The organism is Rathayibacter sp. AY1C1 (assembly GCF_002932105.1).
Taxonomy (GTDB): domain Bacteria; phylum Actinomycetota; class Actinomycetes; order Actinomycetales; family Microbacteriaceae; genus Rathayibacter.
In genome coordinates this window covers 1-112691 of the sequence record NZ_PSWH01000005.1, presented here as the reverse complement: position 1 = coordinate 112691, position 112691 = coordinate 1, and the positions used below count along the sequence as shown (strand labels likewise).

Here is a 112691-nt window from a genome sequence, read left to right as displayed (position 1 = left end):
GTCCGCGTCACCGCGGCCTGCGTCTGCGGCTCCGACCTCTGGCCCTACCGCGGCGTCACTCCCACCAAGGAGGCGCACCGCATCGGCCACGAGTTCGTCGGCGTCGTCGAGGAGATCGGCGACGACGTGCACGACGTCGCGGTCGGCGACTTCGTGATCGCCCCGTTCTACGTCTGCGACGGCACCTGCGCGAACTGCGCCAACGGCGTCTCCACCTCGTGCCTCACCGGCGGCTGGTGGGGCGCTGAGGTCCGCGAGGAGGGCTTCGCGGACGGCGCCCAGGGCGAGAAGGTGCGCGTGCCCCTCGCCGACGGCACGCTCTTCCGCGTGGGCATCGATCCGGACCCGGCGCTCATCCCGAGCCTGCTCACCCTCGCCGACGTGATGGGGACCGGCCACCACGCCGCGGTCTCGGCCGGCGTCACCGCGGGCTCGACCGTCGCGGTCGTCGGCGACGGCGCGGTCGGCCTCTGCGCCGTCCTGGCGGCCAAGCGCCTCGGCGCGACCACGATCATCGCGATGTCGCGGCACGAGTCGCGGCAGAACCTCGCCCGCCGCTTCGGGGCGACCCACATCGTCGAGACCCGCGGCGACGAGGGCGTCGCGCGCGTCCGCGAGCTGACCGGCGGGATCGGCGCCGACTGCGTGCTCGAGTGCGTCGGCACCAAGGAGTCGATGCAGCAGGCCCTCGACTCCGCCCGCCCCGGCGGCATGGTCGGCTACGTCGGCGTCCCCAACGGAGGCCCCGAGCTGCCCGTCCGCCAGATGTTCGGCTCGAACGTGGGCGTCAACGGCGGAGTCGCGCCGGTCCGCGGCTACATGGCCGAGCTGCTGCCCGACGTGCTCAGCGGCGCGATCGAGCCCGGTCTGGTCTTCGACCTCGAGCTGCCCCTCGAGGAGATCGCCGAGGCGTACGCCGCCATGGACGAGCGCCGCGCGATCAAGACCCTCGTGCGTCCGTAGTCCCGCCGAGGGGCGCCGGCACGGTCGCGAGGAGTAGCCTCCCGCGCATGACCGCGTCAGCCCGCACCGCCGCGACGGCGCCCCTCTTCCACCCCGACCTCGCGCTCGGCCGCTTCCTCCCGCCGATCGTCCTCGGCCCGCGACTGCTGCGCCTCGCCACGCGACGCGCCGCCGAGGGAGGCGAGGCTCCGCCCGACATCGTGGTCGACGACGTCGAGATCCCCGTCGCCGGAGCCGCTCCCGTCCGGGCCCGCAGCTACCGGCCGCGCATCCTCCGCGGTACCGCTCCCGCGCTCCTCTGGGTGCACGGCGGCGGCATGGTGCTCGGCAGCCACCTCCAGGACGAGGCGTCCTGCATCGACTTCGCCCGCACCCTGGGCATCACGGTCGTCTCCGTCGACTACCGCCTCGCGCCCGCGCATCCCGCGCCGGCTGCCGTCGAGGACGTGCTGGCCGCGTTCGACTGGCTCGTCGAGCACGCGCAGGAGCGCGGCGTCGACCCGGCGCGCATCGCCGTCGGAGGCGCGACTGCGGGCGGCGGCATCGCCGCGGGTGCGACCCTCCTCGCCCACGACCGCGGAGGAGCGCAGCCCGCGTTCCAGCTGCTCGTCTACCCGATGCTCGACGACCGCACCGTCACCCGGCCCGGTCCTCCTCCGCGCGGAGTCCGCGTCTGGACCCCGGGCAGCAACCGCTTCGGCTGGACCGCCTACCTCGCCGGCGAGCCCGGCGGCCCCGGCGGCACGGCCTACGCCGCCCCCGCCCGCCGCGACGACCTCACGGGCCTGCCGCCGGCCTGGATCGGCGTCGGCGGCCTCGACCTCTTCCACGACGAGGACGTCCGCTACGCCGAGCGCCTGCGCGCGGCCGGAGTGCCGTGCGGGCTCGAGATCGTGGAGGGCGCCTTCCACGGCTTCGACGCCCTGTTCCGCCGTACCGGCGTGGCGAAGCGCTTCTGGGCGGCGCAGGCCGCGGCGCTCGGCGAGGCCCTCCTCGCCTGACCTCCGCGTCGACGCGCCGGGCCGATTCCGTCTCCGGCGCTCGGGACTGCGAGGCTGAGGGGCGACGGCCGCCGCCGTCCCTGCGTCATTTGTGCCGTGCCTGCCGCGCATCCGTCTCCGCCCGCCGCCCGCCCCGCCCCGTCTCCCGGAGGACCCATGGACATCGACCGCCTCGCCACCCGCTACGAGATCGCCCTGCCGGCCTGGATCGGTGACGCCCTCCGCGACGTCCCCGAGGTCCTCCCGAGCCTCGAGGACCGGATGGCCCTCGTGCACGCGCTCGCCGACCGCAACTTCCGCGAGGGGAACGGCGGCCCGTTCGCGGCGATCGTCGTCGAGCGCGACTCCGGTCGTCTCGTCTCGGTCGGAGTGAACGTCGTCCTCGGCAGCGGGGTCTCGTCCGGCCACGCCGAGGTGACGGCGCTCGGTCTCGCGCAGACCGCGCTCGGCACCTGGGACCTCGGCGGCGAGGGCCTCCCCGCTCACGACCTGGTCGTCAACTGGCGCCCGTGCGTGCAGTGCTACGGAGCGACGATGTGGTCGGGGGTGCGCCGCCTGGTCGTCGCGGGCTCCGGCCCCGAGCTCGAGGAGATCAGCACCTTCGACGAGGGGCCGATGCGCGAGGACTGGGCCGCCCAGTTCGAGGCCCGCGGGATCGAGGTCGTCGACGGCGTGCTCCGCGACGAGGCCCTCGACGTGTTCCGCGCCTACCGCGCCTCCGTCGACTCCGGCGAGGTGCTCGTCTACAACGCCCGCGCCGACTCCTGATACCGCGGCGGGTCCGGTCCTCGCATCGGTTCCGCGCCGGACGCACGGGAGCCCCGCCTCAGCGGGGCCCCGTGCGGTCCTGAGCTGCCGGCCGCTGGAAGCGGTCAGCGGCGGCTCAGCGCCACCAGTCGTCGAACATCGACAGCGGCACCTGGCGCTTGTGCTCGGTCGCGGCGTACCGCGCCTCGATGGCCTCGGCGACGGCCCGGTCGACCTCGCCGCCCTCGAGGTACGTGTCGAGGTCGGCGTAGGTGAGCCCGAGGTTCGTCTCGTCGGTCTGGCCGGGGTTGTCGTCGAGCAGGTCCGCCGTCGGCGCCTTCTCGTAGAGCCGGGCCGGTGCGTCCAGGTGCTCGAGGAGCGAGCGCCCCTGCCGCTTGGTGAGGCCGGTGAGCGGGAGGACGTCGGCGCCGCCGTCGCCGTACTTCGTGAAGAAGCCGGTGACCGCCTCGGCCGCGTGGTCGGTCCCGACGACGAGCATCCCGGCCTGGCCGGCGATTGCGTACTGCGCGATCATCCGCATCCGCGCCTTCACGTTGCCCTTCACGAAGTCGCTGATCGGCTCGTCGACCGCGTCGCCGAACGCTGCGGCCACGCCGTCGACGCCCTGGTGGATGTCGAAGACGACCTGGCGGTCCGGGCGGATGAACGTGAGGGCGAGCTGGGCGTCCTCCTCGTCGGCCTGCACCTTGTACGGCAGGCGGACCGCGATGAAGGAGGCGTCGCCGCCGCTCGCGCGGACCTGCTCGACCGCGAGCTGGCAGAGGCGCCCGGCGAGGCTCGAGTCCTGGCCGCCGCTGATGCCGAGGACGAGGCCCTTCGCGCCGGTGCTGCGGAGGTAGTCGGCGAGGAATCCGCTGCGCCGTTCGACCTCGACGGCCGGATCGACGGCGGGGGAGACGTGGAGCTCGGAGATGATCTGCTGTTGGACGTCGCGCACGGCTTCACGCTACTCCGGATGCTCCCCGGCGGCCCCTCCTCGCCGCGGACGCGCAGGCTCCCGACGCCTCCCCGAAACAGGGTCCGCCCGCCGCGTCCGACTGGCGCGGCGCCTACCCGCGCTCGGCGACGATGCGGGCGATGCGCGCCGGGACGGTGTCGTCCTGGAGGCTCGTCACGTCTCCGAGCGGGCGGCCGTCGCGGATGTCGCCGAGCAGCCGCCGCATGATCTTGCCGGAGCGGGTCTTGGGCAGATCCGGCACCACCACCACGTCGCGCGGCTTGGCGATCGGACCGATCGCGACCGCCACGTGGTCGCGCAGGAGCACCGAGAGCGTCGTGCCGAGCGCGGCCCAGTAGGCCGGGTCCTCCTCGCTGCGGTCGACGGCCTCATCGGAGGGGATGACGAACGCCGCGATGGCCTGGCCGGTCGTCGCGTCGGCGACTCCGACGACTCCGGCCTCGCCGACGGCCGGATGGGCGACGAGTGCCGACTCGATCTCGATCGTGGACAGGCGGTGCCCGGAGACGTTGATGACGTCGTCGACGCGGCCGAGCACCCAGACGTCGCCGTCGGCGTCGTACTTCGCGCCGTCCCCGGAGAAGAACCACCCCTGGGACGCGTAGCGGGCCCAGTAGGAGTCGCGGTACCGCTCCGGGTCGCCCCACACGGTGCGGGCGAGCGCCGGCCCGGTCCGGTCGACCACGAGGTAGCCGCCGGAGCCGTTCGGCACCCGCTCGCCGTGCTCGTCGACCACGAGGACGCCGAGCCCGGGCAGGGCTCCGAGAGACGAGCCCGGCTTGAGGGTCGAGACGCCCGGCAGCGGGCACATCACCGCGGCGCCGGTCTCGGACTGCCACCAGGTGTCGACGATCGGGCAGCGTCCGCCGCCGATCGCCTCGTGGAACCAGACCCAGGCCTCGGGGTTGATGGACTCGCCGACGGTGCCGAGCAGGCGCAGGCTCGACAGGTCGTACCGGGCGGGCACGCCCTCGGGGAACCAGGTCATCAGCGTCCGGATCAGCGTCGGCGCCGTGTAGTAGACGGTCACCCCGTACCGCTCGATGATCTCGAAGTGCCGGGCCGTGTGCGGGGTGCTCGGGGTGCCCTCGTAGATCACCTGGGTGAGCCCGTTCGAGAGCGGTCCGTAGATCTCGTAGGTGTGCGCGGTGACCCAGGCGAGGTCGGCGGTGCACCAGTGCACGTCGTCCGGCTTCGCGTCGAACACCGCCCAGTGCGTCCAGGAGGCCTGCGTGAGGTAGCCGCCGCTGGTGTGCACCAGCCCCTTGGGCTTCCCGGTCGTGCCGGAGGTGTAGATGATGAACAGCGGCGTCTCGGAGTCGAAGGCCTCGGCCTCGTGGACGTCGCTCTGCGCGTCGACCAGCTCGTGCCACCAGACGTCGCGGCCCGGGGTCCACGGGACGTCGGTCTCACCGGTGCGGCGGACGACGAGGACGTGCTCGATCGACGCGACGCCCTCGACCGCCCGGTCGGCGCTCGCCTTGACCGGCACCGCCGCTCCGCGCCGGAACTGCCCGTCCGTGGTGACCAGGAGCTTCGCGCCGGTGTCCTCCACGCGGAACCGCACCGCCTCGGCGGAGAAGCCGCCGAAGACGAGCGAGTGGATCGCGCCGATCCGCGCGATCGCGAGCGTGATGACGATGGTCTCGGGGATCACCGGGAGATAGACGACGACGCGGTCGCCCTTCCCGATCCCGAGCGCGGTCAGCGCGTTCGCGGCGCGGGAGACCTCGCGCTGGAGCTCGGCGTAGGTGATCGACCGCCGGTCGCCGCGCTCGCCCTCGAAGTGGAGGGCGGTCTTCCCGCCGCGTCCCACGTCCACGTGGCGGTCGACGCAGTTGACGGCCACGTTCAACCGTCCACCCTCGAACCAGGTCGTGCGCGGCACCGAGAGCGAGCCGTCGGGCAGCGCAGCGGCAGGCTCCCAGCTGTGGGCGGTGTGCCACGGCTCCGCCCACTCGAGGCGGCGGGCGGCCTCCTCCCAGAACGCGACCGGATCGGCGGCGGCGCGCGAGTACTCCTCCGCGCCCGCGTTCGCCTGCGCGGCGAAGGCCGCGGGCGGGGGGAACCGGCGGTGCTCGTCGAGCAGGTTGGCGATCGTCCCGCTCACGCTCGGAGCTCCCTCCCCGGCGCTCACGCCCACTTCCTCACGGCGTAGCGCTGGAACACGCCGACGACGGCATCGGTGAGCTTGCCCAGCACGGCCAGCAGGACGATCGCCAGGAACACCCGGTCGATCCGGCCGTTGTTCTGGCTGTCGATGAGGCGGAAGCCGAGGCCCATCGAGGAGGCGATGAGCTCGGAGGCGACCAGGAACAGCCACGACTGGGCGAGCGCGAGGCGCAGCCCGGAGATCACGGAGGGGATCACCGCGGGCAGCTGCACCGTCGTGAAGAGCCGGAAGCCCGAGAGGCCGAAGGCGCGGCCCGCCTCGACGAGGTGCCGGTCGACGTGGCCGAGCGCCGTGGCCACCGTGGTGAAGACCGGGAAGAACGCGCCGATCGTGATCAGCGTGATCTTCGACTCCTCGCCGATGCCCATCCAGAGCAGCAGCAGCGGGACCCAGGCCAGCGACGGGACCGCCCGGATCGCGCCGAGGGTCGGCCCGAGGACGACCTCCCAGACGCGGGAGAGCCCGAAGAGCGCGCCGACCACGAGCCCGAGCGCCGAGCCGAGCGCGAACCCGATGAGCACGCGCTGCGTCGAGATGGCGACGTCCTGGCCGAGGTCGCCGCGCTGGGCGAGGTCGACGCCGGCCGCCCAGACCATCGCGGGCGAGGGGAAGACCGCCACCGAGACCATCCCGGTCGTCGTCGCGATCTGCCAGGCGGCGAGCAGCAGCACGGGCAGGATCGCGCCTCCCGCGACCACGAACCACCGTCGCGATGTGAGCGGGTGGGAGCGGTCCTCGCGGAGGCGGCGCTGGGAGGCCGCGACCGACGGGCCCGCCGTCACGAGTCCGGGCTCACCCGGCATCGGCGCGGACAGCGCGCTCCGCCGCAGCACATCGGCGTCGGTCGCGGTGTCGTCGTCGCGGATCGTCATCGTCGGTCTCCTCGGATCACGGGGTCGGGGGCGGAGGGCCGGACCCTCAGGCGCCGATGGCGCTCGGGTCGGCCGCCGAGGCGTAGGTGTCGTCGAGCAGCGAGTCGAGCGCGTCGTCGACCTGCTGCTGCGAGGCGACGTCGCCGTTCTCGACGAAGATCGGGCCGATCACGGCGAGCACGTCGGTCTGCGCAGAGCCGGGGACGTTGTCGACGTCGAGGTTGCTGCGCTCGGTGATGACCGTCGTCGCCACCGCCACGTCGAGGCCGGCGACGGAGGCGAGGATGCTCGCCGTCTCGTCCTGGTTCTCGAGCGCCCAGGCGCGGGCGTGCTCGTACGCGTTCACGACGGTCTGCGCGAGGTCCGGCTTCTCGGCGAGGAAGCTCTCGGTCGCGTTGAGCAGACCGTAGGAGTTGAAGTCGACGTTGCGGTAGAGCAGGGCCGCCCCGGCCGCCTCGGCGCCGGCCATGATCGGGTCCAGGCCCGCCCAGGCGTCGACGGAGCCGTTCTGCAGCGCCGCCCAGCCGTCGGCGTGCTGCAGGTTCTGCACCGTCACGTCGCCGATGCCCAGCCCGGCGGCCTCGAGCGCCTGCACCAGGAAGAAGTAGGGGTCGGTGCCCTTGGTGGCCGCGATCTGCTTGCCCTTGAGCTGCTCGACCGACGTGATCGCCGAGCCGGCGGGGACGACGAGGGCCGACCACTCCGGCTGCGAGAAGATGTCGATCGTCCTGATCGGCGAGCCGTTCGAGCGGGCGAGCAGCGCGGCGGAGCCGGCGGTCGAGCCGACGTCGATCGCTCCGGCGCGCAGGGCCTCGTTGGCCTTGTTGGAGCCGGCCGACTGCACCCAGGCGACGGTGACCTGCTGCTCGGCGAGGGCGGCCTCGAGCCAGCCCTTCTCCTTGATGACCAGGCTCAGCGGGTTGTACGTCGCGAAGTCGAGCGTGAGCGTGCCGCCCCGGGTTCCTCCGGAGGCGGCGTCGGCGGTCGCGGCCGCCGCTCCTCCTCCGCCCTCGCCCTGCACGCAGCCCGCGAGGAGCGGGACGGCGGCGGCGGTGAGCAGACCGGCGAGAGCGGTGCGGCGGGTGAGCGGGGAGCTGGTGAACGACATGGGGGCCTCGGCTTCGGGGATGCGGTGACAGCGAGTGTGGACGCTGCAGGGGAGGGGCGGTGCGGGGAGGTGCTCGTGCGGTGGAGAGCGGGAGGAGGAGGCGGCTGGGGAGGGAGGTCGTGCCGCCCGGACCGTGCCGCCCGGGTGGAGGGATGCGGGTCGATCCGCCCGGGGTCAGTGCCGCTCGATGCCCAGCCCCGCGAGGAGCTCGGCCCGGTGCTCGGCGAGCTCCGCCGAGCCGCGGTCGCGGGGCCGCGCGCCGGGGACGGTGACGATCCGCTGGATGCGCGAGACGCCTCCGGGCTCGTCGCGCCCGAGGAGCACGATGCGGTCGGCCAGCTGCAGGGCCTCGTCGACGTCGTGGGTGACGAGCAGGATCGTCGCCGGAGCCGCCGCGTGCACGTCGAGCAGCAGGTCCTGCATCCGCAGGCGGGTCAGCGCGTCGAGCGCCCCGAAGGGCTCGTCCAGGAGGAGCACGCCGGGGTTCCGGGCGAGGGCGCGGGCGAGGGAAGCGCGCTGGGCCATGCCTCCGGACACCTCGCGGGGCCGCGAGCGGGCGTGCGCGGTGAGGCCGACCAGCGAGAGCAGCTCGTCGACGGCGGCGCGGGCGGCCGGGCGCGGGGTGCCGCGCGGCAGGCCGAGCGCGACGTTGTCGGCGATGCTCCGCCAGGGCAGCAGCCGCGGCTCCTGGAACGCCACCGCGCAGCGCGGGTCGATGCCGGAGACGGGGGCGCCGTCGATGAGGACGGACCCCTCAGAGGCGGTGTCCAGGCCCGCCGCGATGCGCAGCAGCGTCGACTTGCCGCAGCCGCTCGGGCCGAGGATCGCGATGACCTCGCCCGCGGCGGCCTCGAGCGTCACGTCCGTCAGCACGGGGGACCCGGGCGCGAAGGTGCGGCCGACCCCCTCGAAGCGCACGGGGAACGCCGACTGGCCGAGCTCGGCGTCGAAGGCCAGGCTCGTGCGGGCGGCGGGGGTGGCGGGCATGTCTCTCCGGGCAGCGGGACGGGCGGGCGGATCGTCCGATCGTACGGAGAGGCTCCCGGCGGCACAGCGGGGACCGACACGGGGAGTAACACAGGGGGTGGGACGCGGAAGGCCTCCCCGGTCCGCAGACGGGGGAGGCCTTCCGCCGGAGGGCTACGCCTGGACGAGCACGAGCTCCTCGAGGGGCAGGCGGGTGCGCGGCGCGGTCTCGCGCTCGCGGAGGGTCTCGTTCGCCAGCGCGTCGGCGTCGGCCGCGACTCCCACCGCGGCGATCGTCACCGGGTCGAAGCGCTCGTCGACGCCGAACGCGGCGCGGACGGCGTCCTTGTCGAAGCCGGCCATCTGGTGCACGTGCAGGCCCTCGTGGTGCGCCTGGACGCTGAGGTGGGCGATCGACTGGCCGAGGTCGTAGACGGCCCAGGGGCGCGGCTTCCCCTCGGAGTCGACGGTCTCGGCCAGCGCGACGACCAGGACGGCGGCGGAGCCGGCCCAGGCGCCGTTGAAGCCGGCGAGCGTCGAGACGATGCGGTCGAACCCGTCGGTTCCGCGGCGGGCGACGATGAAGCGCCACGGCTGCGAGTTGCTGGCGGACGGGGACCAGCGCGCGGCCTCGAGGAGGGACGCGAGGGTCTCGTCGGAGACGGTCGCGGACGCGTCGTAGGAGCGGGGGCTCCAGCGCTCCGCGAGGACGTCGAGGATCGGGGCGCTGGTGCTGGCGGTGCGGGAGGCGGTGGCGGACATCGCGGGGCTTCTTCCGTGCGGGGGACTGGGGGAGGGGCTCCGTCGCCCGTGGAGCCCAACCGTCCCCGCACCGCGGGCATTCCCGCGCGCGCACGGCAGGCGCCCGCACGCGCGTTCGCCCACGGAGGAGCGGGCCGCCTCCGAGCCCCGGAACGGTACGGTGGGAGACGGCGTGGTCACCCCGCGCACCACCATCCACGACTCTGGAGGATCATCCATGGCCCAGCACTTCGACGTCGTCGTCCTGGGGGCAGGCCCCGGCGGATACGTGGCCGCGATCCGCGCCGCCCAGCTCGGCAAGTCCGTCGCCGTCGTCGAGAAGCAGTACTGGGGCGGTGTCTGCCTCAACGTCGGCTGCATCCCGTCCAAGGCGCTGCTGCGCAACGCGGAGCTCGCCCACCTCTTCCACACCCAGGCGAAGCAGTTCGGCATCTCGGGCGACGTCTCGTTCGACTTCGGCGCGGCGTTCGACCGCAGCCGCTCGGTCGCGGACGGCCGCACCAAGGGCGTCCACTTCCTGATGAAGAAGAACAAGATCGCCGAGTTCGACGGCGTCGGCTCCTTCACCGGCCCGCAGGGCCTCGACGTGCAGCTGAGCAAGGGCGGCACGGAGTCGCTGACCTTCGACGACGCGATCATCGCGACCGGCGCGAGCGTCCGCCTCCTCCCCGGCGTCGAGCTCTCCGAGAACGTCGTCACCTACGAGACCCAGATCATGACCCGCGAGCTCCCCGACACGATGGCCATCGTGGGCGCGGGCGCGATCGGCATGGAGTTCGCCTACGTCCTCAGGAACTACGGCGTCGACGTGACGATCATCGAGTTCATGGACCGCGCCCTCCCCAACGAGGACCCGGACGTCTCCAAGGAGATCCAGAAGCAGTACAAGAAGCTCGGCGTCGAGATCCTGACCTCGACCAAGGTCGAGTCGGTCGTCGACAAGGACGGCTACGTCACGGTCACCTACACCGCGAAGGACGGCACGCAGTCGACCCTCGAGGTCGACAAGGTGCTCATGTCGATCGGCTGGGTCCCCCGCACCGAGGGCTTCGGCCTCGAGAAGACGGGCGTCGAGCTCACCGAGCGCGGCGCGATCGCGATCGACGACCACATGCGCACCAACGTGCCGCACATCTACGCCATCGGCGACGTCACCGCGAAGCTGCAGCTCGCGCACGTCGCGGAGGCGCAGGGCGTCGTCGCCGCCGAGACCCTCGCCGGTGCCGAGACCCAGACCCTGGGCGACTACCGGATGATGCCGCGGGCGACGTTCTGCCAGCCGCAGATCGCCTCCTTCGGCCTCACCGAGAAGCAGGCGACGGACGAGGGACACGAGATCACCGTCTCGACCTTCCCCTTCATGGCGAACGGCAAGGCCCACGGCCTCGGCGAGCCCACCGGCTTCGTGAAGCTCATCGCGAGCAAGAAGTACGGCGAGCTCCTCGGCGCCCACATGATCGGCCCGGACGTCTCGGAGCTGCTCCCCGAGCTCACGCTCGCCCAGAAGTGGGACCTCACCGCGACCGAGCTGGCCCGCAACGTGCACACCCACCCGACGCTGTCGGAGGCGCTGCAGGAGGGCTTCCACGGCCTCAAGGGGCACATGATCAACATGTAGGGCTCGTCCCTCCACGGCCTCCGGCCCGCAGGATCCCGCTCGGCTCGTCCGCGGCGGATCCTGCGGGCCGGAGCCGTTTCCGGGGGCGTCCACAGGGCTCCGGCGCCGCTCCCGCTACCGTGGCCCGATGGATCCGCGCCTGCTCGACCGCCTCGCCGCCGACGCCTGGCCCGCGCTCGTGCGGCGCCCCCTCGGCGCGTGGGAGCTGCGCGCCTCCGCAGGAGTCACCAAGCGCGCGAACTCGGTGCTCGCGTCCGGCGACGTCGTCGACCAGGAGGCGGCGCTCGACGCGGCGGAGGCGTTCGCCCGCGAGCACGGGATCGCGCCCCTCGTGCAGATCGGGCCGCCGAGCCCCGCCGGTCTGACCGGGCTGCTCGCCGAGCGGGGCGCCGCGCCGATCGACCGGACGCTCGTGCTGGCGGGTTCGGTGCAGGAGGCGCTCGCCGCCCTGTCCACGACGTCGGGGTCCGCGCCGTCGAGGCCAGTGCCGCCGAGGCCCGCGCCGCAGCCTCGCGTCCGCCTCGCCCCGGCTCCCGACGAGGACTGGCTCGCCCTCTGGTGGTCGGTGGACGGTCGCGGTGGAGCGGAGGAGCGCGCGGTCGCCGAGCGCATCCTCGCGGGCTGCCCCTCCTCCTACGCTCTCGCCGTCGACGGGGACGGCCCCGCCGCGACCGGCCGCCTCGCGCTCGTCACGGCGCCGGACGGCGAGCTCTGGGGCGGCCTCTTCGCCCTGGCGACCCGCCCGGACGCCCGGCGCCGCGGGCTCGCCTCCGCCGTGATCCGCGCCCTCCTCGAGGACGCGTCCGGCCGGGGCGTCGCGCGCTTCTGGCTCCAGGTGCTCGCCGAGAACGCCGGCGCCCGCCGCCTCTACGCGTCCCTCGGCTGTTGCGAGTCGTCCTGGTACGAGTACTGGCGCTGACCCGCTCGCGGAGGAGGAGCGGGGTGCCCGGTTCAGGCGTTCGCGAGCACGGCGCGGGCGACGGCCTCGGCCTTCGCCGCGTCGCCGGTGACGGTCACGCGCCACCACACGTCGTCGGCCAGCGCGTCGATCTCGCAGACGCCCGCCGCGCAGCCGGTGAGGGCCTTCTCGCCGAAGCCGTCGAGCGGCTCGAGCGGGATCGCCAGGCCCGAGGTCAGCGAGAGGTTCCGCCAGCCGTCGTCGCCGTTCGGGAGCGCGTCGACCGTCACGCCCGAGTAGGCGGCGCTGGAGGCGTCGCTCCAGCTGCAGGAGGCGTATCCGGCCCGGGCGGCGGCAGCGGCCGACGCGGTGGTCGGCGTCCCGGTCCCCGTCCCCGCGGTCGCCTGCGCGAGACCGGCGGCACCGGACAGCTGCTCGGCCGTCAGGACCTCGGTGCAGACGGGCGCCGTCGCGGTGACCGGCTCGTCGAGGCTGCCGAGCGCGGCGGAGGCGGTGCCGGTCGCCAGCGCGGCGAGGTCGACGGCCGCGGGGGCGCCTCGCAGCTGCAGCGTCACCCAGGTGGCGCCGGCGAGCAGGTCCAGGTCGCAGCTGCCGTCGGTGCAGGAGCCGTAGGCCTCGACGCCGGTCTCGAGGCGCGGGCCCGGACGGCCGGCGAAGGCCTCGGCGGCGTCGTCGACCGCGGCCGCGGTGATCGAGGCGTCCTCGTCGTACCAGGCGCAGCGGAGCACTCCGCCGTTCTCCTCCGCGGCCTCGCGGATCAGCTCGCCCGAGGAGCGCGTCGTCACCTCGCGGCTGCCCTCGAGAGCGCTGCGGGAGACCCCCAGCGCCGAGGCCGCCCGCGTGGCGGGGAGGAGGGAGTCGCAGCCCAGGCGGGTCGAGGCCGTGGGCGAGGGCGTCGGAGTCGCGGAGGGAGTCGGAGCGGCGGTCTCGGACGCCGACGGGGTGGCCGCGACGTCCGAGCGCTCGGCCGACGTGCAGCCCGTCAGCGCGACGAGAACGGCGAGCGCGGCGCCGACCGTCGCCAGGCGCGGGAGGCGGGCCCTCACGCGGCCAGCTCGCGCTCGATCGCGGCCGTGAACGCGTCGATGTCGTCCTCCGTCGTGTCGAAGGAGCAGACCCAGCGGACCTCGCCGGTCGCCGGGTTCCAGTCGTAGAAGCGGTAGGCGGTGCGGAGCCGGTCCGCGACTCCGGGCGGCAGCGTCGCGAACACCGCGTTGGCCTGGGTCTGCTGCGTGAACTCGAGCCCGGTGATCCGGCCGGCGGCGATCGCCTCCTCGAGCCCCGAGCGCAGGCGCGCCGCCATGGCGTTCGCGTGCCGGGCCGAGCGGAGCCACAGGGGCTCCTCCTCGCCGCCGTCGTCGAGCAGGGCGAGCAGCTGCGCCGAGATGAAGCGCATCTTGGAGGACAGCTGCATGTTGGTCTTGCGGAGGAAGGTCAGCCCGGTCGAGGCCGCCGGGTCGAGCACGACGATCGCCTCGCCGAGCAGGATGCCGTTCTTGGTGCCGCCGAACGAGAGCACGTCGACGCCCGCGTCGGTCGTGAAGGAGCGCAGGGGCAGGCCGAGGGCGGCCGCGGCGTTCGCGATGCGCGCCCCGTCCATGTGCAGCCGCATGCCGAGGCCGTGCGCGTGGTCGGCGAGCGCGCGCACCTCCTCCGGGGTGTAGACGGTGCCGAGCTCGGAGGACTGGGTGATCGAGACCACGAGCGGCTGGGCGCGGTGCTCGTCGCCGAAGCCCCACGCCTCCTGGTCGACCAGCGCCGGGGTCAGCTTGCCGTCGGGCGTGGGGACCGTGAGGATCTTGATCCCGCCGACCTTCTCCGGCGCTCCGCCCTCGTCGGAGGTGATGTGCGCGGTGCCCGCCGAGACGACGGCGCCCCACCGCGGCAGCATCGACTGCAGGCCGGTGACGTTGGCGCCCGTGCCGTTGAAGACGGGGAAGGCCTGGGCCTGCTCGCCGAACTCGCGGCGGAACGCCTCCTGCAGGCGCTCGGTGTAGACGTCCTCGCCGTAGGCGATCTGGTGCGCTCCGTTGGCCGCGGCGATCGCGGCGAGGACCTCGTCGTGCACTCCGGAGTAGTTGTCGGAGGCGAAGCCGCGGACGTCGGGATCGTGCAGAGCGCTCATCCCTCCATCTTCGCAGCCCGCCGCCCGGAGGAGCCCCGGAGGCGCCCGCCGAGACACCCCTCCTGCCTCCCGCATGTTTCGGGCAGGTGAAAGGACGACGACCCGAAAGCCGATCTCCGTCAAGAAGTTGGTATCGGCTGGGAGGCAGGCCACTCTTGACGTATGCGCATGGACACGACGGGAGCTGTCCGCGACATGCCCGCCCCTCCCGGGGTGGACGAGATCGCGGCTCGCTTCGGCGATCCCGTCCTCGCGTTCGCGCCCCAGCCGAGGCTGGAGGAGTTCGCCGCGGCGCAGACGATGGCGCTCGGCCGCTTCGTCGAGATCTCGCTCTCGTACTCGTTCTACAAGAACCCGCGCAACCGCGCCGACCCCGTCAACCACGTCCCGCTGACCCCCGAGCAGAAGCGCGCGATCGAGCGCGCCGAGAACGACCACCTGCCGCCGTGGATGGTCGACCAGGTGACGCGGATGCGGTACCCGGTGCTCTGGGAGGCGGTCCGCACCTCCGTGCCGATCCCCGCCGAGCGCAGCCGGCCCCTGGAGTCCCGCCTCGCGGCCCACATGGGCGACGTGCTCCGCAACACCTTCCCGGGCCGCGTGCGCAGCCGCCGCGGCGGGATGCCGGTGGTCGCCGCCGCCCTCCGCGACGAGGACGTCGTGCGGGGCGTCCCGGTGATCGTGGACGGGGAGGCGCTGCGCGGCTACCGCGTGGACACCGATCCGGACGTGGTCGCGATCGGCGCCCGCGTCGACGGCCGCTACATGACGGTCGTGCTCGACCGGAAGATCGTGCCGGAGATCCGGATGGAGTTCGTCCGCCGCACCCCGCCGCGCCCGGCCTCGAGCCAGCCCCGGCGCTGACCGCCCCGGCGTCGAGCACCTCCGACCTGTCCGCCCCGCTGCCGACCGCCCGGCCCACCGCTCAGGGGCGCCCCGGCACCGCGATCCCGTGCTCGTAGGCGAACACGACCGCCTGGATCCGGTCGCGCACGCCGAGCTTCATCAGGATCTTCGAGACGTGCGTCTTCACGGTCGCCTCGCCCACGAACAGCTCGGCCGCGATCTCGGCGTTCGACCAGCCCCGCGCCAGGTGCACGAGCACCTCCCGCTCGCGGTCCGTCAGATCGGCCACTCCGGGGTGGTCGGCGGCGGTCGGCGTGCGCTCGGGCACGGACGCGAACCGCTCGATCACGCGCCGGGTGACGTCGGGGGCGAGCATCGCGTCGCCGCGGGCGACCACCTGCACGGCCTCGACCAGCTCCTCCGGCGACGCGTTCTTGAGCAGGAACCCGCTGGCGCCGGCCGAGAGCGCCTCGAAGAGGTAGTCGTCGCGGTCGAAGGTGGTGAGGATGAGCACCCGCGAGCACAGGCGCGGGTCGGCCACGATCTCGCGGGTCGCGGCCAGGCCGTCGAGCCCGGGCATCTGCACGTCCATGCAGATCACGTCGGGGCGCAGCTCGGAGGCGCGCTGCAGGGCCTCGAGCCCGGTGCGGGCCTCGCCGACCACCTCGATCCCCGGCTCCGACTCGAGGATGATGCGGAAGCCCACGCGGACGAGCTCCTGGTCGTCGACGAGCAGCACGCGCACGTGCTCGGTCATGGGCGGCCCCCGCTCGCTCGCTCCTGACGCCCCCGCGACGTCTCCGACGACGGTACCGGGTCGTCGGCGTCCGGCACGCTCGCCCGGACGGGGGACAGCGGCACCCGGGCGTGCACGAGGTAGCCTCCGCCCCTCGGCCCCATCTCGATCCAGCCGCCGACCGCGGCCGCGCGCTCGCTCATGCCGGTGTGCCCCAGTCCGCAGGAGGCGGGAGCGCTCGGGTGCGGGCCGGACCCGCCGTCGTCGGCGATCTCGAGCTCGACCGCGTCGGGGGCGTAGCGGAGGCGCACCTCGGCGTGCGCGCCGCGCCCCGCGTGCTTGCGGACGTTCGTGAGCGACTCCTGCGCGATGCGGTAGAGGCTGAGCCCCACCGTCGCGGGGATCTCGCGGGGCGTGCCGAGGGTGAGGAAGACGGTGGGCAGGCCCGATCCGCTGGACGCCGCGACCAGCTCCTCGAGCTGGGCCACCCCGCGGGTGGACGCGGCGTCGGTGAGCGGATTCGGGACCGCGTCCTCGGCGCGCAGCGCGACCAGGATGCGGTGCAGCTCCTCGATCGCCGAGCGCGCGTCGCCCTCGATGGCGCTGAGCGATGCCGCCGCCCGCTCCGGATCCCGCGCCAGCACCCGCCGCGCCGCTCCCGCCTGCACGCCCATCACGCTGACGTGGTGCGCGACCACGTCGTGCAGCTCGCGCGCGATCCGCAGCCGCTCGGAGGACACGGCCTGCCGCGAGGAGCGCTCCCGCTCGTCGTCGAGCTCGGCCGTGCGCGTCTCGAGCGCCTCCAGCCGGCGGGCCGACTGCCACGACGCCTCGCCGAAGACGTAGGCGCTGCCGAAGTAGAGCAGGTTCGAGACGACCGCGAGGGCCGACTCCGCCGCGTAGGGCGAGAGCAGGCCGAGGGAGTCGTCGACCGGCACGGAGCTGCCGAAGTACTCGCCCGTGGCGAGGGTGGTGAGCAGCCAGCCCAGCATCCCGACCGCGATCGCCACTCGGACGACGAGCGCCGTGCGCCGGTTCCGGCCCCACGCGCCGACCGTGTAGAGCGCGAGGAACAGGCAGATCTGGCCGAAGAGCGACTCCGGCACCTGGAGCACGATCCCGAGCGCGTAGACGACGGAGAGTCCGGCCGCCACGCTCGCGGGGAACCGGCGGCGCAGCGCGAGGGGAAGGGTCATCAGGACGGCCCAGTGGGCGCTGACGACGGGGTGCGCCGCGTCCGGGAATCCCGCCGAGGAGTACAGCGCGACGGAGACGACCGTCGCCACCAGCAGGATCCCCGCGGTGACCGCGTCGCGCACGTATCCGGCCCGGCTCGGCGCTCGCCGGATCCAGCCCGCGTCGAGCGGGTCCGCGGCTCCGTCACCTGAGGGCATGCGCCCCACGCTAACCGACGCCGGTCGGACGGGGCCCCGGGAGGCGGAGGAGCGCACCCCGCCGCCTCCCGGGCGCGACGTCAGTCCCGGCCGGTGATGCCCCGGGTCGAGGCGATGACGTCGCCCATCTTCCTCCCGAGGGCCTCGTAGAACATCGACAGCGGGAACTCGTCGTCCAGCACCGCGTCGGTGAGGCCGCGCGGGGCGCCGAGCAGCACCTCGTCCGGGAGCCCGCGGGCCCAGGCGGAGGCGGGGTGCGGAGTGAGAGTGGCCGCGATCAGCTCGTGCGCGGCCAGCCAGTGCGCCGTCTTCGGCCGGTCGATCGAGCGCCAGTAGAGCTCGTCGATCGCGTCCGAGAGGGCGACGACCACGTCGGCGACGCCGTCCCACTCGAACGCCAGCCGGGTGTCGGTCCAGTGCAGGACGCCGTGCTGGTGCAGCCAGGCGAAGAGCAGCTGGCCGCCGAGGCCGTCGTAGTTGCGCACCCGCGACCCGGTGAGCGGGAAGCGGAAGAGCCGGTCGAACAGGATCGCGTACTGCACGAAGCGCGAGCGCTCGGCCAGCGCCTCCTCCTCGTCGTCGCGGCGGTCGAGCGCGCCGAGGCGGCGCTCGATGGCGACGGCCTCGCGGAAGGCGGTGAGGTCGCACCGCAGCTCCTCCAGCGAGTAGAGGAAGAAGGGCATCCGCTGCTTGATCATGAACGGGTCGAACGGCAGGTCGCCGCGCATGTGGGTGCGGTCGTGGATGAGGTCCCACATCACGAAGGACTCCTCCGCCAGGCGCTGGTCGGCCAGCAGGCGCTGCGCGTCCTCCGGGAGCTCGAGACGGGTGATCCGGGCCGCCTCCGTGACGACGCGGCGGAACCGGGCCGCCTCGCGGTCGGCGAAGATCGCGCCCCAGGTGAAGGACGGGACGGAGCGCATCGCGACCGTCTCGGGGAACAGCACGGCGCTGTCGGTGTCGTAGCCGGCGGTGAAGTCGACGAAGCGCACGGGCACGAAGAGGGCGTTGGAGTAGTCGCCCGCCTCCAGCTCGGCGACGAACCGCGGCCAGACGACCTCGACGAGGACGGCCTCGACGTGGCGGTCGCGGCTGCCGTTCTGGGTGTACATGGGGAAGACGACGAGGTGGCGGCGGCCGTCGACGCGCTCGAGCTGCGGCTGGAACGCGGTGAGCGAGTCGAGGAAGTCGGGCAGGCCGAGTCCGCCGGCGCTCCAGCGCTCGAGGTCGACGACCAGCGCGTCGAGGTACGCGGCGTCGTGCGGGAACGCGGGGGCGAGGGTGCGGACGCCGGCGACGATCCGCTCGACGAGGGTGCGCGCCTCCTCGAGCCGCTCGGGATCGGCGAGCGAGCCGTCCTGGGACTGGAGCGGCTGCAGCCCGGCGGCGGCCGCCTTCAGGTCGAGCCAGGCGGCGGACTCCTCCACGCGGTCCTCGACGACCTCGGGTTCTCCGACGACGGTGCTCTGCACGGCTTGCGACATGGTGATCCTCCTCACGCTGGTGATACGGGGCTGCAGGAGCGGAACGCGCTCCGACTCCGAGCGTATGGGCTCGTGCGCGCGCTTTTCTTGCGTCTCAGCGGAGCGAAGCGGCGATCTCGCGGGGGCGGGCGCACGTCTCCGCCGCCCCTCGGAGGCCCCGCGGTCAGCGGTTGCCCAGGCGTTGTGCAGGTGCCGCCCCCCGTCCGGGGCTAGATTCCTCACCGCTTCCGTTTCCCTCCCCTCATCGGGTCGAAGATGGGGCGACACCGTGTCCGCATCCCGAGTGCGGAGACATCCGATCGGACAGGCGCGCCGAACACCCTGGCGGCGCGCTCGATCGGCGAGCCATCCTGAGAGAGAGGATCGGAGCGCGTGACGGGACCCGAACCCGGAAGCGACCAGAGAACAGCCAGCATCGACCACCACCCCGAGAACCTCCGCCTGCTCCCCTGGCCGCAGGCGGACGCCTCCGTCCTGCGCGACACCCTCGCGCACGCGGGCGGCGGCCTCGAGAGCGAGAGCGAGATCCTCGTGCGCCACGACCGCTACCTGCGCGGTTGGGCGGACGGCGACGCGTTCTTCTACGTGGTCGAGCTGGACGGACTCTCCGTCGGCTCCATCGGCTATTGGTACGGCTGCTCGCGCGGCGTCGTCGCCTACGAGGCGGCGTGGAGCATCGCTCCGCACGCCCGCGGCATCACCGCGGACTCCGTGCGGATGCTGCTCGAGGAGGCGGCGGCGTTCCCCGTGCCCCGCTTCGTGCACGCCTTCGTGGCGGAGAGCGACCTGGACGCGGGCGCGACCTGCGTCGAGGCCGGCTTCGACCGGATCGACCTCGTCGAGCAGGGCGAACCGCCGGAGCTCTACGTGGACTGGGCGTTCGACCTGGCCGCCGTGGCCTGATCAGATCCCGTGGCGCTCCAGCCACGGCCGCAGCACCGCGAGGAACTCCTCGGGGTGCTCGAGGCCGGGCAGGTGCGCCGCGTCCTCGAGCACGTGCAGCTCGGCACCGCCCACCTCGGCGGCGAGGTGCTCGCAGACCGGCAGCGACTCGGAGAGGTCGTGCGCGCCCGCCACGACGAGGGTCGGCACGGCGATCTCCCCGAGCCGCTCGCCCGCCGGCCCGGAGGGATCGATCGGGCGGGGGGCCTCCGCCTCGTGGCCGACGCCCGTGAGCGCGAGCTCCCGGACCCGCGCGAGGAACTCCGGAGCCACGTCGTCCGCGGAGCGGTCGGGACCCACGGCCCAGAGCTCCGCCTCGACGATCGCCGCGGCCTCCCGCTCGCCCGCGAGCTCCAGCGCCTCGACCTCCCCGAAGCGCCGCTCCTCCTCCGCCGTCAGCGCGGGGTAGTCGAAGCCTGCCAGGCCCGGCGCGATCACGACCAGGCCGGTCACCCGCTCCGGATGCTCGAGCGCCAGGTCGAGCGCGAGCGTCCCGCCCCGCGAGCAGCCGACGACCACCGCGCGCTCGACCCCGAGGTGGTCGAGCCCGTCCAGGGCGTCCCGGCGCGGGTCGTACTCCACGTCCTCCGTGCTCGTTCCGCCCGCGCCGCGGACGTCGTAGCGGACCACCAGCCGGTCGCGCGAGAGGTCGGGGACGAGCGGGTCCCACATCCGCAGATCGGCGATGCCCGCGTGCACGAGCAGCAGGGCGGGCGCGGAGGCGTGGCCGTCCGCCTCCCAGTAGAGGCTCGCGCCGGGGACCTCGAGATGCGGCATGCCGCACACCGTAGGCGCGTCCCGCCGGCGCTGCAACGCCCGGCCACTGCCTAGGGTGGAGGCGCGACAGCGGACGGGCCGCGGCGGGGAGGCGGCGGCGTGGAGGGCGTGCTCACCGGCTTCTCGATCATCGGGGTCGTCATCGCGGTCGGCTACCTGATCGCGCGGTTCCGGATCGTCCCGCCCGAGAGCCGGCTGATCCTGTCGCGGATCGCCTTCTTCGTCACGACGCCGGCGCTGCTGTTCACCGTGCTGTCGCGGGCCGACGTCTCCGTCCTCTTCTCCTCGTTCCTGCTCGTCTCGCTCCTGACGGTGCTGACCGTCGCCCTGCTCTACGTGCTGGCCTCGCGGCTGCTCTTCCCCCGCCCGCTGCCGGAGACGGTGATCGGGACCGCGGCCTCCTCCTACGTCAACGCCAACAACATCGGACTGCCGGTCGCCATCTACGTGCTGGGCGATCCGCAGTGGGTGGCCCCGACGCTCCTCCTGCAGCTGATCGTCCTCGCGCCGACGATCCTGACGCTGCTCGACGTCTCGACGAGCGGGCGGACCTCGGTCGGCGCGATCCTCACGCAGCCGCTGCGGAACCCGATGATCATCGCCTCCGCCCTCGGCCTCGTCGTCGCACTCACCGGCGTCGAGCTGCCCGCGCCCGTGCTGCAGCCGTTCTCGATCATCGGCAACGCGTCGATCCCGCTGGTGCTGATCGCCTTCGGGATGTCGCTGCGCGGGCAGCGGCCGCTGGAGGCGGGGCCGGCGCGGGTCGAGGTGGTCGTCGCCTCCGTGCTCAAGTCGCTGGTGATGCCGGCGGTCGCGCTGCTGCTGGGGCGCTTCGCGTTCCACCTCGACTCCGAGCACCTCTTCGTGGTGACGGTGACCGCCGCGCTGCCGACCGCGCAGAACATCTTCACCTTCGCCTCGCGCTACGACCGGGGCGTCGCCGTCGCCCGTGACACGGCCCTCGTGACCACGGTCGCCGCGGTGCCCGTGCTCATCGGGGTGTCCCTCCTGCTGGGCTGAGCGGAGCAGCATCCCCGGCTCCCGCTCGGGCCCGGCGGAGGCGCCGGACGGCCCGCGCATCCGCGTCGCGTGTCCCTCGTCCTGGGACGGGGCCGGTGGCGCGGGCCCGGTCGCACTCCGCCGACCGTCGCTTAGGCTCTCTCGAATGAGCACCACCACGTCCGCCGACCGCTCCGCCCGCGGCAGGCCGCGCCGCCGTCGCGGCCTCTGGATCACGCTGATCGTCCTCCTGGTCCTGCTGATCGGCGCCGTCGTCGCGGTGCTCCTCGGCGTGCGCACCTACGACAAGGCGATGACCGTCCGCGACAAGCTGACCGAGGCGATCCCGCTGGTGTCGCAGGTGACGGACAGGCTGACGACGTTCGACACCTCCGGGGCGGAGGAGACCGCGGGCCGGATCGCGACCCTCACCGGCGAGGCGCGCGACGAGACCGAGGACCCGGTGTGGCGGGTGATGGAGGTGGTGCCCGTCCTCGGGCCGAACCTGTCCGCGGTCCGCGCCGCGACCGAGATCGCCGACGACGTCTCCGGCCGGATCGTCACGCCGCTCTCCACGACCTCGCTCGACATCCTCAAGCCCGTCGACGGCAGGGTCGACCTCGCGGCGATCACCGAGCTGTCGCAGAAGATCACCGTCGCCAAGGAGGTCGTCGACGCGGCGCAGACCCGCGTCGAGGGCATCGACCGCGGCCCGCTGGTGCCGCAGGTCGCCTCGGCCCTCGACTCCTTCACTCCGCAGCTGGCCACCGCGACCGCGGCGATGGAGCAGGTCGAGCCGCTCACCGCGATCCTCCCCGACTCCCTCGGAGCGTCCGGTCCACGCCACTACCTGGTGATGTTCCAGAACCTGGCGGAGTCGCAGGCTCTGGGCGGCGGCGCGTCGTCGGTGATGCAGCTCGACGTCGACGGCGGCGCGATCTCGATCGGCCGTCAGCTGGGCAGCGGCGACTTCCGCGGTCTGGCGCCCGTCACCGTCGACCAGAGCGCGCTCGACACCATCGGCGAGAACATGGCGACGACCTTCAACGTCTCGACCAGCCGCCCCGACTTCCCGACGGCCGCCTCGATCGCCTCGCAGTTCTGGGCGCAGAAGTTCCCCGAGCAGAGGATCGACGGCGTCCTCGCGATCGACCCCGTCGCCCTCTCCTACCTCCTCGGCTCGACCGGGCCCGTGACCCTCACCGACGGCACGGTCCTCACGAGCGAGAACACCGTCTCGACCCTGCTCAACGAGGTCTACTTCCGCTACCCGGAGTCGGTCGTGGCCGAGCGCACCGACGAGTTCTTCTCGGAGGCGAGCGCGACGGTCCTGGGCAAGATCCTCGGCGGGGAGATGGAGCCGACGAAGATGCTCCCGGCGATCGTGAAGGCGGTCGACGAGAGCCGCATCCTCGCCTACAGCTCCGACGCCGACGAGCAGGCGCTCCTCGCGCCCACGCCGATCGCGGGGGTCCTGCCGCAGACGACGACCGACGGCACGACCACCGGAGTGTTCTTCCAGGACGCCTCGGGCGGCTCGAAGATGGACTACTACCTGAGCACGGCGGTCACGCAGTCGAGCGCGGGCCGGTGCGCCGCCTCGGGCGCGGTCTTCACCACCTCCGTCACCGTGACCAACACGATCTCGAAGGCGGTCGCTCGGACGCTGCCCGGCTACGTCGCCGCGGCCGGCGGGCGCGGTGCGTACCCCCTGGGCGACTTCGTCACCAACATCTACGTCTACGGCCCTCCCGGGACCACGGTGTCGAGCGCGGCCTGGGCCGACGGCACCGGCTACGGACCCGAGAGCCTCGACGACCTCGGCCGTCCCGTCTCGAAGGTCGCCGTGCAGCTCTCGCCCGGCCAGTCCGAGACGTTCGACGTGCAGTTCAGCGCCGGCGACGCCTCCGGCTTCGGCGACCAGACCGTGCGGGTGACCCCGATGATCAACCCCACCGCGGTCACGCTGAACGACGAGCCCGCCTGCGGCTGACCTCGCCTTCGCGCGCCTCCGGGTCGGTGCTGGACCAGCCCCGAGCACGCCGACCGCTGACGCGCCTCCGGGTCGGTGCTGGACCAGCCCCGAGCACGCCGACCGCTGACGCGCCTCCGGGTCGGTGCTGGACCAGCGCCGAGCACGCCGACCGCTGACGCGCCCCGGGTCGGTGCTAGACCAGCGCCGACCCGGGGATCGAGCTCGTCACGAGCGAGGAGGCGAGGAACGCGGTGGCGATGCAGAGCACGAACCCGATGACCGGCACGAGGAACGCGCGGCGGCCCACGAGGTAGCGCACGACCGTCACGGCCACGGCGATCAGTGTCAGCGCGGGCGGCCCGATCAGCGCGATCGAGACGCCCCAGTCGATCCGGTCGAAGTCGCAGGCGAAGTTCTGGCCCTCGCACTGCGCGGGGAAGACCGAGAGGATCGCGGCGAGGTAGCCGAGCACGATCGTGAGCAGGCCGAGGGCGAGGCAGCCGAGGATCGAGAGCACGAGGTCCCAGCGGCGCCGGCGCGGCTTCCCGGCGGCGATGATCTCGCCCACCGAGCGGTAGGCGTCGGACCGGAACTCGTCGTGCGCGGCTGCGGGACGGGCGGTCGCAGGGCGGGCGGTCGCAGGGCGTGCCGTCGCGGGTCGGGAGGCGGGGCGGGAGGCACCGGCCGAGGCGGCCTGGGCCCGCGCGCGCTTCTTCTTCGACGAGGCCATGCTCAGAAGATCATCGGGCGGTCGTCGTCGAGGGTCGTCTCCAGGTCGAGATCGACCACCACCGGGACGTGGTCGCTCGGGGCGTCGCCCTTGCGCTCGTCGCGGTGGATCGAGGCGCCGGTGACGAGCTCGCCGAACGCGGGGGAGCCGAGCACGAAGTCGATCCGCAGCCCCTCGTTGCGCGGGAAGCGGAGCTGCTTGTAGTCCCAGTAGGTGTAGCCCTCGGGCACGAGGGGGCGGACGACGTCGCGCAGGCCCGCGTCCTCGAAGGCGGCGAAGGCGGCGCGCTCGGGGATCGAGACGTGCGTGGATCCGGGGCCGAGGCTCGGATCGCCCACGTCGCTGTCGAGCGGCGCGACGTTCCAGTCGCCGACCAGGGCGAGCGGCAGGTCGGGCTCGGCGGCCAGCCACTCGCGGGTGCTCGCCTCGAGGGCCGCGAGCCACTCGAGCTTGTAGAGGTAGTGCGGGTCGTCGACCGCGCGGCCGTTCGGGACGTAGAGGCTCCAGACGCGCACGCCGTCGACCGTCGCGCCGATCGCGCGGGCCTCGAGCGGGTAGGAGCCGTCGGCCGCCGCCTCCTTCGCGAAGCCGGGCATGCCCGGGAAGCCGACCTGCACGTCCTCCATCGGCAGGCGCGAGGCGATGCCGACGCCGTTCCACTGGCTGAGCCCGACCATCTCGACGTGGTAGCCGGCGTCGGCGAAGGCCTCGTGCGGGAACTGCTCGGGCTTGCACTTGAGCTCCTGCATGGCGAGGACGTCCACGTCCTCGCGCACGAGCCAGTCGACGACGCGGCCGGTGCGGGCCCGGATGGAGTTCACGTTCCAGGTGGCGATGCGCATCCTGGAAGTGTAGGAGCCGCCGCCGACACGTCTCCTGCGCGTCCTCCGCGCGTCCCGGCGGCCGCGGGCCGGGGGAGTCATCCCCTCGGCGGATTGCGGAACCGGTGTCGGTGGTCGATGGTTGTCTAGCGCCGTCCCGACCGGCCGTTCGTGTCGTCCGGACGCCGCCGCCGCCCGCGCCGTGCGGGCCCGACGGGCTCCCCGGCGCTCCGCGCTCCCCAGCCCGGTCCACTCCCCTCCCGCTCCTGCTCCGCCCCTCCGGAGGACCCATGATCCTGCTCCGCCTCGCCTCCGCCTACGCGAAGCCCTACGCGCGCTGGGTGGCCGCCGTCGTCGTGCTGCAGCTCGTCGCGACGCTCGCCGCGCTCTACCTGCCGAGCCTCAACGCCGAGATCATCGACCAGGGCATCGGCCGCGGCGACACCGACTTCATCTGGGGCACCGGCATGACCATGCTCGGGGTCTGCGTCGTGCAGGTCGCCGCGGCGATCGGAGCCGTCTACTTCGGCGCCCGCACCGCCATGTCCGTCGGCCGCGACCTGCGCCGCGACGTCTACCGCCGCGTCGACTCGCTCAGCGGGCTCGAGGTCGGCGGCTTCGGCACGGCCACCCTGATCACCCGCGGCACGAACGACGTGCAGCAGGTGCAGATGCTCGTGCTGATGACCCTCAACTTCATGGTCTCCGCGCCGATCATGTGCGTCGGCGGCATCGTCTTCGCCCTGCGCGAGGACGCCGGCCTCTCCTGGCTGGTCTGGGTGTCGGTGCCGCTGCTGTTCGTCGTGGTCGGCTTCCTGGTGTTCCTGCTGCTGCCGCTGTTCCGCCTCATGCAGGACCGGATCGACGGGATCAACAGCGTGCTGCGCGAGCAGATCACGGGCATCCGCGTGGTGCGCGCCTTCGTGCGCGAGCCGTTCGAGTCCGAGCGGTACCGCAAGGCCAACGCGGCGATCACCGAGGTGTCGATCAAGGTCGGCAACATCTTCGTGCTGATGTTCCCCGCGATCATGATGATCCTGCACCTGGCCACCGCGGCCGTGCTGTGGTTCGGCGGGCAGCGGGTCGACGCAGGTCAGATGCAGGTGGGCTCGCTCACCGCGTTCCTGCAGTACCTCCTCCAGATCCTCACCGCCGTGATGATGGGCGTCTTCATGGTGATGATGATCCCGCGCGCGGTCGTCTGCGCCGAGCGGATCCAGCAGGTGCTCGACGCCCGCACCAGCCTCACCACGCCCGAGGGCGGAGTCCCGACGCCCGCGCGCGGCCGCGTCGAGTTCTCCGGGGTCGTCTTCGGCTACCCGGGCGCCGAGCGCCCCGTGCTCTCGGGCATCGACATCGTCGCGGAGCCGGGCCGCACCACGGCCGTCGTCGGCTCCACCGGCGCCGGCAAGACCACCCTGCTCGGCCTCGTGCCGCGCCTGTTCGACCCGCAGGAGGGCACCGTCACGATCGACGGCGTGCCCGTCTCCTCCCTCGACCGGGCGCAGCTCGCCGAGGTGATCGGGCTCGTGCCCCAGCGCCCCTACCTCTTCTCGGGGACGATCGCCTCGAACCTGCGCTTCGGCCGCCCCGACGCGACGGACGCCGAGCTGTGGGAGGCGCTGCGCATCGCCCAGGGCGAGGACTTCGTGCGGAGCAAGGAGCACGGGCTCGACGAGCCGGTCTCGCAGGGCGGCACCAACGTCTCCGGCGGGCAGCGCCAGCGGCTCTGCATCGCGCGCGCCCTCGTCGCGAAGCCGCGGGTCTACCTGTTCGACGACTCGTTCTCGGCGCTCGACGTCGCGACCGATGCGCGGCTGCGGGAGTCGCTGGCCGACGCCACCACCGACGCGACCGTGATCATCGTGGCCCAGCGGGTGTCGACCATCCGCCACGCCGACCAGATCGTCGTGCTCGACGCGGGCCGCGTCGTCGGCCGCGGCACGCACGACGAGCTCCTCGAGACGAACGCGACCTACCGCGAGATCGTCGAATCCCAGCTGAGCGTCGAAGGAGTGTCCTGAGATGGCGCGCACACGCGACACCACCGTCCCCGAGGAGACGACGTCCCCCGAGCCCGAGTTCGAGCCCGGCGAGGGTGACGGCGGCATGTTCGGGGACGGGCCGCCCGCCCGCAAGGCGCAGAACTTCTGGCCCTCGGCCAAGCGCCTCTTCTCGCTGCTCGGCCCCGAGCGCGCCCGGATGGTCCTCGTGGTCGCCCTGGTCTCGCTGTCGGTCGTCCTCACCGTCATCGCGCCCAAGATCCTCGGGCAGGCGATGGACACGATCTTCAACGGCGTGATCGGCTCCCAGCTCCCCGCCGGCGTCCCGCTCGAGCAGATCATCGAGCAGCAGCGCGCCTCGGGCAACGGCACCTTCGCCGACATGCTGGCCAAGACCGACATCGTGCCCGGCGCGGGCATCGACTTCGTGGTCCTCGGCCGCCTGATCATCATCGTGCTGCTGATGTACGTCGTCGCGTCGGTGCTCATGTGGGCGCAGGGCTACATCCTCAACGGCCTCGTGATGCGGGTGGTCTTCGGCCTCCGTCAGGACATCGAGGCGAAGCTCAACCGCCTCCCGCTGCGCTTCTTCGACACCCGGCAGCGCGGCGACGTGATGTCGCGCGTCACGAACGACGTCGACAACATCCAGACGGCGCTGCAGCAGGCCTTCTCGCAGCTGGTGCAGTCGGTGCTCACCATCATCGGCATCGCCGCGATGATGTTCATCGTCTCGTGGCAGCTCGCGCTGATCGCGCTGATCTCGATCCCGCTCTCGGGCGTGATCGCGGGCGTGATCGGCGCCCGCTCCCAGAAGCTCTTCGCCGCCCAGTGGAAGAGCACGGGCGCGCTCAACGGCCACATCGAGGAGACCTTCTCCGGGCTCGAGATCGTCCGCGCCTTCGGCCGCGACCGCGAGATGCTCGAGGAGTTCGACCGCCGCAACGACAGCCTCTACACCGCCTCGTTCGGCGCCCAGTTCGTCTCGGGCATGATCATGCCCGCGATGACCTTCGTCTCCTACCTCTCCTACGTGCTCATCGCCGTGGTCGGCGGCCTGCGGGTCGCCTCAGGTCAGCTGACGCTCGGCGACGCGACCGCGTTCATCCAGTACTCGCGCGAGTTCACGCAGCCGGTGACCCAGCTGGCGAGCATGGCGAACATGCTGCAGTCCGGCGTCGCCTCGGCCGAGCGCACGTTCGAGCTGCTCGACGCCGAGGAGCAGGAGCCGGAGACGGCGACCGCGTCGCTCCCGCAGCGCACCGACGGCCACGTGGAGTTCGAGGGCGTCTCGTTCTCGTACGCCCCGGAGCAGCCGCTGATCGAGGACCTGACCTTCTCGGCGCAGCCCGGGCAGACGGTCGCCATCGTCGGTCCGACCGGGGCGGGGAAGACCACGCTGGTCAACCTGGTCATGCGCTTCTACGAGCTCACCGGAGGGCGCATCCTGCTCGACGGCGTCGACATCACGAGCCTCGCGCGCGGCGAACTGCGCTCGCGCGTGGGCATGGTGCTGCAGGACGCGTGGCTCTTCCAGGGCACCATCCGCGAGAACATCCGCTACGGGCGCCTGGACGCGACCGACGAGGAGATCGTCGACGCGGCGAAGGCCACCATGGTCGACCGCTTCGTGCGCCAGCTGCCCGACGGCTACGACACGGTGCTGGACGCCGACGGCGGCAGCGTCTCGGCGGGCGAGCGGCAGCTGATCACGATCGCGCGCGCGTTCCTCGCGAACCCGTCGCTGCTGATCCTCGACGAGGCCACCTCCTCGGTCGACACCCGCACGGAGCTGCTCGTGCAGCACGCGATGAACGCGCTGCGCACCGACCGGACCTCGTTCGTCATCGCGCACCGGCTCTCCACGATCCGCGACGCCGACACCATCCTGGTGATGGAGTCGGGCCGGATCGTCGAGCAGGGCGCGCACGAGGCGCTCCTGAAGCAGCGCGGCGCCTACTACGAGCTCTACATGACGCAGTTCCGCGGAGGAGGCGACGAGGCGGGCGAGCACGCCGCAGCGGGCGCGCTCCCGAGCGGGGGAGGGGTCGCCCCGTAGAGTAGGCGCGTGACCGACGCACGCCAGCAGCTCATCGAGTACATCGGCTCCGACGCCGTCTTCCACGGGGACTTCACCCTCACGAGCGGCAAGAAGGCGTCGTACTACGTCGACCTGCGCCGCGTGAGCCTCGACCACCGGGTCGCGCCGCTGATCGGGCAGGTCATGCTCGACCTCATCGCGCCGCTCGAGCGCGTCGACGCCGTCGGCGGCCTCACCATGGGAGCCGACCCGATCGCCGCCGCGATCCTCCATCAGGGCGCCGCCCGCGGTCTCGCCTACGACGCGTTCGTCGTGCGCAAGGAGCCCAAGGACCACGGCCGCGGCCGGCAGGTCGAGGGCCCCGACCTCGAGGGCAAGCGCGTCGTCGTCGTCGAGGACACGTCCACCACCGGCGGCTCGCCGCTGAAGGCGATCGAGGCCCTGCTGAAGGTCGGCGCCGAGATCGCAGGAGTCGCCGTCGTCGTCGACCGCGCGACCGGTGCCCGCGAGATCATCGAGGACGCCGGCTACCCGTACTTCGCCGCGATCGGTCTGGCCGACCTCGGCCTGAGCTGATGGTTGACGAGGGGGGACGCGGCGGGGGCCCGGGAGGCGGCGAGCACCCGGAGCCGGAGGGCCGCGGGTCCGAGGGCCGCGAGCCGGAGGGCCGCGAGCCCGAGCTTGCCGGATCGGAGACCTCCGAGCCGGAGCGTGCCGAGCCGGAGCGACCCGAGCCGGAGCGACCCGTCGGCAGCAGCGAGTGGCTGCTCCAGCAGCTCAGCGGCGGCCGCCTGAAGAGCATCTTCGACTCGCCCCGCCCCGTCCCTCCCGTGGAGGAGTCGCGCGCGGAGCGGACGTCCGGTCCTGCTGAGCCCGCAGCCGACGAGGCCCACGCGTCAGCGGAGGAGCGGAGGGTTGCGAGCGAGTCGGCCTCCTCCGCCGATGCGGCCGGACCGTCGTCGAGCGACAGCGACTCCGACGCGGTGTCGCGACGTACCCCTGCCGCTCCGGTCGGCCTGTGGCCGGGGGAGCCCGTGCTGAGCGCGACGCCCGCCGCCGAGGAGGCCGACGGCGACCTCCCGAAACCCGCGGACGACTCCGCTCGGGTGGAGGAGCAGGACGCCGACGCCGATCGCGGAACGGTCGTGGAGCCGGAGCGCTCCTCCGACCGCGACGGCGTCTCCGCCGAGGGACGGAGCTCTCCGGGCGACGACACGGGAGTCTCCGACACGGGAGCCCGCGCCATGGGAGTGCACGAGACGGGTGCCCGCGAGACGGGTGTCCGCGAGGCGGGTGCCGGTGGGACGACTGCCCGCGACACGAGTGCCTCCGACGCGGACGTGTCCGACGAGGACGCCTTCGACGCGTTCTTCGCCCCCCTCCGCGACGACGACGCCGACGGCTCCGGCTCCGACGCCTCCACCGATGCCGGCCGCACCGAGGTGCACCGCCGCGGGGCGGACTCCGTGCGCCCGGTCCTGCCGCACACCGACCCTCCCGCCGACCTGCCGACCGCCCCCGCCGGACTGCGCAGCGCCCACCGGCCGGACGACGAGCCCGATGCCGGATCCTCGACCGACGTCGACCCGGCGGACCGCTCCGGCGCCCTCTACCCCGCTGACGGACGCCCGGTCGGCGCGACCCCGCCGACTCCGCGCGAGCCGACTCCGCCCGCCGTCTACGAGTGGCCCGACCCGCGCGGGGACTGGGACCAGCCGCCCGTGTGGGAGCAGGTCGTCGCTCCGCAGGACGAGCCCGACGAGGACGGCGGCGACGAGGAGCTGTGGCGCGAGACCGCCGGCGCCTACTCGTGGAACCTCGAGCCGGCCGCCGAGCCCGCCGACCGCGCCGAGCCCGCGCCCTTCCGCACCGCTCCCGCGGCCGCCCACGTCAACGCCGCTCCGCCGCGGAAGCGCCGCTCCGCCCGGTCCCGACCCGAGAGCCGCGAACGCGACTCGGCGACCGCCGCAGCGCCCGCGTGGCGCACGCTCAGCCGACGCCGGCTCCTGATCGGCCTGATCGCGGCGGGTGCGGTGATCCTCCTCGCCGGGCTCTTCGCGATCGGCATCGCCGTCGGGAGCGCCGGCGGCCGAGCAGAGCCGCAGGCCGTCCCGGTCGTCAGCGAGACGCCCACGGCGGAGCCGACCCCCTCGCCCACGCCGACCGCGACCCTCCCGACCGTCGGACCGCTGCCGGTCGGCACCTGGGCCTGGAGCGCGCTCCTCGGCGGCGAGTGCGTCGAGCCCTTCGACTCCGTCTGGGCGGAGGAGTTCACCGTCGTGGACTGCGCGGGGGCCCACTCCGCCCAGCTCGTCGCCACCGCGGAGCTGACCGACGCGGCGTTCCCCGGCCAGGACGCCCTGGCCGTCACCGTCTCCTCGCTCTGCCAGGCGCAGGGCGTCGTGGACGTCGCCGCGGCCGAGACCTACGGCGACGTGCAGGTCGCCGGTGCGTTCCCCGTCACCCAGGAGCAGTGGGACGCGGGCGAGCGCAGCTACTACTGCTTCGTCGACCGGGCGGGCGGCGGCGAGCTGACCGGCTCCCTCGCCGGCACCCCCGCGGCCTGACGCGCGCCGTCCCTCAGGCTTCGGGGGACGCCGCCGGGCACCGGCCCGGTGCACCCGGCCGAGCCGCGGAGCGCCCAGTAGGATCGCTCGTCGTGCAGGAGAACGAGGCGACCCCCGCGACCGGACCCACCGCCTCCGTGGAGCTCACCACGAACGGCGTCGGCCCCTGGCAGGGCGAGCGGCCCGAGGACGACCGCCTCGACCCGGAGCTGCTGGAGCGCGGCGACGCGCGCAACGTGGTCGACCGCTTCCGCTACTGGCGGATGGACGCGATCGTCGCGGAGCTCGACCGCACGCGGCACCCGTTCCACGTCGCGATCGAGAACTGGCAGCACGACATGAACATCGGCTCGATCGTCCGCAGCGCCAATGCGTTCGGCGCGGAGGGCGTCCACATCGTCGGCCGGCGGCGCTGGAACAAGCGCGGCGCGATGGTCACCGACCGCTACCAGCACGTCCAGCACCACGAGACGGTGGCCGACCTCGCGCAGTGGGCCGCGGAGGCGGACGTGCCACTCCTCGCCGTCGACAACGTCCCCGGCTGCGTGCCGCTCGAGACCTACCGGCTCCCCGAGCGCTGCCTCCTGCTGTTCGGGCAGGAGGGACCCGGCCTCTCGGAGGAGGCGATCGCCGCCTCGGAGGCCGTGCTCGAGATCACGCAGTTCGGCTCGACCCGGTCGATCAACGCCTCGGCGGCGGCAGCCGTCGCGATGCACGCCTGGGTGCTGCAGCACGTCCGCTTCTGACCCCCGCGAGCCGCGGTGCCGTGTCAGGAACCGGCGCCCGGCCCGCTGCCGGGACTCAGACCGCTGAATCCGGCGGGAACTCCGACTCCAGCGGCTCCGACGACAGGAGCTCGTGCACCCCGCTCAGCACCTCGTCCGGGCGGAACGGGTAGCGCTCGATCTCGGCCTCGTCGCTGATCCCCGTCAGCACCAGCACGGTGTGCAGGCCCGCCTCGATGCCCGCGACGATGTCGGTGTCCATCCGGTCGCCGATCATCCCGGTGTTCTCGCTGTGCGCGCCGATCTTGTTCATCGCCGAGCGGAACATCATCGGGTTCGGCTTGCCGACGACGTACGGATCCTTGCCCGTCGCCTTCGTGATGAGCGCCGCGATAGCCCCCGTCGCCGGGAGCACGCCCTCGGCGCTCGGCCCCGTCGCATCGGGATTGGTGACGATGAAGCGCGCACCCGCGACGATCAGGCGGATCGCCTTCGTGATCGCCTCGAAGCTGTAATTGCGGGTCTCGCCCACGACCACGTAGTCCGGCGCCGTCTCCGTCATGATGAAGCCCGCCTCGTGCAGCGCGGTGGTGATCCCCGCCTCGCCGATCACGAACGCGCTCCCGCCCGGCTTCTGCGACGCGCAGAAGTCCGCCGTCGCCAGAGCGCTCGTCCAGATCCGCTCCTCCGGCACGTGCAGCCCCGACCCGCGCAGCCGCGCCGCCAGATCCCGCGGCGTGAAGATCGAGTTGTTCGTCAGCACCAGGAACGGGGTGCCCGAATCGGTCCACTCCTGGATCAGCTCGGGCGCGCCGGGGAGCGCCTTGTTCTCGTGCACCAGCACGCCGTCCATGTCCGTGAGCCAGGCCTCGACTTCACTGCGGTTCGTCGCCATGGGTCGATGCTATCGGCGGCACCCCCGCGCACGACGGCGACGACCGGCGAACCGCCCGGCTCCCTCCGCTGACGCCCCTGTGGAGGGACGACCGTCGTGCGCCGGACGGCCGGACCCCGGACCCGCACAGCCCCGAGCGGGATAGCCTGGGAGGCATGAGTGGCGAGAACCTGCTGGGCCCCGAACCGACCCTCCTCCCCGACGAGCCCGCGGTCACCGCGGCCCTCGCGAAGCACGCGAACCCGGGAGCCGTCGAATTCGCCGCCCTCGCCGCCGCCCACCCGCGCTCCCCGCTGGCCTGGGCACTGCTCGCCGACAGCGTCTGGGGCATCGACGCGGCCCTCCCCTCCTACGCCTACGCCCGCGTCGGCTACCACCGCGGTCTGGACCTCCTGCGATCCGCCGGCTGGCGCGGCCAGGGTCCCATCCCGTGGCGCCACGGACCCAACCGCGGTTTCCTCCTCGCCCTCTACGCCCTCCGCCGCGCCGCCGACTCCATCGGCGAGACCGAGGAGGTCACCCGCCTCACCCAGTTCCTCCAGCAGGCCGACCCGATCGCCATCGACGAGATCGAGCGCTATCACGAGGACGCGCTTCCCCCCACTGCCGCTATCGTCATCCTCGGCAACGACTAGGCGGCGCCGGGGACGCGGTCCCGGGGGCGTCGGGCTCGGAGGCCGGCCCGGAGGGCTTGAGGCGGAGTCGCGATCCCGTCCACCCGCAGTCCTGCGCATCGTCTCCTGTCGGCGTGCCACCCGCCGGCGAGGATCCGGCGGAAGCCCGACCGCTCAGGTCCTCCTCGTCCCTTCCCCTGGGTAGTGTTCGCTCCTGTGACGCTCTTCTCGGACCTCCCCGTCCTTCCCGTCCTCAGGCGCGCACGCGAGCGCGATCGCCTCGCGTCCGCGGAGGCGGGCTGCTGGGCGTGACACGGTCGGCCGGGGAGGCTCCGGTGAGCCGGTGGCGCCTGCGGGTCGCCGGGACCACGGCGGTCCTCGCCTTTCTGCTCCTGCTCGTCTGCGCCGATCCCTTCGGATCGGACTCCTCGCGGCAGTTCGTCCGGATCGCCCGCTCCCATGATCCGACTGGTCTCGTCCACGCCCTGGGTGGAGAAGGGATCGCAGTCTGCGCTCTCGCCTCACCGGCTGCAGCGGCGGCAGCCGCGCTGGTGGCGGCGAGCAGCCGTCGACCCTTCGTCCCCGCACTCGGAGTGCTCGCGCTGCTCGAGGGGGCGTCGACCGTCGAGATGATCGTCACTCCGCCGTCGGTCGGTGGCGTGCTGTACGGCCTCCTCTCGGTTCTCGCGGGCACGGCGGTCGGGGCGCTGGTCGGCACGATCCTCCGACGAGTCGTCCCGAATCGATCCGCCGCACGCTCACTGCGGATCCTCTGGCGCACGTGGCTCGCCGTCCTCCTCGCCGTCGCACTGCTCGCCGCGGTGGCGGTGCCCCTCTTCGTCCGCCCCGTTCTCGATCCCGTGGGGGGAGCCGATGCGCTCGTGGTGCTGGGTCCTGCTACTGATCGCAGGGTCGGCCGTGCGCTCGCTCTGCTCGAGGAGCACCGGGATGTCACCCTCGTGCTCTCGACTCCGCGCCTGGAGAACGGTTCGTTCGCCCGAGCCGAATGCGATGCCGGCGAGGAGGTCAGAGTCGTCTGCTTCACTCCCTCCCCGTTCACTACGGGCGGTGAGATCTCCGAGCTGAACACGCTCTCCTCGGAGTACGACTGGACCTCGGTGGCACTGATGACCTCCACTCCGCATGTGACCCGGGTCCGCACGATCGCGTCTCGCTGCCTGCGCACACCGTTCTCGGTCGGCTCGGTCGACGAGCCGCGGCGGGTGAGCGAGTGGACTCTGGCGGTGGTCTATCAGGTGCTGGCGTTCGGCAAGCTGCTGATCCTGCAATCCTGTGAGAGCGGCCGCTCGTGAAGAAGGATCCGCACCTTGGGCCCCCCTTCTAGGGGCGGAACCATGGATCCGCGTCGTCGTTCCAGGAAAACGACAGAGTCTCCTCTGCTTCCCTCCGCGGTCGGGGGGTGCGGCCGTCGACAGCCGATGGCGGGATGATCCGAGCATGAGGAGATGACGACGACTCTCGAAACAGGACCCGGATCCCGCCGCACGTTCCTCCGCTACGGAGGGGCCGCGGCCGCGGCCGCCGTCGTCGCCGCACCCGCCGCGGAAGCCGCGGACGAGACTATACCTGCGACCCGCGTCAACGGAATCCACAACTACCTCGAATTCGCCGGGACCACTGACGAGGACAAGCTCCGCGCCGCGATCGACTATTTCGTCGCCGCTCGCCAAGAGGTCACGTTGACGATCTCGAAGAGCTTCAAGATCACGCGCACCCTCGTGATCGACTCCTCGTACATCTCGCTCGAGTTCACCTGCGGTCCGCTGAATGCGACCGCCATCACCAGCGGTCCTGCTCTCACGGTGATCGGCAGTGCCACGTCCGGCTACCCCAACAACAGGGCGGCGATCACCGGACTCCGTCTGCTGGGGCCGGGAGCGTCCGCGACGGCCAGCACCGGAATCCTGTTCAACACCGACAGCACGACTGCCGCCACCACGCGCGGGCTCGGACTCTGGGGCCTGGAGATCTCGGGCTTCGGGACCGGCGTGTCCTTCGAGAACGATGCGTTCCTGATCAGCTTCTACAACTTCCACATCTTCCGCTGCAGGACGGCCGTTTCCATGCCCGCAGGCAGAGTCAACTACGGCGAGAACATCAAGTTCATCGGCGGTGGTATCGGCACCAGCACCCTCGGCGTCTACAACGCCAACCCGAACGGCGAGCTGCACTTCGTCTCGACGTCGATCGACTTCTGCGTGCAGGCCGTGAAGGTCGACGCGGGTCGGGTGATCCTGCACCAGCCGCATATCGAGATCAACGAGAGCGGCGCGAACTCCACGCTCTCGCAGTTCGTCACCGGGTCGAGTACAGCTGCGCAGATCTCGATCTCAGGCGGACACCTCTTCTTCCATCAGGTCCCGGTGGCCAACTACCTCTTCGAGACCACTGCAGGAGGGTGGGGCGGCGGAATCCAGGTCCATCAACTGTCGATGTTCAATACGCAGATGAAATCGGGATATCTCGCCGGTGGCACTGCGAAGGTCCGTATCAGCCAGCACGTCACCTCGGACGGGAACGGCAGCGGTTCGGGGCAGGGGTCGATTCTGCATTCGAAGGCGGCGAACAAGCTCGTCGACGGGAACTTCTCTCTCGCAGCGCCCGTCGACGCGTTCCTCAACGGCGCCGACGCGACGAGCCGCACCACCAGCCCGTCCATGACGCTGACCACCAGCGGCAACCAGCTGCTGATGACCCGAGTGGCCGGCGGTCCCGGTCCGGCGGTCTCCATCGACGTCCCCGTCACAGCGGGGCTGCTGTACGGCGTCGACTTCACCATCGCGGGATCCACGTCGACGGGCACGATGTACGTGTCCGAATCCTTCGTCGCCGTGACCGGCGTGTCCTCGTCGGGGATCCCGATCGTCGCTCGGAGCAGCGCTCGCCCGGTGTCGAATCTCGACCTCGCCGGCGCGAACGCGCAGGCTCCCTTCCGCAAGACCTATCAGCAGACGACCTGGAACCGGGTCGCTCCTGCGTGGGCGACGCACTTCCGGCTGCGGTTCACCTTCGGATCGGTGACAGCAGGAGTGACTCGCTTCTCGGAGATCGTCATCACCGAACTCTGACGGGGGCGGCGGGTGACGGACCTCGAGAAACCCGACTGGTAGCGTCAGACCATCCCTCGCCGGCCGAGGTCGTCCGCTCCGTCGCCGAAGCGGGCGTGTCGCGGTCCGATCACAGGCCGTGGTGCCCTCTCCCAGGTCGTCTCGTGGTGCCCGGGGCGGTCCGCCGAAGAGACGAACGAAGGAGAAGCACGCGAATGATCCGGGCGCTCTTCTCCGTGAAGGACTTCTCCGGCTCGAGCAACCCCTACATCGAGCTGCTCGTCGGTTCGTTCCCGGCGTCGGTGGAACCGGTCGCGTTCACCTGGCGACGTGCCCTTCTCGGGCGCTACGACGTCTTCCACGTGCACTGGCCGGAGTACCTCTTCCGCGCCCCGCGCGGCCCGCGCCGCTGGCTGAAGTCCGCCCTCGCCTTCGGGCTCATCGCCCGGCTGCTCGCGTCGGGGACGCCGGTCGTCGTGACGATGCACAACCTCCGACCGCACGAATCGGGCAGTGCCGTCGAGACTCTCCTCGCGCGCTGGCTGGACCGTCTCACGGACGTCCGCATCTATCTGAACGAGTCCGACGAGAACGACCTGGACCGGGGAGTCGTCGTCCTGCACGGCGCCTATCCGGAGTCGGCCTCTGTCCCGGGCCCCCGTGAAGCGGGTCGGCGCATCCTGTTCTTCGGGCAGATCCGGCCCTACAAGGGACTCGAGGAGCTGATCGCGGCCTTCAGCGCACTCACCGACGGCGAACTCGTCATCGCCGGCGCGGCCGCTGTCCCCGAGTACGCCGACGAGGTGCGCAGAGCGGTCGGAGCCGACGGTCGCGTCCACCTGCGGCTCGGCCACATCGACGACGCCGAGCTGGACGAGCTCCTGGCAGGCGCGGACCTCGTCACCCTGCCGTACAAGTACCTCTACAACTCCGGAGCCGCGCTGCTCGCCCTCGGCGCGCGGAAGACGATCCTGGTCCCGGCGACCGGATCGACGCGGGCCCTCGCCGCGGAGGTCGGGAGCGGCTGGGTGGAGCTGTTCGACGGCCCCGTGTCGCCGGCGGCGTTGGAGGCGGGCCTCGAGCGAGCGCGCCGGCACGGAGAGAGGGAGCGACCCGACCTGTCCAAGCGCGAGCGTTCCCTCGTGGGAGCGCTGCACGGCGCCGTGTACGAGGCGCTCGTCGCTGCAGGCCGAGGTCGAGGACGAGGCGGGAAGGGGAGGAGAGCGGCGACGCTCGCTCGCCTCCGCGCAGACCCCCGCTTCCTCCGGCATTCCGAGCTGAATCGATGAACGAGCCGCAGGGAGTCGAATGAGGCGTTCAGCGCCGAGCCGCCGTTCACGTACCAGGACTACTTCGAGGGGACAGGACGGACCGGGTCGGAGTACACCCTCTTCGATGATCTCGACTCCGCCGTGGCTCACGCGACGCGGATCCGGCTGCACTCCTAGACGCCCGCTGGCTGCGTGGGATCCGGCGCCCCTGCTGGACGCCTTCCCGATCGACCGCTGGCGGCGCTGAGGACGGGCCGTCAGCGCGGCACTCGGCGCGGTGCCGCCAGCACCGCGTCGAGCAGCTGTGCGAGGTCGGCGGCGCGACGGTGCCAGCCGTACTGCTCCGCGTAGACCGAGCCCTCCCGGTTGGGTCCCGACGCCGCAGCCTCCAGCGCGGACCGCAGCCCGTTCTCTGCGCCCGCAGGGTCGTCGTAGAGCCAGACGCCGGGGGCGGAGCGGGCTCGCAGTGCAGGGGAGGCGGACGAGACGATCCTGAGGCCGGCGGCGAGGTACTCGAAGTACTTCATCGGGCTGCGACCCGCGTTGCCCGGGTCGTCCGAGAGCGGGAGCAGCCCGACGCGGGCGCTCTTCAGCAGCGCGGGCGCCCGGGAGTAGGGCACGGCGCCGAGCAGCTCCACGTTCGCGGGCAGCGTCTCCACGTTCTTCGGGAGCGGACCGGCGAGTCGGAAGGGGACGTCAGGGAACGCCGAGGCGAGCATCCGGACTCCTCCCCAGTCGAAGCGGCGGTCGAGCGCCCCGAGGTAGACGACTCCCGCACGCTCGGCACCGAGACCGTGGAACCGCTCGTACTCGACTCCGTTCTCGAGGACCAGCGTGCGCTCCGGCGCGGCCACTCCCTCGGAGACCGCGCGCAGCACCGGCTCCGACGTGGCGACGAGAGCGTCCGCCCGCTCGAGGAGCTCGATCTCCGCCGCCCGCATCCCCGGTTCGAAATGAGCGTCCGTGGGCCGGTAGACGACACGCTTCGGCTGCAGGAGCTCGAGGAGCGGCACGCCCATCAGGGGCTGGTCGACGATGAGGACATCAGGACGCATCGCCCCACTGGGCGCCCGCCAGGGCCGCAGCGGCACCCGCAGAGACGGCGTCCGCATCCGCGCCGGGAGCGATCCCAGTGGGGCGACGGTGAGCGGTTCGGCGTGCACGACGCCCGCCGCGTCCGTGCGTGGACCTCGCAGCGCAAGACCGAAGCGGGCCCGCACGGTGGCGTCCCGCAGGCGCCCCGCGTGCAGGAGCGAGGACGGCGTCGAGACGTGCGTCACCGTGTTCCCGAGGCGCGAGAGCTCGCGAGCCAGGTGGTGGCTCCCCACTCGGAAGACCCCGACCTCGGCGGTGTGGCTCGCGAAGACGATCTTCACGGGCGCCCGACCGGTCCGGAGGCGTCGACGAGGAGGTCGACGAGTCGTCCTCGCTGCATCCGCAGCGCCGACACGGAGTCTCCGACGCGCCTCCAGTAGTCGGACGGGTCCTCCCGCAGCTCAGCGATCTGGTCGCGGATGAGCGAGAGATCGGCGTCGAAGGCGTTGTGCACGAACCGGTCGATCCCGAGGTCGTCGTAGGCACCCCAGCCCTTCCGCTCGTAGCTCAGATGGACACTCGGAACGCCGCTGCGGATGGTCTGGATGCTGCCGTGCAGCCGGACCGAGACCACGACCGCCGGCCGATCCGCGACTCCGCTGCCGACCGCGTCGCGGAGCAGGCGGAATGGCCCTTCGTGGCCGAGCCGCTCGTAGAACTGCGGATCGTTGTTGCCGCGAGCGGTGGCTTGAGCGAGCAGCTCCGACTCCGGATCGCGCGCGAGGGCGTCGATCCGCGACTCGTAGGCGGCACGTCGCGACCGGCTCGAGGACAGCGCGCGGGCGACGATCCCGACGGGCCCGGGAGCTCCGGCCCGCACGACGGTCCTCGGATCGAACTCGTCGGGGAGGCCCAGAAGGGCCATGTCGGGAGCGCGGTGCACGTTCGCGAGGCCGGACAGCTCCTCGACGGAGCGGTCGTCCCGGGCGAAGACCCCGACGGCGCGGGCCAGTCGCGCCGCGATCACACGGCGGGTCCCGAGATTGAGCGGCCCGATGCTCTGCGGAAGGTAGACGAACGGAACGCGGTCGCTGCGCCGGGGCATCTGGACGAAGTTGGTGCACATCATCTTGACGACTTCGACGGGATTCTTGGTGCGGAGGTAGCCGCCCCCCACGCCGACGACGAGGTCGGACCCGGCGATCGCCCGGGCGTAGCCGGCGCTCCGGCGGCCGGAGAGCAGCGCGACCCCACCGCGTCGCAGCGTCTCGAGGCTGCCGATGCTGCCGGCACGGCCGGTGAGGGGGTGCAGGACACTCTCGTAGAGCTCCTCGTCGAAGCTCGCGGGATCGAGGGCGACGAGCGTGATCTCCGCCGTCGGCAGGGCCGAGAGGACCAGCTCCCGCGCCTCCTCGACGAGCAGGCCGTCGCCGGAGTTGGTGGTGCTGTAGGCGTGGACGATCGTGACCCTCACCGCGCGGCCTCCTCGAAGACGCGAGCATGCGCTGCGATGGAGTCCGACCAGTGGAATCGTCGAGCGTTGATCAGACCCCGGCTCCGCAGGTCGTTGCGGAGGGACGGATCGGCGACGATCTCGCGCATGTGATCGGCGATCGCCGTCGCGCCGATGTCGGTGAGCGTCAGCGCCGCGCCGCCCGCCACCTCGGCGAGCGACCCGCGATCGCTGCAGATGACGGGAACGCCGCACGCCATGGCCTCGACGACCGGGAAGCCGAAGCCCTCGTAGGTGGAGGGGAAGCAGAAGGCGAGCGCTCCCCGGAGCAGCGGGACGAGCGCCTCATCCGGTACGCGGCCGAGGTAGCGCACGCCGCGGGTTCCGCGGACCGCCTCGAGGATCGCGTCGCTCTCCCACGCCGGAGCGCCGGACACCAGGAGCGGCACCCCCGTCTCGTCGAAGACCTTCGAGGCGGCTCGGCACAGCTCGATGATGTTCTTGCGGGGGTCGAGGTTGCCCGCGTAGAGGAAGTACGGGCCGTCGATCCCCAGCTCGTCGAGCGCGACGGAGTCCTGGTCGGTGGAGCGGGTGTTGAACGTGTCGTGGTCGATCCCGTGCGGGATGGTGACGATCTTCCCGGCGGCGTCGGGTGCGACAGTCGCGATGTCCCGGGCGGAGGAATCGGAGACCGTGATGATCGTGGTCGAGAGTGCTGCGAGACGCGCGACGCGCAGGCGCCACAACCGGTCGGAGCTCCGGCTGCGCACATCGTCCACGTGGAGTGTCGCCAGCCCGTGGATCGTGCCGACGATCGGGAGGCGGCTCGGAACCAGCGGCCCCGTGTCCGCGGGGAAGTGGAGGACGTCGATCCCGGAGGGGCGGAGCCTCGGCAGCACGAGTCCCTCATAGGCGCCGTAGACGGCGCTGCGGGCTCGGCCCCCCTCGATCGGAGGTCGGGACAGCACGTGCTGCACGCCGTGTCCGGCGAGCCCGCTGTAGACGGTGCGGGCGTATCGGGTGTTGCCGCCGACCTGTCTGTCGAGGACACGGGCGGAGACGAGCACTGTCGTCATGGCTTCCTCCTCCGAGGGGCGGTCGGCAGCAGGCCGAGGTAGAGCCGCTCGAGCATCTGCGACTGGTGCTGCACGGTGTTCAGGGCGAGGGCGTGCTCGGCGGCGGCGACGAGACGGGAACGGGCCGCCGGGTCCTCCAGATCGCCCCAGTACGACGCCACATCGTGGGGGGAGTGCGCGACCAGGGGCAGGCCGAGGCGATCGAAGGCGGGGATGTCCCGCACGACGAGGGCCAGCCCCATGCCGTGCGCCTCCAGAACGGCCATCGGCATCCCCTCCCACTGCGCGCTGTGCAGGTACACGTCGGCATCGCCCAGTCGGCGGAGCGCCTCGTCGCGGCTGAGCCAGCCGGTGACGTGGACGCCGGCCTGGTCGAGGGCGGTGCGGTGACGCCCCTCGCCTCCGCCGATCCACGTCGCGTCGACGGAATGGCCGGCGGCGCGCACGGCCTCCACGGCCTCGGCGAAGAATCGGGGATCCTTGTGCGTCGAGAGCCGACCGGCGCCGACGAGGCGGAGAGGCCTCGGCCCGCCGGGGCGAGTGGCGGGCGGGAGCGAGGCGGGCACCGAGTTGGGGACGTGCACGACCTCCGCCCGGCTGAACGGCCACCGGCTCAGACGGGCCTCGCGAGCTGAGCAGGCGGCGAACACGGTGGTGTTGAAGGCGAGGACGCCCTCGAAGACCCGGAACGCCGCCCGGGCGGGCAGCGGGAGGTCTCGGCGCTCGAAGCCGTAGCAGTGCGGCGTGTAGACGATCGGACGTCGCCGGCCCGCCCGGACCGCGAGGCGCGCGTACGCTCCGCCGAAGCTGGAGTGCGCATGCACGACAGCGCCCGGCATTCCGGCCAGAACCGTTCGCAGAGCGCGGACTCGGGCGACGTGCCCTGTCGGCAGCGCCGTCACGCCTGCGAACGACGCGAAGGCGCTCTCCGGTACCGGAGAGTCCTCCCGCGGTGAATACACGAGCCTGTGCTGGAAGGCGGGCGTGGCCGCTACGTAGTCGCTGATCGCCGACGCGGTACCTGCGCCGAAGCTCTCCGTCACGTGCACGATCGTGCGCTCGCCTTCGCGCCAGTCCTCAGCGAGTGTGGATCCGCTTGTCAACCGTTCGCGCCCTTCCGGCTTGGCCGAGCCGTGGAAGGCTCCGGTCCCTGTCGATGTCCATCGGACAGGATCCCTCACCGACCACGCGGTCCGTCGGCATGACTCCGTGAGCGATCCTATGTGCTCCCGGCCGACGGTATGAGGTCGAAAGGGGACCACCTCCGGGGGACCGGGACCGTGGTTAGTCTGTAGTCCTACAGAGCTGAACGGAGCTGCTGCAGGAGACGATCGATGATCGATCACGTCGGAGATGAGGCGCGCGATGGCTCGAGGGGGCGCTGCGACCGCGACGACGCGAGAGGGCGCGGCGCGTCTGGATGTCGTCCAGCGGCTTCTGTTCCTCGCCATCGTCTTCATGCCGTTCCAGCAGGCGCTCACCATTCAGGTCGGCTCTCCGCTGAAGATCACCGAGATCGCCGTCATCCTGGCCATCGGCTTCTCCGTGATCACCGTCCAGAAGGACCGGTACACGCCGGTGGGACGGGAGATCGTGCTGGGGCTCGGTGCGCTGGTCGTTCTGGCGACGATCTGGGCATTCCTGTTCAAGCAACCCGAGGTTCCAGCCGCCTACGGCTATGACCTGGGCTTCACCAACGACATGATCCTCTACTGCGGATACGCTCTGCTGGCCCTCGCGGTCTGGTGGTACGTCGGCCACCGACTGGGATTCCAGGACATGGAGCGGGCTCTCTCGATCGCCGTCCGCCTCGCTTTCGTCTTCTGCGCGATCCAGCTGGCCCTCCACCTCGCCGGGGTCCCGCTGCCCGCTCTCCTCAACTCGACGATTCAGATGGGGGCGACCTTCGGCGTCAGCCTGCCGAGGAACGGCCCGTTCCTCGAGGGGAACTACCTCGGTTTCTTCGCCGGGATCGCGCTGTTCGCCTGCCTGCGCCGTCGCGACCGCATCGGAATCGCCGCCGCCGTCGCCTGCCTCGTCTACTCGCAGTCGACGTCGGCACTGATCGCGACCGTCTCTGCGGCGGTCCTCACGGCGACGCTCCGCCCCCAGCGGGGAGTGGGAGTGCAGATCTTCAGCGTCGGCGCGCTGGGCGCGGTGATCGTCCTGCTCGTTCCCGCCCTGCAGCGCTTCGTCCTCGCGCAGCTCTCGAAGCTCGGACTGGGCACAGGCGCCGTCGACGTCGGCACCCGCTCGCTGAACGTCCGATCCCAGTCGTCGAGCACGGGCTTCACCATGGCCGCGGACAATCCGCTGTTCGGAGTCGGACCCGGCCGGTTCGGCGTGTGGAGGACCGACTACTCCCAGGCGGTGGCGGGGCTCACCTCGAACGGCGCCTCTCGCGGTCTCGCGAACAACGTCTACGCCCAGCTCGCTGCCGAGACCGGAGTGATCGCCCTGGCCCTCTTCGCCGTCCTCCTCGTGATGCTGATCGTGCGGGGATATCGGCGCAACGGGACGGCACTGGGTCTGGGGGTCTTCCTCGCCGTCGCTCTGGCCTCCGCCCCCGCGTGGACCGCCTTGACCGTGTGGATCGCGCTGGCGTACGCCGCATCGCTCGCCTCCGAGCCGCTGCCGGCGACGACCTCGATCGCCCGGTCCGGCCTCGACTCGGAGCGACGGGCAGCGGCGGTGTCGCGATCCATGGCGGTGCGTCCGGCGCCGTCCACCGGTCGGCACCGGCAGTTGTCGGATCGACGGTGAGCTCCGCACCCGCGACGACCGAGCTCTCCCTCGATGATGCGGTACACCTCGCACACGCCCTCACCGCGCACCTCTCCTCCACGCACGGGCTCCGCGCCCTGTTCATCAAGGGGCCCACCGCCCATGCACAGGGCATCCGCACGAGACGCGTGTCCAGCGATGTCGACGTGCTCGTCCACCCGGCGGACGTCCAGCGCCTCGTCGACCTGCTGGCCGAGCGCGGATGGATCCCCCGGCCCGACCGCCCGGCCCCGCGCGCGTACCCGGTGCACTCCGTGACCCTGTTCCATCCGCAGTGGACCTGCGACATCGACGTGCACGACCGCTACCCCGGATTCTTCGCAGAGCCGGAGGAGGTCCTCGACGTGCTGTGGACGTCGCACCGGACCGTGACGATCGCGCACAGGAGGGTCGCTGTGCCCTCCCCGGTCGCGGGCGCGGTCGTCGTCGCGCTCCACGCGCTGAAGGATCCCCTCCTGGCTCGGAGCACGTCCGAGCTCGAGTCGGTCATCGGGTTCCTCAGGGGCGCGAGCGAATCGGACCGGGAGGCGCTGCTCCTGCTCGTCGAGAGCACCCGCAGCGCCTACCCCCTCCGCCCGGTGCTCCACGCCCTCGGGCTGGACGTGCCGGACGACCTGGCGGTGCACGAGCGCCGATTGTGGGATCTGCGGGTGGCCGGAACGGGGCGGTCCAGCTATCACTGGGCGCTCGCCTTCGTCGAGGCCACAGGGAAGCGGCGCATCGTGCTGATCGTGTCCGCGCTGACGACCGTGATCGGTCTCACACGCCGGGCGCGCCGGAGGGCTGCGGAGACGGGGATGGTCCGCTTCGATCGGCCGTCGTTGTCAGATCTGCGGGCGTTCCTCGGGCTCGTGCGCTCGCTCGCCGCCGATCGTCGACGCCGTCGCCGAGAGAATGCGACCCACTCGTGACCACCGTCGATCCGGGAGCTCTGGATCACGCCGTGTGGGCGCGATCCGATCAGCTGGCCTTCGTCGAGGACGACGCGCAGGCGGTGCTGCTGAACCTGTTGTCGCCGTTTCCCGTGCCCCTCGTGCTGAAGGGCACGGCGCACGCGATCTGGAGAAGGCTCGAGCATCCGTCCACGACCGTCGAGATCCTCGCGGGGCTCGCCGACGAGTTCGGCGTCCCCCGAGAGGTCCTCGAGGAGGACGTGCTCAGTTTCCTCCTGGAGCTGAGCACAGCAGACGTGGTCCACCGGCTGCCCTCGCGCTGAAGGTGAGACATCGTGCAGCAGTGTGCGCCGTGCGGGGGGTGTGAACGGCGGTCGTGACGGCGGCCTTTCCTCCGTACTGTTCGGGAATGGGAGCATCATCGCGGGATCGAGGACGACGGGCGCTTCTGAGCCTGACGGCGGCAGCGGGCGCGGGCGCCGTGACGGCGGTGGCGACGGCCCCCCCGGCGACAGCGGCCAACGCCTTCCCGGACGCACGGCTGGACGGCTTCCGGGACTCGACCGAGTTCCCGGGAGCGACTGCTGAGCAGCGGCTCCGGGCCGCTCTCGACGCGGCTCACGCCCTCGCGACCGAGTCCTTCCTGGTCGTCTCCGAGCCCGTCGTGCTGACAGCACCCTTGACGATCGACCTCTCGCGTGTGTCGATGGAGTTCGCCGGAGGCGATGTCGATGCGACGGCGGTGTCGGGATCGGCGCTCGTCCTCACCGCCTCCGAGGCCTCCGATGATGCGCCGCACACGCGCGTGAGCCTGCGCGGACTGCGCCTCACGGGTCCCGGCCGAGCGGCTCCTGGATCCGTCGGCCTCGAGCTGTCCTCGGCGACAGGCGTCCGAGGCGCAGGACTGTACGGAGTGGAGATCATCGGATTCGAGACGGGTGTCCGGTTCGGTCCCGGCGCCGAGCATCTGCGCCTCTTCCACGTGGCCGTGGAGGAGTGCGGCACGGGCGTCCTGGTCGCCGGCACTGCCCCTGGGTCGAATCTCGCGATGGTCGGCGGTTCTGTGCGCTCGTGCACGACGGGACTGTCCTCCGCGTCGACCAGTGGCGAGCTGCACACGACGTCGCTGGCCATCAGCGGATGCGATCGCGCGGTCGAGGCTTCAGGGGGTGCCGTCACGCTGCACGCTGCGACCGTCCGCCTGACCCCGGCGAGCACGGTCAGCGCGTTCTCCACCGCTGCGACGACGACGGCCAGGATCAGCATCAACGGCGGCACGGTCTCCGCCGCCGCCCCGCTGGCGGCGGCCACAGTCTTCGAGACGGCTCACAGGAGCTGGGGAGGCGGGATCGTCGTGACGAGCACCTCCTTCCGCAACGTCGCTCCGGCATCGGGCTACCTCGTCGGAGGGACCGGACTCGTCCGGTTGGCGGACGTCTCGATCCTGGACGAGCCCTCCGTCGTGCCGACCTCGGTTCTCGTCCACCGCGCCGCGAACCGGCTCGTCGATGGAGCCTTCGATGTGGGCACGGTCGCGGACGCGTACCTGGACACTCCGGACGCCACCTCTCGGAGTGCGAGCCCGTCGGCCACGCTCGCCGTCGCGTCAGGGCGGCTCCTGGTCCGGAAGACAGGCACCGGACAGACGAGTCTCTCGTTCGATGTGCTCAGCAGACCCGGGCGGGTCTACGCCGCCGACCTCGTCATCGGACAGGCCGCTGCGAACGGGTCGATGATCGTCTCGGAGTCCTTCGTCACCGTCTCCGGTCGTGACGCCCGCGGCATCCCTGTCACCGTCCGCTCGGAGCCCGTCTCCTCGACGACGCAGTCGATGGCGGCGATGGCCGCGGCACTCCCGTTCCGGGTAAGACCCGCGACCGGCGTGGATCGCCAGGCGCCGTCCTGGGCGTCGCATTTCCGCGTGACCGTCGGCCTGAACGACCCCGCCGCGGGAACGGTCGGCATCGACGACGCGGTCGTCACCGAGATGTGAGGACCGGCCGCTCGCGCGGTGGCCCGATGCGTCAGTGGGCGCCGCCTCCGGGGGCGACGACGGCCTGCACGGTTCTTGCGAGCAGCGCGAGGTCCCCGGTGAACGACCAGTTCTCCACGTAGTAGAGATCCAGTCGGATGGCGTCCTCCCAGGAGAGCGTCGACCGCCCGCTGACCTGCCAGAGTCCGGTCATGCCCGGCTTGACGTTGAGGCGCCGGCGCGCGGCCTCGTCGTAGAGCTCGACTTCTCCCGCCACCTGCGGCCGCGGCCCGACGAGCGACATGTCGCCTCTCAGCACGTTGAAGAGCTGAGGGACCTCGTCGATCGAGTACTTGCGCATGAAGCGTCCGATCGGTGTGATGCGAGGGTCGTCAGTGATCTTGAACAGTGGTGTTCCGGACGTTCCCTGAGCGGCGAGCAGCTCGGCGAGCTGATCATGAGCGTTCACCACCATCGAGCGGAACTTGATCATGCCGAAGGGCTTGCCGTTGATGCCGATCCGCGTCTGGCGATAGAACAGGGGCCCCGAGCTCGTCAGCTTGACGGCCAGTGCGACCGAGGCGATGAGAGGCATCAGCACGGCGATGAGGCTCAGCGATCCGACGATGTCGAGGGCACGCTTGCGGGCCTGCTTGCTGCCCTCGAATCGAGGTGTCTCGATGTGCACGAGAGGAAGGCCCGCCACCGGGCGCATGTGGATCCTCGGTCCGCTGATGTCGGTGAGGCTCGGCGCCATGACCAGGTGCTGGCGCCTCGGCTCGAGACTCCAGCTCAACTGTCGGATCTGCTCGGGTGGCAGGTGGTCGCTGCTCGTGATGATGACGGTATCGGCGCCGGTCCGGTTCAGGATGCCCGGCACCGCATCCACCGTGATGTTCTCGAAGACAGGCACCCCCCACCCGCTCACCCGATCGCTGGCCAGATCCTCGGGGATGCACACGCCGACAACGAGATACCCGGCCCCGGTGGCGCGGACGAGCTCGCGGTAGATGTGCTCGACGCTCCGTGGCGAGCCGACGAGGACGACGGAGGAGGAGTACCGGCCCGCGCTCCGCTGCTGCCGCAGCCACACCCTCCAGGCTCCGCGTCCGAGCCAGAGCAGGACGAGGCCGAGCGGGAGCGCGGTGATGATGTACCCGCGGGCGAAGCCGATCTGGCCGAGGTAGGCGACGCACGTGATCACGGCGAACAGCAGGAGCGTCGCATCGAGGATGCGCTTGTACTCCGTCACCTCTCCGCCGAGGACACGGTCTTCGCGTGTGGCGTAGAACTTCAACAGGGCGGCCCACAGCACCACGATCATCGAGGAGACGATCCAGTAGTTCGCGAGCAGGCCCGCGATCTCCGGCTGATGGCCGGCCACGAACAATTCTCGGCTCTCCACTCCGAACCAGAAGAACTGACTGCTGAAGACCGAGAACACGATGACGAGGACATCGGTGATGACGAGTTTTCTGGCCACTGCTCGGGACCAGGAGCTCCGGCCCTTCTCGGAGGAAGAGCTCTTCGTGGAAGTGGGTGTTTGCAGTTTCACCGTGTGAGCCCTGTCTGCGACTGACCGCTGTTCTCTCGCATAAGCGACCTGCCCTCAGCGTAGTGGTCGGGCGTCGTGCTCCTCCGTCCTGAGCGAAGCTCCGCGCAAAGGCCCCTCCTAGGGGATGCTCTCGGCTATTCCGACTATTCCCCGACGATGAGGACGCGCTCGGACCTCCGTTGTGCGCCGTCGACGACCGCTCGGACGTCGGCGGCGGAGACGTCCCGAGCACGGGGAGTCGAGGTGGTTCGGCGGGTCGGATCCGTCGGGCGGCTCAGGTCTCTCGGCTCGCGCGGTCGGCGCTCGTGCGTCCGGTGCTGATGCGGTGTCGCGGCGTCCCGCCGCTGTCGATGGGGCGTGACGCGCAACGGCAGGAGAAGACTCGGGAGAGGCGCCGCGAGAGCTCGCGAGGGGAGACCGGCGGACGATCGTCGGGCACCGACGGCGGGCACGTCGTCGCCGGCAGGGACGAGCAGGACGCTTCCGCTGCCGGAAACGACGACGGCACACTCGTGCTCATCGAGACGGACAGGTGCTGCGCCGGAGTGCTCCTGGGCGTGGAGCCGAGATCGGCGCATGCGTCTGCGGTCATCGGCTCCGGCCACGGCCGCGGCCAGGCGCCCGTGGTCGGGCGCTCCGGGGGCGAGTGCCTCGCCGGCGGACGATCCTGCCTCGACGGGGAGCTGCTCGGAGCCGATGACGAGCCGTGTCACGGCTTCCCGGGGCGCTTCCGCTCTCCGTTCAGGACGTCGCGGATCGCTCGGGTCGTGTCGGGTTCGGGCCGGTGAGCGCGACCGGGGATCGAGGCCCTGTCCCCGTCCGCCCGAGCCGGTCGTCCTGTGAGCGAGGCATCCGCTCGCACGAGCGGGTCCGGTGACGTCCTCCCTCGGTGATCGAGGGGAGGACGTCACCGGACCCGCGAGTCCTGCTCGGGGGGCGCGCCGTCGTCAGGGCGCCCCCTGGTGATCAGCTCAGCCGCAGAGTGCCGCGCCTGCCACGTAGAACGCGCGGATGCCGATGTTCGGCGTCGAGGCCGACGCCACGCTGGTGACGTTCGTGATCGTGACGACGGGGCTGCCGGTGCTGTTGCTGTCCCACGTCCCGGGGTTGCTCAACGGGGTGCGGTAGTACTGGTTGTTGTCACCGATCACGTTGATCCAGTTGCCGCCGATCTCGACTCCGAGGTCCTTCGCCGTGCGTCCGGCCGGAAGTGCGGTGAGCTGGGTGCCGTCCTGGTCGAACACAGCGGCCGTCGTCGCGAAGATGCGACGCGTCGCGCCGAAGACCTGGGTGTCGGCGGCGACCTGACGCAGCCCGGTGACTGTGGCGAGGACCTGCGTCCACGGCGACCAAGACGCTCCGGCCTCGATGGTCTTCGTCGCCTCCCATGCCGTCCCGTCGGTCGCGACGAGCGACACCCGCCACAGGCTGTCGTCGCTGAACGACACGGCGATGTCGAGGACAGTGCGGCCTCCGGGCGCGGCCGCGAGCGCGACGCCGTCCCAGTCGTACACCGTGCTGCCGCTGGCCGAGAACAGGCGGGCTCCGCGGTCGCCGCCGGCGATGATCAGACCGTCATCCGCCGCGATGCTGGTCATGCCGATGCGGATGGGGGTCGTCGTGTCCCACTCGTAGAAGCCGCCGGAGGGGGCGGTGTGCGAGTAGACGTCGCCGTCCTGGGAGACGACGTAGCTCAGGTAGGTCGCAGACGCAGCCGTGTCACCGACGCCGGTCCACGCGACTGCGAAATCGACCACAGTGGTGACAGCTTCCGGCATCTCGGACTCGACATTGTTGCGACGTCCGCGGAAGGTCGAGGTGCGGGTGCCGCTGGTGCCGTTCACGATCGCTGCGGTGGTCGCATCGGCCACGGGAACGGTCGGCTGGGCCGGATTCACCACGCCTGCTGTCGTGGCCGTGATGGTGCCCGTCTGGCTGACTCCGGCGGTGGCGAAACGCAGACCGTTGAAGCCCTCCAGGAGGAGGCTTCCGCCGGCACCCGTGAACAGCGTGCGAGGTGTGGCCGTGCCGTCGTACCAGCGCAGCGCGGTCGGCAGAGTCACCGTCACCGCGATGCCTGCGGCGGCCGGAACTCCGGAATCGCTCACCTGGAGGTAGGCGTTGAACGGGTTGCAGCTGCTCGTCGTGTAGGAAGTAGTGGCATCGCCACCCTCCTGGTCGACGAAAGCGACCGTGCGCACGGTCACCGGGGCCGATGCGGCGGCGAGCGGCGCACCGATCGCCGCGACGACGACGGGAGTGGTCCATGCGGCCGCCTGCAGGACGGTCCGGCGGCCGGGAACCGCATTGCGAGCCGGAACGGGCGAATCAGAAGGGGACGTGTTCGACATAATATGCCTCTCTGGTTGGACGAATGGCCTGCGGATCTTCAACGAACGACCTGAGCCGTAGACGGCAGACGTTCCCTCGGAAGATCCACTGCTCATGTCGCAGCGTCCCGAGAGTTTTTCCGCGACGATTGATTTCGCGAGAGGGCTGTCCTTCCCGCGGCAGGCCTGAGACTACTGCACACCAAGTAATTCCACGCAACGGGGTTCGACGATCTCGAGACAGATGAGAGAGGCTCCGAAACGGCGGCGGAACGACTATCCGCCTCACTCCGAGGTCGCCCTGTTCTGCCGCAAGAGAGATGATTGATCGACAGGTGAGGCGCAGAGCCGTCTCCCGCTTGTGTTCCTTCTCTCTCCTGGCGGATCGATCGGGCCGTGAGTCCGGCCGGATGAGGCGCTCCGGTGTCGGCTGCCCGGATGCGTCTCCCCGCTCGCTTTCCCGCCCGAGGAACCCCTACAAGGCCGATCGGAGGATGGCCTCTACGGCCTTCGTGATTCCGTCACCAGGCGCGCACGGGCAGGACCGCCTCCCGAGGGCGTCCTCCTCGTTCAGGTGCAGCGTCTCCGTCGGCTGCACGGCCTCGTCGTGATCCGACTGATCGGCCTCACCTCGGCCGGGCGCGGGCTCGTTCGCGGATCCCCGGCGGCGAGAGGAGGATCGCCGGCGCATCCGCAGTCGCTCATCGACCCATCAGGACGTCCGCTCCGTTCCGGCTCCTCCGACGCTGCCGTCGCGTCGTCCGACCTCGGCGCCGGAGCGGCGGCGACGGGCGCCGCTCCGATGGGACTCGGGTCGGGTCCGGTGAGCGGGCGCGTTCCGCCTCCGGCGCAGTCGGGTGCGGGAGGATGATCGGATGGACGACACGGCGGTACGGCGGCTCCTCGAGGGGCTCGCGGGGGCGGAGGCGAGCTTCCCGTTCGGCCCGGGCACGCGGGTGTGGAAGGTCGCCGGGAAGGTCTTCGCGCTCGAGTCGGAGCGCTTCGAGCGCCCCGTCGTGAGCGTCAAGGCGCTGCCCGAGAACGTGGTGCACCTCGTCGCGGGGGTCGAGGGCATCGAGCCCGGGTACCACCTGAACAAGAAGCACTGGGTGACCGTCGATGCGGGCGGGGCGGTGGAGTCCGGGCTGGTGCTGGAGCTGATCGAGGAGTCCCACGCGATCGTCGTCGCCGGACTGCCCAAGCGGCTCCGGCTCGCCCTCGGCGGCACCGCCGCCGGCTCGCTGAACGAGGACCGCTGAACGCCGCCCGCCCGGCGCCGCCCTGCCGCAGCGCCCCCGCCGCGGCAGAGGCTCGCGGGGCGCGGCCTACAGGCCGTAGGAGCGGAGGTACGCGGCGGTGTCGTGCCAGCCCTCGACGGCGAAGCACTCGACGCCCATCGCCTTGACGGGGTAGTCGTTGCCGTCCGGGTCGAGGCGGTCGCCGACGAAGATCATGTCGTCGAGAGGGATGCCCGTCAGCTCGGTGAGCTTGTTCATCCCGTACGCCTTGTCGATGCCCTTCCGGGTGATGTCGACCGACGTCGAGCCGCCGGAGCGGACCTCGAGGTCGGGGAGCACGGCCTGCACGGCCTCACGGAGGGTGTTCTTCTTCTCGCCGTCCGGGTCCCAGGCCTGCTTGACCTCGACGGGCGCGGACTGGCCGAGGGCCGAGAAGGTGATCTGCGAGTCGCGGTCCTCGAGGATCGGGCCCCAGGTCTCGGACTCCCAGTAGCCGAGCTCCTTCGCCTTCTCCTCGACGGCGGCGAGCGCGCGCGACTTCTCGTCCTCGGTGAGGTTCTCGGCGTAGATCTGCGCCCAGTCGCCGTTCTCGTACCGGTAGTACTGCGTGCCGCAGGTGGGCATGAGGTGCAGCTTCGCGAGCACCTCGGGGTCGGCGCCCTCGAGGCGGTCGAGCACCTGCATCCGGAACTGGCCGATCTGGCCGCCCGAGATGATGCACACCTCGGTGGCCTGGAGCAGCTTCACGAAGAGGTCGGCCATCGCCGGGTCGACGGGGGACTTCGAGGCGGCGAGGGTGTCGTCGAGGTCGAAGGCCATCAGGCGGGGCAGGGTGCTCATGGAACTCGTTTCACGGTCTGCGGACGGGGCGGTAACGAGGATACGGGGCGCCGCCGGAACGCGCGCGCGGTCGGCGCGAGCGGGCTCCGAGCGCAGACTGGGGGGCATGACCGCCGCCACAGCGCCCGACGGAGGACGCCGCTCCGTTCTGCGCACTCTCGCCCGCATCCTCCTGGGCCTGCTGCTCGTCACGGCCGGCACGGCGCACCTGACGGTCGCGCGTCAGGCCTTCCAGGCGCAGGTCCCGCCGTGGCTGCCGGCCGACCCGGACCTGGTGGTCGTCGCGTCGGGCGTCGTCGAGATCGCGCTCGGGCTCGCGCTCGTCGTGCTCGTGCGGTGGCGCGTGATCGTGGGAGTCGTGGTGGCCGCGTTCTTCGTCGCGGTCTTCCCGGGGAACATCTCGCAGCTGGTGACGCGGACGCCGGCGTTCGGCCTCGAGACGGACGCGGCGCGCGCGGTGCGGCTCGTCTTCCAGCCCCTGCTGGTGGTCTGGGCGCTCTGGTCGACCGGGGCGTTCTCGGCCTGGCGGGCCCGCCGGTCGCGACGCCGCGGGGACTGAGCCGCCGGTCCGCGGCCCGATCGTCCCGCGATCCTCCGGAACGGCGAACGGCGGCCGGCGGGAGACCCCGCCGACCGCCGCCCGTGCCCTGCTCGGCTAGGCCGCGAGGCGGCGTCGCGCGACGACCAGCGCGAGACCCGACAGCAGCAGCACGAGGGCTCCGCCGATCAGGCCGGCCGCGTCGGCGCCGGTGTTCGCGAGCGAGCCCGGGCCGGAGCCTCCCGCGACGGGGGCCGCCGTGGTGGTGGGGTGCGGCGACGGAGCTGTGGTGGGCTGCTCCGTCGGGGTGCCGGGCTCGGTCGGCGCCGGGGTGACCGGGACCTCGGCGGCGGGCTCCGTCGTCAGCGACCAGTTGGGGTCGTAGAAGTCGGCCTGGTCGATCACGCCGCGGGCGGTCGACCAGTCGATGAGGAGCTGGCGGATCTCGAGACGCTCGTCGTAGACGAGCGGTGCCTGCGCGACGGCCGGGTAGGCGCCTCCGCCGCTCTGGCGGTAGTTGTTGACCGCCATCACGAAGCGATCGTCGTCGGCGACCGGGGTGCCGTCGGCGTGGGCGAGACCGCGGATCCGCGAGCCGGCGGGCTGGGAGACGTCGATCACGTAGTCCAGGCCCGAGATCGCGTCGTAGTTGTAGTCCGGGATGCCGTCGGGGCGGTCCTCGGTCGTCGCGTTGGTGCCGGTCTCGGGGTCGAACACGGCGCCCTCGGCGGTCTGCACGAAGTAGCGGGCCGAGAACTCGAGGTAGTCGCGCACCTCGGCTCCGGTCAGCTCCACTCCGCGGAGGGTGTTCTCGTAGATGTACAGGCCCGCGATGTCGCGGATGCTGACCTGCCCCTTCGGGAAGACGGCGGTGCGCGAGAACGGCGACGCCTGCGAGATCACCGGCAGGTCGGCCCACTCGGTGCCCTCGAGCGCCGACTCGACGGTCTCGGCCTGGACGGTGTTGATGAAGTCGATGATCGGGGTGTCCTCGTAGCGCGAGGTCGCGGCCGAGAGCTCCTCGACCGAGTCGGCGACGGGGGTGTTCACGTACTCGATCGTGGCGGCGTGCTGCTCGGCGAGGGCGTCGACCAGTGCGGGCGACTCCTCGGCGATGTCCTTCGCGTAGACGGGCTGCGTGACGGGTGCGTTCCCGGCCGACCAGTCGACCTCGAGGCCGCCCGCGGCGTCCGGCACCAGGTTCAGGGTGACCTCGGTGAGGCCCTGCGCCCAGAACTCGGGCTGGGTGACCAGCACCTGCTCGCCGGCGACGTTGGTGAACAGCGTCTGCGGCAGGTCCTTGTGGCTGTGGCCGGCGACGACCACGTCGATGCCGGGGACCTGCGTCGCGATGTTGTTGACGACGTCCTCGTTGAGGTCGGCCGGGTCGTACTCGGCGTCCGGCACCGTGCCCTGGCCGGTGTGCGCGAGGACGACGACCACGTCCGCCTGCTCCTGCACGATCGGGACCCACTGCTTCGCGGCGGCGACCATGTCCTGGAACTCGAGGACGCCGTCGACGTACTGCTTGTCCCAGACGCGGACGCCGGGGGTGACGAGGCCGAGGACGCCGACGGTGACCGTCTTCCCGTCGATCTCGCGCTCGATCAGCGTGTAGGGGTCGTGGTACGGCTTGCCGGTGGCGACGTCGACGACGTTCGCGCCCAGCAGCGGGGCGTTCAGGTCGCCCTCGTACGCGCTGAGCATGTCGAGCCCGTAGTTGTACTCGTGGTTGCCGACGACCTGCGCGTCGTAGCCGATGGTGTTGAACGCGGTGGCCATCGGGTGCGTCGTCTCGCCGGAGAGGACGCCCGCGGCGCCGTCGCCGAGGCCGTAGTAGTAGGTGAGCGGCGTGCCCTGGATCGCGTCGCCGTTGTCCATGACGAGCACGGACTCCTCGCCCTTCTCGGCGCGGAGGCGGTCGACCTCGGTCGCGACGCGGGTGAGGCCGAGCGCACCGTCGGCCGGGTACGGCGCGTTCGCGAAGTAGTCCCAGTCGTAGACGTGCCCGTGCGTGTCGGTCGTCGACACCAGGGTGAGCTCGACGCCGTCGTCGAGAGGGGCGGCCGAGGCGATCGGAGCGGCGGTGGCGGCTCCGAGTGCGACGACGGCGAGGAGGCTTGCGGCGCGGAGTCTGCGCATCGTGGTCCTGTTCGCGTGATGAGTGGAGTGTGAACGTCCTCGAATCTATGCGCCGCGTGTGAACTGCGCATGACGGGATCGAGAGCATTGCTCGGCGATGCGTCCGCGGTGCCGGCCCGGAGCCGGTCGAGTCCGCGGGGCCGACCCCGAGCGCTGGAGCCGTCCTCCGGCCCCTCCGCTAGAATCGAGCGGCTGGTCGCGCGGAGGCGGCACGACTGCCGCGCCGCACCGGCCCACCCCCGCCCCTCCCGTCGAGAAGGACACGCCATGCCAGCAATCGTCATCACCGGCGCCCAGTGGGGCGACGAGGGCAAGGGACGCGCCACCGACCTCCTCGGCAGCCGCGTCGACTACGTCGTGAAGTTCAACGGCGGCAACAACGCCGGGCACACCGTCGTGGTGGGCGACGAGAAGTACGCCCTGCACCTGCTCCCCTCCGGCATCCTCACCCCGGGCGTCGTCCCGGTCATCGCGAACGGCGTCGTCGTCGACATCGAGGTGCTGTTCCACGAGCTCGAGGCGCTGAGCGCGCGCGGCGTCGACGTGTCGAAGCTGCTCGTCAGCGCCAACGCGCACGTCATCACCAGCTACCACCGCACCCTCGACAAGGTGACGGAGCGCTTCCTCGGCAAGCGCCAGATCGGCACCACCGGCCGCGGCATCGGCCCGGCGTACGCCGACAAGATCAACCGCGTCGGCATCCGCATCCAGGACCTCTTCGACGAGAACATCCTCCGCCAGAAGGTCGAGGGCGCCCTCGACCAGAAGAACCACCTGCTGGTGAAGGTCTACAACCGCCGCGCGATCCTGGTCGAGCAGGTGCTGGAGGACCTGCTGCAGTACACCGAGCGCCTCCGCCCGATGGTCGCCGACACGTCGCTCGTCCTCTCGCAGGCGCTCGACGCGGGCAAAACGGTGCTGTTCGAGGCCGGCCAGGCCACGATGCTCGACGTCGACCACGGCACCTACCCGTTCGTCACCTCCTCCAACGCGACCTCGGGAGGAGCGGCCACCGGCTCCGGAGTCGCACCGAACCGCATCGACCGCGTCATCGCGGTCATCAAGGCGTACACGACCCGCGTCGGCGCCGGCCCGTTCCCGACCGAGCTCTTCGACGAGTGGGGCGAGTACCTCCGCCGGCAGGGCTTCGAATTCGGCACCACGACAGGCCGCCCGCGCCGCTGCGGCTGGTACGACGCCCCGATCGCCCGCTACTCGGCGCGGATCAACGGGGTCACCGACTTCGTCCTCACCAAGCTCGACGTGCTCTCGGGCCTCGAGACCATCCCCGTCTGCGTCGCCTACGACGTCGACGGCGTGCGCCACGACGAGGTCCCGGTCTCGCAGAGCGACTTCCACCACGCGAAGCCGATCTACGAGGAGTTCCCCGGCTGGCAGGAGGACATCTCCGGCTGCCGCGAGTTCTCGGACCTGCCGCAGACCGCGCAGGACTACGTGCGCGCGCTCGAGGCGATGAGCGGCGCCCGGTTCTCGGCGATCGGCGTCGGGCCGGAGCGCGAGCAGGTCGTCGTGCTGCACGACCTGCTCGACTAGAAGCGGCGAGGAGCCGGGTCGGGCAGACCTCTCGGAGGCGGCCGACGTGGTCACAACGGAGGAAGAACGTCGGGGACCTCGCGGAGTGACGCGGATCCCGGGCCCTCTCGACGAATCCTTCCTCCGGTGTGGACACGACCGCCGCCGAGCGCGCCGGATAATCGGCGCATGCAGATCTACGCCGACCTCCCGGCCGTCCGCGCGCGGCAGATCCTGGCCGACGCCCTCGCTCTCGGCGTGGCCGTCGTGGCGATCGCCGCGGGGATCGCGGTCGGCTCGCTGATCGCCGGCCTGGCCGAGATCGGCCGGCGGCTCGAGAGCGCCGGCAGCGGCTTCGGCTCGACCATGAGCGACGCCGGGACCACCCTCGGCGGCATCCCCCTGCTCGGCGACGCCGTGCGCGCGCCGTTCGACGAGGCGAGCGGGGCCGGCTCCGTGCTGGCCGCCGCCGGACGCGACCAGCAGCAGCTCGCGAGCGCCCTGGCCGTGGTCGCCGGGCTCGCCGTCGGGGGCCTCCCGCTCCTGCTCCTGGCCGTGCTCTGGCTCCGGCCCCGGCTCCGCTTCGCCCGCCGGACCGCCGAGCTGCGCGCCCTCGGCTCGACCGGCGGCGGCACCGAGCTGCTGGCCCTGCGCGCGCTCACCCAGGCGTCCCCCCGCGACATCCTCGCCGCGCACCCGGACGCCGCCGCGGGCTGGCGGACCGGCGACCCCGCCGTCACCGCCGCGCTGGCGGCCCTCGCCCTCCGCCGGGCGGGACTCCGGCCCCGCTGACCCCGCAGGACCATCGCGGGTCCGCCGGAGGGATGATGCCGCGAGCCACTGCGGACGACGCCGGCGACACGGGTGCCTCCGTAGCGTCGAGGACATGCAGAACCAGACCTCCTCCGTCGTGGCGCGCGTCGAGGGCGTGCGCAAGCTCTACGGCAGCACGCCGCCCGTCGTCGCCCTCGACGACGTCACGCTCTCGATCGAGCGGGGCGAGTTCACCGCGGTGATGGGCCCCAGCGGATCCGGCAAGTCGACGCTCATGCACGTCCTCGCCGGCCTCGACACCGCCTCCTCCGGCCGCGTGTTCCTCGGGGACGCCGAGATCACCTCGATGAGCGACGCCGAGCTGACCGTGCTCCGCCGCCGCAGCGTCGGCTTCGTCTTCCAGGCCTTCAACCTCGTCCCCACGCTCGACGTGCGCGGCAACATCCGCCTCCCGTTCGAGCTCGACGGCCGCTCCGTGACCGGCGACGAGGAGCAGTGGATCGCCCGGCTGATCGAGTCCCTCGGGCTCCGCGAGCGCCTCACGCACCGGCCCCACGAGCTCTCGGGCGGGCAGCAGCAGCGTGTGGCGATCGCCCGCGCCCTCGCCACCCGGCCGCAGCTGATCTTCGCCGACGAGCCCACCGGCAACCTGGACTCGCGCACCGGCCGCGAGGTCCTCAGCCTGCTCCGGGCCTCCACCCGCGAGTACGGCCAGTCGATCGCCATGGTCACCCACGACCCGATCGCGGCGGCCTACGCCGACCGCATCGTCTTCCTCCGCGACGGGGCCGTCGTCGACGACCGCCGCGGGATGAGCGCCGAGGAGATCTCGCGCGCGATGCTCACGATGGAGGGCGCGGCGTGAGCGGCGTGCGCACGGGCTCGAGCCAGGGCGGGGGCGCCATCGTCACCGTCGCCGCACTCGCCGCGGCGTTCGGCGCCGTGCTGGTGCAGGTCATCGCCGACATGGTCGCGGCCTTCGCGGCAGCGGGGATCGACGGCATCGGCCAGGTCGCCCTCATGCTCGGGATGGTCGGCGCCGTCTTCTTCGGCATCGCGGTGTTCGTGGGCGGGATCGTCACGGCCAATGCGGTCTCGACCGTCATCGCCGGGCGCACCCGCGAGATCGCCCTGCTCCGCCTGCTCGGCGCCTCCGGCCGGTCGCTGCGCAGCGGGATCGTCCGCACGGGCCTCCTGCAGGGGCTCCTCGGAGCGGCGATCGGCCTGGTCGCCGGCGTCGCTCTCGTGGCGCTCGCCGCGGAGCTCGCCATCCGGAGCGGCACCCTGCCCCGCTTCGACTACCCGCTCGTCTCGCCCGGCCTCGTGCTGCCGCTGATCGCCGTGGTCGCCTCGACGGTCATCGCCTCGTGGTCCGGATCGCGCCGCGTGCTCGCGGTCGCGCCGTCGCAGGCCGCCGGATCCTCCGCCGAGCCCCGCTACGAGGAGCTGCGCGGCCGCACCGCCCGCAACGTCACGGCGATCGTCTTCGTCGTGGTCGGCGCGCTGCTGCTCGCCGCCGGTGTCGTCCTCGGGCTCGCCAACCCCGGCGGCGTCCTCCTCGGGCTGGTCGGAGGCATGGCGTCCTTCACCGGCGTGATCCTCGGGGCGCCCGTCCTGCTCCCTCCGCTCACGGCCCTCGTGGGCCGCGCCTTCGGCCGGGGCCCCGTCGCCCGCCTGGCGTCCGCCAACGCCGTCCGCAATCCGGCGCGCAGCGCCCGCGCCGTCATCGGACTGGTCATCGGAGTGTCGCTGGTCACGATGTTCGCGGTCGCCGCCGCCACCTTCGGCACGATCATGGAGCGCTCGGGTGAGACGAACCCCGAGGTGATCGCGGCGTTCGAGCAGTTCATCCAGGTGAGCACCGCGGTGATGAGCGTCCTGCTCGGCTTCTCGGTCGTCCTGGCCGCCGTCGGGATGGTCAACACGCTGTCGCTCAGCGTGCTGCAGCGCCGGCGCGAGCTGGGCCTGCTCCGCGCGCTCGGCTTCACCGGCTCGCAGGTGCGGTCGATGGTGGTGCTCGAGGCGGCGCAGATGATCATCGCTGCCGCGGTGCTCGGCATCGTGCTCGGGATCGTCTACGGCTGGTGCGGCGCGATCTCGGTGTTCGGCTCGCTGCCGGGCATCGGACTGATCCCGCCGACCGTCCCGGTGCCGATCCTGGTGGCGGTGCTCGTGGTCGGTGTCGTGATCACGGTCGTCTCGGCCGTGCTGCCCGCCCGCCGCGCCACGAAGGTGTCGCCGGTCGCCGCTCTCGCCGTGGCCTGAGGACCGGCACCACGTAGAACCCGCGGCCCGAGGATCGGCGCCCTCACCACGGAGGACCCGGTGCCCCGAGGGCCGGCGCCGCGCAGAACCCGCAGCCGGAGGGCCGGCGCCCTCACACCACCGAGAACCCCGCGGCGAGGGGCTCCCGCCCGCTCAGCGCGAGCAGGAGCTCCTCGCCGCGTCCGGCTCGAGCGGCCAGCCCGCCGGTCAGCGCGCAGCACGCCTCGACGGCCTCGCCGGGCAGCACGTGCGGGATCCCGGTGGCCCGCGAGAGGTCGAGCGTGTGCACGACCAGCTCGAGCAGCCGGGTCCGGAGGTACTCGTCCAGCTCGATCGCGTGGCCGCCCACGGCGACGAGGCGGCCGGGACGCTGGGCGGCGACCAGCTCGACCGCGCGGCCCGCCGCCTCCGCCAGCGCCTGAGCCGGCCTGTCGCCGAGCAGCAGCCCCGCCTCGACCCCGCGCCGCGCCACCGCCGCGGGGTCGGCGACGTTCCCGGCCAGCGCGGCGTAGTAGTCGAGCGCGTCCTCGATGGTCGGCTCGGGCGGCTCCGGAGCGAGGAGGTACGCCTCGACCGTCAGCACCGCCCGCGACGCGTGGCCCGCGAGGCCGCGGACGTCCCAGACGCCGAGCCCCGGCTGCTCCCACTGGTCGTCCCGCACCTGCGCGAGCAGACCGACGAGGGCGGCGGCGGCGGACTCGAACAGCGCGGCGGTGCTCATGGAGCCATGCTGGCACGGTGCCCCACACTGATCGCATGAGCAGTCCCCGCCGCCCCGGTTCCGTCACGCTCGTCGGCCGCTCGATCGTCCTCGAGCCGCTCGCCGCCGAGCACGTCGAGCCGCTCGGGCGGGCGATCGGGCGTCCGGAGGTGTTCGCCGGCGGCTACGGAGGGGGACTCGCCGGCCTCCCCGGCACCCCGGAGGAGTTCCGCGCCTTCGTCGACCGCTACTACCCCTGGGGCACGGGCCTGCCGTTCGCTGTGCTGCAGGAGGGGCGCGTCGTCGGCACGACCTCGCTGGCCGACTTCGACGAGACGCGCGAGGCGGCCCACCTCGGCTGGACGGCCTACGCGCCCGAGACGTGGGGCACCGTCGTGAACCCGGAGGCGAAGCGGCTGGTGCTCGGACTCGCCTTCGACAGCGGCTACGAGCGGGTGAAGCTCCAGGCGGATGCGGTGAACGCGCGCTCGCGGGCCGCGATCCTCCGCCTCGGCGCCGTGTTCGAGGGGGTGCTCCGCCACGACCAGCGGCGGGCCGACGGCTCGTGGCGCGACACGGCCGTCCACTCGATCCTCGCGGCCGAGTGGCCGGCCGTCCGCGACGCGCTCGACCGCCGGATCGACGCGGCGCTAGCGCTCCCCGCCTCGACCGCGCAACCGCTGACCGGGCGGCCGCCCGAGGAGTAGGAAGGAGGCATGGAACGCATCCACTACGCCGGCAGCTCCGTGCTGACGGGTACCGCCATCGCGCGGTCGCTGCTGGCCTACGCGGAGGCGCTGGCGCTCACCAAGGGGTCGATCACGGTCGACATCCCGATCCGCCAGGAGTCCGGCCGGCCCGGACGGGCGGCGCTGCTGATCGGACCGGCGAGCCAGCTGTTCTCGGAGTCCGAGGACGACGGAGCCGAGGAGCTGCTCGACGAGGAGCTCGTCGAGCGCTTCACCCGCGAGACGGCCCGCCTGGGCGTCTCGCACCCCGTGGCCGAGGAGGACGGCGGCGCCGGGCCCCTCTCCGCCGTCGACACCGAGATCCCGCACTTCCACGGCGAGGACGACTCCTGGTGAGCATCCGGGGCGCCGGTAGGATCGACACTCACGACTCCGCCCGACCCTTCGCGGACGGGCGACTTCCCGAACGGAGAACCGCCTGATGGGGCGACTGATCTACGACTCGACCCTCGAGGCCGACTTCGACGACCGTCTGCTGGCGCACCTGCAGATCGTGATCGGCTCGAAGCTCGCGCGCAACGAGTCCTTCTACTTCTCGTGGAAGGACTCGCAGGCGGTCGGCGACGGACGCACCTCGATCTGGCTGCACCCCGCCATCCCGCTGCGCTTCAAGTACCACGGCGGCCGTGCCCCGAACATCAACCCGGACTGGATCCGCCAGCTGCTCGCCGACTCGCACACGGCGCACGGGCTGCGGATCAGCGAGGAGCCCCACGGGACCGCCCGTCAGAGCGAGGAGAGCATGCTGTGAAGCGCGTCGAGATCATCTACGGCGGAGCGCCGTTCAGCCTGAGCGAGACGTCGGCCGCGGAGGTGCGCGAGAGCATCGACCGCGCCCTGGACGGCTCCGCGTCGCGCTGGATCACGGTGAACCAGGGCGAGGGCGAGCCCCGCGAGACCTCGATCCTGATCACGCCGGGAGTGGCGTTCTCGGTCGCCGACGTCGCGCACTGAGGTCGACGCCGCGGTCACGGTGATCGCCGCCGCTCACGCCGCCGGCTCGGTCCGGAACGACTGCCGTCCTCAGCGCACCCGCCCCGCTCAGCCCGCCAGCACGCGCGGGAACTCCCCCGGGATCTCGCTCGCGAGGTACCCGGCCGGGCCGATGCGCGCGGAGAGGCGCGTGTCAGCCTCCGTGTGCAGGAACGCGCCCCACGCGGCCGCGCCCATCGGATCGACGCCGCGCCTGCGCAGGCCCGCCGTCGCTCCGGCGAGCACGTCGCCGCTGCCCGCGGTGGCCAGCCCGGGGTGCTCGCCCTCGATCCGCACCGCGTCGCCGTCGGGCGAGGCGATCGTGTTGAACAGGCTCACCACCGCGCCGTAGCGCTCGGCGACCGCGAGGGCGGCCCGCTCGACGTCGTCGACCTCCTCGCCGAGGAGCCGGGACGCCTCCTCCGAGTTCGGGGTCAGCAGGAGCCGGCCCGCGAGCCTCCGTGCGAGACGGCGCTGCCCGGGCAGGACTCCGAGCGGGAAGGCGTCGAGGTGCACGGCCGGCACGTCGTCGAGGAGCGGAGCGAGGGCACGGAGGGTCGCGGCGGTCGCGCGCGGGTCGTCCAGGCCGGGTCCGATCAGGGCGACGTCGGCGGAGGAGAGCTCGCCGGCCAGGACGTCGAGCCCGCGGCCCGAGACGGAGCCGGTGCGCGTCTCCGCGAGCGGGACCACTCCGCACTCGGGCAGCGCGACCGCGGTGGCCGACGCGACCGACTCGGCGACGCAGAGCGTGATGCGACCCGCGCCGGTCCGCAGCGCGGCGATCCCCGCGAGGATCGCGGCGCCGGGCGTCTTGCGGGCGCCGCCGACGACGACCACGTCGCCGCGGGAGTGCTTCGAGCCTCCGGGCTCCGGGAGGGGCCAGCGCTGCTCGAGCAGGGCGCGGGAGACGAGGTCACTCATGAGGGTCTCCTTCTCCGTCCGCGCGGTCGTCGTGCCGGGTGACGGGGGCGCCGGAGCGCTCGAGGTGGGACGTGCGGTTGAAGAGCTCGAGGCGCCACGCGTCGCCGTCGCGGACGAGACGGGTGACGGAGCCGTTGGCGACGGGCGTCGAGGCGCCGATGTCGAGCAGCTCGTGCTCGGAGAGGCCCTCGAGGACGTAGCGGAGGACGAGGACGACCGCGTCGTGGCAGAAGAGGATCGCCGGCCCGGGAGGCGCGGCGACGGCGAGGTGGTCGACGAAGGCGCGGACGCGGAGCGCGAGGTCCGTCCAGGCCTCGCCTCCCGGCGGCCGGTAGTAGAACTTGCCGAGCCACTCGCGCCGCGCCACCTCCTCGGGCATCCGGGCCCGCACGCCGGCGGAGGTGAGGCGGTCGGTGACGCCGAGGTCGCGGTCGCGCAGGCGCTCGTCGGGGCGCAGCCGCAGGTCGATGCCGGCCTCGCCGAGGGCGAGACGCGCGGTCGCGGAGGCGCGGCGGTAGGGCGACGTCCAGGCGGAGGCGGGCCGCGCCTCCTCGGCCAGCCAGCGGCCGAGCGCGCGGGCCTGCTCCTCGCCGGCGGGGGAGAGCTCGACGTCGGGGTCGCGGCGGTCGACGGCGATCTCGTGCGCCCCCGAGGCCTCGGCGGCGCTCGCCGCGATGTTGGCGAGGCTCTCGCCGTGACGGACGAGGAGGAGCTCGGTCGGGCCGGTGGAGGAGGCGGGCATGGCTCCACGCTCCGCCTCGCGGGCCGGAGGCGCCAGGGGGTTCCGCCGCGGCGACGCGGGTTGCTACGGAGTCGTCAGGGGTTCCGCCGTCGTCAGGGCGCCTCTCCGTCGGCGCGCTCCTCCGCCGAGACCGCCGTGACGACCGCGGTGAGCGTCTCGGGGTCGCTCAGGATGCGGAAGTGCCCGCCGGTCTCGATCCGGACGTTGACCGCGCCCTCGAGCATGCTGCCCTCGGGGATGTGCGGATCGAAGAGGCCGAACACGGAGGTGATCCGCGCGTTCGCTCCGGAGCGGCTCGACAGCAGCAGGGTCGTGGCGTCGCGCGGCGAGAAGGCGCGCAGGCTCCGGAGGACCAGGTAGGGCGCGTAGCGGGAGCCGCCGAACGGGGTCGCCACGGCGACCATCCGGTCGACCCGGCCGTCCGGGTCGAGCTCGGTCATCACGTACTTGCCGATCAGTCCGCCCTTGCTGTGGGCGACGATCACCACGTCGCGGAGCCCGTGCTCGGCGAGGTAGGCGGCCACGTCCTCCGCGGTCCGGGCGACCGGGCGGCCGTTCCGGCCGAGGCTCGTCAGCACGTGGAGCGGGTGCCCGCGCTCGTGCAGCGGATCGATGATCGGGCGGAGGAAGGACCAGGTCTCCCAGATCCCCGGGAGGACCACGACGGGCCGCCGGTCGCCGTCGAGGTAGTCGTCCGGGGCGCGGCGCGAGAGGACGCCGCGTACCTGCCAGGCGACGGCGTAGGCGTAGTCGCGGATCCACCAGACGGCGTCGCGGACCAGGCGTCGGAGCCGGCTCATGCGGCCGGCTCCGACCGGAGGGGGAGCGGGGCGGCGGGCCTCTCGCCGAGCGCAGCGGCGAAGCGGAGGATCTCGCGGGCGAGCGCTCCGGGCTCGGTGCGGGGGACGACGTGGCGCGAGCCGGCGAACTCGACGAGCCGCCCCTCGCGCGCGTGGGCCGTGAGCCGCTCGCACCAGTCACGGGTGGCGATCGGATCGTCGCGGCCGCGGGCGACGAGGACCGGCACCTCCAGCCGGGCGACGCGCTCCTGCACCGGATGCCTCAGCATCTCGGGCAGCTGGCGCAGGTACCAGCGCAGGCCGCCGCGCAGGTAGTCGGCCAGCAGGATCGCGTCGACGCCCACCGGCTCGCCGAGGCAGTCCCGCAGCAGCGCGAGCCCCTGGCGGACCGCTCCGGGCCGCTGCGGATCCACCACCGGCCCGATCAGCACCGCGCCGTCGACCAGGCCGGGCGCGCGCAGCCCCAGCTCGACCGCCACCTGCGACCCCATCGAGTGCCCGACGACGACCGCGCGCGAGACGCCCAGTCCGCGGAGGACCTGCTCGACCTGCCGCGCGTGGTCCTCGAGGCCGACCCTCCGCCGCGGGCGCGCGTTCGCGCCGAAGCCGGCGAGGTCGACGCCGATCACCCGGCCGTGCCGCTTCAGGCGGGCGGCGAGCGGCGAGAAGGTGTGGTGCGACATCCCGATCCCGTGGATCAGGACGAACACCGCGCCCGCTCCGGCCGGACCGGTGTCGACCGTCCGCAGCGTGACGCCCTCGACCTCGTGTCGCACGGGGAGGACGCGGCGGGGCGGTGTCGGCAGCATCGTCCCAGGCTAGGGATCGGCGGCCGGCCGCGCGGGGGGATGCGCCCGCTCCCGCCGTGGTCTAGGCCGCATCCGCCCTGGGGAGGAGCGTTCACCCCGCCGGCCGCCGGCGGTCCCCGCCGAGCGTCCCGTCGTGCCCGCTGTCAAGCGGCTCCTCCTCGGCGGCGCCCCTGCCTAGCCTCGGAGAAGGGGGTCGGCGTGCGCCGCTCCCGGAGGGATGACGCCATGCGGATCGCGATCGTCGGGGCGACCGGCAACCTGGGGACGGCGCTGCTGCGGCGCCTGCACGGCGAGGCCGGGGTGGAGGAGATCGTGGGCATCGCCCGCCGGGCCCCTCGGCTCCGCTCGGAGGAGTACCGCGACGTGCGCTGGGTCGAGATCGACCTCGCGTCGAGCGTCGCCCCGCGGCGGCTCCGCGAGGCCTTCGCCGGCGTCGACGCCGTCGTCCACCTCGCCTGGGCGCTGCAGCCCAGCCACGACGAGCCGTTCCAGCGGCTGGTCGACGTCGGAGGCACCGCGGCCGTGCTCGAGGCGGTCGCCGCCGCGGGAGTCGGCCAGGTCGCCGTCGCCTCGTCCGTGGGCGCCTACAGCGCGGCGCCGAAGTCGATCCGGGTCACCGAGGACTGGCCCACGGGCGGCCTGCACACCTCGACCTACAGCCGCCACAAGGCCGCGAACGAGCGGCAGCTCGACGCCTTCGAGGAGCGGCACCCCGAGATCGTCGTCACACGCCTGCGCCCGGGGCTCGTCTTCCAGCGCGGAGCGGCGACGGAGATCGCCGGGCTCTTCGGCGGTCCCCACTACCCGACGCGGTGGCTGAAGGCGGTCCGGATCCCGGTCCTGCCGCTGCCGCGGAGCATCGTCTTCCAGGGCGTGCACGCCGACGACGTGGCCGACGCCTTCTGGCGCGCGCTCGACCGGCGCGCCGGCGGGGCCTTCAACATCGCGGCCGAGCCGGTCCTCACTCCGGAGCGGCTGGCGCACGCCTTCGGCGCCCGCCTGGTCACGGTGCCGTTCGGGCTGCTCCGCTCCGTCGTCACCGCGACCTGGCACCTGCGCCTGCAGCGCACCGACGCGGGCTGGCTCGACATCGCGGGCAACGTCCCGGTCATGTCGACCGAGCGCGCCCGCGCCGAGCTCGGCTGGGCGCCGACCCGCACGGCGGAGGAGGCGCTCGCCGAGCTCGTGGCCGGCCTGGCCGACCGCTCGACCGTCCCGGGCTCGCCCCCGCTCCGGGGCTGATCCGGCCGGGAGTCGATCAGAGGCGAGCCCTCGCGGTCAGTCGGCGACGCGGATGAGCACCTTTCCCGTCGCGCCCTGCTCGACCGCGTCGTGGGCGGCCGCGGTCTCCTCGAGCGGGAACCAGGTCAGCGGGAGGCCCGCCTCCTCGCCCACCGGGAGCGCGCCGTCGACGAGCGCCGCGGTGATGTCCTCGGCCGCGGCCTGCAGCGCCCCCTCGCCCACCGTGTAGAGCAGCAGGCCCTGCCACCGGGCGTTCTTCGCGAAGCTCGCGACGATCGGCACGGTGAACTCGTCGCCGTTGTTGTTCGCGTAGTACCCGATGCTGCCGTGGTTGGCGAGCACCTCGACGTCGAGCGCGGCGTTCTGAGCCGGTGCGACCTCGACCACGTGCTGGACGCCCTCGGGGGCGAGCTCGCGGATCCGGTCGGCGAGCGCGTCGTCCGGGTACTGCAGCACGTGCTGCGCACCGGCCGCACGGGCGAGCCGCTCCTTGGGGTCGCTGCTCACCGTCGCGATGACGGTCGCCCCGGCCCAGACCGCGAGCTGGATCGCGGCGTGCCCGACGGCTCCGGCGCCGCCCTGGACCAGGACGGTGCGGCCGGCGAGGGTGCCGGGCGCGAGACGGGAGGGGCCGTGCTCGTGCACGGTGAGGGCGCGGTGGGCGGTCATCGCGGGGACGCCGAGGCTCGCGGCGACGTCGGCGCCGACGCCCTCGGGCAGGCGCACGACGTGCTCGGCGGCGAGCACCGCCGACTCCTGCGCGGTGCCGGTGGGGCGGCGGTGCGCGGAGAGGTACATCCAGACCCGGTCGCCGACGGCCAGGCCCTCGACGCCCTCGCCCAGCGCCTCGACGACACCGGCGCCGTCCTGGTTCGGCACGACCTCGTCGAACGCGAGGTCGCCGTCGGCGCGCGCCTTCCAGTCGGTCGGATTCACGCCCGACGCCAGGACGCGGACGCGGACCTCGCCGGAGCCCGGAGCCCGCTCCTCCCGGTCGACGAGGGAGAGGACGGAGGAGTCACCGGTGCGGGAGTAGACGATCGATCGCATACGGAGGGCAAGGAGCGCGGGCGGCGGTGTATTCCCGGCGGCACGACGAAGGGCGGCGGGCCCGGAGGCCCACCGCCCTGTCAGCGCCGACGGATCAGTGCTGCACGTCCTCCTGGACGGCGTGCTTGGCCTCGCGGGCCGAGTCCTTCACGTCGTCGGTGGCGGAGGTGCCCGCCTCCTTGACGTTCTGCGCGGCGTCGGTCGCGGTCTCCTTGACGGAGGCGAACGCCTGCTGCGCGGGCTCGCGGAGCTCGCTCGCAGCCTCCTTGGCCGCGTCGGTCACCTTGTCGACGACCGGCTGGGCCTGCTCCTTGACGCGGCTCGCCGCCTCCTTCTCCTTGCTGGAGGCGGGGATGAGCGAGGCGACGAGGAGTCCGGCGCCGAGGGCGATGAGCCCCACGGCGAACGGGTTGCCCTCGGCCTTGGCCTTCGCCGAGCCCGCACCGCTCGAGAGTGAGTCGGAGGCGTCGTGCGCCGAGCCCATCACGCGGTCGCGGACGGAGCCCACGGCCGACTTGACCTTGTCGGTCTGACGCTGCGCGATGGCGGACGGGCTGACCTTCTCGGCCAGCGCGTCGACGTCCCCGCCCAGCTCGAGGCGCGTGCGCTCGATGTCCGCCCGGATCTCCTCGGGTGTCTTGTTCTGTCCTGCGTCGTACGTCATCGTCCTGCCCCGTTCGGCTTGAGGGTGTCGGGAATCTTCTTGAGGGAGTCGACCGTCTCGGGAGCGCCGTCGACCTGCTTCAGGCTCTTGCGGCCCACCGCGTAGAGGATCGCGGCCACGATCGCCCAGATGACGGCCACGACCACTCCGGACCAGCCGTTGCCGATCAGAGTGCCCAGGCCCCACCAGAGGGCGATCGAGAGGAAGAGCACGGCCATCAGCGCGGCGTAGCCCGCCCCGCCGAGGAGGCCCGCTCCCTTGCCCGCCTTGCCGGCGGACTCCTTGAGCTCGGCCTTGGCGAGGGCCATCTCCTGGCGGATCAGCGTGGAGAGGTCGCGCGAGACCTCGCCGAGCAGATCGCCCAGCGACGTCGACCCGGCCCGCTGGTCGGGCGTCTCCGTCGAGCGGTGGACGCCCGTCGGGTCGGTCACAGCCGGCCGCCGTTCGGGAAGCCGCCGTCGAGCGGGTCGGCGACGGGCTCGGTCGGCGCGTAGTCGCGCTCGAGGGAGCTCGAGCCGACGGTGCCGTAGGCGGACGCGACGGGCGCGTCGTACGCGGAGGCGTCGGAGTGCGCGGTGGTCGAGGCGGGGGCGTCGAACTCGGGTCCGTCGGTGCGGGTGCTCGTCGCCTCCTTCTCGTCCTTCGCCTCGGCGGTCAGGGCGCGGATGAGGCGCCCGCCGACGAGTCCCGTCGCCGCGGCGATGAGGATGAAGGCACCCGGGCGGCGGCGGGCGAACGCGCGGACGTCGTCGAGGAGCTCGGACGGGTCGCGGTTCTCGAGCCACGAGGCCACACCCTGCACGCGGGTGGCCGCCTGGGAGACGAGCTTCGCCGCGGCGTTGTCGCTGCCGCCCTCGCCGTTGGCCAGCGCGGTCAGGTCGTCGCTGAAGGCGCGGGCGCCCTTGGCGGCGTTCTCCTTCTGGGCGTGGGCCTGCTCGGTGAGCTGGGTGCGGCTCTGGTCGTAGAGGTCCTTGACCTGGACCTTGGCCTCCTGGACCACGTTGGCGGCCTCGTCCTTGCCGGTCGAGAGCACTTCGCTCGCGGCCTGCTTGGCGTCGCCGGCGACGGCGCCGGCCTGGTCCTTGGCGGTGCCCGCGGCGGCGCTCGCCTTCTCCTTCGCGGAGTCGGCCGTGCCGCCCGAGGAGGAGCCGGAGGAGGTGTCCGTGGAGGCGACGTGCGCCCCGCTGTCGATGGGGGTCTCGGTCGCGCCGAAGTTCGCGGCGCCGTCTCCGAACGGAGGTGAAGCGGGATCGATGTTCGACATCGTCTGTCCCTTCCAGGATCGAGTGGGGAATGAATGCGTGCCGGCGTCGCCAGTCTGTTCGGGCCCTCGAGTACCGGGAAGGGCATAGCGGCTGACCCCCCGATGGGGCTACCATCCCGCGCCCACGAGGGCGGGTCCCGAGGGCCCGTGGATCGACTGCTCCGCCACCGCGTCAAGCCCCTTCTGACCCGCGAACAGGGCTCCCTACCGTCGAGAGGACGGACATCGGACGTCCGCACCCGGATCCGCCCGGCTACCCCGGAAAGGCAACCAGTCATGTTCTTCCACCGTCAGGAACTCCAGTTCACGTCCACGCCCTCGAAGCCCGACGCGGTCTTCGCCCGCCGCTTCCAGGAGGTGCTCGGCGGCCAGTACGGCGAGATCACCGTGGCGATGCAGTACGGCTTCCAGGCCTGGAACGCCCACGACCCGGGCAAGTACCGGGACCTGCTCTTCGGCATCGGCGCCGAGGAGTTCGGCCACGTCGAGATGATCGCCGTGATGATCGCCCAGCTGCTCGAGAAGGCCCCGGTCGAGCAGTCCGAGGACGCGATGAAGAAGGACCCCGTGCTCGCGGCGGTCATCGGCGGCTCCGACGTGCAGCACGCCATCGTGGCCGGCGCCGGCGCGCGCCCCGTCGACAGCATGGGCAACCCGTGGCAGGGCTCCTACATCACCGCCAGCGGCAACCTGCTGGCCGACTTCACCGCCAACGCGAACGCGGAGATGCAGGGTCGGCTCCAGGTCGCCCGGCTCTACCACATGACCGACGACCACGGCGTGCGCGACCTCCTGTCGTTCCTCCTGGCCCGCGACACCATGCACCAGAACCAGTGGATCGCGGCGGCCGCCGAGCTGCGCGCGGAGGGCCGGGAGGACCTGCCCGTGCCCTCGAACTTCCCGATCTCGAAGGAGGAGCGCTCCGTGTCGTACGAGTACATCAACTTCTCGGACGGAGCAGCGGCCTCCGAGGGCAGCTGGGCCTCGGGCCCGACCCCGGACGGCAAGGGAGAGTTCAGCTACCGCGTCGCGGAGCCCGGCGGCAACGTCCCGATGCCCCCGCCCACCCAGCCGGACGAGCGCCTCTACGGCACCGACCCGAAGCCGAACATCGTCGAGAAGGCAGTGGGGGCCGTCAAGGACGCGGTGACGGGCAAGTGAGCGCCGCACGGGTCCTCGGTGCGCTCGGCGCCTCCGCCCTGACGATCGGCCTGCTGGCCGGCTGCACCGGCGACGCCCAGACGCCGTACCAGTCGGGGAGCGCGGTGCCCACCAGCGCCGACGACGGATCGTCGCAGACGCCCACGAACGCGCCCTCGCAGTCCGCTCCGTCCGAGTCCGCCACCCCGGCGACCTGATCCCGCGCCCTCGGCCGGCCGGCCCCGGTCGAGGGCGCGAATCATCGCAGTCCAGCGGGCACCCGGGCAAGCCCCTTCCCGCTCCCAGGAAGCGGGCAGTTCCCGGTCCTACGGTCGTGCCAACGATCAGCGAAGGAGGCACCACCATGGGGCTCGATGACAAGATCAAGAACGCCGCTCAGGACATCGCCGGCAAGGCGAAGGAAGCCCTGGGCGACCACAAGAACGACGACAGCCTGAAGGCCGAAGGCCAGAAGGACCAGGCCGCGGCCTCGGCCAAGAAGGCCGGCGAGGACGTCAAGGACGTCTTCAAGTAGGTCTCGGCAGTACCGCGAAGGCGGCGCTCCCCTCGGGGGGCGCCGCCTTCGCTGTTCCCCGGCTAGGGGTGCAGGACGACCTTGATGCAGCCGTCCTCCTTCTTCTGGAAGGTCTCGTAGAGGGCCGGAGCGTCCTCGAGCGGCGCCCGGTGGGTCACGAGGTCCATCACGCCGAGCGGATCGGAGGAGTCCTCCACCAGCGGCAGCAGATCGTCGATCCAGCGCTTCACGTTGCACTGGCCCATCCGCACCGTCACCTGCTTGTCGAACATCGACTTCAGCGGCATCGGGTCGGCCTCTCCGCCGTAGACCCCGCTCAGCGAGACGGTGCCGCCGCGGCGGACCAGGTCGAGGGACGCGTGGACCGCGGCGAGGCGGTCGACGCCGACCGTGTCCATCGCCTTGCGGGCGATCGGGTCGGGCAGGAGCCCCGCCATCGACTGCGCGAACGAGCCGACCGGCGAGCCGTGCGCCTCCATGCCGACCGCGTCGACGACGGAGTCGGGGCCGCGCCCGTCCGTGAGGTCGCGCAGATGCGCGGCGATGTCATCGGACAGGTCGAACGTCTCCACGCCGTACCGCTCGGCCATCGCGCGCCGCTCGGCGACGGGCTCCACGGCGAGGACGCGGTAGCCGCGGTGGGCGCCGATCCGCGCCGCGAACTGGCCGACCGGGCCGAGTCCGAAGACGACCAGGGTCCCGCCGTCGGGCACCTGCGCGTACTCCACGCCCTGCCAGGCGGTGGGCACGATGTCGCTGAGGAAGAGGTAGCGCTCGTCCGGCAGGTCCGTGCCGACGACGATCGTGTTGTAGTCGGCCAGCGGCACGCGGAGCAGCTCGGCCTGCCCGCCCGGGACCTGGCCGTACATCTTCGTGTAGCCGAAGAGCGCCGCTCCCGAGCCGTACTCGGTGACCTGCGTCGTCTCGCACTGCGACTGCAGCCCTCGGCGGCACATGAAGCACTCGCCGCAGGCGATGGTGAAGGGCACGACGACGCGGTCGCCGGGCTTCAGGGTGGTGACTCCGGAGCCCACCTCCTCGACGACGCCCATCGGCTCGTGGCCGAGCACGTCCCCGCGGTCGATGTAGGGCCCGAGGAGGCGGTAGAGGTGCAGGTCGGAGCCGCAGATCGCGGTCGAGGTGATCCGGACGATCGCGTCGGTCGGCTGCTGGATGCGGGGGTCGGGGACGGTCTCGACCGAGACCTTCTCGATGCCCTGCCAGGTGAGTGCTCGCATGCTCGTGTCCGTTCTCCGGCTCGCGCCGGTCGGGGTCGGTGTCCCTCCACCGCACACCCGGAGGGCGCCGAGGGGGAGGGGCTTGACGCTCCCCGGAGCGTTCCCGAGGGGGATTCCCGGGAGAACGCACGGACGTGCATCCCGCGTTCACCCGACTCACGGCGGCCGAGTGGTGGGATGGGGGGATGGATGCTCTCTACACCGCCATCGCCCACGCCTCCGGTGGAGGACGCGACGGCCACGTCCGCACCGAGGACGACCGTCTCGACCTCGACACCCGCGCCCCGCAGGAGCTCGGCGGCTCCGGCGAGGGGACCAACCCCGAGCAGCTGTTCGCGGCCGGCTACTCCGCCTGCTTCCTCAGCGCCCTGCACGGAGCCGGTCGCCAGCTGAAGATCGACACGACCGACGCGGCCGTCTCGGCCAGCGTCTCGATCGGGAAGAACGACTCCGACGGCTTCGGCCTCTCGGTCGAGCTCGACGTCTACGTGCCGAAGGCGAGCTCCGAGGACGCGCAGAAGGTCGCCGACGCGGCGCACCAGCTCTGCCCGTACTCCAACGCCACCCGCGGCAACATCCCCGTGCAGATCAACCTGGTCGACTGACCGAGCCCTCTGGACGGCCCCTCCCGGACTCCGGGCAGGGGCCGTCGTCGTGTCCGGGGGCGGTCCGTTAGGGTCGGGGCATGACCGAGGAGCTGTCGCACGAGGAGCCGTCGCACGAGGAGTCCCTGGCGCGGGCCGAGCTCGTGCAGATCCGTCAGAGCATCGACAACATCGACGCGGCGCTGATCCACCTGCTCGCCGAGCGCTTCAAGTTCACGCAGAAGGTCGGCCGGCTGAAGGCCGCGCACGGGCTGCCCGCCGCGGACCTCGAGCGCGAGGCCCGCCAGATCGCGCGGCTGCGGGCGCTCGCCGAGGAGTCGCACCTCGACCCGGCGTTCGCCGAGAAGTTCCTCGGGTTCATCGTCGCCGAGGTCATCCACCACCACCAGCGCATCGCCGACGGCGCCGAGGACTGAGGCTCAGCCCTCGATCCGCAGCAGCCCCGCCGTGCGCTCGCGCAGCACGCCGAGCAGCAGCGGGTAGTCGGGGAAGAGCTGGTCGCGCCGCAGCGTCGGCACCCGCAGCCCGAGGGGGACCTCCGTGATGCGGCCGTTCGTCTCGGTGAGGGTCAGGCGGAGGCTATGGCTCCCCGTCGGGCTCGAGGCGACGACCGAGCGCAGAGCCTTGAGCGGGAAGATCAGCCCGTCGATCTGGATGGCCGACTCCGACACCACGATCGAGCCCGGCAGCCCGGGCCGCAGCGCCAGCCGCGCGGCGACCAGCCCGAGCGGGAGGGAGAGCGCCACGACGACCGCCCCCAGCGCGATCTGCGCGCGGTCGCCCGACGGGGATCCCGCGAGGGCGACGGCCAGGACGCCGGCGGCGAACGCCTCCGTGGCGACGACGACCAGGGCGACCGCCCGGCGCTGGAGCGGAGCGCGGTGCGGCCGGAAGCGGACGGCCGAGGCGGGCCCGGCCAGAGCGGGCGGCAGAGCGTGGCGGACGCGGGCGGCGGCGCCGAGGTCGGCGAGCAGGGCGGCGAGGTCCTCCGGGCGGAAGTGGCCGCAGCGCACCTCGACTCCGTCGCCGCGGCACCAGGCGACGAAGCCGTCGCCGTCGGCGGACTCGAGGAAGCGGACCGACCGGCGGGGCCACTGCTCGCGGCGGCGGCGGCCGCGCATCAGCACGACCTGCGTCTCGGTCGTCATCACGCGGGTGGGGGAGACGACGAAGAGCGAGACCGCCGAGGCCAGTCCGATGACGACGGTGAGGGCGAGGAGGCCGAGCGCGAGCACCGACTCGTCGAGGACGCCGCGGCGGTCCGCGAGGACGGCGAACGGGATGAGCACGGCCGCGAGGCCGGCGCCGAGGAGCCGCAGGAGGAGGGCGCGGAGGCGTCGCAGGACCGATGGGCCGTACACCCGTCGCGTCCGGATCGCCATCGGTTCCGACTCCATCGCGTCAGGCTAGCCCCGGCCGGGGCCGGTCGCCCGGAGAGGCGCGGCGGTGGCGCGATCCTCGCGCCACCCGTCCCCGGTTCGGGGGAGGAGTGGCGCGAGGCGCGGCCTACGCCTCCGCGGTGCGGTGCAGGGCGCGGACCGAGACGACCCGGCGTCGGGCGATCGCGGCGACGGTGAGCAGCAGGCCGAACAGCAGCCAGATCACCAGGCCGACGACGGCGCCGGCCGTGCCGTCGGTGCCCTCGACCACTCCGGACAGCGCGTTCTGCGCCGCCGAGAGCGGCAGGAACCCGAGCACGTCGTCGAACAGCCCGGGGACCGTCGAGATGATGCCCGCGCCGAGCGCGATCACCGCCGCGACCATCGCGAGGAAGCGGCCGATCCCTCCGAGCAGGGCGACCAGCCCCTGGTTCACCGCGGCGAACGAGGCGCCGGTGAGCATCGCCAGGAGGGCGAAGCCGACCCAGCGGCCCGGCTCCAGGCCCGCGACCCCGCTCATCACGATCGCGACCGCGAGTCCCTGCACCACGCCGATCACGAGCGCAGGCACGTAGGAGGAGAGGGCGAGCGCCGCGGAGGAGCGGGTCGAGGAGAGTGCACGGTGCGAGAACGCCGCGAGCACCAGGAACGTCGCGAGGGCGCCCAGCCAGAGGGCGATGGTCGCGAAGAACGGGACGCTGGAGGCTCCGAACAGGTCGGTCGCGCTGCTCGCGTTCTCGACCGGGTCCGAGACGACGTCGGCGAGGTTCGTCGACTCCGACTCGGTGTAGGTCGGGAGCTGCGCGACCGCGGCGTCGAGGCCGGTCGCGAGCGTGCGGGTGCCGTCGGCGAGCTGCACGGCGCCGTCCGAGACCCCGCTCGCGCCGTCGGCGAGCTGGTCGGCGCCGTCGGCGGCGGAGGAGGCTCCCGCGGCGAGGTCGGCGGCGCCGCCCGCGGCCGTGGTCGCGCCGGTCGCGAGGTCGCGGGCACCGGCCGCGGCGGTGGTGGCGCCGGTCGCGAGCTGCGCCGACCCGGCCGCCGTGGTGTCGAGGCCGTCGGCGAGCTGGGACGCTCCGCCCGCGGCGTCGTCCGCGCCGTCGGCGAGCTGCGTCAGGCCGCCGGACAGCTGTCCGATGCCCCCCGAGAGAGTGCGCGCGCCGGTGGCGGACTGCCCGACCGCGTCGATCAGCGAGGGCTGCCCGTCGCCGCCGAGGCGGATGCCCGCGTCGATCCCGGCGACGGCTCCCGCGGTCGTCGTGGCGAGGGTGGTCGCGCCGGTGGGTCCGTCCGCCGAGGCGATGACGGCGCGCGCGGCGAGGCACTGCGTCGTCTCGCAGCCCTCGAGCGCGGCGCTGAGCGCCTCGAAGGTCCCCGCAGTGGCGGCGGCGGCGCCGGCGCTGAGGGCGGCGACCTGCTGGGTCCCGTCGCCGGTCCTCACCACTCCCTCCCTCAGCTGGTCGAGCCCGTCGGCCAGGTCGGAGGCGCCGCCCTGCAGCGCGGTCGCCCCGGTCGCCGAGTCGCGGGCGCCCGTCGCGAGCTGTCCCACTCCGCCGGAGAGGCCGCGCGCACCGGTGGCCAGCTGCGCGACTCCGCCGGACAGATCGGAGGCCCCGGTGCCCAGCTGCCCCACGCCGTCGGCGAGGGACGAGGCTCCGGTGCCGATCTGCCCGACGCCGTCCGAGAGCGAGGAGGCGCCGGTGGCGAGCTCGTCGATCCCGTCGGCGAGGCTGCTCGTGCCGTCGGCGAGGGTCGAGGCGCCGGTGCCGAGCTGGTCGGCGCCGTCGGCGAGCGTGCCCGCGCCCTCGGCCGCCTGGCCGATCTGCTCGTTGAGGGTGTTGAAGCCGACGTAGACGTTCTCGAGGTAGGCCGTGGTCAGCTGCGTGTTGAGCAGCGACGTGGCGGTGCTGGTCACGGTGGCCGAGATGGCGTCGTCGACGAGCTTGGCCTTCTCGCTGGTGGCGATGTCGATGGTCGCCTTCGTCGCCTCCGCGGCGTCGCCGGAGTACGAGGTGGCGGCGGCGGAGAAGGAGGAGGGGATCGTCACGACGGTCGCGTAGCTGCCGTCGGCGAGGCCCTTGGCGGCGTCGTCCTTGTCCGTGAGGACCCAGGTGAAGTTGCCCGTCGAGTCCGAGCCGGAGACGTTGGGCACCGGGGTCGTGCTCGCGGACGGCGTCGCGCTCGCCGAGGGGGTGGAGGAGGGGGCGTCCGAGCTCGCGGAGTCGGTGCCGCCCGTCACCAGGCCGGCCGCGAGCTGGCGCCCGAGCGGCACGGTCTGCCCGTTGATCTCGACCGGGGTGTCCTCGTTGACCACGGCGGCCGTGATCGTGTCGAGGCGCTCGGTCGGGTTCCAGAGCGCCCACACCAGGAGGCCGCCGATGACGAGGGGGACCAGGACGATCCCGAGAAGGGTCAGCCAGGACACCTTCTTGACGCCGCGGGGGCGTTCGAGGGAGAGGAGAGCCATCTGTCAGAGGACCTTTGCGATCGCGCGGCGCTCGGCCGCGGGCGAGACCGCGAGCACGCCGCGGTCGGAGGGGAGGAGGTCGTCGAGCGCCTCGGCGTCGACGGAGGAGGCGACCACGGTGAACGCGTCGTCGGCGGCGCGGGCGGCGTCGAGCTCGGCCCGGATCGCGCCGCGCAGCTGCGGGTCGGTGACCGTGTCGAGGTCGTCGAGCACCAGGATCGGCGGAGCCGACTCCAGGGCCGACCGGACGTCGGCGACGGGGTCGGCGGCTCCGGCGAGGCGCACCAGCCCGACCCGGCCGCGCACGGCGGCGGAGCGGATCGGCACGACCAGGCCCGCGACCTTCAGGCGCCCGGAGTCGGGGGCGAGCCGACCGGCGATGCTCAGCAGCAGCGCGGTGCGGCCGGAGCGGTCCGGCCCGTGGACCACGAGGGAGGAGCCGGGAGCGACCCGCAGCGAGACGCCGCTGTAGACGGGACCGTCGGGTCCGTCGAGGCGGAGGTCCTCGGCCGCGATCACGTCCGTGGATCCGGGCTCCGGCCAGTCGGCCAGCGCGAGCTCCTTCGTGAGGCCCTCGCCCTCGACGTCGAAGGACGGGAGGATGCGGTCGAGCCAGCGCGGCATGTGCCAGGCGCGGTCGCCGAGCAGGTGCAGCACGGCGGGCACCAGCGTCATCCGCACGATGAACGCGTCGACGAAAACGCCCACGGCGAGCCCGAGCGCGATCGGCTTGATGTTGGTGTCCCCCTCCGGCACGAAGGCGGCGAAGACCGAGAACATGATGACCGCGGCGGCCGTGACCACCTTGGCCGAGCCGACGAAGCCCGACTCGACAGCGGCGCGCGCCGGCCTCCCGTGCACGTAGTCCTCGCGCATCCGCGAGACCAGGAACACCTCGTAGTCCATCGCGAGGCCGAAGAGCACGCCCATCAGGATGATCGGCATGAAGCTGATGATCGGGCCCGTCTTGTCGACGTGCAGAGCGTCCGAGAACCATCCCCACTCGAACACCGCCGCCACGGCGCCGAAGGACGCACCGACCGACAGCAGGTAGCCCAGCGTCGCCTTGATCGGCACCCAGAGCGAGCGGAACACCATCGTCAGCAGCACCAGCGACAGGCCCACGACGAGCAGGCCGAACGGCAGCAGGGCCTTGGCGAGAGTGTCCGAGATGTCGATCCCGACCGCGGTCTGGCCGGTCACTGCGAGGTCGACGCCGTACTCCTGCTGGAAGTAGTCGTGCTTGTCGCGGATCTCGGCGACCAGCGCCTTGGTGGCCTCGGAGTCGGGGCCGCCCTCGGGAATGACCTGGATGATGCCGGTGTCGGCGGTCTCGTTGGGCGTCGCGAGCGGCACCGAGGCGACTCCGTCGAGCTTCTCGATCTCGCCCTTGAGGTCGTCCATCAGGCCGAGCGGATCGGTCGAGCCGATGATCGTGCCGGTGACGATGAGCGGGCCGTTGTAGCCGGCGCCGAAGTTCTCGGCGAGCAGGTCGTAGGTGGTGCGCGCGGGAGTGCCCTCGGCCTGGTAGCCGGCGTCCGGCAGGGCGAGGCGGAGGCTGAGCGCCGGGATGCTCGCGACGCCGAGCACGCCGATCACCGCGATGATCGTCACGATCGGGAAGCGCGTGACGACCCGGACCCAGCCGCGGAAGAACCCGCGCGGGACCTCGGCGTGCACGTGGCCGCCGGGGGAGGCGGTCGCCGCCTCCTCGTGCGCCTCGGTGTCGACGTGGGTGCCCGCGGCGGCGGCCTTCGCGGCCTTCTTCTTCGCGCGGCGCTCCTTCGGGCGCAGCCGCGCGCCGGCGAAGCCGAGGAGGGCGGGGGTCAGGGTGAGCGCGATGACCACGGCGATCGCGACTCCGCCCGCCGCTGCGACGCCCATCGTGGTGAGGAACGGGATGCCCGCGACCGAGAGGCCGACGAGCGCGATGATCACGGTCAGGCCCGCGAAGACGACGGCGGAGCCCGCGGTCGCGGTCGCCCGCGCGGTCGACTCCTCCGGGTCCATGCCCTGCTTCAGCTGGTCCTGGTGGCGGCTGATGATGAAGAGGGCGTAGTCGATCCCGACCGCCAGGCCCAGCATCAGCGCCAGGAGCGGCGTGGTCGAGGAGATCGAGGCGAAGCGGGTGGCGATGAAGATGGCCGACATCGAGAGGGCGACGCCGAGCAGTGCGGTGACCAGCGGCATGCCGGCGGCCAGGAACGAGCCGAAGGTGAGCACGAGGACGACGAGGGCGACCACGAGGCCGATCGCCTCCGTGATGGTCACGCCGGGGAGGTTCTGGGCGAAGAGATCGCCGCCGAGCGAGACCACGGAGCCGGCGGGCAGCGCGTCCTGGAGGGTCGTCGCCTCGGCCTTCAGCGCGTCGCGGCTCTCGGGGCTCGTGGTGGTGGCGGAGCCGTCCATCTGCGCGGTGATGACGAGAGCGTTCCCAGCGTCGGAGATCGTGCCGGACACGCTGTCGGAGTAGGGGTCCGTGACGGCCGCGACCTCGTCGACGTCGCCGAGCGCGGCGACCGCGTCGCTGACGGGGCCCTTCACGTCGGCGTCCTGGACGCTGCCTCCGTCGGGCGCGACGACCACGTACCGCGCGGACGTGCCGCTGACCTGGGGGAAGGTGCGCTCGAGCTGGTCGAGGGCGGTCTGCGACTGCGTGCCCGGGATGGAGAACGTGTTGTCGGTGCCCTGGTTGAGCAACAGCGCTCCTCCTCCGCCCGCCACCACGATCAGCAGCCACAGGACGGCGACGAGGCGGTGGGCGCGGTACACGCGACGACCGAGACGGTAGAGCAGCGACGACACGCGGTCTCCTGACGATGGGTGGGGAGGGTGGCGATACGTCTCTGTACCAGGGCGGAGCCGGGCTCCGATACACGAGCGTATCCGATACAGGACCGTATTCGATACGTGAATGTATCGGATAAGGTGAACGGCGTCGAAGGTGTTGACAGGGCGGGCAGGAGGCTGGTGATGACGGCGATCGACTCCACCCCTCCCGAGACCTCCCGCCGAGGCCGCACCCGCGAGCGCCTGCTCGACGCGGCCTACGACGTCTTCGCCGAGACCGGCGTGCACAGCGCGTCCGTCGAGCAGATCTGCGAGCGCGCCGGGTTCTCGCGCGGCGCCTTCTACTCCAACTTCTCCACCAAGGAGGAGCTGTTCTTCGCGCTCATGGAGCGGGAGAACGGCGCCCGGGTGACCGCCCTCGTCGAGCAGATGGACCGTACGATCCCGCGCGTCGTCTCGGCCGACGAGCCGCTGACGGCCGAGACGCTGGCCGTGGTCATCCTCGACTTCCTCCAGGGTCCTGCCACCGACAACCGCCGCTGGTGCGTGGTCGAGTCGGAGTTCGAGCTGCTCGCGCTCCGCGACCCGCGGATCGCTCCGCAGTACCGCGACTTCCGCGCCGGCTTCGACGCCTCGCTCGTGCAGATCGTGCACGGGGCGCTGCGCCAGGTGCGCCGCGAGTTCTCCCTCGAGCCCACGACCGCCGTGCGCCTGCTGGTGGCGGGCTACGACGACGCGGTCAAGCAGTCGATCCTCGAGGACGAGTCGGAGCCCGAGTCGCTCGAGCGCCTGCGGGCGACGCTGACGGCGATCGTCCTCGCGATCTCGTCCGCCGACGCCTGAGCCGGGCCGGCTCTCGCGACGGCGGCCGCCGTACCCGCCGGCCGAGTCCGCACCCGGCGGCCGAGCGGCCGCTGGCGAGTGCCGGGTCCGGTCCCCGCTCCTCCGCCCGCGCGACGAGGATGGACCCATGGAACTGCGTCAGCTCGAACACTTCCTCGCCGTCGCGAAGGAGCAGCACTTCACCCGCGCCGCGAGCGCCCTGCAGATCTCGCAGTCGGGCCTCTCGGCGTCGATCCGTGCGCTCGAGAGCGAGCTGGGCAGCCCCCTCTTCACCCGCAGCACGCGCCGGGTCGAGCTGACGCCGGCCGGCCGGGCGATGCTCGCGGAGTCGGAGCGCTCGGTCGCCAGCGCGCTCGCCGCCCGCGACGCGGTTCTCGCCGTGCAGGGGGTGCTCCGCGGGAGCCTCGCGGTCGGCACGGAGGAGTGCCTCGGCGGCGTGCACCTGCCGCGCGAGCTCGCGACCTTCCGCGAGCAGCACCCGGGAGTCGCGCTCCGGCTGATCCACGAGGGGTCCGGCACGCTGCTCGACTCCGTCGCCGCCGGCCGCCTCGACCTGGCGCTGGTCGCCGACATCGGAGCCGTGCCGGGCGGCGTGCGGACGATGCCGCTGGCGAGCGAGGGCTTCGCGGTGCTCGTGCGCCCGGGTCACCCGCTCGCGAGCCGCGTCGGCTGCCGCATCCCGGACCTGGCGGGCGAGACGATCGTGGGGCTGCAGGAGCACTGGGCGGCGAGTCACCTCGCGGCGCGGGCGTTCGCGGCGCACGGTCTCGCGTTCGAGGTCGAGCTCGAGGTGAACGACGTGCACACGCTGCTCGACCTGGTCGAGTACGGCATGGGGATCGCGGTCGTGCCGGCGCACTTCGCCGAGAAGCGCCCGGCCGGGCTGCGGGCGGTGGCGCTCGCCGATCCGCTCCTGGTGTGGCGGACGATGGTGGCGGTGCCGGAACGGCCGAGCGCCGCGGCCCGCGCGTTCGTCTCGGCCCTCCCGCAGCCGCTGCAGGACGCGGTCTGAGTCGGATCGCGCTCGCAATGGAGGAGGGACCAGCGCCGAGATCCCGCGATCCGCGCCGGACCGGTGCCTCGACCGGATCCCTCCTCCGTCATGAACGGGCTCAGTCGAGCGAGGCCAGCTCCTCGGGCGTGAGCTCCAGGTCGGCCGCCGTCGCGGAGTCGCGGATGCTCTCGGGGCGGGAGGCGCCCGGGATCGGCAGCACGACCGGGGCCTTCGCCAGCTCCCAGGCGAGGCAGACGACCTGCGGCGTCACGCCGCGGGCCTCGGCGACCGCCGCGAACGCGGAGTAGCGCGAGCCGAGCTCGCCCGCCGAGGAGATGCCGCCGAGCGGGCTCCACGGCAGGAACGCAAGTCCCAGCTCGGCGCAGAGCTCGAGCTCCGGCTCGCTGGAGCGGAACGACGGCGAGAACTGGTTCTGCACCGAGACCAGGCGCTCGCCGAGGATGCCGTGCGCCTCGCGGATCTGGTCAGGGTCGGCGTTAGAGATGCCCGCTCGGAGGACGACGCCCTCGTCGAGCAGCTCGGCCAGCGCTCCGATCGAGTCGGCGTAGGGGACCGCCGGGTCGGGCCGGTGGTACTGGTAGAGGCCGATCGCGTCGACGCCGAGGCGCTTCGCGGACGCGCGGGCCGCCTCCTTGAGGTACTCGGGGCGGCCGTCCTGGTCCCAGGGGCCGGGCTCGCGCCGCAGGTGGCCGCCCTTGGTGGCGACGAGCACGGCGGAGGTGTCGCCGCCGTAGCTGCGCAGCGCCTCCGCGATCAGCAGCTCGTTGTGGCCGAGGTCGTCCTGGGTGGCGAGGTGGTAGGCGTCGGCCGTGTCGATCAGGGTCACGCCGGCGTCGAGGGCGGCGTGGATCGTGGCGATCGAGCGCTCGCGGTCCGGGCGGCCCTCGATCGACATCGGCATGCCGCCGAGTCCGATCGCGCCGACCTGGAGGTCGCCGAGAGTGCGCTGCTTCATGAATGCTCCTTCGCAGTGGGGTGGGTGGTCACCAGGCGTAGTCCTCGGGGGCTGCCCGGTGGCCGGGGAAGATCTCGTCGAGGCGCGCGAGGGCCTCGGCGTCGAGGGTGATGTCGACGGCGGCGACGGCGCTCTCGAGCTGCTCGAGCGTCCGCGGCCCGGTGATCGGACCGGTGACGGCGGGCTGGTGGAGGAGCCACGCCAGCGCCAGCTCGCCGGGCGCCTCGCCGCGCTCGCGGGCGAACGCCTCCCACTGCTCCAGGGCGGGGCGGTGCTCCTCGATCGCGGCGAGGGTGCGCTCGGAGGAGCGGCGCCCGCCCTCCGCGGTCTTCTCGAGCACGCCGCCCAGCAGTCCGCCCTGCAGCGGCGACCAGGGGATGACGCCGAGCCCGTAGTGCAGCGCGGCGGGCAGGACCTCGCGCTCGACGTCGCGGACGAGCAGGTTGTAGATCGACTGCTCGGAGGCGAGGCCGGTGAAGTGGCGGGCGCGCGCCGCCTCCTGCGCCTGGGCGAGGTGCCAGCCGGCGAAGTTGCTGGAGCCGACGTAGAGGACCTTGCCCTGCTGGACGGCGACCTCCATCGCCTGCCAGATCTCGTCCCAGGGCGTCGTCCGGTCGACGTGGTGGAACTGGTAGAGGTCGATGTGGTCCGTCTGCAGGCGGCGGAGGCTCTCGTCGAGCGCGCGGCGCAGGGTGAGCGCCGAGAGGCGGCCGCCGTTGGGCCAGGAGTCGCGGCCGCGCTCGGCTCCGGGAGCGGCGAACTCGCCCATGTCGCCGAAGACCTTGGTCGCGAGGACGGTGCGCTCGCGGCGCTCGCCGCCCTGCGCGAACCAGCGGCCCACGATCTCCTCGGTGGCGCCGCGGCCGGCCTCGCCTCCGTACACGTTGGCGGTGTCGAAGAAGTTGACGCCGAGCTCGTGCGCGCGGTCCATGATCGCGAACGAGTCGTTCTCCTCGGTCTGCATGCCGAAGTTCATGGTGCCGAGGACGGTGCGGGAGACGGACAGGCCGGTGCGGCCGAGGTGCGTGTACTGCATGGTCCCAGTCGACTCCGGTTCGGGCCGCGTGTCCAACAGGTGCTCGGCATGGGTGCGATCGACGGGGGAGGTCAATCGGGGGCGCGCCGTCCAGGGGCCGCCCCGCGCCCCGCCTCGGGCCTGCGCGTCGGCCGGGTCCAGCGGCCTCGACCGGATCGCCCGCAGCCCGCTGGGCGCGGTGGCGCTCGGCCGCCCGGGTGCCGGGTTAGAGTCGCGGAATGGTCCGGACGACGCAGCGCCTCGTGATCGCCCTCTCCGCCGTGGTCCTGCTCGCCGGCTGCACGGCGGAGGCGACGAGCCCCGCCGCCGCACCCGCCGAGCCGACCGCCTCCACGGCGCCGCCCGCCGCCGGAGCCGAGTCCACGCCGCGGCCGGTGCCGAGCGTCTCGACCACTCCCGCGCCCGTCGAGGACGTCTCGGCCGAGTGCGTCGTCCAGGCGCTCGACGAGGGGACGCTCGACGGCGTCGACCTCGAGCGCGTGCGCGACCGCGGCACCCGCGTCGGCGCGACCGGGACGGCGAGCACCGCCTCCGACGGCGCCCCGGCCTCCTACCTGGTGGCAGCGGGCGACATCAGCGAGCGGATCGCGGACCGGTTCTGCATCAGCTCCGACTACCTCTCCGCGCTGAACTCGGTGCGCCGCGACGGCGTCGACATCGACAGCCTCTACGGCGGCGACACCCTCAACCTCCGCCCGACGACCGTCCTGAGCGTCGGCGACCAGAACGGCCGCGTCCTCGACAACGCCGAGCCCGACGACCTCCCCGCGCAGACCGGCTGACGCCGCTGACGCCCGCCGCCACTCCTCCCGCCTCGCAGCAGCACGCGACCACCGCGGAAGGCGCGGACCCGACGGCACGCGCGCGGCACTCAGCGCAGGACGCCGATCAGGACCGCGGACACGGCGACGGTCGCCGCGAGCCCGGTCGTCCGCGAGCGGCGGCGCGCCGGGTCCTCGAACCACGGCAGCCCGTCCCAGCGCAGCACGGCGCCGGCCGCCCCGGCCGCGGTGAGAGCCACCAGCACGGCCCAGGGGAGCAGCGTCAGCGCCGACCAGTCGACGAGTGCCCGCCCGAGCAGCAGCACGGCGACGGCCTCGACGCCGCGGGCGAGCGTCCGGACGCGGTCGCGGTCGAGGAACCCGGCCGCCCGGCGCCGGGGGATGCTCCCCAGGGCGAAGCGGCCGACGGTGAACGCGACGACGAGCAGGACGAGGATCGAGGCGATCATCACGACTCCTCCCCGGCGCGCTGCAGCAGGCGCAGACCGAGCTCGTCGACCGAGCTCGCCGTGTCCCCGTTGACGAACACGGCTAGGCCGCGCTCCCGGTCCATCGCGAGCATCGTCGAGTAGCCGGAGGTCCCTCCGTTGTGCCAGGTGACGGATCCGCCGTCCTCCGACTCCGAGGTGAACCAGCCGAGGCCGATCCGCGCCCCGTCGGCGTCGAACCGGGGATCCAGGACGCTCGCCGCGGGCACGCCCAGCGCGGGGTCGTCGGTGAGGAGGGCCTGCGCGTAGCGGGCCATGTCCTCCGCGGTGGAGCGGACGCCGCCCGCCGGTGCGTAGCCCGCCATCGTCCACGCGTCGACGGACCGCCCGCTCGCCGAGAAGCCGGTCGGCGCGTCGCCGGGGAGGGCGTCCGCGGTCTCCGGGACGGAGGTCGCGGTCATCCCGAGCGGATCGAGGACGCGCTCGCGGAGGAGGTCGGCGTAGTCGCGGCCCTCGGCGCGGGCGAGCGTCTGGCCCAGCACCGCCGCACCGAGGTTCGAGTAGGCGTGCACGTGCTCGCCCTGGTCCGCCTCGGCGGCCTGCCGGAGGACGTCGTCGGCCGACCAGCCCGCGTAGGGGTCCGTGCCGCGCAGCTGGGCGACGAGCGTCGAGGCGAGGTCGCCGACACCGGTGGGGAGTCGCGGCAGGCCGGAGCGATGGGTCGCCAGCTCCTCGAGCGTCCCGGTGAAGCCGCCGACGTCGGCGTGCTCCGCGGCGGGGTCCTCGAGCCCGACCGTCCCCTCGGCGGCGCTCCGGGCGAGGAGGAGCGCGGTCATCGTCTTCGTGACCGATCCGATCTCGACCTCGGTCCGCTCGTCGGCTCCGAGTCCGCCGTAGCGCACGCCGTCGGGCGTGATCACGGCGGCGACGAGGTGGTTCCGCGCCCCGTCTCCGACGTCGGTCCGGAGCCACCCGGCGATCTCGACGTTGCCCGTCGCCTCGGTCGAGAGGGTCGGAGCGGAGGGACGGAGCAGCACTCCGCCGAGCAGGACGACGGCCGCGGCGGAGGCGGCGGCGAGGGCGAGGCGGCGGCGGGTCATCGGGGTCCTCCGGCGGCGAGCAGGATCACGAGCAGGGGGACGAGGCGCTCCGGCGGGACGCCGTAGCGGCCGCGGCCGCGCGCCTCCAGCCAGCCGGCGGCGACCAGCTGGTTGACGTGGTGGTAGATCTGCCCGGTGGTGCCTGCGCCCTCGCTCTCGGCGAGCTGGGCGACGGTCTCGACTCCGCCGGCCACCGCCTGCAGGAACCGCAGGCGCACGGGGCTGCCCAGCGCGGCGAGCGCGGTCGGCCCGGGGCTCGCTCCCCAGTCGCGCTCGAAGAACGCGTCGGTGCTGAGGCCGTACTGCCACTCGACGGGGCCGGCCGGAGTGGCGACCGAGCCGGCGAAGACGACTCCGCCGGGAGAGGGCAGGCGCTCGCGGAGAGCGGTCAGGGCCCAGAGCGGATCGTCGGCGGCGGGCGCGGCGGGGGTGTCGGCGCGCTCGAGGCGGTCCAGCCGCGCTCGGAGCTCGTCGACCTCGCCGGCGAGGTCGCGGGAGGAGGTCATGCCTCCACTATTGCAAACATTCCGTAATCACGGAACTCCGGAGCGGAGCCGGTACCGCAGGAGTCGCGGTGGTCCAGCTCGACCACCGCGACTCCTGCGGACTCGGATCGCCCGGAGGCTCAGCCGAAGTGGCGCGGCAGCACGGCGCCGTTCACCGAGCGGAGCTCGTCCAGCGGCAGCGTGAAGAGGCCCTGCACCTCGACCGCGGGGGTCGCCGCGTCGGTCACGCCGATGCGCAGCACCGGGTAGCCCCGGCCCTCGCAGAGCCCGCGGAACTTCACGTCGTCCTCGCGCGGCACCGACACGAGCACGCGGCCGGTCGACTCCGAGAACAGCGCGGCCGTCGCGTCGACGCCGTCGCGCTCCATCAGCTCGTCGAGCCAGATACGCGCCCCGACGCCGAAGCGCAGCGCCGACTCGGCCAGCGCCACCACGAGCCCGCCGTCGGCGAGGTCGTGAGCGGAGGCGATGAGCGACTCCTTCGCGCCCGCCGAGATCAGCTCGGCCAGCGCGCGCTCGGCGGCCAGGTCGAGCTGCGGGGGCAGCCCGCCGAGGTGGTCGTGGATCGTGCCGGCCCATGCGGAGCCGTCGAGCTCGTCGCGGGTGGTGCCGAGGAGGTAGAGATTGTCGCCCTCGTCCTGCCAGCCGGAGGGGATGCGGCGCGCGACGTCGTCGATCACGCCGAGGACGCCGACGACGGGGGTCGGGAAGATCGGCACGTCGCCGGTCTGGTTGTAGAACGAGACGTTGCCGCCGGTGACGGGGATCTCGAGCTCGAGGCAGGCGTCGGCGAGCGCGCCCACGGCCTCGCGGAACTGCCACATCACCTCGGGGTTCTCGGGGCTGCCGAAGTTGAGGCAGTCCGAGACGGCGACCGGGGTCGCTCCGGTGACGGCGACATTGCGGAACGCCTCCGCCAGCGCCAGGCGGGCGCCTTGCGCCGGGTCGAGCTGGCACCAGCGCCCGTTCGCGTCGGTCGCGACCGCGAAGCCGAGGCCCGACTCCTCGTCGACGCGGACCATGCCGCCGTCGTCGGGATAGCTGAGCGCGGTGTTGCCGAGCACGTAGCGGTCGTACTGCGAGGTGATCCAGCTCTTGTCGGCGAGGTTCGCCGAGCCCAGGAGCGCCAGGGTCTCGGCGCGCAGCGCGTCGCCGCCGGTCGAGCGGGGCAGTCGGGAGGAGGAGTCGGCCTGCAGTGCGTCGAGCCAGGAGGGGTACTCGATCGGGCGCTCGTAGACCGGGCCGTCGACCGCGACGGTGCGCGGGTCGACGTTGACGATCTCCTCGCCGTGCCAGTTGATGATGAGGCGGCCGGAGTCGGTGACCTCGCCGAGCACGCTGGTCTCGACGTCCCACTTGCCGACGACCTCGAGGAACGCGTCGAGCTTCTCGGGCGTGACGACGGCCATCATCCGCTCCTGCGACTCCGACATGAGGATCTCCTCCGCCGTGAGCGACGGGTCGCGCAGCAGCACCGAGTCGAGCTCGATGAACATGCCGCCGTCGCCGTTGGAGGCCAGTTCCGAGGTGGCGCACGAGATGCCCGCGGCGCCCAGGTCCTGGATGCCCTCGACGAGGTCCTTGCGGAACAGCTCGAGGCAGCACTCGATGAGCACCTTCTCGGCGAACGGGTCGCCGACCTGCACCGCGGGGCGCTTGGTCGGTCCGCCGTCGGCGAAGGTGTCGGAGGCGAGGATCGACGCGCCGCCGATGCCGTCGCCTCCGGTGCGCGCCCCGAAGAGCACGACCTTGTTGCCGACACCGCGGGCGTTCGCGAGGTGCAGGTCCTCGTGGCGGAGGACGCCGACGGCCAGCGCGTTGACGAGCGGGTTGCCCTGGTAGACCGAGTCGAAGTAGGTCTCGCCGCCGATGTTCGGCAGGCCGAGGCAGTTGCCGTAGAAGGAGATGCCGGCCACGACGCCGTGCACCACGCGCGCGGTGTCGGGGTCGTCGATCGCCCCGAAGCGCAGCGCGTCCATGACCGCGACCGGCCGGGCGCCCATCGAGATGATGTCGCGGACGATGCCGCCGACCCCCGTCGCCGCACCCTGGAAGGGCTCGATGTAGCTCGGGTGGTTGTGGCTCTCGATCTTGAAGGTGACGGCCCAGCCCTCGCCGACGTCGACCACTCCGGCGTTCTCGCCCATGCCGACCATGAGGTTCTTCTTCATGGCGGGGGAGACCTTCTGCCCGAACTGGCGGAGGTACATCTTCGACGACTTGTAGGAGCAGTGCTCGCTCCACATCACCGAGTACATCGCGAGCTCGCCGCTCGTGGGGCGGCGGCCGAGGATCTCGCGGATGCTCGCGTACTCGTCGGGCTTGAGTCCGAGGGCCGCGTAGGGCTGCTCCCGCTCGGGCGTCGCCTCCGCGTTCGCAGTGGTGTCGGGAACGGCGGTGCGGCTGTCTGCCATGTGCTGGAGGCTCCAGGGGAGGGGGACGGGATGCGCGTCGATCCTACCCGCCGCGGTCGCCGGGGTCCGGGCCCTCCGGTGGAGCGGTGCGGGCACCGGCGCCTAGGATCGGGCGGGTGAAGCGGGCGGCTCTGATCGGGACCGTGCTGTGGGGGCTCTACCAGTGCTTCGGGAACCTCGGAGCGGCGAACATCTCGTCGGACGAGCCCGTGTACCTCGCCGCGGGCTGGGACTACCTGCACGGCGACGTGAGCGCGAACCTCGAGCATCCGCCGACGGCGAAGTACCTGATCGGGCTCGCGCAGGTGCTGCTCGGCGAGGGGCTGCTCGCGGGCAGGATCGCCGCCGGCGCGGCCGCGTTCCTCACCGGGGTGGTGCTCTGGCTCTGGTTCCGGCGCGAGCTCGGCCCGACGCTCGCGCTCGTCCCGGCCGGCCTGTTCCTCCTCCTCCCGCGCACCGCCGTGGGCGCCGGCACCCGGATCGACCGCCTCGCGCTCCTGGAGCCGTTCATGGTGCTCTTCGCCGTCGCGGCGATGGCGGCGGCGTGGACCTGGTCGCACGCCTCCCCGGGCAGGCGGAGCGGCTGGCTGATCGCGCTGGCCGGTGCGCTGCTGGCGCTGTCGGTCACCTCGAAGCTGACCACCGCGGTCCTCGCGCCCGTGCTCCTGCTGCCGCTGCTCTGGTCGGGGAGCAGGGCCCGGGCTCTGCGGGGCGGCCTCGCCCTCTCCGTCGCGTTCGTCGTCACCGGGGTGCTCGCCTACCTGCCGGTGCACCCGGTCGAGGCGATCCGGTACCTGCTCGAGTTCCAGTCCGAGCACAACGCCGACGGCCACCTGATCGAGGTCGCCGGGACCGCGTACGTCTTCCCTCCGTGGTGGGCGAACCTCTGGTTCATGGTCGTCGGCATCGGGCCGGCGGCGCTCGCCGTGCTGCTCCTCGGGACCCTGCTGGCCCTGCTCGCTCCGCGGCGCCGCGCGCTGGTGCTCTACCTGGGCGCCGCGACGCTGCTCCTCCTCGTGTTCCACCTGGCGATCAGCTCGGTCGCGCTGCCGCACTACTACGCGGCGTGGGCGTGGCTCCTCTGCGCGCTGGCGGGCATCGGCATCGCGGAGGCGCTGCGCGGCGGGATCGTGCTGCCCGCACCCCTCGCCCGCGGCGTCGGCGCGGTGCTGGTGGCCGCCTCCCTCGTGATCGCGATCGCCACCTCGGCGGGGATCGCCCAGGAGCGGCCGACCGGGATCGCGCGGGTGGCCGACGTGCTGCGCGAGCGCGGCCTCGACGGCGGCCTGGTCCTCGCACAGGGCATGTCCTCGGGCGTCTACGTGCCCTACCTCGGCGACCGGGTGACGACCGATCCGTCGTCAGCCGGGATCGTCGCCATCGCGATCGAGCGGTCGGCGCGCTTCCCCGTCGATCCGCGCGTGTCCGCCTACCTCGAGTCGGCGCGGCCCGAGACGGTGCGGCTCGACGACCTCACCCTCGTGCTGGTCGACGGACCGCTGCCGTGACCGCTCACTTCGAGCGGCAGGCCCCCGGATCGACGGCATCCGTCAGCGAGGCGGCCTGCTCGACCACGGGAGTGAGGACCGAGAGCGGGATGGCGTAGCCGACGTTGTCGACGGAGGCGGCCTTGCCGAAGACGACGCCCGACACGGTGCCCTCGAGAGAGAGCAGCGGGCCGCCCGAGTTGCCCTGGTTGACGACGGCGGCGAGGGTCAGCACCTCCCGTGAGGTCGGTGCTCCGTCGACCATCAGCGAGACCGTGGCGTCGGAGGAGATCTCGGCCGAGCCGAGGGTCAGCGGGCCGCCGAAGGGGTAGCCCGCGACCACGGCGTCGTCCCCGGCGGCGACGGCGTCGTCGAGCGGGAGCGGAGAGGCGTCGAGCCCGTCGACGGCGATCACGGCGAGGTCGGCGGCCGGGTCCAGGTAGACGACGCGGCCGGTGCGCGGGGCCTCGCCCGGCGCCTCGACGACCGGCTGCGAGACTCCGCCGACCACGTGCGCGTTGGTGATCACGCGGTCGTCCGAGACGACGAAGCCGCTGCCCGTCACTCCGACGTCGCAGGCCCAGGCCGTGCCGGAGACGCGCACGACCGAGCGGGTGGCGGCGGCGACCTCCGGGTCGTCGGTCGAGACGTCCGGGATCGCGGGCGCCTGGGTGGGAGCGTCGAGCGCCTCGACGACCCAGGACGTGCCCTCGTCGACCACGGTCGACTGCAGCTGGGCGAGGAAGGCGCGGACGGGGGAGGGGGTGAGGTCGTCGATCGTGCGGATGACCGTCGAGCCGGCGACCGAGGTCGTGACGAGGGGGACGCCGAGGAGGGAGACGGCCGAGGTGACGGCGATCCAGACCAGGCCGGAGATCGCGACGCCGGCGACGCCGCCCGCGAGCCGGTCGAGCAGGCCGAGCTTCACCCGGTCGGCTCCGCGGCCGATGACCGCGCCGAGCGTCGCTCCGATCGCGTAGCCGACGCCCAGCAGCAGCACGGCGGTGCCGATCACGGCGAGCAGGCGCCACTCGCTGCCGGCCGTCCACGACGAGACGGCGGGCACGGCGAACGAGGCGCCGATCGCGCCCGCGACGATCCCGGCGAGACCGCCGAGGGTCCGGAGCAGGCCGCGCCGCAGACCGTCGACGAGCGCGCCGATGAGGCTCAGCACGACGATGACGTCGACGATCACGGATGCACCCACGCGGAACTCCTGCCGGTGTCGGGGACGGGTCCTCCAGCATGACCGACGCGGGATGCGCGGACGCCCGGAGGCGGCTGGCAGTCCGCGGCGGCTGCGGTGCGCGGGGGCGGCGGCGGCACGGGAGTCGGACACCGCCGGCCGCGCGCTGCCGCCGAGAGGGCGGTGCCCCCGGGAGGGCGGTGCCCCCTAGAAGAACGAGATGCAGTACGGCGTCGCGATCGGCGCGAACAGGCGGTCCATCCGCCCCGCCTCGCCCGTGACGCGCGCCAGCCCGGCCTTCGCCAGGATCGACGGCCGCACCGAGCCCAGCAGCAGCGAGCCCAGGTCGGCCACGTCCAGCGCGAGCTCGGCCTCGTCCCCGGTGCGCTCCACGGTGGCGGAGCCGCCCGAGGCGGTGAGGCGGTAGCGGCCGTCGGCGAGCCCGAGCCCGTCGGCCACCTCGACCACGACCGAGCCGTCAGCGGTCCACGGCCGGGCCGAGAACGCGGCGGCGACGTCGAGGATCCGCAGCCAGATCAGGTCGCCCACGTGGCTCACCTGCACCACGCGCGCGTCGCGGAGCGCCCAGGTCAGCGGATCGTCCACCGGCGCCATGTCCCAGGTCACTGCGGAGGCGAGGTCGACCGCGCCGAGGTAGCCCCAGAGCGCGAGGTAGGCGTCGGCGCCGGGGGCGACGAGGTCGACGATCTCGAGGGTCTTGTCGTCCTCGGGCCCGACCGCGCGGTAGGTCACGAAGCCGTCGAGCGTCCCCTCCTCGTCGAGGTGGACGGCCGAGCGGACGTCGAGGCCGGGCGTGGTCTCGCCGGACGCGGTGCCGACGGAGTTCGCCTCGTAGCGCGACTGGCGGGTCAGCGAGCCGGGGGTCGACGCCTGGAACGCGGCGAACACCGCGGGGATGCGTGGCTGCAGCCAGCTCGTCGCGACCACCTCGACGCGGCCGGCGGGCTCGGTCTGCAGGCCGAAGCGCGGCCCGGTGTCGACGCGGATGGAGCGGGTGAAGGCCGAGCGGCCGAAGCCGAACCGGCGGTAGATGGAGGCCTCGCTCGCCGTGAGCGCGGCGACCGGGGTGCCGGCCTCCTTCGCCAGGCGCAGGTCCTCGGTGATCATCGCGCGCAGGATGCCGCGGCGCCGGTGCGTGGGCCGCACGGTCACCTGCGACACCAGGTGCGCCGGCAGCTCGCGTCCGCCGCCGACCTGCAGGGCCCCGGGGAACGCCGCGTAGGTGCCGACCGGCACGCCCGCGCCGTCGAGCCCCTCGGGGGCGGAGGAGTCGACGACCGCGGTGAGCACGCGCTGGTCGGCGACCATGTGCTCGGCCCAGTCGCGCAGCTTCTCCGGCGTGAACTCCTTCTCGTGGAAGCCCGCGTTGATCGCGGTGGCCCACGCGGCGGTGGCGGCATCGGGACCGCCCTCGTCGTTCAGGGCGGCGGGGAAGCGGCGGAGGTCGAGACCGGTGAGAGGCATCCGTCCAGCCTATTCACCCGGGGTGCGCGGGGGCTGGGGTGGCGGCGGGCGAGAACAGAAAATCTTCTCGAGCCGGAAGCCAGAAGGCTGGATCCTTGAGCGGGATACCGGCAAGTGTAGGGAGCTTGTTCCGGCGCCGATGATGTCGGCCGAGCGCAGAGGCAACGCGAGGAGAGAGTGGACAACTCGAACGGCCGTCTCCTCGCTCCGTCGACTGCCCGGCCTCCGCGCATGCAGTGCTTGGCGAAACCGATTCTGAAGTTCCTCCGGCCCTGAATTTTTTCTGTTGCATTGAGGCCTCCGCGATAGAATTCGAGGAACGCTCTGGTACCGTCTCGTCAGAAAAAGTGAATTACGGAGGATGAGTGTGGTGAAGCGTAAAGCACCAAGTAAGTCAACGCGACCGTATCGTGAAGTAGTCGTCGCTGACAGTACGTCTCTTCAAAGTCTGTTCTCGCTGATGTCAGGAACTTTACGCGGATTGCGGATGAATGAATCGTTCGACGAATACGTTTCGCGATACGAGCAGATTATACAGGACAATGTAAACCAAATTTCTGCGCTGATCAGGGGCCACGACGCTTTCGACGTGATTGAAGTTATGCGGCAGAATGAGCGTCCTTGGAATCTTGACCACTTCAAAGAGAGCGAGGCGGATGGTCTGCCTGCGGTCCTCGATTTGGTGGCGGCCATTCTCGCCGCATCCGGTCGCAGGCGAGGGGATAGGTATCAATCGACGGAGCCCTTCCCGCCAAGCGCACAAGAAGTCGCCGAATTGGCACGGGAGTGTTTCAGTTTATCCCATTTTGCAGACCTGAATGTAGCAAGTTCACTTCCGTACGGCCCCTTGTCGGAATTCGCTGCCATCTTTAAGAATACCAATGTTGTGATTCGCGGTCGGAGATACGCCGATATCGGAGACGAGATTGACGGAGCGATATTTTCTAGCCCTAGTATTCAAGTAATCCTTCAGGCACAGCTAGGGTTTTCTTTCGAGCAATATCGGGAAGTGCGAGCGGCTCAGCAGGCACGGTATGCCGCGGGTCTTGCGAGGATTGCCGCGCAGGCCGACTTTACAATTCTGGGGGACGGCCCGTCGCCGTCGCCTGGTTCGCCCGAGTTGCAGTTCTTTGACGATCTATGCATTTTCCCCGGGCAGAGAGCGTCGTTCGGCGTCGACGAGCTTGAGAAAGAAACTGGCTTGCCACGCGACGCTATCAAAGCAATACTGACAAGATTCAGCGAACCATTCGAGCCTGCGGATCCGGTGAGCGCCGCGAAAGATGTCCTCGCTGGCAGCGGCGCCTTCCCCAGAGCATCACTTCTTCGCGATAGCAACGAGCGTTATATTTCTTTGGGTCATGGCATCGGAAACGATTACTTTCGCTTTTCGGTGGAGGAGTCGCTTAAGGCGTCGAAGAGTTGGAACCGTTACGAACGCCAGCGGGGAAAAGCGGCAGAACGGATGGCTATATCTCTCTTAGAGCGCTTGCTTCAAGTCAGCGCAACCGCTACAAGTCTCGAGTATTTTGCGCCTGGCGCTAATCAGGTACCATCCGACTTGGGATCGGGAGCAGCGGTGAAATCGCTGTCGAAATCGTCAAAAAGGACAGAGGCAGATGCGCTCTTTCTCGTCGGAGACGTTGCGGTATGCGTTGAAGTCAAAGCCGGAAGCATTTCGGAGCCCGCACGAAGTGGGAATGTTCTGAAATTAACACGTGATCTAGACAAGACAATTGGGGACGCGACCAGTCAAGCTAATCGCCTTCGCGATCTGTTGATTACCAACGGCGGGCTCTGGCTTGTCGACGGTTCTTGGCTGGATACCGGGCAAGTCCGGGAGGTACTGTCAGTCGCTGTATGCCTCGATGATGTCGGTTCGGTAGGCGTGGCACTCGACCATCTGGTACGGGCCAAGATTGTCTCTGGAAATTATCCGTGGATTGTTTCCCTGCACGATCTGCACGTTGTAGCGCTCATCCTGAATCGACCAGCTGAGTTCTTACTCTACCTTCGACGTCGAACTGATGCGGAATCGGCGACTCGGTTTGAAGCACCCGAAGAGTTAGATCTGCTGATGTATTTCGTCGACGGCGGCCTTTACTTTCCGCCCAATCCGGAGCGAATCGCGAACAATTACCCTTCGCTTGGCCCGGCTCGCGCTGCGGCTAAAGCGGCTTATGCGAGGGAGCCTGCGGTGCGGCGCATCCATACTTATACCGACGAGCTCGACGCCTGGATGTACTTCTCCGAGGGTTCTAGCTCCGTCGAGGTCGCGAAGCCGGCGCGCGCTACAAATTCGTTCATCCAAGAACTCACGGACTATATTGAGAGTCAAAAGAAAAACGGGTGGCTTTCGTCCTCTGCTGATTTATTGAATCTTTCCTCCGAGGCTCAAAAGGAATTGGCGGCGGCAGCGGCGAAAGTTGCGAAGCAAACCGCGAGGGATGATCAGCGTCACTCCGCTGCAGTCGTTGCGCCCGAGTCGTGGGGTCTAGTGGTTGCGGCGGTTATCACAAAACCGTTGAGTCGTACGATGCCCGAATGCACGCGGCATGCGAAAGAGTATCTCGATCTCAAGAAGCATCAGGTCGGGGCGGATCGGAGCATCGGTGTGCTGATCGATCGAGACGGTTCAATTCTCTGGACTTATTACAACAGTGATCCCTACCAGGCAAGCGAAGAGATGGACCGACGAGCTGCGAGGTATTTGCAACCTCCCTTCACGGTTCCGGTGCCACCATCAGCTCGTCGGTCATCGAAGCGACTAAGGAAGCGAAAGCATTAGTCGGTCATGGTGAACGTGCTTTGAATGCGAGGATATAGTGGCGGACTAATGCGAAGGGCTTGGTTGCGGTGCGTCCAGCGTGGTCGGTACGAGATCCTGTCGCCAAGCGCTTGGGCTCGGGCCATTGTTTCGAATAGCATGTTCATTGTTAGCAGATTGGGCGAGCGTGAGGTGGCGAGGCCAAAAGCGGCGTTGCTGATCGCTGCAGCTCTCGACAGCGTCACGTCTTATTCGCATTCTCGCGGCGCGCTTCGATGGTGTCGGAAGGCAAACCGAAGTCTATTGCTTCTGTAGTGCCGCATCCTTCCCGATTGCCAGATCTTCGACGCGGCGCCGTCTGTGCATCACGTCGACCCGCTTGGTGGCCTCAACGGTGGGTCGCGTTGGGGAAAGGTCGCCCCAGTCGCGCCGCAGTGCCCGCTTGACTGGCAGTATCGGGAGCGGCGGGTCGAACAAGCGCGGGGGAGACCGCGTGTGTCTGGCTTCGCCCAATCGGTTCTCTCAGCCGAGAATCGCTGTGCCCGCAGGGCCCCGTCCGGGGTGGCCATCGGGAGGGCCTGAATCTGGGTTTGCCCTTCTCGTCGATTGAGTCTGCGGGTAGCCGCACCTCCGACTCGCAGCATGCACTTCGGCTCCCGGGAAGTGCAGAATCTCACGAGCCAGACGCGTGCGCCCGGCGTCACTCGGGTAGGCGGATCAGAGCACGGTCCACCGCTTCTCGAGCGCCGCGTCCACCGCCTCCGCGAGCTCGTCCAGCCGCCGGGAGTCGAGGCGCCCCGAGTCCGCGGCCGCCCGGATCCGCCCGCTCATCGCCGCGATCGCCGAGCGCCGCCGCGGCAGGGTCGCGGTGAACGCGCAGTCGCGCAGCAGCACCAGCAGCTCGCCCGCCCGGCCCTGCGCCTCCGCGAGGACCTCGAGCCGCCGCTCGAACGGCGACTCCGGGACCGTCACGCGCAGGAACCCGTCCGGATCCTGGAACGCCGCCGGCGGATCCGGGATCCGGGCGAGCAGCGCCAGCGCGGCGCCCAGCTCGTCCAGACCGCCCTCGTGCGCCAGCTCCCGCAGCCGCGAGTCCACGTCCTCGGCCGGCCCCGCCCCGAGCTCCACCGTCCGCAGCACGAGCGCGTCGAGCCGGCGCTCCTCCTCCTCGCCCGGGACCGACGGAGTCGCCGACCACCACGAGAGCACCGGAGTCGCGGCCACCGCGTGCTCGCCGATCCGCCGCTCCAGCGCGATCAGCAGGTCCTCCCGCGCGGCGAGCGCCACCAGCGCGTCCACGTCGACGTGGAGAAGGGTGCCCGAGGCGGGCGGCGCCACCAGCCGGCGTCCGGAGGGAGGGACGGTCTCCGCCCGCGTCCTCGCCCCGGGTCCGCGCCCGCTCGCCCGCAGGATCTCCTCCTCGAGGGTCCGCCGGGGTCGTCGTCGTCCGCTTCCGCGCGCCATGCCGTCACGCTACCGTCGGCCGCATGACCCGGTTCCTCGCCCTCCTCCGCGGAGTGAACGTCAACGGCCGCACCGTCCGCAGCGCCGAGCTCGCCGAGACGGTCGCCGGGAACGGCGTGGACCGGGTGCGGACGGTCCTCGCGAGCGGCAACGCGGCATTCGACTCCGACCGCCCGGCCGCCGAGCTGAAGCCCGCGCTCGAGGCGGCGCTCGCCGAGCGGTTCGGCTACGACGCCTGGATCGTGCTCGTGACGCAGGAGGCGCTCGCCGCGGTGCTCGCCGCCTACCCGTTCCCGCGGATCGACGAGGAGGCGCATCCGTACGTCGTCTTCGGCTCGGACGAGGAGGCGCTCGACGCCGCGCAGGCCGCGATCGGCGAGCCGGATCCGGCGGTCGAGCTCGTCGCCCGGGGTGCCGGTGTCCTCTACTGGCGCTGCCCGCGCGGCTCCTCGACGGACACTCCGGTCGCGCGGATCCTCGCCCGCTCCGCCTACCGCTCGAGCACCACGACCCGGAACCTGCGCACCGTCGAGAGGCTCGCGACGGCCTGACGTCCGCGGCCGTGGCAGGGCCGTCTCCGGGCTCCGCGAGCGGCACCTCGGGGCGCCTCCGACCTTGGGAGGCGAGGAATCGGGGCTGAGAGCACACACATTCTTTGGTTAGGCTGTCCTTAGTGCCGGTCCACTCGGACCCTGCGCCGCCTCCCGCACAGCCTCTCGAAAGGGACCCATGCCCCGCGCCACCACGCCCCTCGCCCTGCTCGCCGCCACCGCGCTGACGATCGGCCTCGCCGGCTGCAGCGGCTCGGCCGCCGGAGACGACGCCGCCGCCGACAGCGGCTTCACGCCGATCACGATCGAGCACGCTCTCGGCACCACCACCATCGAGTCGGCGCCCGAGCGCGTGGCGACCGTCAACTGGGCCAACCACGAGGTCCCGCTCGCGCTTGGAGTGGTCCCCGTGGGCATGGCCGCCGCCAACTTCGGCGACGACGACGGCGACGGGCTCCTCCCCTGGGTGAGCGAGAAGCTCGACGAGCTCGGCGCCGAGACCCCCGTCCTCTTCGATGAGACCGACGGCATCGACTTCGAGGCCGTCTCGGACACCGACCCGGACGTCATCCTCGCCGCCTACTCCGGCCTCACGCAGGAGGACTACGACACCCTGAGCGAGATCGCCCCCGTCGTCGCCTACCCCGAGACCGCCTGGGGCACCTCCTGGCGCGACATGATCACGCTGAACAGCGAGGCGATGGGCAGGGCCGACGAGGGCGCCGCCCTGATCACCGAGCTCGAGGGCGAGATCGAGGAGAAGGTCGCCGCGCACCCGCAGCTGGCCGGCACCTCGGCGATGTTCCTCACCCACGTCGACCCGACCGACCTCAGCCAGGTCAGCTTCTACACCTCGCACGACACCCGCCCCGCGTTCTTCGAGGACCTCGGCATGGCCACCCCGGGCAGCATCGCCACCGCCTCCGCCGCGACCGACAAGTTCTCGCTCACGCAGAGCGCCGAGCAGGCCGACGCCTTCAGCGACGTCGACGTGATCGTCACCTACGGCGACGACGAGCTCGTGAGCACCCTCAAGGCCGACCCGCTGCTCTCGCAGATCCCCGCGGTCGCCGACGACGCCATCGTGCGCCTGCCCTCCACCCCGCTCGGCACCGCCGCCAACCCGACGCCGCTCTCGATCTCGTGGGTCCTCGACGACTACCTGGACCTGCTCGACGAGGCCGCCGCCAAGGCCGCGCAGAGCACTCCGGCCGCCTGAGCCGGGACCCGACCCGCGTGACCCTCGCCGCTCCTCCCGCCGCCTCGGGCGTCGCCGCCGTGCGCCGCCCGAGGCGGCTGCGCGCCCTCTGGCTGCTCGCGGCCGTGGCCGTGCTGCTCGCCGCCGCCGTGGTGTCGGTGCTGGTGGGGTCGCGGGAGGTGGCGTGGAGCGACGTCGTCGCCGCGTTCGGCGGGTCCACGGACGGGTTCGCGCAGGCCGCGGTCGCCAAGCGCATCCCGCGCACCGTGCTCGCCGTGATCGCGGGCGCGGCCCTCGGCGTCGCCGGCGTGCTGATGCAGGGGGTGACCCGCAATCCGCTGGCCGACCCCGGCATCCTCGGGGTGAACACCGGAGCCTCGCTCGCGGTCGTGACGGGCATCGTCTTCTTCGGGCTGACGAGCTCCGCCGCCTACGTCTGGGTCGCGATCGGCGGGGCCGCGGTCGCCGCGGTCTTCGTCTACACGGTCGGGTCGCTCGGGCGCGGCGGCGCGACTCCGCTCAAGCTCGCCCTGGCCGGGGCCGCCACCTCGGCCGCGCTGGTCTCGGTGATCAGCGCGATCGTCCTGCCGCGCGCCGACATCGCGGGCGGCATCCGCTCCTGGCAGATCGGCGGAGTGGGCGGCGCCACGTCCGCGAGCATCGCGCAGGTGCTCCCCTTCCTCCTGGCCGGCCTCGTCCTCTGCGTGCTCTCGGCCAAGAGCCTCAACACCCTCGCGCTCGGCGACGAGCTCGCGGCGGGCCTGGGGGAGCGGGTCGCCCTCGCGCGCGGCGGGGCCGCCCTGGGCGCGGTCGTGCTCTGCGGAGCGACGACCGCGGTCACGGGGCCCATCGGCTTCGTCGGCCTGGTCGTCCCGCACGCCTGCCGCCTCCTCGTCGGCGTCGACCACCGCTGGCTGCTGCCGTTCTCGGCGGTGACCGGCGCCGTGCTCCTGATCGCGGCGGACATCGTCGGCCGCGTCGTCGCACGCCCGAGCGAGATCGACGTCGGCATCGTCACCGCGCTGGTCGGCGCCCCGGTGTTCATCGCGATCGTCCGCCGCCAGAAGGTGCGCGAGCTGTGACCGCGCTGCTCGAGGCGCCCTCCGCCACCGCCCGCGCCGTCGCGGCCGGCCGCCGCCGCCGCGGGGCCCGCCGCCGGATCGTCGTCGCCGTCCTCGCTGTCCTGATCGCGGCCGTCCTCGCCGTCTCCCTGCTGGTCGGCCAGACCGTCTACTCGCCCGAAGAGGTGCTGCGCGTGATCCTCGGCGAGCAGGTCCCCGGGGCGAGCTTCACCGTCGGGCGCCTCCGCCTCCCGCGCGCCGTCCTCGCCCTCCTGGTGGGCCTGTGCTTCGGGCTCGGCGGAGTGAGCTTCCAGACCATGCTCCGCAACCCGCTCGCCAGCCCCGACATCATCGGGATCAGCGCCGGGGCGAGCGCCGCCGCGGCCTTCGCCATCGTGACGCTCTCGCTCGGGGCCGCGCAGGTCTCGGCCCTCGCGATCGTCGCGGGACTCGTGGTCGCCCTGCTCGTCTACGCCCTGTCCTACCGCAGCGGAGTCGCCGGCACCCGGCTGATCCTGATCGGCATCGGGGTCGCCGCGATGCTCGACTCCCTCACCGCCTACGTGCTCTCGCAGGCCGCGGCGTGGGACCTGCAGGAGGCGTCCCGCTGGCTCACCGGGAGCCTCAACGGCGCGAGCTGGAGCGAGGTCGTGCCGGTCCTCGCCGCGGTCGTCGTCCTCACCCCCGTCCTGCTCTCGCGCTCGCGCGACCTCTCCGCCACGCAGCTCGGCGACGACACCGCCTCCGCGCTCGGCATCCGCGTGAACGCCACCCGCCTCGTCGTGATCGTCGCCGCGGTCGGGCTGATCGCCTTCGCGACGGCCGCCGCCGGCCCGATCGCGTTCGTGGCCTTCCTCTCCGGCCCGATCGCCGCCCGCCTGATCGGGCCCGGCGCGTCGCTCCTCATCCCCTCGGCCCTCGTCGGCGCGCTGCTCGTGCTCGTCGCCGACTTCGTCGGGCAGTTCGGGCTGGGCCTGCGCTATCCGGTCGGAGTGGTCACCGGCGTCCTCGGGGCGCCGTACCTCGTCTACCTCATCGTCCGCAGCAACAGAGCGGGAGGCTCATTGTGACCACCGCGCACACCCTGACGGCCGAGGGGGTCACCCTCGGCTACGGCGACCGGACGGTCGTCGACGGCCTCGACCTCGTCGTCCCGCCCGGCCGCATCACCGCGATCGTCGGAGCGAACGCCTGCGGCAAGTCGACGCTCCTGCGCTCGATGTCGCGCCTGCTCGCGCCTCGCTCCGGCGCCGTGCTGCTCGACGGCAGGGCCGTGCACCGGACGCCGGCGAAGCAGCTCGCCCGCACGCTCGGCCTCCTCCCGCAGTCGCCGATCGCCCCGGAGGGCATCACCGTCGCGGATCTCGTCGGCCGCGGCCGCCATCCGCACCAGGGGATGCTGAGCCGTTGGAGCGCCCACGACGACGAGGCCGTCGCGACCGCGCTCGACGCGACCGACACCGCCGCCCTGGCCGACCGTTCCGTCGACGAGCTCAGCGGCGGGCAGCGCCAGCGCGTCTGGATCGCGATGGCCCTCGCGCAGGAGACCGACGTGCTGCTGCTGGACGAGCCGACCACCTTCCTCGACGTCAGTCACCAGATCGAGGTGCTCGACCTGCTCGTCGACCTCAACCGCACCCGCGGGACGACGGTGGTGATGGTGCTGCACGACCTCAACATGGCCGCCCGCTACGCCGACCACCTCGTGGCCATCGCGCACGGCGCGGTGCACGCCTCCGGCACCCCGGCCGCGGTGCTCACCGAGGAGACGGTGCTCGCCGTGTTCGGCCTCGACAGCCGCATCATCACCGACCCGACCTCGGGCACTCCGCTGATGCTCCCCCTCGGGCGGCACCGCCTCGCCCCCGAGCGGATCGACGCCCCCGGCGGCGCGCAGATGACGGACGTGTAAACGGTTCCACACGGCGGCCGGGGGGCGTATACGATACCTGCAGTCCGCGGCGGACGACCGTCATCGGCGGAACCGCCGAACGCCTGCCCCCGATCAGAGGTCCTCCCCGCCGTGACTGCATCCCCGACGCGCCCCGACGCCTCCGCCCTCCGCGGCGTCCGCGCGCTCCTGTTCGACCTCGACGGCGTGCTCACGCCGACCGCCGACGTCCACATGCAGGCCTGGTCGCGGCTGTTCACGGAGTACCTCTCCTCGCGCGGGATCGCCGAGGGCTACACCGACGCCGACTACTTCCGGTACATCGACGGACGCCCGCGGTACGACGGCGTCCGGGCGCTCCTCGCCTCGCGCGGCATCACCCTCCCCGAGGGCGCGCCCGAGGACGACCCGTCGCTCGAGACCGTCTGCGGGCTCGGCAACCGCAAGAACGACGCCTTCAACCGCACCCTCGCCGAGACCGGCGTCGCTCCCTACCCGGGCTCGCTCCGCTTCGTCGACGCCGCGATCGCCGCGGGCGTGCAGGTCGCCGTCGTCACCTCCTCCCGCAACGGCGTGCCGGTGCTCGAGGCGGCCGGCCTCCGCGACCGCTTCGAGGTCGTCGTGGACGGGCTCCTCGCCGCCGAGCGCTCGATCGCCGGCAAGCCCGCGCCCGACACCTACCTCTACGCGGCCGAGCTCCTCGGCCTCCCGGCCGCCGAGTGCGCCGTCCTCGAGGACGCGCACTCCGGAGTCGCGGCAGGCTGCGCGGGCGGCTTCGGCCTCGTCGTCGGCGTCGACCGCGGAGTCGGGGCCGACACCCTGCTCGAGCACGGCGCCGACCTGGTCGTGGACGACCTGGCCGAGCTGCTCCCCTTCCTCCCCACCGCTCCCGCCCCCGAGGACGCCGCATGAACCCCATCACCTCCGACCCGCTCGACCGGAACCGCTTCCCGATCGACGAGTGGGCCCTCGTCGAGACCGAGTTCGCCTCCGAGCTGCAGGGCCGCACCGAGACGCTCTTCGCCACCGGCAACGGCTACCTCGGCCTCCGCGGCAACGTGGAGGAGGGGCGCGACGGCTACGCCTACGGCACCTTCATCAACGGGTTCCACGAGACCTGGCCCATCCGCCACGCGGAGGAGGCGTTCGGCTTCGCCCGCGTCGGCCAGACCATCGTCAACGTGCCGGACGCCAAGATCATCCGCCTCTACGTCGACGACGAGCCCTTCGTGCTGAGCGAGGCCGACGTCCTCGCCTACTCGCGCCGCCTCGACTTCGCGAACGGCGTGCTCACCCGCGAGCTGGAGTGGCGCACTCCCTCCGGCAAGCGCGTCCTGATCCGCTCGCGCCGCCTGGTCTCGTTCACCGACCGGCACCTCGCGATCCTCGACTACGAGGTCGAGATGCTCGACCACGACGCGTCCGTGCTGATCTCGAGCCAGATCCTCAACCGCCAGGACGGCGTCGACGAGTACCACGCCCCCTCCGGCAGCGAGGGGGCCGGCTTCGACCCGCGCAAGGCGGAGTCGTTCGAGGACCGCGTGCTCCAGCCGCGCCTCAAGCGCGTCAGCGGCACCCGCTACCTCCTCGGCTACCGGACCACCAACTCCCAGATGACCGTCGCCTGCGGCGCCGAGCACCAGCTCGAGACCGAGAACGAGTGGGACCAGACCTCCCAGATCGACGATGACCTCGCCAAGCACGTCTACCGCGTGAAGGCCAAGGCCGGCCGGCCGGTCCGCCTGGTCAAGACGCTGACCTACCACACCTCCCGCGGCGTGCCCGTGCGCGAGCTCGCCGACCGCTGCGACCGCACGCTCGACCGCGCCCGCGAGACGCCGGTCGAGGAGCAGTTCGTCAAGCAGCGCGAGTGGCTGGACGACTTCTGGACCCGCTCCGACGTGCAGCTGGACGGCCAGCCCGCGATCCAGCAGGCCACCCGCTGGAACCTCTTCCAGCTCGCCCAGTCCACCGCCCGCACCGACGGCGGCGGAGTCGCGGCCAAGGGCGTCTCGGGCTCCGGCTACGGCGGCCACTACTTCTGGGACACCGAGGTCTACGTCCTCCCGTTCCTCAGCTACACGGCGCCCCTCGTCGCCCGGAACGCCCTGCGCTTCCGGCAGAACATGCTCGAGGCCGCCCGGGCGCGCGCCTCCGAGCTCAACCAGCGCGGCGCGCTCTTCCCCTGGCGCACCATCAACGGGCAGGAGTCGTCGGCGTACTACGCCGCCGGCACCGCTCAGTACCACATCGACGCCGACATCTCCTACGCGCTCATGCAGTACGTGGGTGCCACGGGCGACGACGACTTCCTCGCCCGCGGAGCGATCGACATCCTCGTCGAGACCGCGCGGATGTGGGCCGATCTGGGCTTCTGGCGCAGCAACGGCGACGACCACTTCCACATCCACGGAGTGACGGGGCCGGACGAGTACACGACCGTCGTCAACGACAACCTGTACACGAACGTCATGGCCCGGGCGAACCTCCGCTCGGCCGCCCGCGCCGTCGAGCTGCTGAAGGCCGTCGAGCCCGCCGCGTACGAGCGGATGGCCGACCGCCTCGCTCTCGACGAGGGCGAGGTGCTCGAGTGGGCGCGCGCCGCCGAGAAGATGCACATCCCCTTCGACGCGCGGGCGGGCATCCACCCGCAGGACGCGGCCTTCCTCGAGAAGGAGCTGTGGGACCTCGAGAACACCCCCGCGAGCAAGCGCCCGCTGCTGCTGCACTTCCACCCGCTGGTGATCTACCGCTTCCAGGTGCTCAAGCAGGCCGACGTCGTGCTCGCGCTGCTGCTGCAGGGCAACGAGTTCACCGCCGAGCAGAAGCGCGCCGACTTCGAGTACTACGACGCGCTGACCACCGGCGACTCGACCCTCTCGGCCGTCGTGCAGTCGATCATCGCCGCCGAGGTCGGCTACAGCGACCTGGCCCGCCACTACTTCCTGTCCGCGCTGTTCGTCGACCTCGCCGACCTGCACCGCAACACCGCGGACGGCATCCACGTCGCCTCGACGGGCGGCGTCTGGAGCGCCCTCGTCTACGGCTTCGGCGGGATGCGCGACCACGGCGGCCGGATCACGCTCGATCCGCGCCTGCCCGACGACTGGGACCGCCTCGCCTTCCGCATCACCCTCCACGGCACGCGCGTGCGCGTCGAGGTGACGCAGACCGAGGTCCTGCTGACGGTCGAGACCGGCGACTCCGCCGCGATCACCGTCCGCGACGAGCGCGTGCACGTCGCCGCCGGCAGCCCCGTGCGCGTCCCGCTCACGCACCAGGGCCGCCGCCTGCACGGAGCGCCGACCACGTCCGACATCGAGGGCACCCGCCGTTCCGACGGCACCGTGATCACCGCCTCGATCCCCACCATCTCGATGACCCCCGAGCCCGAGGTCCTGACCGGGCCCTGAGCGGCGCCGCGAACATCGCCCATCACGCACGAGACCCCCGGCGGGAACCGGGGGTCTCGTGCGTCGCGGGCGGGCGGAGCCGGCCGGATCGGATGCGTCAGGCGGAGGCGAGCAGCGACTTCAGCGCCGACGTGAAGAAGGTCAGCCCGTCGACGCCCGAGCGCATCGCGGCGGCCGTGTCGGGCCCGAAGCCCTCCTCGACGGCGTGCTCCGGGTGCGGCATGAGCCCCACCACGTTGCCGCGGCGGTTGCTGATGCCGGCGATGTCGTTCATGGAGCCGTTCGGGTTGTGGCCGAGGTAGCGGACGACGACGCGTCCCTCCGCCTCGAGCTCGAGCAGCGTGTCGGCCGAGGCGATGTAGCCGCCCTCGCCGTTCTTCAGCGGGATCGTGATCTCCTGGCCGGGCTCGAAGCCGTTCGTCCAGGCGGTCTCGGTGCTCGCGACCATCAGGCGCTGGTCGCGGCAGACGAAGGATCCGATGTCGTTCGCGATCAGGCCGCCGGGCAGCAGGTGCGCCTCGGTGAGCATCTGGAAGCCGTTGCAGATGCCGAGGACCGGGGTCCCGGCGTTCGCCGCGTCGACGACCTCGCGCATGATCGGGGAGTGGGAGGCGATGGCGCCGCAGCGCAGGTAGTCGCCGTAGGAGAAGCCCCCCGGCAGGACGATCGCGTCGACGCCGTCGAGGTCGTGGTCGCCGTGCCACAGCGCGACCGGCTCCGCACCCGCGAACCGGACGGCGCGCTGGGCGTCGCGGTCGTCGAGCGAGCCGGGGAAGGTGATGACGCCGATCCTCATCGGGCGGCCTCCGCCGGGTAGTGGATCCCGACGACGTCCTCGATCACCGAGTTCGAGAGCATCTCGTCGGCGATGCGCTGCACCGAGGCGCGCACCTCGTCGGTCACCTCGTCGACGGTGATCTCGAAGCGCTTGCCCACCCGCACGCCGTGGAGGGCGGAGTGGCCCAGTCGCGCGAGCGCGCCGGCGACGGCCTTCCCCTGCGGGTCGAGCAGCTCGGCCTTGGGCATGACTTCAACGACGATCGTGGGCACCGTGTTCTCCGGAGTCTCGGGGGAGTGCGGTCTTCCGCGCGACCATCGTACCCGCGGGGGTCCCCGCGATCGGCGGCGCTCAGGAGGTCGTGACGCGGATCGCGTTCGCCCAGGGGTCCTCGAAGGCGAGGGTGCGGCCGTCGTCGCGGGTGGCGACTCCGGAGCGGGCCAGCCGCTCGCCGAGCGCGCCGAGATCGTCGGCGCCGGGCACCACGATCTCCACCTGTCCGAGGCCGAGGGCCTGCTGCCGGCGTCCGGCGCCCGCCGAGTTCCAGGTGTTCATCGCCATGTGGTGGTGGTAGCCGCCCGCCGAGACGAAGAGCGCCTGCCCGCCGTACGCGATCGTCGTCTCGAAGCCGAGCCGGTCGACGTAGAACTCCTTCGCGGTGGCGACGTCGCCCACGCTCAGGTGCACGTGGCCGACGGAGGCGCCGCCGAGGCGCGGCTGCGCGATCGACTCCTCGGTGAGGTGCTCCTGCAGGAACGCGTTCGGGTCGAGGAAGAGCGTGCTCATCTCGATCCGCCCGTGCGTCCACGACCACTGCGTGCGGTCGCGGTCCCAGTAGAGCTCGACGCCGTTGTGCTCGGGGTCGTCGAAGTAGAAGGCCTTGCTGACCAGGTGGTCGGAGCTGCCGGTGAACGAGCCGGGGTGCCGGCTCGCGACGCTGTACACGGCCGCGGCGAGCGCCGCCTCCGATTCGAAGAGGATCGCCGTGTGGAAGAGGCCGGCGCTGCGCGGCGAGGCGTGCACCAGCTCGGGCGCGTGCTGGAGGATCACGGCCGGCAATCCGCCGCGGCCGAGCACCGCGACCGGTCCGTCGTGCGAGAGCAGCTCGAGCGTCACGGCGTCGCGGTAGTAGGCGATCATCCCGTCGAGGTCGGCGACGCGGAGGGTCACCGCGCCCATCGCGGTGTCGGGAGCGAGCAGGTCGGGGGAGGAGGTGGTCACGGCGGAGACGCTACCCGCTTTTGGTTGAAGCTACAACTATTTGAGGAGTCGAGCGGTCATAGGAACCGCATAAGCAGCGTCCAGGCGGCGCGGGGAGGCCGGGCGTGGAATGGGAACCGGTCGCCGTCAGGGGCGGCCCCGGCACGAGGACGACACCATGAACGAGCGACACGAATCCGACGAGCGAGAGCTCACCGACCAGCCCGCCACCACCGAGGCGACGGGCGCCGACGAGGTGCGCGCGCTGCGCGCGGACGACCGCCGTCGTCGTCGTCGGGCGCTGATCGCCGGCGGCCTCGGCCTCGCCGTGCTGATCGGAGTGACAGCAGGCGGAGTCGCCACCGCCGGCCGCACCGAGGCGGCCTCCTCGGCCTCGGTCGGCGCCGCCACGATCGCCTACCCCGGCGGCTCGCGCGGATCCTTCGGCGGCGGGTACGTGATCGTCCCCTCCTGGGGCGGATCGACGCAGGGCGGATCGACGCAGGGCGGCTCCTCCCCGTACGGCTCGATGCAGGGCAGCTCCTCCGCCTCCGAGCCGGCCACCGGCGCGACCGACGCCGTGGCCGCGAGCACCGCGCAGACCGCCGGCGTCGTCACGATCACCTCCGAGCTCACCTACCAGGGCGCCCGCTCGGCCGGCACCGGCATGATCCTCACCTCCGACGGCATGATCCTCACCAACAACCACGTCGTCGAGGGCGCCACCGCGATCTCGGTCACGGTGGAGTCGACGGGCCGCAGCTACACCGCCCGCGTCGTCGGCACCGACGCGACGAACGACGTCGCCGTCCTGCAGCTGGAGGACGCCTCCGGCCTCACCCCCGCCTCGCTCGACACGGACGGGGTCGCTGTGGGCGACACCGTGACCGCCGTCGGCAACGCGGGAGGGACGGGCGACCTGGTCGCCGCCACCGGCACGGTCACGGGTCTCGATCAGCAGATCACCACCCGCTCCGAGTCGGGGATCTCCGCCGAGACGCTGACCGGGCTGATCCAGACCGACGCCGACATCGTCTCCGGCGACTCTGGCGGCCCGCTCGTCGACTCCGCCGGCCGCGTCGTGGGGATGGACACCGCCGCCTCCAGCGGGACGGCCGACATCACCGGCTTCGCGATCCCGATCTCGAAGGCCCTGGACATCGTCGCCACCATCGAGGCGGGCGCCGACACGGCCACCGTCGAGATCGGCTACCCGGCCTTCCTCGGCGTCTCCCTCTCCTCCGGCACCGCGTCGCCGACTTCGCGCGCGCTCGCGACCACCGCGTCCGGCGCCGTGATCGGCGGAGTCGTCGAGGGCGGGCCGGCCGCGCAGGCGGGCCTCGAGGCGGGGGACGTCGTCACCGCGGTCGACGGGGTCGCCGTCGCCTCGGCCGACCAGCTGTCCGCCTCGCTCGCGCAGCGCGAGCCCGGGGAGTCGGTGACGATCTCGTGGACCGACTCCGCGGGCGCCGCCCGCTCCGCCCAGGTCGTGCTGGTCGAGGGTCCGGTCGCCTGATCGGAGCCTCCGCGTGGCCGCCGGAGCGTTCCCGGCCGTTCACCCGGACGAGCGCGCCACGCCGCCCGTTGTTTTGATCCGCTCAAGACAACTCGGGTAGTGTCCTCGGCATGACGACAGTGGACGAGCGGCTCCGAGCCTCCGGGCTCAAGGTCACCGCCACCCGGCGCGCGGTGCTCCTCGCTCTCGAGGAGCACCCGCACTCCGGGGTCGACGCGGTCCTGGCCCGAGTGCGCGAGGGCCTCCCCGAGGCCTCGGCGCAGGCCGTCTACGGAGTGCTCTCGGCGTTCACCGACGCCGGGATCGTCCGCCGCATCGAGCCGGAGGGCCACCCCCGCCGGTTCGAGCTGCGGGTCGGCGACAACCACCACCACGTGGTGTGCCGGCGCTGCGGGGCCGTGGCCGACGTCGACTGCGTCGTCGGGGAGGCGCCGTGCCTGCATCCGCAGACCGCGAGCGGCTTCGCCGTGGACACCGCCGACGTCACGTTCTGGGGCACCTGCCCCGACTGCCTGGCCCTGGCCCACTGACCGACATCCGCTACACCGCAGCGGCGGGCTCCGTGCCCCTCGCCGACAGGAGGAACATGACCGAGGAACGATTCACCACCACGAACTCCGGAGCACCGGTCGCGAGTGACGACCACTCGCTGAGCGTCGGAGCCGACGGACCCCTCGCGCTCCACGACCACTACCTCGTCGAGAAGCTGGCCCAGTTCAACCGCGAGCGCATCCCGGAGCGGGTCGTCCACGCCAAGGGCGGCGGAGCCTTCGGACGCTTCACCACCACCGCCGACGTCAGCGCCTACACGCGTGCCGCGCTCTTCCAGCCCGGAGTCGAGACCGAGATGCTCGCGCGGTTCTCCACTGTCGCCGGCGAGCAGGGCTCGCCCGACACCTGGCGCGACCCCCGCGGCTTCGCGCTGAAGTTCTACACGAGCGAGGGCAACTACGACCTCGTCGGCAACAACACCCCCGTCTTCTTCATCCGCGACGGCATCAAGTTCCCCGACTTCATCCGCTCGCAGAAGCGCCTGCCCGGCAGCCACCTGCGCGACCACGACATGCAGTGGGACTTCTGGACCCTCTCGCCCGAGTCGGCCCACCAGGTCACGTGGCTCATGGGCGACCGCGGCCTCCCCTCCTCGTGGCGGCACATGGACGGCTTCGGCTCGCACACCTACCAGTGGATCAACGCCGCCGGCGAGCGCTTCTGGGTCAAGTACCACTTCAAGACCGATCAGGGCGTCGAGATCCTGAGCCAGGAGCAGGCCGACCAGATCGCCGGTGAGGACGCGGACTTCCACATCCGCGACCTGTCCTCCGCCATCGACCGCGGCGACTTCCCCTCGTGGACGCTGTCCGTGCAGGTCATGCCGTACGAGGACGCGAAGAGCTACCGGTTCAACCCGTTCGACCTCACCAAGGTCTGGCCCCACGCCGACTACCCGCTGATCGAGGTCGGCACCATGACGCTCGACCGGAACCCCGAGAACTACTTCGCGCAGATCGAGCAGGCGGCGTTCGCCCCCTCGAACTTCGTGCCCGGGATCGCGGCCAGCCCCGACAAGATGCTCCTCGCGCGCATCTTCAGCTACGCCGACGCGCACCGCTACCGCGTGGGGACCAACCACGCGCAGCTGCCGGTGAACGCGCCGAAGTCGCCGGTGCACTCGTACTCGAAGGACGGCCCCATGCGGTTCGACTTCCAGAAGTCCGAGGTGCCCGTCTACGCGCCGAACACGATGGGCGGCGCCCACGCCGATCCCGCCCGGGCGGCGGAGTCGGCCGGATGGGAGACTGACGGCGAGCTGACGCGCGCCGCGGCGACCCTCCACCCGGAGGACGACGACTTCGGTCAGGCGGGGACGCTCTACCGCGAGGTCCTCGACGACGACGCGCGCGCCCGCCTGGTCGCGAACATCGCCGGCCACGTGTCGAAGGTCACCCGTCCGGAGCTGCGGCAGCGCGTGCTCCAGTACTGGGCGAACGTCGACTCGTCGCTCTCGCAGCGCGTCGCCGAGGCGCTCGAGCCCTCGGCTCCCGGTGCGGACGTCTCCCCCGAGGCGGTCGGCATCGGGGCGTAGTCCCGGCATCCCCTCGAGGAGCGCGCGGTACCGGAGCGATCCGGGCCGCGCGCTCCTCGTCGTTTCCAGGAAGGGTCCTTCCACTCGGCGGAGTCGGATCCCGCGCGCGGGTGCCCGCCTCGGTCCGATGCAGCCGGCTCGGACCCCGGATCCGCCCGCGGAACCGGGCGCCGACGGGGAGGACCCCCGATCCCGACACGCCCGGGATGTGCGATTTCGGCCCGTCGTTTGACAGCACCGCGATCGCTGCGTAACTTATTCCGAGTCGCCACAAAGGCCGCAGGGAAACGGAAAGAGCAGCAGCTCCTACGTCCCGGCCTCAATCGGGACCATCCACTCGGCAAGACAGCTTTTCGGAGCAGGTCTGCCGCACGGATGTAAAGCCTTCGCAGGATTCCTCGGATCCAGCAACTTCGCCGCCCGGCGCAGGACTCAGGTCCTGAACCGAGCAACGTCGGAGCGCCTATGAGCGTGACGGCATCGCGAAGAAGCCGGATTTGACACGGCCTGCGGATGTGCTAAGTTATACAAGTTGCCACGGCGACAGGGAGAAAGAAACTTCTCCTAGTCTACCGAGAAGACGCGTATGACGCAAGCAACAAATTCTTCGATCACTTTCGTTGTGAAGCACCGTTCTGGTGTGGAGGCGGAATGTGTCCGATTCTTGAGAACTCAACAGCGTGCACTATGTTCAATGCCAATTTTATACCCCGGCCTTGATCTTCGGATCGGGTTGGGATTCCTTTGGAAATTGATGTCAGCTTCCGGCTTTCGGGTCGGAGAGATGTCTTATTTGCTAGAGGTCAAACTTGACTCCCCTTCTCTTCGGGGTTGGGGGTCGTAATTTTTTTACGGAGAGTTTGATCCTGGCTCAGGACGAACGCTGGCGGCGTGCTTAACACATGCAAGTCGAACG

At 72.1% G+C, this 112691-nt stretch carries 101 protein-coding genes and 1 rRNA gene (1 of these 102 running past the window's edge); 54 read left to right on the top strand and 48 right to left on the bottom strand.

All coding sequences use genetic code 11. The annotated features are described in order from the left end of the window. The 3 genes from C5C71_RS04130 to C5C71_RS04120 all read left to right on the top strand — a co-directional run. A protein-coding gene (locus C5C71_RS04130) for a zinc-dependent alcohol dehydrogenase family protein (RefSeq protein ID WP_104222823.1) crosses the window boundary here: on the top strand, positions 1-963 show its 3' portion. 87 nt of this gene lie to the left of the window's left edge; the window shows 963 of its 1050 coding nt (coding positions 88-1050); its start codon lies off the left edge, out of view; the stop codon is at positions 961-963. A 47-nt stretch (positions 964-1010) separates the two neighbouring features. Continuing rightward, positions 1011-1964 carry an alpha/beta hydrolase fold domain-containing protein gene (locus C5C71_RS04125; protein ID WP_104337180.1) on the top strand — a complete coding sequence of 318 codons (954 nt, stop codon included), beginning with the start codon at positions 1011-1013 and terminating at the stop codon, positions 1962-1964. A 156-nt stretch (positions 1965-2120) separates the two neighbouring features. Continuing rightward, positions 2121-2732 (top strand): nucleoside deaminase, encoded by a 612-nt coding sequence (locus tag C5C71_RS04120; protein WP_181027247.1) that lies wholly within the window; start codon positions 2121-2123, stop codon positions 2730-2732. Between the two features lie 115 nt (positions 2733-2847). On the opposite strand, the gene nadE is transcribed toward C5C71_RS04120, so the two are convergent. From nadE to C5C71_RS04090, 6 genes are all read right to left on the bottom strand, one after another. After that, positions 2848-3669, bottom strand: coding sequence for an ammonia-dependent NAD(+) synthetase (gene nadE, locus C5C71_RS04115; protein WP_104222821.1), 822 nt, complete (start codon positions 3667-3669; stop codon positions 2848-2850). A 112-nt stretch (positions 3670-3781) separates the two neighbouring features. Next, positions 3782-5800 (bottom strand): acetate--CoA ligase, encoded by a 2019-nt coding sequence (gene acs, locus C5C71_RS04110; protein ID WP_104337193.1) that lies wholly within the window; start codon positions 5798-5800, stop codon positions 3782-3784. Between the two features lie 23 nt (positions 5801-5823). Beyond that, complete coding sequence (locus tag C5C71_RS04105; protein ID WP_104337192.1) at positions 5824-6666, bottom strand: ABC transporter permease; 843 nt, start codon at positions 6664-6666, stop codon at positions 5824-5826. 115 nt (positions 6667-6781) lie between these two features. Then, the gene (locus C5C71_RS04100) at positions 6782-7843 is read right to left on the bottom strand and encodes an aliphatic sulfonate ABC transporter substrate-binding protein (protein WP_104337179.1); all 1062 of its coding nucleotides are present in this window, start codon (positions 7841-7843) and stop codon (positions 6782-6784) included. A 174-nt stretch (positions 7844-8017) separates the two neighbouring features. After that, positions 8018-8830: an ABC transporter ATP-binding protein gene (locus C5C71_RS04095; RefSeq protein ID WP_104222820.1), complete on the bottom strand. Its 813-nt coding sequence runs from the start codon at positions 8828-8830 to the stop codon at positions 8018-8020. A gap of 153 nt (positions 8831-8983) precedes the next feature. Further along, a complete protein-coding gene (locus tag C5C71_RS04090) occupies positions 8984-9571 on the bottom strand; it encodes a nitroreductase family protein (RefSeq protein WP_104250693.1) in 588 nt (195 codons plus the stop codon). A gap of 217 nt (positions 9572-9788) precedes the next feature. On the opposite strand from C5C71_RS04090, the gene lpdA reads away from it, so the two are divergent. After that, positions 9789-11189: a dihydrolipoyl dehydrogenase gene (lpdA, locus tag C5C71_RS04085; RefSeq protein ID WP_104337178.1), complete on the top strand. Its 1401-nt coding sequence runs from the start codon at positions 9789-9791 to the stop codon at positions 11187-11189. 127 nt (positions 11190-11316) lie between these two features. Beyond that, positions 11317-12108: a GNAT family N-acetyltransferase gene (locus C5C71_RS04080; protein ID WP_104337177.1), complete on the top strand. Its 792-nt coding sequence runs from the start codon at positions 11317-11319 to the stop codon at positions 12106-12108. Positions 12109-12140: 32 nt separating this feature from the next. Here the strand turns inward: C5C71_RS04080 and C5C71_RS04075 are convergent, their stop codons facing one another. Both C5C71_RS04075 and C5C71_RS04070 read right to left on the bottom strand, forming a co-directional pair. Next, on the bottom strand, positions 12141-13154 hold the full coding sequence (locus tag C5C71_RS04075; RefSeq protein ID WP_104269038.1) for a hypothetical protein: 1014 nt from the start codon (positions 13152-13154) through the stop codon (positions 12141-12143). Beyond that, a complete protein-coding gene (locus C5C71_RS04070; RefSeq protein WP_104337176.1) occupies positions 13151-14233 on the bottom strand; it encodes a low specificity L-threonine aldolase in 1083 nt (360 codons plus the stop codon). Before C5C71_RS04070 ends, C5C71_RS04075 begins: the two co-directional genes overlap by 4 nt. 168 nt (positions 14234-14401) lie before the next feature. Between C5C71_RS04070 and C5C71_RS04065 the strand changes: the two genes are divergently transcribed. Further along, positions 14402-15097 carry a hypothetical protein gene (locus C5C71_RS04065; protein ID WP_104239200.1) on the top strand — a complete coding sequence of 232 codons (696 nt, stop codon included), beginning with the start codon at positions 14402-14404 and terminating at the stop codon, positions 15095-15097. Positions 15098-15158: 61 nt separating this feature from the next. On the opposite strand, the gene C5C71_RS04060 is transcribed toward C5C71_RS04065, so the two are convergent. The 3 genes from C5C71_RS04060 to C5C71_RS04050 all read right to left on the bottom strand — a co-directional run bounded on the left by C5C71_RS04060 (position 15159) and on the right by C5C71_RS04050 (position 18693). Continuing rightward, positions 15159-15836, bottom strand: coding sequence for a response regulator transcription factor (locus tag C5C71_RS04060; protein WP_104247976.1), 678 nt, complete (start codon positions 15834-15836; stop codon positions 15159-15161). Next, positions 15833-17209 (bottom strand): sensor histidine kinase, encoded by a 1377-nt coding sequence (locus C5C71_RS04055; RefSeq protein WP_104337175.1) that lies wholly within the window; start codon positions 17207-17209, stop codon positions 15833-15835. The genes C5C71_RS04060 and C5C71_RS04055 overlap by 4 nt, the downstream gene beginning before the upstream one ends. Before the next feature lie 80 nt (positions 17210-17289). After that, positions 17290-18693: a DUF6421 family protein gene (locus tag C5C71_RS04050; protein ID WP_104309566.1), complete on the bottom strand. Its 1404-nt coding sequence runs from the start codon at positions 18691-18693 to the stop codon at positions 17290-17292. Between the two features lie 372 nt (positions 18694-19065). On the opposite strand from C5C71_RS04050, the gene C5C71_RS04045 reads away from it, so the two are divergent. Further along, entirely contained in the window at positions 19066-19596 is a 531-nt protein-coding gene (locus tag C5C71_RS04045; RefSeq protein ID WP_104260956.1) for a hypothetical protein, read from the top strand. Here C5C71_RS04045 and C5C71_RS04040 read toward each other — a convergent pair whose 3' ends face one another. Continuing rightward, entirely contained in the window at positions 19597-20412 is an 816-nt protein-coding gene (locus C5C71_RS04040; protein ID WP_104337174.1) for an alpha/beta fold hydrolase, read from the bottom strand. It lies immediately after the preceding gene. A 99-nt stretch (positions 20413-20511) separates the two neighbouring features. On the opposite strand from C5C71_RS04040, the gene C5C71_RS04035 reads away from it, so the two are divergent. Next, positions 20512-21432, top strand: a complete 921-nt coding sequence (locus C5C71_RS04035) for an AEC family transporter (protein WP_104222809.1) — start codon at positions 20512-20514, stop codon at positions 21430-21432. A 145-nt stretch (positions 21433-21577) separates the two neighbouring features. Further along, positions 21578-23404 (top strand): DUF4012 domain-containing protein, encoded by a 1827-nt coding sequence (locus tag C5C71_RS04030; RefSeq protein WP_104222808.1) that lies wholly within the window; start codon positions 21578-21580, stop codon positions 23402-23404. 175 nt (positions 23405-23579) lie between these two features. On the opposite strand, the gene C5C71_RS04025 is transcribed toward C5C71_RS04030, so the two are convergent. Continuing rightward, positions 23580-24116: a hypothetical protein gene (locus C5C71_RS04025; RefSeq protein ID WP_104260953.1), complete on the bottom strand. Its 537-nt coding sequence runs from the start codon at positions 24114-24116 to the stop codon at positions 23580-23582. Between the two features lie 2 nt (positions 24117-24118). Beyond that, positions 24119-24958 (bottom strand): exodeoxyribonuclease III, encoded by an 840-nt coding sequence (locus C5C71_RS04020; RefSeq protein ID WP_104269033.1) that lies wholly within the window; start codon positions 24956-24958, stop codon positions 24119-24121. A gap of 269 nt (positions 24959-25227) precedes the next feature. Between C5C71_RS04020 and C5C71_RS04015 the strand changes: the two genes are divergently transcribed. From C5C71_RS04015 to C5C71_RS03995, 5 genes are all read left to right on the top strand, one after another. Beyond that, entirely contained in the window at positions 25228-26961 is a 1734-nt protein-coding gene (locus C5C71_RS04015; protein ID WP_104239193.1) for an ABC transporter ATP-binding protein, read from the top strand. Between the two features lies 1 nt (position 26962). Continuing rightward, positions 26963-28999, top strand: coding sequence for an ABC transporter ATP-binding protein (locus tag C5C71_RS04010; protein WP_104337173.1), 2037 nt, complete (start codon positions 26963-26965; stop codon positions 28997-28999). 9 nt (positions 29000-29008) lie between these two features. After that, positions 29009-29557 carry an orotate phosphoribosyltransferase gene (pyrE, locus tag C5C71_RS04005; protein ID WP_104225724.1) on the top strand — a complete coding sequence of 183 codons (549 nt, stop codon included), beginning with the start codon at positions 29009-29011 and terminating at the stop codon, positions 29555-29557. After that, entirely contained in the window at positions 29557-31548 is a 1992-nt protein-coding gene (locus tag C5C71_RS04000) for a septum formation family protein (RefSeq protein ID WP_104337172.1), read from the top strand. The genes pyrE and C5C71_RS04000 overlap by 1 nt, the downstream gene beginning before the upstream one ends. Positions 31549-31640: 92 nt before the next feature. Beyond that, positions 31641-32294: a TrmH family RNA methyltransferase gene (locus C5C71_RS03995; RefSeq protein WP_104222802.1), complete on the top strand. Its 654-nt coding sequence runs from the start codon at positions 31641-31643 to the stop codon at positions 32292-32294. Positions 32295-32349: 55 nt separating this feature from the next. Here the strand turns inward: C5C71_RS03995 and C5C71_RS03990 are convergent, their stop codons facing one another. Beyond that, a complete protein-coding gene (locus tag C5C71_RS03990) occupies positions 32350-33168 on the bottom strand; it encodes an HAD-IIA family hydrolase (RefSeq protein ID WP_104225721.1) in 819 nt (272 codons plus the stop codon). A 155-nt stretch (positions 33169-33323) separates the two neighbouring features. Here C5C71_RS03990 and C5C71_RS03985 point away from each other — a divergent pair, with 155 nt between their 5' ends. From C5C71_RS03985 to C5C71_RS03970, 4 genes are all read left to right on the top strand, one after another. Continuing rightward, a complete protein-coding gene (locus C5C71_RS03985; protein WP_104225720.1) occupies positions 33324-33803 on the top strand; it encodes a DUF3151 domain-containing protein in 480 nt (159 codons plus the stop codon). A gap of 314 nt (positions 33804-34117) precedes the next feature. Further along, a complete protein-coding gene (locus C5C71_RS03980; protein ID WP_104222799.1) occupies positions 34118-35095 on the top strand; it encodes an ElyC/SanA/YdcF family protein in 978 nt (325 codons plus the stop codon). Positions 35096-35248: 153 nt separating this feature from the next. Beyond that, complete coding sequence (locus tag C5C71_RS03975; RefSeq protein WP_104222798.1) at positions 35249-36871, top strand: twin-arginine translocation signal domain-containing protein; 1623 nt, start codon at positions 35249-35251, stop codon at positions 36869-36871. Between the two features lie 194 nt (positions 36872-37065). Continuing rightward, positions 37066-38139 (top strand): glycosyltransferase, encoded by a 1074-nt coding sequence (locus C5C71_RS03970; protein ID WP_104222797.1) that lies wholly within the window; start codon positions 37066-37068, stop codon positions 38137-38139. A 239-nt stretch (positions 38140-38378) separates the two neighbouring features. Here the strand turns inward: C5C71_RS03970 and C5C71_RS03965 are convergent, their stop codons facing one another. Genes C5C71_RS03965 through C5C71_RS03950 form a run of 4 tightly spaced genes read right to left on the bottom strand, consistent with a single transcriptional unit; the run spans position 38379 to position 43136 of the window. Next, positions 38379-39497 (bottom strand): glycosyltransferase, encoded by a 1119-nt coding sequence (locus tag C5C71_RS03965; protein WP_104222796.1) that lies wholly within the window; start codon positions 39495-39497, stop codon positions 38379-38381. Continuing rightward, positions 39494-40630: a polysaccharide pyruvyl transferase family protein gene (locus tag C5C71_RS03960; protein WP_181027183.1), complete on the bottom strand. Its 1137-nt coding sequence runs from the start codon at positions 40628-40630 to the stop codon at positions 39494-39496. The genes C5C71_RS03965 and C5C71_RS03960 overlap by 4 nt, the downstream gene beginning before the upstream one ends. Further along, positions 40627-41685 carry a glycosyltransferase family 1 protein gene (locus C5C71_RS03955; RefSeq protein ID WP_104225715.1) on the bottom strand — a complete coding sequence of 353 codons (1059 nt, stop codon included), beginning with the start codon at positions 41683-41685 and terminating at the stop codon, positions 40627-40629. The genes C5C71_RS03960 and C5C71_RS03955 overlap by 4 nt, the downstream gene beginning before the upstream one ends. Continuing rightward, positions 41682-43136 carry a glycosyltransferase family 4 protein gene (locus tag C5C71_RS03950; protein ID WP_258059310.1) on the bottom strand — a complete coding sequence of 485 codons (1455 nt, stop codon included), beginning with the start codon at positions 43134-43136 and terminating at the stop codon, positions 41682-41684. Before C5C71_RS03950 ends, C5C71_RS03955 begins: the two co-directional genes overlap by 4 nt. Here C5C71_RS03950 and C5C71_RS03945 point away from each other — a divergent pair. From C5C71_RS03945 to C5C71_RS03930, 4 genes are all read left to right on the top strand, one after another. After that, positions 43051-44448 carry an O-antigen ligase gene (locus C5C71_RS03945; protein ID WP_181065640.1) on the top strand — a complete coding sequence of 466 codons (1398 nt, stop codon included), beginning with the start codon at positions 43051-43053 and terminating at the stop codon, positions 44446-44448. The genes C5C71_RS03950 and C5C71_RS03945 overlap by 86 nt on opposite strands. Then, positions 44445-45380 (top strand): nucleotidyltransferase family protein, encoded by a 936-nt coding sequence (locus C5C71_RS17470; protein ID WP_181027180.1) that lies wholly within the window; start codon positions 44445-44447, stop codon positions 45378-45380. Before C5C71_RS03945 ends, C5C71_RS17470 begins: the two co-directional genes overlap by 4 nt. Then, a complete protein-coding gene (locus tag C5C71_RS17465; RefSeq protein WP_181027179.1) occupies positions 45377-45685 on the top strand; it encodes a PqqD family protein in 309 nt (102 codons plus the stop codon). Before C5C71_RS17470 ends, C5C71_RS17465 begins: the two co-directional genes overlap by 4 nt. Positions 45686-45852: 167 nt before the next feature. Further along, a complete protein-coding gene (locus C5C71_RS03930) occupies positions 45853-47355 on the top strand; it encodes a hypothetical protein (RefSeq protein ID WP_146076940.1) in 1503 nt (500 codons plus the stop codon). A gap of 31 nt (positions 47356-47386) precedes the next feature. On the opposite strand, the gene C5C71_RS03925 is transcribed toward C5C71_RS03930, so the two are convergent. Beyond that, positions 47387-48817 (bottom strand): sugar transferase, encoded by a 1431-nt coding sequence (locus C5C71_RS03925; protein WP_258063295.1) that lies wholly within the window; start codon positions 48815-48817, stop codon positions 47387-47389. 1043 nt (positions 48818-49860) lie between these two features. Further along, a complete protein-coding gene (locus C5C71_RS03915; RefSeq protein ID WP_146078822.1) occupies positions 49861-51240 on the bottom strand; it encodes a hypothetical protein in 1380 nt (459 codons plus the stop codon). 854 nt (positions 51241-52094) lie between these two features. On the opposite strand from C5C71_RS03915, the gene C5C71_RS03910 reads away from it, so the two are divergent. Then, positions 52095-52478 (top strand): MmcQ/YjbR family DNA-binding protein, encoded by a 384-nt coding sequence (locus C5C71_RS03910; RefSeq protein ID WP_104222787.1) that lies wholly within the window; start codon positions 52095-52097, stop codon positions 52476-52478. A 66-nt stretch (positions 52479-52544) separates the two neighbouring features. Here C5C71_RS03910 and C5C71_RS03905 read toward each other — a convergent pair whose 3' ends face one another. After that, positions 52545-53297 (bottom strand): HAD-IIB family hydrolase, encoded by a 753-nt coding sequence (locus C5C71_RS03905; RefSeq protein ID WP_104222786.1) that lies wholly within the window; start codon positions 53295-53297, stop codon positions 52545-52547. 106 nt (positions 53298-53403) lie between these two features. On the opposite strand from C5C71_RS03905, the gene C5C71_RS03900 reads away from it, so the two are divergent. Further along, entirely contained in the window at positions 53404-53856 is a 453-nt protein-coding gene (locus tag C5C71_RS03900; RefSeq protein WP_104225710.1) for a DoxX family membrane protein, read from the top strand. A gap of 96 nt (positions 53857-53952) precedes the next feature. On the opposite strand, the gene C5C71_RS03895 is transcribed toward C5C71_RS03900, so the two are convergent. Next, the gene (locus C5C71_RS03895; protein WP_104273159.1) at positions 53953-55977 is read right to left on the bottom strand and encodes a bifunctional UDP-sugar hydrolase/5'-nucleotidase; all 2025 of its coding nucleotides are present in this window, start codon (positions 55975-55977) and stop codon (positions 53953-53955) included. Positions 55978-56244: 267 nt separating this feature from the next. On the opposite strand from C5C71_RS03895, the gene C5C71_RS03890 reads away from it, so the two are divergent. The 4 genes from C5C71_RS03890 (at position 56245) to C5C71_RS03875 (ending at position 60549) form a co-directional block, all read left to right on the top strand. Continuing rightward, entirely contained in the window at positions 56245-57531 is a 1287-nt protein-coding gene (locus tag C5C71_RS03890) for an adenylosuccinate synthase (RefSeq protein WP_104250676.1), read from the top strand. Between the two features lie 168 nt (positions 57532-57699). Further along, positions 57700-58302 (top strand): hypothetical protein, encoded by a 603-nt coding sequence (locus C5C71_RS03885; RefSeq protein WP_104234281.1) that lies wholly within the window; start codon positions 57700-57702, stop codon positions 58300-58302. A 94-nt stretch (positions 58303-58396) separates the two neighbouring features. Beyond that, positions 58397-59149 carry an ABC transporter ATP-binding protein gene (locus C5C71_RS03880; RefSeq protein ID WP_104222781.1) on the top strand — a complete coding sequence of 251 codons (753 nt, stop codon included), beginning with the start codon at positions 58397-58399 and terminating at the stop codon, positions 59147-59149. Beyond that, on the top strand, positions 59146-60549 hold the full coding sequence (locus C5C71_RS03875) for an FtsX-like permease family protein (RefSeq protein ID WP_258063296.1): 1404 nt from the start codon (positions 59146-59148) through the stop codon (positions 60547-60549). The genes C5C71_RS03880 and C5C71_RS03875 overlap by 4 nt, the downstream gene beginning before the upstream one ends. A 112-nt stretch (positions 60550-60661) precedes the next feature. Here the strand turns inward: C5C71_RS03875 and C5C71_RS03870 are convergent, their stop codons facing one another. Beyond that, positions 60662-61270: a maleylpyruvate isomerase N-terminal domain-containing protein gene (locus C5C71_RS03870; RefSeq protein ID WP_104234280.1), complete on the bottom strand. Its 609-nt coding sequence runs from the start codon at positions 61268-61270 to the stop codon at positions 60662-60664. A gap of 35 nt (positions 61271-61305) precedes the next feature. Between C5C71_RS03870 and C5C71_RS03865 the strand changes: the two genes are divergently transcribed. The 4 genes from C5C71_RS03865 (at position 61306) to C5C71_RS03850 (ending at position 62952) form a co-directional block, all read left to right on the top strand. Further along, complete coding sequence (locus C5C71_RS03865; protein WP_104234279.1) at positions 61306-61956, top strand: GNAT family N-acetyltransferase; 651 nt, start codon at positions 61306-61308, stop codon at positions 61954-61956. Positions 61957-61965: 9 nt separating this feature from the next. Continuing rightward, positions 61966-62334 carry a hypothetical protein gene (locus tag C5C71_RS03860; RefSeq protein ID WP_104222777.1) on the top strand — a complete coding sequence of 123 codons (369 nt, stop codon included), beginning with the start codon at positions 61966-61968 and terminating at the stop codon, positions 62332-62334. Positions 62335-62419: 85 nt separating this feature from the next. After that, entirely contained in the window at positions 62420-62749 is a 330-nt protein-coding gene (locus C5C71_RS03855; RefSeq protein ID WP_104222776.1) for an ATP-dependent DNA ligase, read from the top strand. After that, entirely contained in the window at positions 62746-62952 is a 207-nt protein-coding gene (locus C5C71_RS03850; RefSeq protein WP_104222775.1) for a hypothetical protein, read from the top strand. Before C5C71_RS03855 ends, C5C71_RS03850 begins: the two co-directional genes overlap by 4 nt. Positions 62953-63039: 87 nt before the next feature. Here C5C71_RS03850 and C5C71_RS03845 read toward each other — a convergent pair whose 3' ends face one another. The 4 genes from C5C71_RS03845 to C5C71_RS03830 all read right to left on the bottom strand — a co-directional run bounded on the left by C5C71_RS03845 (position 63040) and on the right by C5C71_RS03830 (position 66242). Further along, entirely contained in the window at positions 63040-63891 is an 852-nt protein-coding gene (locus C5C71_RS03845; protein WP_104337170.1) for an NAD(P)H-hydrate dehydratase, read from the bottom strand. Further along, positions 63884-64633: a histidine phosphatase family protein gene (locus C5C71_RS03840; protein WP_104337169.1), complete on the bottom strand. Its 750-nt coding sequence runs from the start codon at positions 64631-64633 to the stop codon at positions 63884-63886. Before C5C71_RS03840 ends, C5C71_RS03845 begins: the two co-directional genes overlap by 8 nt. Positions 64634-64725: 92 nt before the next feature. Beyond that, positions 64726-65433 carry a triacylglycerol lipase gene (locus C5C71_RS03835; protein WP_104239324.1) on the bottom strand — a complete coding sequence of 236 codons (708 nt, stop codon included), beginning with the start codon at positions 65431-65433 and terminating at the stop codon, positions 64726-64728. After that, positions 65430-66242, bottom strand: coding sequence for an alpha/beta fold hydrolase (locus C5C71_RS03830; protein WP_104288360.1), 813 nt, complete (start codon positions 66240-66242; stop codon positions 65430-65432). The genes C5C71_RS03835 and C5C71_RS03830 overlap by 4 nt, the downstream gene beginning before the upstream one ends. Before the next feature lie 225 nt (positions 66243-66467). On the opposite strand from C5C71_RS03830, the gene C5C71_RS03825 reads away from it, so the two are divergent. After that, positions 66468-67484 (top strand): NAD-dependent epimerase/dehydratase family protein, encoded by a 1017-nt coding sequence (locus C5C71_RS03825; protein ID WP_104288361.1) that lies wholly within the window; start codon positions 66468-66470, stop codon positions 67482-67484. Positions 67485-67520: 36 nt separating this feature from the next. Here C5C71_RS03825 and C5C71_RS03820 read toward each other — a convergent pair whose 3' ends face one another. The 4 genes from C5C71_RS03820 to C5C71_RS17845 form a co-directional block, all read right to left on the bottom strand. Next, complete coding sequence (locus C5C71_RS03820) at positions 67521-68534, bottom strand: NADPH:quinone reductase (RefSeq protein ID WP_104337168.1); 1014 nt, start codon at positions 68532-68534, stop codon at positions 67521-67523. A gap of 94 nt (positions 68535-68628) precedes the next feature. Further along, entirely contained in the window at positions 68629-69198 is a 570-nt protein-coding gene (locus C5C71_RS03815; RefSeq protein WP_104222768.1) for a DUF3618 domain-containing protein, read from the bottom strand. Continuing rightward, positions 69195-69629 carry a phage holin family protein gene (locus tag C5C71_RS17850; RefSeq protein ID WP_104222767.1) on the bottom strand — a complete coding sequence of 145 codons (435 nt, stop codon included), beginning with the start codon at positions 69627-69629 and terminating at the stop codon, positions 69195-69197. The genes C5C71_RS03815 and C5C71_RS17850 overlap by 4 nt, the downstream gene beginning before the upstream one ends. Beyond that, positions 69626-70462: a hypothetical protein gene (locus tag C5C71_RS17845; protein WP_104297354.1), complete on the bottom strand. Its 837-nt coding sequence runs from the start codon at positions 70460-70462 to the stop codon at positions 69626-69628. The genes C5C71_RS17850 and C5C71_RS17845 overlap by 4 nt, the downstream gene beginning before the upstream one ends. A 276-nt stretch (positions 70463-70738) precedes the next feature. Between C5C71_RS17845 and C5C71_RS03800 the strand changes: the two genes are divergently transcribed. From C5C71_RS03800 to C5C71_RS03790, 3 genes are all read left to right on the top strand, one after another. After that, entirely contained in the window at positions 70739-71623 is an 885-nt protein-coding gene (locus C5C71_RS03800) for a manganese catalase family protein (RefSeq protein WP_104222765.1), read from the top strand. Then, positions 71620-71820 (top strand): hypothetical protein, encoded by a 201-nt coding sequence (locus C5C71_RS03795; protein ID WP_104222764.1) that lies wholly within the window; start codon positions 71620-71622, stop codon positions 71818-71820. The genes C5C71_RS03800 and C5C71_RS03795 overlap by 4 nt, the downstream gene beginning before the upstream one ends. A gap of 146 nt (positions 71821-71966) precedes the next feature. Further along, a complete protein-coding gene (locus C5C71_RS03790; protein ID WP_104222763.1) occupies positions 71967-72137 on the top strand; it encodes a CsbD family protein in 171 nt (56 codons plus the stop codon). A gap of 62 nt (positions 72138-72199) precedes the next feature. Here C5C71_RS03790 and C5C71_RS03785 read toward each other — a convergent pair whose 3' ends face one another. Next, positions 72200-73375 (bottom strand): zinc-dependent alcohol dehydrogenase, encoded by a 1176-nt coding sequence (locus tag C5C71_RS03785; protein ID WP_104337167.1) that lies wholly within the window; start codon positions 73373-73375, stop codon positions 72200-72202. Positions 73376-73560: 185 nt separating this feature from the next. Between C5C71_RS03785 and C5C71_RS03780 the strand changes: the two genes are divergently transcribed. Then, on the top strand, positions 73561-73980 hold the full coding sequence (locus C5C71_RS03780) for an organic hydroperoxide resistance protein (RefSeq protein ID WP_104222761.1): 420 nt from the start codon (positions 73561-73563) through the stop codon (positions 73978-73980). Between the two features lie 80 nt (positions 73981-74060). Then, positions 74061-74396, top strand: a complete 336-nt coding sequence (locus tag C5C71_RS03775) for a chorismate mutase (protein ID WP_104222760.1) — start codon at positions 74061-74063, stop codon at positions 74394-74396. 3 nt (positions 74397-74399) lie between these two features. Here the strand turns inward: C5C71_RS03775 and C5C71_RS03770 are convergent, their stop codons facing one another. The 3 genes from C5C71_RS03770 to C5C71_RS03760 form a co-directional block, all read right to left on the bottom strand. Beyond that, positions 74400-75377 carry a hypothetical protein gene (locus C5C71_RS03770; protein ID WP_146084420.1) on the bottom strand — a complete coding sequence of 326 codons (978 nt, stop codon included), beginning with the start codon at positions 75375-75377 and terminating at the stop codon, positions 74400-74402. Positions 75378-75486: 109 nt separating this feature from the next. Next, on the bottom strand, positions 75487-77823 hold the full coding sequence (locus C5C71_RS03765; RefSeq protein WP_104261173.1) for a YhgE/Pip domain-containing protein: 2337 nt from the start codon (positions 77821-77823) through the stop codon (positions 75487-75489). A 3-nt stretch (positions 77824-77826) separates the two neighbouring features. After that, positions 77827-80628, bottom strand: coding sequence for an MMPL family transporter (locus tag C5C71_RS03760; protein WP_104337166.1), 2802 nt, complete (start codon positions 80626-80628; stop codon positions 77827-77829). Positions 80629-80796: 168 nt separating this feature from the next. On the opposite strand from C5C71_RS03760, the gene C5C71_RS03755 reads away from it, so the two are divergent. Further along, on the top strand, positions 80797-81456 hold the full coding sequence (locus C5C71_RS03755) for a TetR/AcrR family transcriptional regulator (RefSeq protein WP_104225692.1): 660 nt from the start codon (positions 80797-80799) through the stop codon (positions 81454-81456). Positions 81457-81583: 127 nt separating this feature from the next. Continuing rightward, positions 81584-82468, top strand: coding sequence for a LysR family transcriptional regulator (locus C5C71_RS03750; protein ID WP_104222755.1), 885 nt, complete (start codon positions 81584-81586; stop codon positions 82466-82468). Between the two features lie 100 nt (positions 82469-82568). On the opposite strand, the gene C5C71_RS03745 is transcribed toward C5C71_RS03750, so the two are convergent. Together C5C71_RS03745 and C5C71_RS03740 are read right to left on the bottom strand one after the other, a co-directional pair. Beyond that, positions 82569-83426 (bottom strand): aldo/keto reductase, encoded by an 858-nt coding sequence (locus tag C5C71_RS03745; RefSeq protein ID WP_104239446.1) that lies wholly within the window; start codon positions 83424-83426, stop codon positions 82569-82571. 28 nt (positions 83427-83454) lie between these two features. Further along, positions 83455-84462, bottom strand: coding sequence for an aldo/keto reductase (locus tag C5C71_RS03740; RefSeq protein ID WP_104337165.1), 1008 nt, complete (start codon positions 84460-84462; stop codon positions 83455-83457). A 218-nt stretch (positions 84463-84680) separates the two neighbouring features. Between C5C71_RS03740 and C5C71_RS03735 the strand changes: the two genes are divergently transcribed. Next, the gene (locus C5C71_RS03735; RefSeq protein WP_104337164.1) at positions 84681-85244 is read left to right on the top strand and encodes a hypothetical protein; all 564 of its coding nucleotides are present in this window, start codon (positions 84681-84683) and stop codon (positions 85242-85244) included. Positions 85245-85333: 89 nt separating this feature from the next. Here the strand turns inward: C5C71_RS03735 and C5C71_RS03730 are convergent, their stop codons facing one another. From C5C71_RS03730 to purL, 4 genes are all read right to left on the bottom strand, one after another. Then, complete coding sequence (locus C5C71_RS03730; protein ID WP_104337163.1) at positions 85334-85693, bottom strand: hypothetical protein; 360 nt, start codon at positions 85691-85693, stop codon at positions 85334-85336. Beyond that, on the bottom strand, positions 85693-86772 hold the full coding sequence (locus tag C5C71_RS03725) for a serine hydrolase (RefSeq protein WP_104337162.1): 1080 nt from the start codon (positions 86770-86772) through the stop codon (positions 85693-85695). The genes C5C71_RS03730 and C5C71_RS03725 overlap by 1 nt, the downstream gene beginning before the upstream one ends. Further along, positions 86769-87278 carry a winged helix-turn-helix domain-containing protein gene (locus C5C71_RS03720; RefSeq protein ID WP_104319368.1) on the bottom strand — a complete coding sequence of 170 codons (510 nt, stop codon included), beginning with the start codon at positions 87276-87278 and terminating at the stop codon, positions 86769-86771. Before C5C71_RS03720 ends, C5C71_RS03725 begins: the two co-directional genes overlap by 4 nt. A 119-nt stretch (positions 87279-87397) precedes the next feature. Beyond that, positions 87398-89692 (bottom strand): phosphoribosylformylglycinamidine synthase subunit PurL, encoded by a 2295-nt coding sequence (gene purL / locus C5C71_RS03715; RefSeq protein WP_104234263.1) that lies wholly within the window; start codon positions 89690-89692, stop codon positions 87398-87400. 116 nt (positions 89693-89808) lie between these two features. Here purL and C5C71_RS03710 point away from each other — a divergent pair, with 116 nt between their 5' ends. Next, positions 89809-91200 (top strand): glycosyltransferase family 39 protein, encoded by a 1392-nt coding sequence (locus C5C71_RS03710; RefSeq protein WP_146084419.1) that lies wholly within the window; start codon positions 89809-89811, stop codon positions 91198-91200. Between the two features lie 4 nt (positions 91201-91204). On the opposite strand, the gene C5C71_RS03705 is transcribed toward C5C71_RS03710, so the two are convergent. Next, positions 91205-92386: a MarP family serine protease gene (locus C5C71_RS03705; protein ID WP_244230541.1), complete on the bottom strand. Its 1182-nt coding sequence runs from the start codon at positions 92384-92386 to the stop codon at positions 91205-91207. A 186-nt stretch (positions 92387-92572) separates the two neighbouring features. Beyond that, positions 92573-93850, bottom strand: coding sequence for a GNAT family N-acetyltransferase (locus C5C71_RS03700; RefSeq protein ID WP_104222746.1), 1278 nt, complete (start codon positions 93848-93850; stop codon positions 92573-92575). Positions 93851-94220: 370 nt separating this feature from the next. Here C5C71_RS03700 and C5C71_RS17225 point away from each other — a divergent pair, with 370 nt between their 5' ends. Further along, positions 94221-96638 (top strand): hypothetical protein, encoded by a 2418-nt coding sequence (locus tag C5C71_RS17225; protein WP_146084418.1) that lies wholly within the window; start codon positions 94221-94223, stop codon positions 96636-96638. A gap of 696 nt (positions 96639-97334) precedes the next feature. Here C5C71_RS17225 and C5C71_RS03695 read toward each other — a convergent pair. Further along, the gene (locus tag C5C71_RS03695; protein ID WP_104337161.1) at positions 97335-98081 is read right to left on the bottom strand and encodes a DUF2254 family protein; all 747 of its coding nucleotides are present in this window, start codon (positions 98079-98081) and stop codon (positions 97335-97337) included. Positions 98082-98104: 23 nt separating this feature from the next. Here C5C71_RS03695 and C5C71_RS03690 point away from each other — a divergent pair, with 23 nt between their 5' ends. From C5C71_RS03690 to C5C71_RS03660, 7 genes are all read left to right on the top strand, one after another. Next, positions 98105-98632 (top strand): DUF1697 domain-containing protein, encoded by a 528-nt coding sequence (locus C5C71_RS03690; RefSeq protein WP_104337160.1) that lies wholly within the window; start codon positions 98105-98107, stop codon positions 98630-98632. A 178-nt stretch (positions 98633-98810) separates the two neighbouring features. Then, positions 98811-99851 (top strand): iron-siderophore ABC transporter substrate-binding protein, encoded by a 1041-nt coding sequence (locus C5C71_RS03685; RefSeq protein ID WP_104222743.1) that lies wholly within the window; start codon positions 98811-98813, stop codon positions 99849-99851. A gap of 17 nt (positions 99852-99868) precedes the next feature. Continuing rightward, positions 99869-100912 (top strand): iron ABC transporter permease, encoded by a 1044-nt coding sequence (locus C5C71_RS03680; protein ID WP_104337159.1) that lies wholly within the window; start codon positions 99869-99871, stop codon positions 100910-100912. Further along, complete coding sequence (locus C5C71_RS03675; RefSeq protein WP_258068635.1) at positions 100909-101961, top strand: iron ABC transporter permease; 1053 nt, start codon at positions 100909-100911, stop codon at positions 101959-101961. The genes C5C71_RS03680 and C5C71_RS03675 overlap by 4 nt, the downstream gene beginning before the upstream one ends. After that, positions 101958-102803: an ABC transporter ATP-binding protein gene (locus tag C5C71_RS03670; protein WP_104222740.1), complete on the top strand. Its 846-nt coding sequence runs from the start codon at positions 101958-101960 to the stop codon at positions 102801-102803. The genes C5C71_RS03675 and C5C71_RS03670 overlap by 4 nt, the downstream gene beginning before the upstream one ends. A gap of 111 nt (positions 102804-102914) precedes the next feature. Next, a complete protein-coding gene (locus C5C71_RS03665) occupies positions 102915-103694 on the top strand; it encodes an HAD family phosphatase (RefSeq protein ID WP_104337158.1) in 780 nt (259 codons plus the stop codon). Then, positions 103691-106195, top strand: coding sequence for a glycoside hydrolase family 65 protein (locus tag C5C71_RS03660; protein WP_104222738.1), 2505 nt, complete (start codon positions 103691-103693; stop codon positions 106193-106195). Before C5C71_RS03665 ends, C5C71_RS03660 begins: the two co-directional genes overlap by 4 nt. Positions 106196-106292: 97 nt before the next feature. Here C5C71_RS03660 and purQ read toward each other — a convergent pair whose 3' ends face one another. The 3 genes from purQ to C5C71_RS03645 all read right to left on the bottom strand — a co-directional run bounded on the left by purQ (position 106293) and on the right by C5C71_RS03645 (position 108152). Beyond that, complete coding sequence (gene purQ / locus C5C71_RS03655) at positions 106293-106991, bottom strand: phosphoribosylformylglycinamidine synthase subunit PurQ (RefSeq protein ID WP_104222737.1); 699 nt, start codon at positions 106989-106991, stop codon at positions 106293-106295. Further along, entirely contained in the window at positions 106988-107245 is a 258-nt protein-coding gene (purS, locus tag C5C71_RS03650) for a phosphoribosylformylglycinamidine synthase subunit PurS (protein WP_104222736.1), read from the bottom strand. The genes purQ and purS overlap by 4 nt, the downstream gene beginning before the upstream one ends. Before the next feature lie 79 nt (positions 107246-107324). Further along, a complete protein-coding gene (locus C5C71_RS03645) occupies positions 107325-108152 on the bottom strand; it encodes a VOC family protein (RefSeq protein ID WP_104234288.1) in 828 nt (275 codons plus the stop codon). A 199-nt stretch (positions 108153-108351) separates the two neighbouring features. On the opposite strand from C5C71_RS03645, the gene C5C71_RS03640 reads away from it, so the two are divergent. The 4 genes from C5C71_RS03640 to C5C71_RS03625 form a co-directional block, all read left to right on the top strand. Further along, entirely contained in the window at positions 108352-109689 is a 1338-nt protein-coding gene (locus C5C71_RS03640) for a S1C family serine protease (RefSeq protein WP_258068634.1), read from the top strand. A 110-nt stretch (positions 109690-109799) separates the two neighbouring features. Further along, complete coding sequence (locus C5C71_RS03635; RefSeq protein ID WP_104222735.1) at positions 109800-110219, top strand: Fur family transcriptional regulator; 420 nt, start codon at positions 109800-109802, stop codon at positions 110217-110219. 56 nt (positions 110220-110275) lie between these two features. Further along, positions 110276-111775: a catalase gene (locus C5C71_RS03630; RefSeq protein WP_104269005.1), complete on the top strand. Its 1500-nt coding sequence runs from the start codon at positions 110276-110278 to the stop codon at positions 111773-111775. An 848-nt stretch (positions 111776-112623) separates the two neighbouring features. Next, a 16S ribosomal RNA gene (locus tag C5C71_RS03625) occupies positions 112624-112691 on the top strand; the annotation flags it as partial.

Excerpts from the sequence above, each read along its gene's own strand:
- C5C71_RS04125 (WP_104337180.1), top strand. The coding sequence starts at position 1,011 with ATGACCGCGTCAGCCCGCACCGCCGCGACGGCGCCCCTCTTCCACCCC.
- C5C71_RS04120 (WP_181027247.1), top strand. The coding sequence starts at position 2,121 with ATGGACATCGACCGCCTCGCCACCCGCTACGAGATCGCCCTGCCGGCC.
- C5C71_RS04105 (WP_104337192.1), bottom strand. The coding sequence starts at position 6,666 with ATGCCGGGTGAGCCCGGACTCGTGACGGCGGGCCCGTCGGTCGCGGCC.
- C5C71_RS04100 (WP_104337179.1), bottom strand. The coding sequence starts at position 7,843 with ATGTCGTTCACCAGCTCCCCGCTCACCCGCCGCACCGCTCTCGCCGGT.
- C5C71_RS04095 (WP_104222820.1), bottom strand. The coding sequence starts at position 8,830 with ATGCCCGCCACCCCCGCCGCCCGCACGAGCCTGGCCTTCGACGCCGAG.
- C5C71_RS04090 (WP_104250693.1), bottom strand. The coding sequence starts at position 9,571 with ATGTCCGCCACCGCCTCCCGCACCGCCAGCACCAGCGCCCCGATCCTC.
- lpdA (WP_104337178.1), top strand. The coding sequence starts at position 9,789 with ATGGCCCAGCACTTCGACGTCGTCGTCCTGGGGGCAGGCCCCGGCGGA.
- C5C71_RS04080 (WP_104337177.1), top strand. The coding sequence starts at position 11,317 with ATGGATCCGCGCCTGCTCGACCGCCTCGCCGCCGACGCCTGGCCCGCG.
- C5C71_RS04070 (WP_104337176.1), bottom strand. The coding sequence starts at position 14,233 with ATGAGCGCTCTGCACGATCCCGACGTCCGCGGCTTCGCCTCCGACAAC.
- C5C71_RS04065 (WP_104239200.1), top strand. The coding sequence starts at position 14,402 with ATGGACACGACGGGAGCTGTCCGCGACATGCCCGCCCCTCCCGGGGTG.
- C5C71_RS04060 (WP_104247976.1), bottom strand. The coding sequence starts at position 15,836 with ATGACCGAGCACGTGCGCGTGCTGCTCGTCGACGACCAGGAGCTCGTC.
- C5C71_RS04055 (WP_104337175.1), bottom strand. The coding sequence starts at position 17,209 with ATGCCCTCAGGTGACGGAGCCGCGGACCCGCTCGACGCGGGCTGGATC.
- C5C71_RS04050 (WP_104309566.1), bottom strand. The coding sequence starts at position 18,693 with ATGTCGCAAGCCGTGCAGAGCACCGTCGTCGGAGAACCCGAGGTCGTC.
- C5C71_RS04040 (WP_104337174.1), bottom strand. The coding sequence starts at position 20,412 with ATGCCGCATCTCGAGGTCCCCGGCGCGAGCCTCTACTGGGAGGCGGAC.
- C5C71_RS04030 (WP_104222808.1), top strand. The coding sequence starts at position 21,578 with ATGAGCACCACCACGTCCGCCGACCGCTCCGCCCGCGGCAGGCCGCGC.
- C5C71_RS04025 (WP_104260953.1), bottom strand. The coding sequence starts at position 24,116 with ATGGCCTCGTCGAAGAAGAAGCGCGCGCGGGCCCAGGCCGCCTCGGCC.
- C5C71_RS04020 (WP_104269033.1), bottom strand. The coding sequence starts at position 24,958 with ATGCGCATCGCCACCTGGAACGTGAACTCCATCCGGGCCCGCACCGGC.
- C5C71_RS04015 (WP_104239193.1), top strand. The coding sequence starts at position 25,228 with ATGATCCTGCTCCGCCTCGCCTCCGCCTACGCGAAGCCCTACGCGCGC.
- C5C71_RS04010 (WP_104337173.1), top strand. The coding sequence starts at position 26,963 with ATGGCGCGCACACGCGACACCACCGTCCCCGAGGAGACGACGTCCCCC.
- C5C71_RS04000 (WP_104337172.1), top strand. The coding sequence starts at position 29,557 with ATGGTTGACGAGGGGGGACGCGGCGGGGGCCCGGGAGGCGGCGAGCAC.
- C5C71_RS03990 (WP_104225721.1), bottom strand. The coding sequence starts at position 33,168 with ATGGCGACGAACCGCAGTGAAGTCGAGGCCTGGCTCACGGACATGGAC.
- C5C71_RS03985 (WP_104225720.1), top strand. The coding sequence starts at position 33,324 with ATGAGTGGCGAGAACCTGCTGGGCCCCGAACCGACCCTCCTCCCCGAC.
- C5C71_RS03975 (WP_104222798.1), top strand. The coding sequence starts at position 35,249 with ATGACGACGACTCTCGAAACAGGACCCGGATCCCGCCGCACGTTCCTC.
- C5C71_RS03970 (WP_104222797.1), top strand. The coding sequence starts at position 37,066 with ATGATCCGGGCGCTCTTCTCCGTGAAGGACTTCTCCGGCTCGAGCAAC.
- C5C71_RS03955 (WP_104225715.1), bottom strand. The coding sequence starts at position 41,685 with ATGACGACAGTGCTCGTCTCCGCCCGTGTCCTCGACAGACAGGTCGGC.
- C5C71_RS03945 (WP_181065640.1), top strand. The coding sequence starts at position 43,051 with ATGGCTCGAGGGGGCGCTGCGACCGCGACGACGCGAGAGGGCGCGGCG.
- C5C71_RS03950 (WP_258059310.1), bottom strand. The coding sequence starts at position 43,136 with ATGGCGAGGAACAGAAGCCGCTGGACGACATCCAGACGCGCCGCGCCC.
- C5C71_RS03915 (WP_146078822.1), bottom strand. The coding sequence starts at position 51,240 with ATGTCGAACACGTCCCCTTCTGATTCGCCCGTTCCGGCTCGCAATGCG.
- C5C71_RS03910 (WP_104222787.1), top strand. The coding sequence starts at position 52,095 with ATGGACGACACGGCGGTACGGCGGCTCCTCGAGGGGCTCGCGGGGGCG.
- C5C71_RS03905 (WP_104222786.1), bottom strand. The coding sequence starts at position 53,297 with ATGAGCACCCTGCCCCGCCTGATGGCCTTCGACCTCGACGACACCCTC.
- C5C71_RS03900 (WP_104225710.1), top strand. The coding sequence starts at position 53,404 with ATGACCGCCGCCACAGCGCCCGACGGAGGACGCCGCTCCGTTCTGCGC.
- C5C71_RS03895 (WP_104273159.1), bottom strand. The coding sequence starts at position 55,977 with ATGCGCAGACTCCGCGCCGCAAGCCTCCTCGCCGTCGTCGCACTCGGA.
- C5C71_RS03890 (WP_104250676.1), top strand. The coding sequence starts at position 56,245 with ATGCCAGCAATCGTCATCACCGGCGCCCAGTGGGGCGACGAGGGCAAG.
- C5C71_RS03885 (WP_104234281.1), top strand. The coding sequence starts at position 57,700 with ATGCAGATCTACGCCGACCTCCCGGCCGTCCGCGCGCGGCAGATCCTG.
- C5C71_RS03880 (WP_104222781.1), top strand. The coding sequence starts at position 58,397 with ATGCAGAACCAGACCTCCTCCGTCGTGGCGCGCGTCGAGGGCGTGCGC.
- C5C71_RS03870 (WP_104234280.1), bottom strand. The coding sequence starts at position 61,270 with ATGAGCACCGCCGCGCTGTTCGAGTCCGCCGCCGCCGCCCTCGTCGGT.
- C5C71_RS03865 (WP_104234279.1), top strand. The coding sequence starts at position 61,306 with ATGAGCAGTCCCCGCCGCCCCGGTTCCGTCACGCTCGTCGGCCGCTCG.
- C5C71_RS03860 (WP_104222777.1), top strand. The coding sequence starts at position 61,966 with ATGGAACGCATCCACTACGCCGGCAGCTCCGTGCTGACGGGTACCGCC.
- C5C71_RS03855 (WP_104222776.1), top strand. The coding sequence starts at position 62,420 with ATGGGGCGACTGATCTACGACTCGACCCTCGAGGCCGACTTCGACGAC.
- C5C71_RS03845 (WP_104337170.1), bottom strand. The coding sequence starts at position 63,891 with ATGAGTGACCTCGTCTCCCGCGCCCTGCTCGAGCAGCGCTGGCCCCTC.
- C5C71_RS03840 (WP_104337169.1), bottom strand. The coding sequence starts at position 64,633 with ATGCCCGCCTCCTCCACCGGCCCGACCGAGCTCCTCCTCGTCCGTCAC.
- C5C71_RS03835 (WP_104239324.1), bottom strand. The coding sequence starts at position 65,433 with ATGAGCCGGCTCCGACGCCTGGTCCGCGACGCCGTCTGGTGGATCCGC.
- C5C71_RS03830 (WP_104288360.1), bottom strand. The coding sequence starts at position 66,242 with ATGCTGCCGACACCGCCCCGCCGCGTCCTCCCCGTGCGACACGAGGTC.
- C5C71_RS03825 (WP_104288361.1), top strand. The coding sequence starts at position 66,468 with ATGCGGATCGCGATCGTCGGGGCGACCGGCAACCTGGGGACGGCGCTG.
- C5C71_RS03820 (WP_104337168.1), bottom strand. The coding sequence starts at position 68,534 with ATGCGATCGATCGTCTACTCCCGCACCGGTGACTCCTCCGTCCTCTCC.
- C5C71_RS03815 (WP_104222768.1), bottom strand. The coding sequence starts at position 69,198 with ATGACGTACGACGCAGGACAGAACAAGACACCCGAGGAGATCCGGGCG.
- C5C71_RS17845 (WP_104297354.1), bottom strand. The coding sequence starts at position 70,462 with ATGTCGAACATCGATCCCGCTTCACCTCCGTTCGGAGACGGCGCCGCG.
- C5C71_RS03800 (WP_104222765.1), top strand. The coding sequence starts at position 70,739 with ATGTTCTTCCACCGTCAGGAACTCCAGTTCACGTCCACGCCCTCGAAG.
- C5C71_RS03790 (WP_104222763.1), top strand. The coding sequence starts at position 71,967 with ATGGGGCTCGATGACAAGATCAAGAACGCCGCTCAGGACATCGCCGGC.
- C5C71_RS03785 (WP_104337167.1), bottom strand. The coding sequence starts at position 73,375 with ATGCGAGCACTCACCTGGCAGGGCATCGAGAAGGTCTCGGTCGAGACC.
- C5C71_RS03780 (WP_104222761.1), top strand. The coding sequence starts at position 73,561 with ATGGATGCTCTCTACACCGCCATCGCCCACGCCTCCGGTGGAGGACGC.
- C5C71_RS03775 (WP_104222760.1), top strand. The coding sequence starts at position 74,061 with ATGACCGAGGAGCTGTCGCACGAGGAGCCGTCGCACGAGGAGTCCCTG.
- C5C71_RS03770 (WP_146084420.1), bottom strand. The coding sequence starts at position 75,377 with ATGGAGTCGGAACCGATGGCGATCCGGACGCGACGGGTGTACGGCCCA.
- C5C71_RS03765 (WP_104261173.1), bottom strand. The coding sequence starts at position 77,823 with ATGGCTCTCCTCTCCCTCGAACGCCCCCGCGGCGTCAAGAAGGTGTCC.
- C5C71_RS03755 (WP_104225692.1), top strand. The coding sequence starts at position 80,797 with ATGACGGCGATCGACTCCACCCCTCCCGAGACCTCCCGCCGAGGCCGC.
- C5C71_RS03750 (WP_104222755.1), top strand. The coding sequence starts at position 81,584 with ATGGAACTGCGTCAGCTCGAACACTTCCTCGCCGTCGCGAAGGAGCAG.
- C5C71_RS03745 (WP_104239446.1), bottom strand. The coding sequence starts at position 83,426 with ATGAAGCAGCGCACTCTCGGCGACCTCCAGGTCGGCGCGATCGGACTC.
- C5C71_RS03740 (WP_104337165.1), bottom strand. The coding sequence starts at position 84,462 with ATGCAGTACACGCACCTCGGCCGCACCGGCCTGTCCGTCTCCCGCACC.
- C5C71_RS03735 (WP_104337164.1), top strand. The coding sequence starts at position 84,681 with ATGGTCCGGACGACGCAGCGCCTCGTGATCGCCCTCTCCGCCGTGGTC.
- C5C71_RS03730 (WP_104337163.1), bottom strand. The coding sequence starts at position 85,693 with ATGATCGCCTCGATCCTCGTCCTGCTCGTCGTCGCGTTCACCGTCGGC.
- C5C71_RS03725 (WP_104337162.1), bottom strand. The coding sequence starts at position 86,772 with ATGACCCGCCGCCGCCTCGCCCTCGCCGCCGCCTCCGCCGCGGCCGTC.
- C5C71_RS03720 (WP_104319368.1), bottom strand. The coding sequence starts at position 87,278 with ATGACCTCCTCCCGCGACCTCGCCGGCGAGGTCGACGAGCTCCGAGCG.
- purL (WP_104234263.1), bottom strand. The coding sequence starts at position 89,692 with ATGGCAGACAGCCGCACCGCCGTTCCCGACACCACTGCGAACGCGGAG.
- C5C71_RS03700 (WP_104222746.1), bottom strand. The coding sequence starts at position 93,850 with ATGCCTCTCACCGGTCTCGACCTCCGCCGCTTCCCCGCCGCCCTGAAC.
- C5C71_RS03695 (WP_104337161.1), bottom strand. The coding sequence starts at position 98,081 with ATGGCGCGCGGAAGCGGACGACGACGACCCCGGCGGACCCTCGAGGAG.
- C5C71_RS03690 (WP_104337160.1), top strand. The coding sequence starts at position 98,105 with ATGACCCGGTTCCTCGCCCTCCTCCGCGGAGTGAACGTCAACGGCCGC.
- C5C71_RS03685 (WP_104222743.1), top strand. The coding sequence starts at position 98,811 with ATGCCCCGCGCCACCACGCCCCTCGCCCTGCTCGCCGCCACCGCGCTG.
- C5C71_RS03660 (WP_104222738.1), top strand. The coding sequence starts at position 103,691 with ATGAACCCCATCACCTCCGACCCGCTCGACCGGAACCGCTTCCCGATC.
- purQ (WP_104222737.1), bottom strand. The coding sequence starts at position 106,991 with ATGAGGATCGGCGTCATCACCTTCCCCGGCTCGCTCGACGACCGCGAC.
- C5C71_RS03645 (WP_104234288.1), bottom strand. The coding sequence starts at position 108,152 with ATGGGCGCGGTGACCCTCCGCGTCGCCGACCTCGACGGGATGATCGCC.
- C5C71_RS03640 (WP_258068634.1), top strand. The coding sequence starts at position 108,352 with ATGAACGAGCGACACGAATCCGACGAGCGAGAGCTCACCGACCAGCCC.
- C5C71_RS03635 (WP_104222735.1), top strand. The coding sequence starts at position 109,800 with ATGACGACAGTGGACGAGCGGCTCCGAGCCTCCGGGCTCAAGGTCACC.
- C5C71_RS03630 (WP_104269005.1), top strand. The coding sequence starts at position 110,276 with ATGACCGAGGAACGATTCACCACCACGAACTCCGGAGCACCGGTCGCG.